This is a genomic window from Microcoleus sp. (genome assembly GCF_041354475.1).
Taxonomy (GTDB): Bacteria; Cyanobacteriota; Cyanobacteriia; order Cyanobacteriales; family Microcoleaceae; genus Microcoleus.
In genome coordinates this window covers 1-115,343 of record NZ_JBGJZU010000007.1, presented here as the reverse complement: position 1 = coordinate 115,343, position 115,343 = coordinate 1, and the positions used below count along the sequence as shown (strand labels likewise).

Annotated in this window: 98 protein-coding genes and 2 pseudogenes (1 of these 100 running past the window's edge); 59 read left to right on the top strand and 41 right to left on the bottom strand. The window is 45.2% G+C overall.

Translation table 11 applies throughout. The features are described 5' to 3' along the window. Positions 1–5,291, top strand: partial view of a response regulator gene (locus ACBR23_RS04670; RefSeq protein WP_371114444.1) — the 3' portion only. The gene continues 193 nt to the left of window position 1, outside the view; 5,291 of the gene's 5,484 nt are visible here — the last part of the coding sequence; the start codon falls outside the window, past its left edge; the stop codon is at positions 5,289–5,291. 344 nt (positions 5,292–5,635) lie between these two features. Here the strand turns inward: ACBR23_RS04670 and ACBR23_RS04665 are convergent, their stop codons facing one another. The 4 genes from ACBR23_RS04665 to ACBR23_RS04650 form a co-directional block, all read right to left on the bottom strand. Continuing rightward, positions 5,636–6,343: an ABC transporter ATP-binding protein gene (locus tag ACBR23_RS04665; protein ID WP_341735637.1), complete on the bottom strand. Its 708-nt coding sequence runs from the start codon at positions 6,341–6,343 to the stop codon at positions 5,636–5,638. A 112-nt stretch (positions 6,344–6,455) separates the two neighbouring features. Next, entirely contained in the window at positions 6,456–7,235 is a 780-nt protein-coding gene (locus ACBR23_RS04660; RefSeq protein WP_371114445.1) for an ABC transporter ATP-binding protein, read from the bottom strand. A 103-nt stretch (positions 7,236–7,338) separates the two neighbouring features. Then, positions 7,339–8,160 carry a class I SAM-dependent methyltransferase gene (locus ACBR23_RS04655; protein ID WP_371114446.1) on the bottom strand — a complete coding sequence of 274 codons (822 nt, stop codon included), beginning with the start codon at positions 8,158–8,160 and terminating at the stop codon, positions 7,339–7,341. Between the two features lie 68 nt (positions 8,161–8,228). After that, positions 8,229–9,794, bottom strand: coding sequence for a branched-chain amino acid ABC transporter permease (locus tag ACBR23_RS04650; protein ID WP_371114447.1), 1,566 nt, complete (start codon positions 9,792–9,794; stop codon positions 8,229–8,231). 192 nt (positions 9,795–9,986) lie between these two features. Between ACBR23_RS04650 and ACBR23_RS04645 the strand changes: the two genes are divergently transcribed. After that, positions 9,987–10,559: a Uma2 family endonuclease gene (locus ACBR23_RS04645; RefSeq protein ID WP_371114518.1), complete on the top strand. Its 573-nt coding sequence runs from the start codon at positions 9,987–9,989 to the stop codon at positions 10,557–10,559. Between the two features lie 19 nt (positions 10,560–10,578). Here the strand turns inward: ACBR23_RS04645 and ACBR23_RS04640 are convergent, their stop codons facing one another. The 4 genes from ACBR23_RS04640 to ACBR23_RS04625 all read right to left on the bottom strand — a co-directional run bounded on the left by ACBR23_RS04640 (position 10,579) and on the right by ACBR23_RS04625 (position 15,025). Further along, positions 10,579–10,914, bottom strand: coding sequence for a XisI protein (locus ACBR23_RS04640; protein ID WP_341735641.1), 336 nt, complete (start codon positions 10,912–10,914; stop codon positions 10,579–10,581). 198 nt (positions 10,915–11,112) lie between these two features. After that, a complete protein-coding gene (locus tag ACBR23_RS04635; RefSeq protein ID WP_371119005.1) occupies positions 11,113–12,216 on the bottom strand; it encodes a branched-chain amino acid ABC transporter permease in 1,104 nt (367 codons plus the stop codon). 428 nt (positions 12,217–12,644) lie between these two features. Beyond that, positions 12,645–14,039: a branched-chain amino acid ABC transporter substrate-binding protein gene (locus tag ACBR23_RS04630; RefSeq protein WP_371114449.1), complete on the bottom strand. Its 1,395-nt coding sequence runs from the start codon at positions 14,037–14,039 to the stop codon at positions 12,645–12,647. A 494-nt stretch (positions 14,040–14,533) separates the two neighbouring features. Beyond that, positions 14,534–15,025 carry an SPASM domain-containing protein gene (locus tag ACBR23_RS04625; RefSeq protein ID WP_371114450.1) on the bottom strand — a complete coding sequence of 164 codons (492 nt, stop codon included), beginning with the start codon at positions 15,023–15,025 and terminating at the stop codon, positions 14,534–14,536. Between the two features lie 186 nt (positions 15,026–15,211). Here ACBR23_RS04625 and ACBR23_RS04620 point away from each other — a divergent pair, with 186 nt between their 5' ends. From ACBR23_RS04620 to ACBR23_RS04610, 3 genes are all read left to right on the top strand, one after another. Beyond that, a complete protein-coding gene (locus tag ACBR23_RS04620) occupies positions 15,212–15,994 on the top strand; it encodes an ABC transporter permease (protein WP_371114451.1) in 783 nt (260 codons plus the stop codon). A gap of 122 nt (positions 15,995–16,116) precedes the next feature. After that, a complete protein-coding gene (locus tag ACBR23_RS04615) occupies positions 16,117–16,980 on the top strand; it encodes an aldo/keto reductase (RefSeq protein ID WP_371114452.1) in 864 nt (287 codons plus the stop codon). Positions 16,981–17,153: 173 nt separating this feature from the next. After that, the gene (locus tag ACBR23_RS04610) at positions 17,154–17,831 is read left to right on the top strand and encodes a GIY-YIG nuclease family protein (protein ID WP_371119004.1); all 678 of its coding nucleotides are present in this window, start codon (positions 17,154–17,156) and stop codon (positions 17,829–17,831) included. 16 nt (positions 17,832–17,847) lie between these two features. Here ACBR23_RS04610 and ACBR23_RS04605 read toward each other — a convergent pair. After that, positions 17,848–18,200 (bottom strand): annotated as a pseudogene (locus ACBR23_RS04605) (hypothetical protein); the annotation flags it as partial. A gap of 76 nt (positions 18,201–18,276) precedes the next feature. Here ACBR23_RS04605 and ACBR23_RS04600 point away from each other — a divergent pair. Then, a complete protein-coding gene (locus ACBR23_RS04600) occupies positions 18,277–20,124 on the top strand; it encodes an NFACT family protein (protein ID WP_371119003.1) in 1,848 nt (615 codons plus the stop codon). 396 nt (positions 20,125–20,520) lie between these two features. Here the strand turns inward: ACBR23_RS04600 and ACBR23_RS04595 are convergent, their stop codons facing one another. Next, complete coding sequence (locus ACBR23_RS04595) at positions 20,521–22,554, bottom strand: iron uptake porin (RefSeq protein ID WP_371119002.1); 2,034 nt, start codon at positions 22,552–22,554, stop codon at positions 20,521–20,523. Between the two features lie 80 nt (positions 22,555–22,634). On the opposite strand from ACBR23_RS04595, the gene ACBR23_RS04590 reads away from it, so the two are divergent. From ACBR23_RS04590 to ACBR23_RS04560, 7 genes are all read left to right on the top strand, one after another. After that, positions 22,635–22,826 (top strand): hypothetical protein, encoded by a 192-nt coding sequence (locus tag ACBR23_RS04590; protein WP_341735648.1) that lies wholly within the window; start codon positions 22,635–22,637, stop codon positions 22,824–22,826. A gap of 26 nt (positions 22,827–22,852) precedes the next feature. Continuing rightward, positions 22,853–24,022, top strand: coding sequence for a glycosyltransferase (locus tag ACBR23_RS04585; RefSeq protein ID WP_371119001.1), 1,170 nt, complete (start codon positions 22,853–22,855; stop codon positions 24,020–24,022). 242 nt (positions 24,023–24,264) lie between these two features. Further along, positions 24,265–24,996 carry a sugar transferase gene (locus tag ACBR23_RS04580; protein WP_341735650.1) on the top strand — a complete coding sequence of 244 codons (732 nt, stop codon included), beginning with the start codon at positions 24,265–24,267 and terminating at the stop codon, positions 24,994–24,996. A 211-nt stretch (positions 24,997–25,207) separates the two neighbouring features. Continuing rightward, positions 25,208–26,239, top strand: coding sequence for a GDP-mannose 4,6-dehydratase (gene gmd, locus ACBR23_RS04575; protein WP_371114457.1), 1,032 nt, complete (start codon positions 25,208–25,210; stop codon positions 26,237–26,239). 327 nt (positions 26,240–26,566) lie between these two features. Then, complete coding sequence (locus tag ACBR23_RS04570) at positions 26,567–27,511, top strand: GDP-L-fucose synthase family protein (RefSeq protein WP_371119000.1); 945 nt, start codon at positions 26,567–26,569, stop codon at positions 27,509–27,511. Positions 27,512–27,810: 299 nt separating this feature from the next. Continuing rightward, positions 27,811–28,719 carry an AraC family transcriptional regulator gene (locus ACBR23_RS04565; RefSeq protein WP_371118999.1) on the top strand — a complete coding sequence of 303 codons (909 nt, stop codon included), beginning with the start codon at positions 27,811–27,813 and terminating at the stop codon, positions 28,717–28,719. Between the two features lie 149 nt (positions 28,720–28,868). Then, on the top strand, positions 28,869–29,531 hold the full coding sequence (locus ACBR23_RS04560) for a hypothetical protein (RefSeq protein ID WP_371118998.1): 663 nt from the start codon (positions 28,869–28,871) through the stop codon (positions 29,529–29,531). Between the two features lie 22 nt (positions 29,532–29,553). On the opposite strand, the gene ACBR23_RS04555 is transcribed toward ACBR23_RS04560, so the two are convergent. After that, positions 29,554–29,748 (bottom strand): hypothetical protein, encoded by a 195-nt coding sequence (locus ACBR23_RS04555; protein ID WP_371118997.1) that lies wholly within the window; start codon positions 29,746–29,748, stop codon positions 29,554–29,556. 67 nt (positions 29,749–29,815) lie between these two features. On the opposite strand from ACBR23_RS04555, the gene ACBR23_RS04550 reads away from it, so the two are divergent. The 3 genes and pseudogenes from ACBR23_RS04550 to ACBR23_RS04540 all read left to right on the top strand — a co-directional run bounded on the left by ACBR23_RS04550 (position 29,816) and on the right by ACBR23_RS04540 (position 31,189). After that, entirely contained in the window at positions 29,816–30,640 is an 825-nt protein-coding gene (locus tag ACBR23_RS04550) for a peptidoglycan-binding protein (protein ID WP_371114459.1), read from the top strand. Between the two features lie 297 nt (positions 30,641–30,937). Next, positions 30,938–31,036, top strand: a pseudogene (locus ACBR23_RS04545) (Uma2 family endonuclease); the annotation flags it as partial. A 12-nt stretch (positions 31,037–31,048) separates the two neighbouring features. Next, positions 31,049–31,189, top strand: a complete 141-nt coding sequence (locus ACBR23_RS04540) for a hypothetical protein (protein ID WP_371114460.1) — start codon at positions 31,049–31,051, stop codon at positions 31,187–31,189. Positions 31,190–31,239: 50 nt separating this feature from the next. Here ACBR23_RS04540 and ACBR23_RS04535 read toward each other — a convergent pair whose 3' ends face one another. Genes ACBR23_RS04535 through ACBR23_RS04525 form a run of 3 tightly spaced genes read right to left on the bottom strand, consistent with a single transcriptional unit; the run spans position 31,240 to position 32,191 of the window. Continuing rightward, positions 31,240–31,578, bottom strand: coding sequence for a XisI protein (locus tag ACBR23_RS04535; RefSeq protein ID WP_371114461.1), 339 nt, complete (start codon positions 31,576–31,578; stop codon positions 31,240–31,242). Further along, entirely contained in the window at positions 31,566–31,982 is a 417-nt protein-coding gene (locus ACBR23_RS04530; protein WP_371114462.1) for a XisH family protein, read from the bottom strand. The genes ACBR23_RS04535 and ACBR23_RS04530 overlap by 13 nt, the downstream gene beginning before the upstream one ends. A gap of 26 nt (positions 31,983–32,008) precedes the next feature. Beyond that, a complete protein-coding gene (locus ACBR23_RS04525; protein ID WP_371114463.1) occupies positions 32,009–32,191 on the bottom strand; it encodes a hypothetical protein in 183 nt (60 codons plus the stop codon). Here ACBR23_RS04525 and ACBR23_RS04520 point away from each other — a divergent pair. From ACBR23_RS04520 to ACBR23_RS04510, 3 genes are all read left to right on the top strand, one after another. Further along, complete coding sequence (locus ACBR23_RS04520) at positions 32,176–33,174, top strand: NB-ARC domain-containing protein (RefSeq protein ID WP_371118996.1); 999 nt, start codon at positions 32,176–32,178, stop codon at positions 33,172–33,174. The genes ACBR23_RS04525 and ACBR23_RS04520 overlap by 16 nt on opposite strands. A gap of 329 nt (positions 33,175–33,503) precedes the next feature. Continuing rightward, complete coding sequence (locus tag ACBR23_RS04515; protein ID WP_371118994.1) at positions 33,504–34,079, top strand: 5-formyltetrahydrofolate cyclo-ligase; 576 nt, start codon at positions 33,504–33,506, stop codon at positions 34,077–34,079. Positions 34,080–34,092: 13 nt separating this feature from the next. Next, complete coding sequence (locus tag ACBR23_RS04510; RefSeq protein ID WP_371118993.1) at positions 34,093–34,866, top strand: fumarylacetoacetate hydrolase family protein; 774 nt, start codon at positions 34,093–34,095, stop codon at positions 34,864–34,866. 274 nt (positions 34,867–35,140) lie between these two features. Here ACBR23_RS04510 and ACBR23_RS04505 read toward each other — a convergent pair whose 3' ends face one another. After that, positions 35,141–35,611, bottom strand: coding sequence for a Tic20 family protein (locus ACBR23_RS04505; RefSeq protein ID WP_341733602.1), 471 nt, complete (start codon positions 35,609–35,611; stop codon positions 35,141–35,143). Positions 35,612–35,861: 250 nt separating this feature from the next. After that, a complete protein-coding gene (locus ACBR23_RS04500) occupies positions 35,862–36,059 on the bottom strand; it encodes a hypothetical protein (RefSeq protein ID WP_340518571.1) in 198 nt (65 codons plus the stop codon). A 322-nt stretch (positions 36,060–36,381) separates the two neighbouring features. Here ACBR23_RS04500 and glyA point away from each other — a divergent pair, with 322 nt between their 5' ends. From glyA to ACBR23_RS04460, 8 genes are all read left to right on the top strand, one after another. Beyond that, on the top strand, positions 36,382–37,665 hold the full coding sequence (glyA, locus tag ACBR23_RS04495) for a serine hydroxymethyltransferase (protein ID WP_341735662.1): 1,284 nt from the start codon (positions 36,382–36,384) through the stop codon (positions 37,663–37,665). A 253-nt stretch (positions 37,666–37,918) separates the two neighbouring features. Further along, on the top strand, positions 37,919–38,974 hold the full coding sequence (locus tag ACBR23_RS04490) for an MraY family glycosyltransferase (RefSeq protein WP_341735663.1): 1,056 nt from the start codon (positions 37,919–37,921) through the stop codon (positions 38,972–38,974). A gap of 171 nt (positions 38,975–39,145) precedes the next feature. Next, on the top strand, positions 39,146–40,411 hold the full coding sequence (locus ACBR23_RS04485; RefSeq protein ID WP_341735664.1) for a competence/damage-inducible protein A: 1,266 nt from the start codon (positions 39,146–39,148) through the stop codon (positions 40,409–40,411). Between the two features lie 289 nt (positions 40,412–40,700). Further along, a complete protein-coding gene (locus ACBR23_RS04480; protein WP_371118992.1) occupies positions 40,701–40,838 on the top strand; it encodes a hypothetical protein in 138 nt (45 codons plus the stop codon). Between the two features lie 98 nt (positions 40,839–40,936). Continuing rightward, positions 40,937–41,377 (top strand): type II 3-dehydroquinate dehydratase, encoded by a 441-nt coding sequence (gene aroQ / locus ACBR23_RS04475; RefSeq protein ID WP_341735665.1) that lies wholly within the window; start codon positions 40,937–40,939, stop codon positions 41,375–41,377. A gap of 471 nt (positions 41,378–41,848) precedes the next feature. Beyond that, on the top strand, positions 41,849–42,994 hold the full coding sequence (locus tag ACBR23_RS04470) for an ADP-ribosylglycohydrolase family protein (RefSeq protein ID WP_371118991.1): 1,146 nt from the start codon (positions 41,849–41,851) through the stop codon (positions 42,992–42,994). A gap of 487 nt (positions 42,995–43,481) precedes the next feature. Then, positions 43,482–46,046, top strand: a complete 2,565-nt coding sequence (locus ACBR23_RS04465) for an HD family phosphohydrolase (protein ID WP_371114469.1) — start codon at positions 43,482–43,484, stop codon at positions 46,044–46,046. Between the two features lie 78 nt (positions 46,047–46,124). Continuing rightward, positions 46,125–46,250 carry a hypothetical protein gene (locus tag ACBR23_RS04460; protein WP_341735669.1) on the top strand — a complete coding sequence of 42 codons (126 nt, stop codon included), beginning with the start codon at positions 46,125–46,127 and terminating at the stop codon, positions 46,248–46,250. 21 nt (positions 46,251–46,271) lie between these two features. Here the strand turns inward: ACBR23_RS04460 and ACBR23_RS04455 are convergent, their stop codons facing one another. Further along, the gene (locus ACBR23_RS04455; RefSeq protein ID WP_371119008.1) at positions 46,272–47,069 is read right to left on the bottom strand and encodes a carbohydrate ABC transporter permease; all 798 of its coding nucleotides are present in this window, start codon (positions 47,067–47,069) and stop codon (positions 46,272–46,274) included. A 134-nt stretch (positions 47,070–47,203) separates the two neighbouring features. Here ACBR23_RS04455 and rpsF point away from each other — a divergent pair, with 134 nt between their 5' ends. Next, a complete protein-coding gene (rpsF, locus tag ACBR23_RS04450) occupies positions 47,204–47,539 on the top strand; it encodes a 30S ribosomal protein S6 (protein WP_341735670.1) in 336 nt (111 codons plus the stop codon). A 318-nt stretch (positions 47,540–47,857) separates the two neighbouring features. On the opposite strand, the gene ACBR23_RS04445 is transcribed toward rpsF, so the two are convergent. Continuing rightward, a complete protein-coding gene (locus tag ACBR23_RS04445; protein ID WP_371118990.1) occupies positions 47,858–48,604 on the bottom strand; it encodes a creatininase family protein in 747 nt (248 codons plus the stop codon). Positions 48,605–49,136: 532 nt separating this feature from the next. On the opposite strand from ACBR23_RS04445, the gene ACBR23_RS04440 reads away from it, so the two are divergent. The 5 genes from ACBR23_RS04440 (at position 49,137) to ACBR23_RS04420 (ending at position 57,771) form a co-directional block, all read left to right on the top strand. Continuing rightward, a complete protein-coding gene (locus ACBR23_RS04440; RefSeq protein WP_371114471.1) occupies positions 49,137–49,877 on the top strand; it encodes a winged helix-turn-helix domain-containing protein in 741 nt (246 codons plus the stop codon). Between the two features lie 223 nt (positions 49,878–50,100). Continuing rightward, the gene (locus tag ACBR23_RS04435) at positions 50,101–52,359 is read left to right on the top strand and encodes a PhoX family phosphatase (RefSeq protein WP_371114472.1); all 2,259 of its coding nucleotides are present in this window, start codon (positions 50,101–50,103) and stop codon (positions 52,357–52,359) included. 669 nt (positions 52,360–53,028) lie between these two features. Further along, positions 53,029–55,809, top strand: a complete 2,781-nt coding sequence (locus ACBR23_RS04430) for an ATP-binding protein (RefSeq protein ID WP_371118989.1) — start codon at positions 53,029–53,031, stop codon at positions 55,807–55,809. Positions 55,810–56,050: 241 nt separating this feature from the next. After that, complete coding sequence (locus tag ACBR23_RS04425; RefSeq protein WP_341733586.1) at positions 56,051–56,443, top strand: response regulator; 393 nt, start codon at positions 56,051–56,053, stop codon at positions 56,441–56,443. Continuing rightward, on the top strand, positions 56,440–57,771 hold the full coding sequence (locus ACBR23_RS04420; RefSeq protein ID WP_371114475.1) for an adenylate/guanylate cyclase domain-containing protein: 1,332 nt from the start codon (positions 56,440–56,442) through the stop codon (positions 57,769–57,771). The genes ACBR23_RS04425 and ACBR23_RS04420 overlap by 4 nt, the downstream gene beginning before the upstream one ends. A 73-nt stretch (positions 57,772–57,844) precedes the next feature. On the opposite strand, the gene ACBR23_RS04415 is transcribed toward ACBR23_RS04420, so the two are convergent. After that, complete coding sequence (locus ACBR23_RS04415; RefSeq protein WP_371114476.1) at positions 57,845–59,131, bottom strand: dihydroorotase; 1,287 nt, start codon at positions 59,129–59,131, stop codon at positions 57,845–57,847. 19 nt (positions 59,132–59,150) lie between these two features. Here ACBR23_RS04415 and ACBR23_RS04410 point away from each other — a divergent pair, with 19 nt between their 5' ends. After that, positions 59,151–59,276 carry a hypothetical protein gene (locus ACBR23_RS04410; RefSeq protein WP_371114477.1) on the top strand — a complete coding sequence of 42 codons (126 nt, stop codon included), beginning with the start codon at positions 59,151–59,153 and terminating at the stop codon, positions 59,274–59,276. On the opposite strand, the gene ilvB is transcribed toward ACBR23_RS04410, so the two are convergent. The 4 genes from ilvB to ACBR23_RS04390 form a co-directional block, all read right to left on the bottom strand. Then, positions 59,273–61,108 (bottom strand): biosynthetic-type acetolactate synthase large subunit, encoded by a 1,836-nt coding sequence (gene ilvB / locus ACBR23_RS04405; protein WP_371119007.1) that lies wholly within the window; start codon positions 61,106–61,108, stop codon positions 59,273–59,275. The genes ACBR23_RS04410 and ilvB overlap by 4 nt on opposite strands. A gap of 405 nt (positions 61,109–61,513) precedes the next feature. Continuing rightward, positions 61,514–62,332 (bottom strand): hypothetical protein, encoded by an 819-nt coding sequence (locus ACBR23_RS04400; RefSeq protein WP_371118988.1) that lies wholly within the window; start codon positions 62,330–62,332, stop codon positions 61,514–61,516. A 53-nt stretch (positions 62,333–62,385) separates the two neighbouring features. After that, on the bottom strand, positions 62,386–63,456 hold the full coding sequence (locus tag ACBR23_RS04395) for an AAA family ATPase (RefSeq protein WP_371114479.1): 1,071 nt from the start codon (positions 63,454–63,456) through the stop codon (positions 62,386–62,388). A gap of 66 nt (positions 63,457–63,522) precedes the next feature. Next, positions 63,523–64,809, bottom strand: coding sequence for an MFS transporter (locus ACBR23_RS04390; RefSeq protein ID WP_371118987.1), 1,287 nt, complete (start codon positions 64,807–64,809; stop codon positions 63,523–63,525). Between the two features lie 346 nt (positions 64,810–65,155). On the opposite strand from ACBR23_RS04390, the gene ACBR23_RS04385 reads away from it, so the two are divergent. Then, the gene (locus ACBR23_RS04385) at positions 65,156–65,494 is read left to right on the top strand and encodes a P-II family nitrogen regulator (protein WP_341734688.1); all 339 of its coding nucleotides are present in this window, start codon (positions 65,156–65,158) and stop codon (positions 65,492–65,494) included. An 88-nt stretch (positions 65,495–65,582) separates the two neighbouring features. Here ACBR23_RS04385 and rdgB read toward each other — a convergent pair whose 3' ends face one another. The 7 genes from rdgB to ACBR23_RS04350 form a co-directional block, all read right to left on the bottom strand. Further along, positions 65,583–66,167, bottom strand: coding sequence for an RdgB/HAM1 family non-canonical purine NTP pyrophosphatase (gene rdgB / locus ACBR23_RS04380; RefSeq protein WP_341735682.1), 585 nt, complete (start codon positions 66,165–66,167; stop codon positions 65,583–65,585). A 246-nt stretch (positions 66,168–66,413) separates the two neighbouring features. Next, positions 66,414–67,841, bottom strand: a complete 1,428-nt coding sequence (locus ACBR23_RS04375) for a phosphoglucomutase/phosphomannomutase family protein (protein WP_371118986.1) — start codon at positions 67,839–67,841, stop codon at positions 66,414–66,416. Between the two features lie 176 nt (positions 67,842–68,017). Beyond that, complete coding sequence (folE, locus tag ACBR23_RS04370; protein ID WP_371114482.1) at positions 68,018–68,722, bottom strand: GTP cyclohydrolase I FolE; 705 nt, start codon at positions 68,720–68,722, stop codon at positions 68,018–68,020. 117 nt (positions 68,723–68,839) lie between these two features. Further along, positions 68,840–69,565: an SDR family oxidoreductase gene (locus ACBR23_RS04365; RefSeq protein WP_341735685.1), complete on the bottom strand. Its 726-nt coding sequence runs from the start codon at positions 69,563–69,565 to the stop codon at positions 68,840–68,842. A gap of 203 nt (positions 69,566–69,768) precedes the next feature. Beyond that, a complete protein-coding gene (gene accA, locus ACBR23_RS04360; RefSeq protein ID WP_341735686.1) occupies positions 69,769–70,761 on the bottom strand; it encodes an acetyl-CoA carboxylase carboxyl transferase subunit alpha in 993 nt (330 codons plus the stop codon). Between the two features lie 318 nt (positions 70,762–71,079). Then, positions 71,080–72,102, bottom strand: coding sequence for a long-chain acyl-[acyl-carrier-protein] reductase (locus ACBR23_RS04355; RefSeq protein ID WP_371114483.1), 1,023 nt, complete (start codon positions 72,100–72,102; stop codon positions 71,080–71,082). A gap of 209 nt (positions 72,103–72,311) precedes the next feature. Continuing rightward, complete coding sequence (locus ACBR23_RS04350) at positions 72,312–73,004, bottom strand: aldehyde oxygenase (deformylating) (protein WP_371118985.1); 693 nt, start codon at positions 73,002–73,004, stop codon at positions 72,312–72,314. Positions 73,005–73,182: 178 nt separating this feature from the next. On the opposite strand from ACBR23_RS04350, the gene ACBR23_RS04345 reads away from it, so the two are divergent. Next, on the top strand, positions 73,183–74,001 hold the full coding sequence (locus tag ACBR23_RS04345; protein WP_371118984.1) for a carbohydrate ABC transporter permease: 819 nt from the start codon (positions 73,183–73,185) through the stop codon (positions 73,999–74,001). Between the two features lie 174 nt (positions 74,002–74,175). Here ACBR23_RS04345 and ACBR23_RS04340 read toward each other — a convergent pair whose 3' ends face one another. The 4 genes from ACBR23_RS04340 to ACBR23_RS04325 all read right to left on the bottom strand — a co-directional run bounded on the left by ACBR23_RS04340 (position 74,176) and on the right by ACBR23_RS04325 (position 83,010). Beyond that, a complete protein-coding gene (locus ACBR23_RS04340) occupies positions 74,176–75,204 on the bottom strand; it encodes a hypothetical protein (protein ID WP_341735691.1) in 1,029 nt (342 codons plus the stop codon). Between the two features lie 237 nt (positions 75,205–75,441). Further along, complete coding sequence (locus tag ACBR23_RS04335; RefSeq protein WP_371118983.1) at positions 75,442–77,469, bottom strand: adenylate/guanylate cyclase domain-containing protein; 2,028 nt, start codon at positions 77,467–77,469, stop codon at positions 75,442–75,444. After that, on the bottom strand, positions 77,435–82,159 hold the full coding sequence (locus ACBR23_RS04330) for a PAS domain S-box protein (protein ID WP_371118982.1): 4,725 nt from the start codon (positions 82,157–82,159) through the stop codon (positions 77,435–77,437). Before ACBR23_RS04330 ends, ACBR23_RS04335 begins: the two co-directional genes overlap by 35 nt. 326 nt (positions 82,160–82,485) lie before the next feature. Then, a complete protein-coding gene (locus tag ACBR23_RS04325) occupies positions 82,486–83,010 on the bottom strand; it encodes a hypothetical protein (RefSeq protein WP_341735694.1) in 525 nt (174 codons plus the stop codon). Positions 83,011–83,089: 79 nt separating this feature from the next. Here ACBR23_RS04325 and ACBR23_RS04320 point away from each other — a divergent pair, with 79 nt between their 5' ends. Continuing rightward, a complete protein-coding gene (locus tag ACBR23_RS04320) occupies positions 83,090–84,007 on the top strand; it encodes a histone deacetylase (protein WP_371118981.1) in 918 nt (305 codons plus the stop codon). Between the two features lie 13 nt (positions 84,008–84,020). Here ACBR23_RS04320 and ACBR23_RS04315 read toward each other — a convergent pair whose 3' ends face one another. After that, positions 84,021–84,293, bottom strand: coding sequence for a zinc ribbon domain-containing protein (locus tag ACBR23_RS04315; RefSeq protein WP_371118980.1), 273 nt, complete (start codon positions 84,291–84,293; stop codon positions 84,021–84,023). Beyond that, positions 84,271–84,363, bottom strand: coding sequence for a helix-turn-helix domain-containing protein (locus ACBR23_RS04310; RefSeq protein ID WP_371118979.1), 93 nt, complete (start codon positions 84,361–84,363; stop codon positions 84,271–84,273). Before ACBR23_RS04310 ends, ACBR23_RS04315 begins: the two co-directional genes overlap by 23 nt. Positions 84,364–84,673: 310 nt before the next feature. Here ACBR23_RS04310 and ACBR23_RS04305 point away from each other — a divergent pair, with 310 nt between their 5' ends. The 7 genes from ACBR23_RS04305 to ACBR23_RS04275 all read left to right on the top strand — a co-directional run bounded on the left by ACBR23_RS04305 (position 84,674) and on the right by ACBR23_RS04275 (position 91,716). Next, complete coding sequence (locus ACBR23_RS04305) at positions 84,674–85,684, top strand: glycosyltransferase family 2 protein (RefSeq protein ID WP_371118978.1); 1,011 nt, start codon at positions 84,674–84,676, stop codon at positions 85,682–85,684. 322 nt (positions 85,685–86,006) lie between these two features. Then, the gene (locus tag ACBR23_RS04300; protein ID WP_371114490.1) at positions 86,007–86,591 is read left to right on the top strand and encodes a serine O-acetyltransferase; all 585 of its coding nucleotides are present in this window, start codon (positions 86,007–86,009) and stop codon (positions 86,589–86,591) included. After that, the gene (locus ACBR23_RS04295) at positions 86,584–87,222 is read left to right on the top strand and encodes a DapH/DapD/GlmU-related protein (RefSeq protein WP_371118977.1); all 639 of its coding nucleotides are present in this window, start codon (positions 86,584–86,586) and stop codon (positions 87,220–87,222) included. The genes ACBR23_RS04300 and ACBR23_RS04295 overlap by 8 nt, the downstream gene beginning before the upstream one ends. Positions 87,223–87,308: 86 nt before the next feature. Next, complete coding sequence (locus ACBR23_RS04290) at positions 87,309–87,863, top strand: serine O-acetyltransferase (protein ID WP_371118976.1); 555 nt, start codon at positions 87,309–87,311, stop codon at positions 87,861–87,863. A 133-nt stretch (positions 87,864–87,996) separates the two neighbouring features. Further along, positions 87,997–89,010, top strand: coding sequence for a glycosyltransferase family 2 protein (locus ACBR23_RS04285; RefSeq protein WP_371118975.1), 1,014 nt, complete (start codon positions 87,997–87,999; stop codon positions 89,008–89,010). Positions 89,011–89,055: 45 nt separating this feature from the next. Further along, a complete protein-coding gene (locus tag ACBR23_RS04280; RefSeq protein ID WP_371118974.1) occupies positions 89,056–90,348 on the top strand; it encodes a glycosyltransferase family 4 protein in 1,293 nt (430 codons plus the stop codon). A gap of 18 nt (positions 90,349–90,366) precedes the next feature. Then, positions 90,367–91,716, top strand: a complete 1,350-nt coding sequence (locus ACBR23_RS04275; RefSeq protein WP_341735703.1) for an N-acetylmuramoyl-L-alanine amidase — start codon at positions 90,367–90,369, stop codon at positions 91,714–91,716. 106 nt (positions 91,717–91,822) lie between these two features. Here the strand turns inward: ACBR23_RS04275 and ACBR23_RS04270 are convergent, their stop codons facing one another. After that, on the bottom strand, positions 91,823–92,239 hold the full coding sequence (locus tag ACBR23_RS04270) for a hypothetical protein (RefSeq protein ID WP_340550647.1): 417 nt from the start codon (positions 92,237–92,239) through the stop codon (positions 91,823–91,825). A 115-nt stretch (positions 92,240–92,354) separates the two neighbouring features. On the opposite strand from ACBR23_RS04270, the gene ACBR23_RS04265 reads away from it, so the two are divergent. After that, on the top strand, positions 92,355–92,525 hold the full coding sequence (locus tag ACBR23_RS04265; protein WP_371121180.1) for a hypothetical protein: 171 nt from the start codon (positions 92,355–92,357) through the stop codon (positions 92,523–92,525). Between the two features lie 46 nt (positions 92,526–92,571). On the opposite strand, the gene ACBR23_RS04260 is transcribed toward ACBR23_RS04265, so the two are convergent. After that, positions 92,572–93,342, bottom strand: a complete 771-nt coding sequence (locus ACBR23_RS04260) for a hypothetical protein (protein ID WP_371114497.1) — start codon at positions 93,340–93,342, stop codon at positions 92,572–92,574. A gap of 446 nt (positions 93,343–93,788) precedes the next feature. On the opposite strand from ACBR23_RS04260, the gene ACBR23_RS04255 reads away from it, so the two are divergent. The 5 genes from ACBR23_RS04255 to ACBR23_RS04235 all read left to right on the top strand — a co-directional run bounded on the left by ACBR23_RS04255 (position 93,789) and on the right by ACBR23_RS04235 (position 100,924). After that, a complete protein-coding gene (locus ACBR23_RS04255) occupies positions 93,789–94,484 on the top strand; it encodes a class I SAM-dependent methyltransferase (RefSeq protein WP_371114498.1) in 696 nt (231 codons plus the stop codon). A gap of 814 nt (positions 94,485–95,298) precedes the next feature. Beyond that, the gene (locus tag ACBR23_RS04250; RefSeq protein WP_371118973.1) at positions 95,299–96,699 is read left to right on the top strand and encodes a CmpA/NrtA family ABC transporter substrate-binding protein; all 1,401 of its coding nucleotides are present in this window, start codon (positions 95,299–95,301) and stop codon (positions 96,697–96,699) included. 64 nt (positions 96,700–96,763) lie between these two features. After that, positions 96,764–97,609, top strand: coding sequence for a nitrate ABC transporter permease (gene ntrB / locus ACBR23_RS04245; protein ID WP_371114500.1), 846 nt, complete (start codon positions 96,764–96,766; stop codon positions 97,607–97,609). Between the two features lie 312 nt (positions 97,610–97,921). Then, complete coding sequence (locus ACBR23_RS04240; RefSeq protein ID WP_341735710.1) at positions 97,922–99,922, top strand: nitrate ABC transporter ATP-binding protein; 2,001 nt, start codon at positions 97,922–97,924, stop codon at positions 99,920–99,922. A 156-nt stretch (positions 99,923–100,078) separates the two neighbouring features. After that, the gene (locus tag ACBR23_RS04235; protein WP_371114501.1) at positions 100,079–100,924 is read left to right on the top strand and encodes a nitrate ABC transporter ATP-binding protein; all 846 of its coding nucleotides are present in this window, start codon (positions 100,079–100,081) and stop codon (positions 100,922–100,924) included. Between the two features lie 388 nt (positions 100,925–101,312). Here the strand turns inward: ACBR23_RS04235 and ACBR23_RS04230 are convergent, their stop codons facing one another. Genes ACBR23_RS04230 through ACBR23_RS04220 form a run of 3 tightly spaced genes read right to left on the bottom strand, consistent with a single transcriptional unit; the run spans position 101,313 to position 105,539 of the window. Continuing rightward, on the bottom strand, positions 101,313–101,546 hold the full coding sequence (locus ACBR23_RS04230) for a hypothetical protein (protein WP_371114502.1): 234 nt from the start codon (positions 101,544–101,546) through the stop codon (positions 101,313–101,315). Then, on the bottom strand, positions 101,547–102,110 hold the full coding sequence (locus ACBR23_RS04225; RefSeq protein WP_371114503.1) for a Uma2 family endonuclease: 564 nt from the start codon (positions 102,108–102,110) through the stop codon (positions 101,547–101,549). A gap of 24 nt (positions 102,111–102,134) precedes the next feature. Next, a complete protein-coding gene (locus ACBR23_RS04220; protein ID WP_371118972.1) occupies positions 102,135–105,539 on the bottom strand; it encodes a PAS domain S-box protein in 3,405 nt (1,134 codons plus the stop codon). Between the two features lie 618 nt (positions 105,540–106,157). Between ACBR23_RS04220 and ACBR23_RS04215 the strand changes: the two genes are divergently transcribed. The 9 genes from ACBR23_RS04215 to ACBR23_RS04175 all read left to right on the top strand — a co-directional run. Beyond that, positions 106,158–106,502 (top strand): hypothetical protein, encoded by a 345-nt coding sequence (locus ACBR23_RS04215; RefSeq protein ID WP_340521044.1) that lies wholly within the window; start codon positions 106,158–106,160, stop codon positions 106,500–106,502. 85 nt (positions 106,503–106,587) lie between these two features. Beyond that, complete coding sequence (locus ACBR23_RS04210; protein WP_341735714.1) at positions 106,588–107,613, top strand: ABC transporter permease; 1,026 nt, start codon at positions 106,588–106,590, stop codon at positions 107,611–107,613. Positions 107,614–107,857: 244 nt separating this feature from the next. Further along, complete coding sequence (locus tag ACBR23_RS04205) at positions 107,858–108,451, top strand: hypothetical protein (protein ID WP_371114505.1); 594 nt, start codon at positions 107,858–107,860, stop codon at positions 108,449–108,451. A 59-nt stretch (positions 108,452–108,510) separates the two neighbouring features. Next, a complete protein-coding gene (locus ACBR23_RS04200; RefSeq protein ID WP_371118971.1) occupies positions 108,511–109,587 on the top strand; it encodes a hypothetical protein in 1,077 nt (358 codons plus the stop codon). A 217-nt stretch (positions 109,588–109,804) separates the two neighbouring features. Next, positions 109,805–110,578, top strand: coding sequence for an ABC transporter permease (locus ACBR23_RS04195; RefSeq protein ID WP_341735717.1), 774 nt, complete (start codon positions 109,805–109,807; stop codon positions 110,576–110,578). 241 nt (positions 110,579–110,819) lie between these two features. Continuing rightward, entirely contained in the window at positions 110,820–111,722 is a 903-nt protein-coding gene (locus ACBR23_RS04190; protein ID WP_371118970.1) for an ABC transporter ATP-binding protein, read from the top strand. Between the two features lie 211 nt (positions 111,723–111,933). After that, entirely contained in the window at positions 111,934–112,158 is a 225-nt protein-coding gene (locus ACBR23_RS04185) for a DUF2281 domain-containing protein (protein WP_341735719.1), read from the top strand. Further along, positions 112,158–112,562, top strand: coding sequence for a type II toxin-antitoxin system VapC family toxin (locus ACBR23_RS04180; protein ID WP_341735720.1), 405 nt, complete (start codon positions 112,158–112,160; stop codon positions 112,560–112,562). Before ACBR23_RS04185 ends, ACBR23_RS04180 begins: the two co-directional genes overlap by 1 nt. Positions 112,563–112,854: 292 nt before the next feature. Continuing rightward, on the top strand, positions 112,855–115,343 hold a 2,489-nt coding region (locus tag ACBR23_RS04175), incomplete at its 3' end, for a tetratricopeptide repeat protein (RefSeq protein WP_371125630.1).

The following is a 115,343-nucleotide window of genomic DNA, read 5'->3' as shown; positions in this document are numbered from 1 at the left end:
TTTACGATACCGTACCCCGTCCGGTACACTCAGACTTAAATGGGCGGAGTCTCAACAGCTCAAAACCAAGCTATCCGGCTGATGGGCCGGTGCTGGGTATCCTCACAGAACGAGATATTGTACAGCTAAATTCGATCGGGGCTTCTTTAAAAGGATTTGCGATCGAACAAATTATGATCAGAACGGTAACTGTAGCCAGAGAATCGCAAATTACCGACATTTTTGCCTTGGGAAGTCTGCTGGAAAAAAACCAAATAGGCCACTTGCCCATCGTCAGCGAAGTTGACGAACTTGTCGGTATCATTAGCACTCAAAGCTTGCTACAAATGTTACAGGATGCTGGGAACTCGAAAAAAAAAGCAGTTAGTAGCGTTTCCTCACCTCAAACGGTATTGACACCCCCTCCGCCAGCGCCAAGTTTGCATCCGAAATTAGAGTTGCCAGCTAACTCAATCAAACTTTATCAAATCCCTCGCATCGCTGCCTCCCGGATTATTCATGCTCCGGCTAGTGCTTCAGTTCGTTACTTGGCGCAACTGATGTTCAGAAACAATGTTAACTATGTATTGATCACCGAAACCGCTGAACAAAATGCGACGGGGACGACTCAGAATTCAAAATTTACCAACAACAAGCTGCTTGGGGTGGTCAGTACCCGCGATATTGTGCTGTTGCAAGCACTGGGAATAGACTCTAACCAAACTAAAGCGGGAACGGTTTGCAGCAGCCCGCCAGCCCTGGTACGGCCTTACCAAACTCTGGAAACAGCCATCGGTCTTTTGCAAAAAACCTACTGCCAACTGCCTTTATTAGTTGTCAACGAAAATAGTCACCCGATCGGTATTGTTAATCCTAAAACCATCCTATTGCAAGCCCTGGATTCAAAATCTCTCTATTCGGGTTTAATCGCTTTGCAGCGCCAGCTAGAATCTACCAGCACCCAATATAAAAAACTATCTGCACAAATAAAAATGGCGGCGGTGCATCGCCAAGAAATTGAACAAATCTCTCAAAAAAGTTCCGACCTAGCAAATCTGGCGCTTCAAATCAACAATCAAGGGATTTGGAATTGGAATATTGAAACTGATGATTGTTTTTATTCCGATCGCTGGAAAGAAATGCTGGGTTACTCTGAGAGTGAAATCGACCACCGAAGTTCCGAATGGTGGAGCCGAATTCACGCCGAAGATCTGGATTTAGTCAAAGCAGTTGTAGAAGATCACCTAGCAGGAAAAACAGCGGAGTTTGTAACAGAATACCGGATGCAATCCAAAGACGGTAGCATTATTTGGGTGCTCAACCGGGGTCAAGTTTTGCGAAATGCTGAGGGAAAACCACTGCGGATGGTCGGAACTCATACAGATATTACTCAAAAGAAGGAGTTAGAGGTAAAACTCCGCGAAAGCGAGCAGCAGCAATCAGAAATATTTGACTCTCTGAAAGCAACTGTAATTTTTCAGATGGATGTGCGAGGGGTTTGGACATTTCTGAGCCGTGCTTGGACGGACATGACTGGTTATTCAGTGGCAGAAAGTTTACAAACTCATTTTTTAGATTGGATACACATCAATGAGCGACAGCAGTGTGCCAAATTATTCGATTCTTTGGTGGCGCGCAAGTCAGAATTTCATCGGCGCGAAGTGCAATTTTTGAAAAGGTATCCTATCGGTTTTGATGAGTTAGACAATAAAAGTTGTTCCGGCTTTATTTCAGTGGAAATATTTGCCCAGGCGAGACTGAATTCCGAAGGTGAAATTGTTGGAATTTTGGGGACTTTGCATGATGTCAGCCGCCGTGTCGAAGGGGTTGAGGAACTGCGGGAAAGTGAAAGGGCAATTCGAGCGCTCTACGAGGTAATGGTGAGCTCTCAAGGCTCCTTTGATGAGCGCACGGCGAGGCTGCTGGCAATGGGTTGCAGTCAGTTTGGCATGGATATTGGGCTGTTGGGACGGGTTTTGGGCGATCGCTACGAAGTGATGGCGGCTTATTTACCAGAAGATTTTCCCTTCGGATTTGCTAAAGGAGACGGTTTTGCTTTAAGTAGAACTTTTGAACGAGAGGTATTGCGAGCGCCAGAACCCATTTCCATCGAATCCGCGGGTACTACTCAGTGGCGACACCACCCGGCATACACAGTGCGTAGGCTGGAGGCATTTATGGGTACGCGGGTAATGGTAGGCGGCCGAGTTTTTGGCACCTTGAGCTTTACATCCCGCACCCCTAAACCTCCTATAAAACCCCTCAATTTAGAAATCTTAAAGTTGATGGGGAATTACATCGGCTCGGAAATCGCCCGCGAGGAACGAGAGCTAACTTTGCAGCGGCAATACCAGCGGGTTTTGTTGCTCAAACAAATCACTCAAAAAGTGCGATCGACCTTAGATACCCAAGAAATTGTCCAAACAACCGCCACCCAAATCGGCCGCGTATTTGGTGTCAATCGCTGTACAATTCACACCTATCTAGTCGAACCCTATCCCCACCTTCCTTGCGTCGCAGAATACTTAGAACCAGCCTACGAATCAGCTTTAGATTTAGAACTCTCTGTAACTTACAACCCCTATACCGAAAAACTCCTTTCCGAAGATGTAGCCCTAGCATCTCCCGATGTGTTTGCCGATCCTTTGCTCGAATCCTCAGTACCCATGTGTCGCCGCATCGGACTGAAATCTATGTTAGCAGTTCGCACTTCCTATCAAAACAAACCCAACGGAATTATTACTTTGCACCAGTGCGATGCAACTCGTCAATGGAATCCAGACGAAATAGAACTTTTAGAAGATGTTGCCGCTCAAGTCGGCATTACTTTAGCTCAAGCAAAGCTGTTAGAAACAGAAGTTGAGCGACAGCAGCAACTGGCAGAGCAAAATGAAGCTTTAGATCAAGCCAGACAAGCAGCGGAAGTTGCTAACCAAGCCAAGAGCGAATTTTTAGCTACCATGAGTCACGAAATCCGCACTCCCATGAATGCAGTAATTGGCATGACTGGTTTGCTGCTAGATATGGCGCTGACTCCTGAACAGCGGGATTTTGTCGAAACGATTCGCAGTAGTGGCGATGCTTTACTGACTATTATTAACGACATCCTCGATTTTTCCAAAATAGAATCTGGTAAATTAGATTTAGAAAAACATCCTTTTGAATTACAAAACTGTATAGAAGAATCTCTAGAATTGCTAGCACCGAAAGCTTCGGAAAAAGGCTTAGAGTTAGCTTACTTAATTGATTCTTCAGTTCCTAAAAAGATTTTAGGCGATGTCACTAGACTGCGCCAAATATTAGTAAATTTGTTGGGGAATGCCGTTAAATTTACCGAATCAGGAGAAATAGTGGTACGTTGTACCGCTAGAGAAATTCTGCCCAAGGCTGCGGCTACTTCACCGTTAAATGAAAATAATTTAGAACAAGAACAGTTCGTAATTAACCCGGAAGACTTAACAGTTAATAAACAATACGAAATTCAATTTGCTGTGCAAGATACGGGAATAGGCATTCCACCAGACCGGATGGATCGTCTGTTTAAAGCTTTTTCACAAGTCGATGCTTCAACTACTCGACAATACGGGGGTACTGGTTTGGGACTGGCAATCAGTCAGCGCCTTAGCGATATGATGTCTGGTAGAATGTGGGTTTTTAGTCAGGTATCTAGACCAAATAGTCATTTCCAAACATCACTGCCTGAGTTTAGAAAAAGTGTGGTGGGACAAGCGCCTGCGGAATTTGTAGAGCCGTCGATATCGGGAACCGGCTCCATTTTTTATTTTACGCTGATGGCGGAAGCGATCGAAGGTAATTCGGAGGAAAAACAGCCGGATTTTGTCGTAGGAAAGCGTCTGTTAATTGTGGAAAATCATGAAATAAATCGGCAAGTTTTGATTGCCCAGGCTGAGTCTTGGGGCATGATACCCGTGACGGCAACTTCTGCGGCTCAGGCTTTGGAAATAATTAAAGACAATTCCGAGATAGATTTGGCTATTTTGGCAATGAATTTATCAGATATGGATGGTGTTGCCTTGGCTGTGGAAATTCGGAAACTTGAAATGCGCAATTTTTTGGCCGACAGTGAAGGCTTAGATAGGAATGGGATAAATATTCAAAGTAATCAGAAAAATCCACTACCTTTGGTGCTATTTACTTATTTGAGTAAGGCGGAAGTTTGGAAAAAACTTGAAACTACAGAAGTGCATTTTGCTGCTTTTTTAACTAAGCCTCTGAAACAGTCTCAGTTTTATAATGTTTTGGTGCAAGTTTTTGGCTATGTTACTGCCAGAAATAGCCGGGGGGATGTTTCAAGTGTGGCGAGTTTGACTTCAAGATTGCAGTATTTTGAAAATTCCCAGACACAACAGCGCGTGCAGCCAACTCCTTTGGTGTTGAGACAGGGAGCGATTTCCTCCCCGGATGGATCGAAGAGAGATCCGATTCGGATTTTGCTGGCAGAGGACAATGTGGTAAATCAAAAAGTAGCAACACATTTGCTCGATAGGATAGGATATCGGGCTGATATTGCTGCTAATGGGTTGCAGGTTTTGGAGATTCTGAAGCGAAAATCTTACGATGTTGTGCTGATGGATGTGCAGATGCCGGAAATGGATGGATTGGAAGCGACGCGCCATATCTGTCGGGAATTCCCGGCTCACCAAAAGCCGAGAATTATTGCTATGACTGCTAATGCGATGCAGGGCGATCGCGAAAAATGTATGGCAGCGGGTATGGATGATTATATTACTAAACCTGTCCGTCGGGAAGAGTTGGCGATCGCCCTGAGTAAATGTCAACCTCTCAATCGGGATGGATTGACTGCGGTTAATGAGTCCAAAAATGGCAGTGTCCCTCGCAAATTAGAAAGTGGCTATGGGACTGGTTCTCCTATTGTTAAAACCGAAAATGTTTCGCCGATAGATTTTCATATTTTACAAAATCTCAGCGAGCTAGATGATGATGATGACCCCAATTTTTTAGCAGATTTAATTAATATCTATTTAGCAGATGCACCGCGACATTTAGAAGCAATCAAAGAGGCTATTTTTACTGGCGATGCTGACAGTTTGAAGCTGGCTTCTCACACGCTAAAGTCTAGTAGTGCTAATTTGGGGGCGGTGTCTTTTTCGGAAGTTTGCAAGGAGTTGGAGTCGATTAGCCGTGCGGCGGTTGAGTCGGGAGGGAGCCAGACTTTTGATGTTGGAATAGCCCGCGATTGGCTGTTTGAAGCGGAAGTGGAGTGGGAAAAAGTGCGCGTGGCTTTTGAACGGGAGTTGGAGAGGCGGCAATTGCGAGCGCCCCTTGGGTAATTGGTTATTTATTATTGGTTATTGGTTATTTGTTATTTGTTATTTGTTGTGGGTTATTCAGGACTTACACCAAAAATATTCTGTAAGACTATGAGTTGCTCTAAAATCCACATTTTTTACACTACATATAGAGCTTATCCGTAAGTCCTATTATTTGTTGATTATTAGTGTTGTTTTTACCAACAAATAATATCGTTTCCGGCTGCATCGGAATGATTTAACCGCAGAGAACACAGAGGACACAGAGGGAGAGAATAGAGATCTGAATCATTCAGATGCTACCGGATTTGATATAACCAATCACAAATAACAAACAACAAATAACAAATAACAAATATAACTATTTAACTTTCACCTAAATATGCTTTGCGAACAGTTTCATTTGACTGCAAATCACTAGCACTACCGGCGACTACAACTTGACCAGTTTGGATGACATAACCGCGATGAGCTACACTTAAAGCCATGCGGGCGTTTTGTTCTACGAGTAAAATAGTTGTACCTTGAGCATTAATATCGCGGACGATCGCAAAAATTTGACTCACTAACATCGGTGCGAGTCCCATACTCGGCTCATCCAATAATAACAGACGGGGGCGCGACATCAAAGCGCGACCGATCGCCAACATTTGCTGTTCACCACCGCTAAGAGTACCGCCTTTTTGACTAATTCTTTCTCGCAAACGGGGAAATAAATTTAATGCTTTTTCCATGTCTGATTTAATACCGAGAGTATCATTACGGAGATAAGCACCCATTTCTAGGTTTTCTTGTACTGTCATGCGCGGGAAAATCAGCCGCCCTTCGGGGCTTTGAGAAATACCCAAACGGACGATCGCCTCTGTAGACAGCGATTCCAAAGGCTTCCCTTCAAATAACACAGTACCTTGGCGTGGGCGCAGCAGCCCTTGAATCGTGCGGAGAGTTGTAGTTTTCCCCGCCCCGTTGCTACCGATTAATGTCACAACTTCTCCCTGAGAGACTGTTAGCGATACTCCTTTGAGGGCGTGAATATTTCCGTAGTAGGTGTGAATGTCTTTGATTTCCAACATAATTACTCTTTCTGCTTTGTCCTTCGTTATATTATCTGAGTTTGAAGTTAAATAAAAAGTTGAGGAACGAGCTCAAATATCGATCGGGTAAGGTTAATCGCGATCCACTTTATTACCCGTTGGCATCTTCTTCTTTTCCCAAATATGCCTCAATCACGCGAGGATTAGCGCGAACTTCATCGGGAGTTCCCTCTGCAATTTTAGTGCCATATTCCATAACACTGACGCGATCGCTAATTCCCATCACCACTTTCATATCATGTTCAATTAGCAAAATACTCAAATCCAACTCATCCCGAATTCGGTAAATAAAGCGAGTTAAATCGGCAGTTTCGTTCGGATTCATCCCCGCAGTCGGTTCATCTAAAAGCAAAACTTTCGGGTCCGATGCCAAAGCCCTAGCAATTTCCAATCTACGCTGGTCGCCGTAGGAAAGGTTTTTTGCCAACTCCGGGGCTTTCGCAGCACCTAAACCGACAAATTCCAGCATCGTCAAGGCTTTTTTCTTAGCTTCCCGTTCCTCCAAAGTCACAGTGGGAGAGCGGAAGATTGCACCCAACAAACCAGCTTTTAAGCGGCAGTGTCTACCGACTAAAACATTATCCAGCACAGTCATATTGTTGAACAAGCGGATGTTTTGAAAGGTTCTAGCAATGCCGAAAGTTGTCAGGCGATCGGGCGGTAAACCGGTAATATTTTTATTTTCAAGTATCAACTGGCCCGCAGTTGGTTTGTAGATACCTGTCAGCATATTAAAGAATGTAGTTTTGCCGGCACCGTTGGGGCCGATCAAACTGGCGATCGACCCTTTTTCCAAAGTTAAACTGACCTGATTGACGGCAGTCAAGCCGCCAAATCGCATGGTAAGTTGTTGTGCTTCTAATAATGACATTTTGGTTCTATTTCCTATTAGTTTGCTTTTTTTGCAGTCTGCGCAGGCGGACGAAAGTTTGTGTAGCCCCGTATTACATTCGGCGGTTAAATATGGTTTTTTACTACTCAGATATAAGTTCTAACGTACAAACAAAGTAGAATTTTAAAAGATTAGATGCTAACGAACGGTGAGGGCGATATTGTTCGTGCAACTGGGCGGTTGAGAAGTTATCAATAATTTTGAGACTTAGTTCGTCAGCCAAAGTCTCAATATTTTCAAACCCAGTAATCCACGGTGTGTACATACTTTCGTATTTATCTATGTAATCATTGATATCTTGGTAGCCCGTGGTTCTCGCAATCACTTTTTCCGACATATAATCAAAGGACAATTTAAAATCCTTAACATGGTCGCGAATTGTTTCTAATACAAAGATGACATCTTGTTTGGCAAGTAAGGTGGTGTTCCCTTCCCACAAAAAATATGTAGGTTGCTCAAAATCAAAATCGCTCTGTTTCAACAAAGCGATTAAATTATTTTGGACGTAATCGCCGGGAATGTAGCGGACATTTGCCGTAATTTTATGAGCTTTGAGTGTGGATTCTTTTAATTCAAGTGTCGCGCGATCGTCTATTTCAAAATAAATCACTCCCGATCCATTTATTCTAGCAGCGCGAGTATCCAAACCAGAGCCTAAAATCACAATTTGCTTGCAGCCTGCTAAAATTTGATTGGACAAAATATCATCAAAATATTTAGTCCGCAATTTAATCATTTCTTTAGCAGCCGGAGAGTTTTGAGCTATTTCGCTGGCAATTTTTCTGGTTTCTTCATTTAGCCATATTTGTACTACATTGTCAGTGTAAAGAGGGGTAGTCTCTGCATTTTCTTCTGATCTAAATTCTGCCACAATAAAAGCAGTCCCAGTTAAATTATTACTCATCGCTGATGTTTCCCCCTTGTCTGATGTTTTGTTGAATAGCGATCGCCAATTAACCAGAATTGATATTACTATTGACTTCTGGCATCTGCTAAAGACTCATTACTCGCTTCAGCATCATCATGCAATTCAGCTTGATGAATTTTATCGGGAATCAGCCCTTCTGGGCGGACAATCATCATGACAACTAGAGTTAAACCGAACAGAAATAAACGCATTTGAATCGGGTCTAAACTGGTAGCCAGAAAGTCTGCTAACTGCGGGATGGCAATCCTGGGTAGTACAAAAGTATTCAGAAAACCTTTAAGGACTTGGGCTAGTTGGGGTAGATAAAGGCGATCGGCGGACATGATAATGATACCGCCCAAAATCACACCAGTCATGTTACCCAAGCCTCCTAAAATTACCATGCACAGGATGATTACGGAGACGGAAAAATCGAAGACGCTGGGAAAAATGGCGCTGATATAAGCTGCGTAAAACGCGCCTGCAAAGCCCGAAAATGTCGCTCCCATTGCAAAAGCAGAAAGTTTGGTTTTGACGAGGTTAATGCCCATGGCACTAGCCGCTAATTCATCTTCGCGCATGGCATTCCATGCCCTCCCTAGGCGGGAATCTCGGAGTCGGGAAATCATAAAGTATGAGAAGACTACTAATAGTAAAATTAGGTAGTACCAGGGAAAGTAGTTGCCGGTGCTGAAAGTGCCGATGATGGGGAGAGATGGACGCCCGATCGGGTTAATTCCTGCTTCGCCACCGGTGAGGTTGAAAGGTCGATCGCACCCAACGAGACATAACACCAACTCTGGTTTCCCCAACAACGAAGCCACAATCTTCGAGACTGGTTCATCGATGCGAATCGCGGTTAAGTTTCTAAAGACAACCGGAATAATTTCGCCAAAGCCCAGGGTAACAATTGCCAAATAGTCGCCTTTGAGTCGCAGGGTGGGAATACCCAGGATTACCCCCGATATGCCAGCTACACCGGCTGCGATCGGCAAAACTATCCAAAAATTCCAAGCAATATTTACCTGTCCTGAAGATAGCAAAGCCGTGGTGTAAGCGCCGATCGCAAAAAACGCCGCATATCCCAAATCCAACAAACCCGCAAAACCCACAGTAATGTTTAAACCCAGCGCCAACATAATAAAGATTTGAATCTGTACTACAGTCGCAATCCAACCAGTTTTAGCCTGAAGATCGATGAACGGAAACAGAATTAGAATAAAAGCTAATGTCACCAAAGTTGCCAATCGCTGGCGTTCCTTTGGTAAACCTTGTAGAGCACCCATTAATGTAGCGGTCAAAATGGCGATCGCCAAACTGCAAATTCCATAGAGCAAAGTAGTCGCTAAATCCACCGCAGATTGACCAGAAAAAGGTCTAACTACCACCCCTTCTACCACGCTAGCAACTAATAGCCAAACTCCCAATCCCAATCCGGCTAAACTACCGATTGTCGCACCCATTTTTGGGCTGTAAGCCTTCTGTTCCTGACCAGCCATAAAGCCTGCCGCCGTGCCCATTAGCCAGCCAATGACTGTTCCACTCCAACCGCCGAATAGGAGGACTGTCAAAGAGGCGATCGCTCCTAGAATACCACTCGATTTAATTGCTTTGATTATTTTGTTTGACATAAGGAAGTTCGGCAACGGATTTTGTAACGGATGTAACTGATTTCAGGAAGTCGTAGGGTGCGTCGCCACAAAGAATCCCTCAAAAAAATAGACAATCTCATAGCGACGCACCCTACCATTAGTCACTGTCAACTGTCAACTGCTGTATACTGGAACTGTTACCGCAACACACTTCAAACGGGCGATCGCAATATGGTACAAGCTCCTGAAAAAACTATCACCCTGGACGAGTTTTTGCAACTCCCAGAAACCAAACCCGCTAGCGAATACATCAACGGTACTATTTTAGAAAAACCTATGCCAAAAGGAAAACACAGCAAACTACAAGCCAGACTCGTCACAGTCGCCAACGACATCGGAGAAAAACAGCAAATTGCCCTAGCCCTACCAGAACTTCGCTGCACCTTTGGCGGACGTTCTATTGTTCCCGATGTCGCGATTTTTGTTTGGAATCGCATTCCCCTAGACGCTGACGGCGAAATTGCCAATACATTCAATGCTCACCCTGATTGGACAATAGAAATTTTATCCCCAGGCCAAAGCCAAACCAAAGTTACCAACAATATTTTGCACTGTTTGAACGCCGGTTGCCAGATGGGTTGGTTACTCGATCCCGATGAGAAAAACATCTTAGCTTATCCAGCAAGGCAGCAGCCGATTTCATTGCAAGAACCGACAGATATACTGCCAGTTCCCGAATTTATGGGCGAAATGCAGTTAACTTTAGACGAAGTTTTTGGCTGGCTTAAACCTGGTAATATTTAATGCGATCGCGATCGATTTTTTAGGCGATCGCAAATCCAGTATGTTTGCGTACTTCCGGCGAATGAAAAGCCAAAACAATACAGTTTTCAGGAACACCACCCTCCAGTAATTCATCGGTAATTCCGTCTTCAATACCATCATAATGAATCCAGAGTTTCTCGTTGCGAATTTCAACGTGAACTACCGCACCATGAGTGCGTTTGCGCTCTTCCCAACCTTCGTGCATCAACATAAAATGATTGCGGTCTTGGCTGACAATCACATAGCTGCTAATATCGCCATATCTGTATGGCAAATTAGCATAGTAAGACAATATTTTATAGATTAAGTCCCGGTACTCGTCTAGTTTATCCATTTTGTAAATTATTGTTCCTACTCGTCTACTCGTTCCCAGGCTCTGCCTGGTAACGCAGATCCGGAGGCTCTGCCTCCAATTTTACCAAGCGAGGCAGAGCCTCTGGATATCGGTTCCCAGGCAGAGCCTAGGAACCAGTTAAGCAGTCCTTACATTATAATGATAAATGTCTTTTGCCATTATTTCAACCCTGCACCTTCAAACCTTCTCCTGAACATTCTCACCCAACAAACCGCCCGGCCGAAAAGCCAAAATCACCACCAAAACCCCAAACACCCAAGCATTAGTCCAGCGACTAGATAAATACTGGTCGCTCAAAGACGACAACACCCCAATCAAAACCCCTCCTAACATCGCCCCCACAATATTACCAATCCCCCCCAAAACCGCCGCCGTAAAAGCCCTCAAACCCGCCGTAAACCCCATCGTAAACACAATAGTATTGTTGTACAAACCAACCAAAATTCCCGCCGAACCAGCCAAAGCCCCACCAATTAAAAAAGTTAGAGCAATAATCTGATCCACATTAATCCCCATAATTTTAGCAGCATCGCGGCTTTGAGCCGTTGCCCGCATCGCCTTTCCCAGACGAGTGTACTGCACGAAAACATGAAGCAAAACCATCAATACCACAGCTACTACCAACACAATTAAATCTTTAGTAGTAAATACAATACTGCTTTGAATTCCCATAGCTTTGAGAATATCAACTCGTGGCAACAAATCGGGAAAACTTTTCGGAGCAGCCGAATTAGAACCCATCACCGGAATAAAAGCTTTCAATCCTCCCCAAAATAATCCCATATTTTGGAAGATAAAAGAAACCCCGATCGCCGAAATTAACGGAGCCAAACGAGGAGCATTTCGCAAAGGTCGATAAGCATACTTTTCGACAACAATATTCAGTCCCGCACAAAACACCGAACATACAATTAAAGCGACTAACATCACCGGTATCGCAATACCCAAAGGTGCGCCGTCTTGAACCCCAAAAGCCCCGAACACAGTCAGGGAAGCAAAAGCGCCCAACATATACAAATCGCCATGAGCAAAATTGATTAACTCAATAATCCCATAAACCATCGTGTAACCCAAAGCAATAATTGCAATCAGCGCCCCGTTGACCAAACCCACTAACAATTGTTGAATCAGAACTTCAGGACTTTTGACTATTTCACCAACAATTTTCGGCAAGTCAAATCCGGCGATCGGACCTAACAGCAAAACTATATACGCTACACCTATATATAAGAGAATACTTTTCCAGTTTTTCATAATTATTGGGAATTGGGAATTGTTCATGGGGAATTCTACTCGTTCTACTCGTTCCCAGGCTCTGCCTGGGAACGCAGATCCGGAGGCTCTGCCTCCAATTTTCGTACTAGAAAAACGAGGCAGAGCCTCTAGACATCGGTTCCCAGGCAGAGCCGGGGAACCAGTTAACCAGTTAAAAAACGAGGCAGAGCCTCTAGACATCGGTTCCCAGGCAGAGCCGGGGAACCAGTTAACTAGAAAAACGAGGCAGAGCCTCTAGACATCGGTTCCCAGGCAGAGCCGGGGAACCAGTTAACTAGAAAAGCGAGGCAGAGCCTCTAGACATCGGTTCCCAGGCAGAGCCGGGGAACCAGTTAACTAGAAAAGCGAGGCAGAGCCTCTAGACATCGGTTCCCAGGCAGAGCCGGGGAACCAGTTACTAATTAAGTGACAACAGACAACTGACAACTAACTAATTATTCAGTCTTAAGCGGGCTGACAAACTCCCACTTCCCACCTTTAACAACATTTCCTGACATAGTAGTCAAGCTAGTGTCGCCATTAGCATCAAAACTCCAATTACCAAGTACCCCATTAAAATCTTTAGTTGCCAAAACAGCATCGCGGATAGCTGCGCGGTCATTTTTACAAACCTTATTAATCGCGCCGATAATTACCTTAGCCGATTCATAAGCATAAGCTGCATAAGCTTCCGGTTCAGCATTATATTTTGCCTTGTAACCGGCGTACCACTTCGCGCCCTCACCAGTCAATTCTTTTGGAGGTAAGCCACCAAAGGTAGCATAAACACCTTCGGCATCTTTACCTCCAGCATCAATTAAAGCTTGCTCTTTAATGCCGTCTGGTCCCATGAATTTGACTGCTTCCTGTGTCATACCGACATTTCTGATGTCTTTAATTATTTGTCCGGCATTGCTTTGGGTCGTACCACCAAAATAAATCATTTCTGGATTCAAAGCTTTGATCTTATTCATTAAAGCTTTATAATCACTGGCTTTGATATCAATTCCCTCACGACCAAGCACCTCAATTCCCGCAGTTTTAGCACTTGCTTCAAAAACGTCAGCAATACCTTTGCCGTAGAGTTCTTGGTCATCGAGAATATAGACTTTTTTAACTCCTAAAGATTTCGCCCAGTTAGCCGCCACAGCACCTTGGAGGTCATCAGCCGGGACAACCCGACTAAAATTGCGAGTACCTGCGGGGTAATAAACATTAGGTTCTTTGGGCTCACCTTTTCCTGGTTTTGTCAAGCCCGGATAGGTGTTTGCCGGACTCACCATCACTACATTAGCTTGGTTGAGCACGGGAATTGAAAGTTTGGCCGCGCCTGAGTTATAGTGACCGATCGCAGCAACTACCGAACCATCGGCTGCTACCTTATTAGCATTGGACGTGACTTGGCTTGGGTCCCATTTGCCAGCCGCAGCAGTGGCGTCATCGAGCACTTCGTATTCCATCTTGATTTTGCCGTCGCAGGCTTTGGAATCGGTTTCAGCCAGGGCTTGTTTAATCCCATTGACCATTGTTTGAGCTTGACCCAAGGCACTACCTGTCATCGGCAGCATAGAGACAATTTTGACAGTGTTGGGGTCGGCAGGACTGCTAACTGCAACGGGAGAGGCTGCTGGAGTGCTGCTGGGAGTGCTACCGGAACTTGTGGCGGTGGGTGTTTGCGGGCTTTGACAACTCGCGCAGAGAGAGGCTATGGAAGCAGCCACGAGTAATGTCCGCAATCCTGTGGGGTTGAGATGCTGTGTTGGGTAAGTTTTTGTGGGTGTGGGACTTGTGCCCCCTAACTTCAGTGACAGGTTCATAGGTACGTTAGTTTGTTGCTTGGGTCTTAGCATATTTTCACTCTGTAAGTCTGTAAGTCAAGACTTAGCACAAATTTAAAAAATTTATGATGACTTACGCAGCATAGTTATCGGTAATATCTGGCATAGCGCCTAGGGTTCAGCAACAGCGGTTCCCCCCGTGCCCCATGGACGAAACTTTACCACAGCCTATGACCCAACCCTAGATTTTTCCTTTCCTGTGCCTAAGTCCTACTTGAGTTAAAACATACAGCCTATTCTAGGTTCATCAAGTACAGTATCTGCGACAGTCCTGGACGCAAAAAACCCGGTTTATGAGCAAAAATCGTCGCTCTATCCGAGAGATATTGACCCAGAAACCGGCTTGTTGACCCCCCGTACATTCAGGACTGTGCGATTGAAAAAAGTTGGCACTAACTAGGTCACTAAAATGCCGGAATATCAATGGACTAATACCCTATTTTCTAGGGTTTAGAAAATGACATTCCGGCATTTTGGGAAGGCTTGGTCTCGTTTGTGGTTATGCTTTAATTTTTTAACAATTTCAAACCCATTTTTACCTTGTCCAAAATCGTCTTTTGCGACACACAGGTAATCAGGCAAAGCTTACCGCAATTCAGAGTATCCCGGCGGACTTTCTGAGCTTTTTCGCCGTACCAAATAGCGCGAGCACTTTCTTCTTTCACATTCCCAATTACGGGAAATTCGTCGCAAAGTTTGACATCGCCACGGGTATCAATCCAGTAATTCCGAAGTCCTACCCGACAAGGGCGAACTCCATCGGGGGCTTTTTCGTCGCGGAAGTGAGGTAACATTAGACGCAATACTTCGTCACTATTCATAATTGGCGCACCTTTTTTCTTCATTTCAATTAGGCGCTCAATTACCTGCGAAAACTCCTCGGAATCCTCTTCTTCCACCCACAATTCCTCATAGGTTTCTGGAGTCCAATGATTTACTGGTTGGAAATTCACCGTTGTCGCTCCAATTTGTTGGGCCCAGGTTACTATCTCTTCCATGTGATTGTAAATTTAATTAAATTTTTGTTAAAAAGCTTAATTAGTTATACAGTAAAAATACTTAAGTACACTGTTTAATAACTTAAAATTATAGTTAAATGGGAAGCCGAATCAGCAATTAACTTCATCGCAGCTTTACAATATGATTATATGAAAGTATTTCCTGGATAAAAAATGGCGATAAATATGGGACGATATGTCCAAGTAGTGAAACTATTTTGGGGGGCGGCGATGGCGGCAGAACTCGAATACCGCATCAATTTTGTCCTCGCGGCCCTCAGCAGCATCGGAAACCTGACTGGTAGTTTGTTTGGGCTGTTTTTGTTCTACCGCAATGGTTACACGTTTTCTGGGTGGAAATGGGAAGAAGCCTTAGTTGTACTGGGCATTTTCACGATTTTGCAGGGTTTTTCCTCAACCTTTCTCGCACCTAATCTTAGCCGGATTGTCGATCGAGTGCAGCAAGGCACCCTGGATTTTGTCCTCCTCAAGCCCATCAGTTCCCAATTCTGGCTGTCTGCAAACACTGTATCTCCGTGGGGAATACCCGATATCATCTTCGGCGCGGTGTTGCTGCTGTACTCGGCCAACAAATTAGGAGTAGAAATCACCAACTATTTCTTAACTGCAATACCGCTGTTATTTGGCATGGTGAGTCTTTACAGTATCTGGTTTATGTTGGGCGCAACCAGTATTTGGTTTGTCAAGATTTATAACGTTACTGAAGTCCTCAGAGGATTGTTAGAAGCTGGTAGATTTCCCATGGTAGCTTATCCCGCAGCTTATCGATTTTTCTTCACGTTTATAGTCCCGGTTGCTTTTTTGACCACAGTCCCGGCAGAAGCAATGTTAGGCAGAGGTGATATACTTTGGATAGCAGGAGCAGGCCTTTTGGCGATCGCACTTTTGTTCGCTTCCCGCTACTTCTGGCAATTTGCACTCCGATTTTACACCAGCGCTTCCAGTTAGTTATGAATTCAAACAGTAAACAGTTGACTTTTGACTGTTAATTGTTGTATGATGAAATTACATATTTTAAATAGCCATAACAATCTAACTCTACAGATAAACAATCAAAAAAGGGCACACCAATGAAAAACAAAAAACTCGGAAACACTAACTTTAATATCAGCCCAATTGGTCTGGGAGGGATGCCACTATCCTTAAATGGTAGACCAACAGAATCCCAGGCGATCGCAGTAATTCACCGCGCCCTGGATTTGGGAGTCACATTAATTGACACGGCAGATTCCTACTGCCAAGATCAATCCGACAAACACCATAACGAGGAACTAATTGCCAAAGCCTTACAACAGTATACAGGAGATATTAGAGCTGTAACTGTCGCCACAAAAGGTGGGTTGATGCGACCTCAAGGTGCTTGGACGCGGAACGGCAACCCCCACCATTTACGCAAGACAATTCGCGAAAGTTTTGAAGCCTTGGGCGGCCAAAAACCCATCGACCTTTGGCAATATCACGCCCCCGATCCTAGTTATACCATCGAAGAAGCCCTAGCACCGGCAAAAGAAGCAGTGGCAGAGGGAATAGTTCGATTTGTGGGAGTCTCCAACTTCTCTGTAGAACAAATCAAACGCGCCCGCGATACAGTAGAAATTGCCTCAGTTCAAAATCAATACAATCCTTGGCACAGAGAACCAGAATCAGACGGCGTACTGGAATACTGTGAAACCGAAAAACTGACATTTTTTCCTTGGAGTCCTCTCGGAGGAAGCCGTCGCGTCACCAGTTTGCAAGATATGCCAGCGATCGCGAAATTAGCAGCAGAAAAAAACGTTTCAGTTTACTGTATAGTATTAGCCTGGTTGATGGCAAAATCTCCCTGTATCGTTCCCATTCCCGCTGCGACCAAACTATCCAGCATCGAAGACTCTGTAAAAGCGATAGATGTCAAGTTGACTGATGAGGAAGTACAACAAATCTCCGCAAGTTAAGCAAGGATAACAAAATAATAGAATAGGCTTTCGGGCCTGTTCCACAAAGAATTAATTTTCTTGTGGGTGATCCATAACAGGCAAGATAGCTGTTCCACAAACAGTAAACTTGATAGTGTGGCCCGCAGGATAACCAGCCCAGAAAAGCAACATTTTTAGAGGAGTGAGATTTTATGGAAATGAATCCAGTCAAGGCAGATTTAGACTTACCAATAGAACATCAAAACGTACCTATCGCCCATGAAGGACTGCACAACTTTTTATACAGTTCCGATGAAGAACATGGTGCAGCGACAGCAATTCCCGCCTTAGAAAATGACGGAACCAAAGTAGTGTCAATCCCAGCTTGGCGCGATTTAGCAACTAACGCTAAAGTCGCCGGCGTTTATGCCGTCATAGACACGAACCATCAAACCCAATATATAGGTTATTCCCGAAATATCCTGCTTTCTCTCAACGGTCATATCGCCCAAAATGGCAGCGAAAATTGTGCATTCCTCCGCGTCAAAACTTTCAAATTCCCCAAGCGGGAAGAAATGGAAAATTTGCGCGATGCTTGGATAGCAGAACTCGAAAACATTCCCCCAGGAAATAGTAGAGACAGCGAAATGTGGGCTAGTACAGTCGGCCAAGCCGCGCGGGCTGCCATGTCTGCTGACGAACAAAAAGCCTATGAAGAAAAGAAACTGAAATTACGCAAAGCAATGGCAGATTCCACTCTGACTAAAGAGTTGGAAATAGCAGCAAAAAGTGCCGACGAACGTGGCAAGGATTTGGCAAGTGCTGTTAATGATGATGACTGGAGTGCTGTGATTCAATCGCAAACTCAGGAAACAAAGCCATCTGCGTGAACTACCAGACGCTGACCGATACGGCGATACAGTGCTGGCTTCCTGATTCAACATCACGATGACGCTGACAGTGAACTAAGCCAATCTTAGGTAGATTGATTTTGTCTCCGTCAAACTTGACGTTTTGGGGATAACTAATTGATATCAAATCCGGTAACATCGGAATTATTCATCTCTCTTATCTCCCTCTGTGTTCTCTGCGTTCTCTGTGGTTAAATCATTCCGATGCAGCCGGAAACGATATGACTGCCTACCATGCTTTGATTTGAACTTAGGCAACAGGGCGCGTTTATCAAAGAAGTTTTTGTAGGCAGTTGATAGATTCAAAGCTACAACTTGCAAGCATTGAGAATATGGCTCTTTTAGCCAAATGTGGGCATAAAAAAAAATTGCCCACCAAACTTGATATAGTGGAATATAGATATTTCGATCGCAAGAGGGTACTGTGCAACCTGTAGACTTGACAACTTTAACTGCGGCTTGCAGCGAACTGCGGGCCCAATGGCTGCCAGCACGCTTAGAACAAGTCTACCAGCGCGATCGCTTCACTGTGTCCCTAGCCCTACGCACCATGAACAAACGGGGCTGGATTGACCTTTCCTGGCATCCCGTAGCCGCCCGCATCTGCGTCGGCGACCCCCCGCCCCGCATTCCCGACACCTTCACCTTCAGCCAACAACTGCGACACCAACTCAGCGGTTTAGCCCTAGTTTCCATCGCCCCCATCTCCCCCTGGGAAAGAGTTGTAGACTTGCAATTCGCCCAACGCCCAGGAGAACCAGCCCTGTGGCATCTCTACGCCGAAATCATCGGCAAATACAGCAACGTCATCCTCACCGCCCACGACAATCTCGTTGTCACCTGTGCTCACCAAGTCAGCGCCAAACAGTCCAGCGTGCGCCCCATCCAAACCGGGCAACCCTACGAAATGCCCCCGGCTTTGACCGATACAGCACCAAGTGCGATCGAACCTCAAAACAGATGGCAAGAAAGAATTAGCCTGGTTCCTGGGCAATTACACCGCAACCTGTTGAAGAATTATCGAGGTTTGAGCAAGGCTTTAATTTGGTCTATGATTCGATCGGCCAATTTAGACCCCGAACAATCCACCGACAGCCTCAGCCCCCACGACTGGCAGCAACTATTCCAGCGGTGGCAATACTGGCTAGAATCCCTAGAAAACTCAAAATTCAAACCCAGTTTGACAGCCCAAGGCTACACCGTCATCGACTGGCCAGCACCCGAAAATCATAATAATGTAGGGGCGGTGGATGGTGCGTGCGTGCCCTCTAATACTTCCCCGATTCTTTCCCCCCTTGGGGGGGGCTGGGGGGGGTTAACTTCGATTGGGACGGGTAGAGAGGAGTTAACCTCTGCCTTCCCTTCAGTCCAAGAATTACTCAACAGCTACTACACCAGCGAAATCAACCAAGAAGTATTCGCCCAAGTGCGACATCAACTTAGTCAAAAACTGATTAACCTGCTAGCCAAACTCAAACTCAAAGCCAACACCTTCAAACAAAAATTACAGCAGTCAGAAGTAGCCGACACCCACAAATCCCAAGCCGATTTGCTCATGGCAAACTTACAACATTGGCAACCGGGAATGAAAACTATTTCACTACCAGACTTTGAAACCAACCAACCAGTTGCTATTCCCCTGAATCCCGAAAAAAACGCCGTCCAAAACGCTCAAGCACTCTACAAAAAGCACCAAAAACTTAAAAGAGCTCGCATTGCCGTAGAACCGTTATTGGCCGCCGTCCAAGAAGAAATAGACTATCTAGAACAAGTAGAAGCTGCACTTTCGGTATTAGAAACCTACCGCAACACCCAAGATTTGCAAACCCTAGCAGAAATCCGCGAAGAACTGATTCAACAAAAATATCTAGATGCTCCAGATTACCGCAGTACGGACAAAAATGCTGCGATCGAATTTCACCGCTACCAAACCCCCAGTGGCTTTGAATTATTAATCGGCCGCAACAACCGCCAAAACGACCAACTCACCTTTCGCGTAGCAGGGGACTACGACATCTGGTTCCACACCCTAGAAATTCCCGGAAGTCACGCATTGCTGCGCGTCACACCGGGCACAGTTGCCGAAGAAGCCGATTTGCAATTTGCCGCCAACATGGCCGCCTACTACAGTCGCGCCCGTCAGAGCGAACAAGTACCAGTCGTGTATACAGAACCGAAATATGTGTATAAGCCCAAAGGCGCAAAACCTGGTATGGTTGTATACAAGCAGGAGCGCATAGTCTGGGGCAGACCGCAGCAAGCCACAGCTTAATCTAAGTCCGCCCAGAAATGTAAAGTTTTATTGCAAAAATTAAATTTTCTTGCTAAAAGAACACTCTCGAAGGATGATATGTTTTGAAGAACCCGCTGCAAGGGAACGCGCTGTTTGGGTTTCCTCACTTTGAGAGAACAACGGACTTAATTAATTAGCAGACCAGCTTTCACAAAAAGCTGGTCGTTTTTGCTGAATATTTAATATTTTTGACCGTTGCATGGGAATGATATCAATTCCGGTTGTATCGGAATGATTTAACCGCGAAGGCGCTAAGGACGCGAAGGAAGAGAAGAGAGAGTTTAATACAGGACGATGAAGAGAGGATTTTATATGATTTAACCGCACAGATTAACGCAGACCATGAATCTGCGTTAATCTGCGGTTAAAAACAACCTAGAAAGTGAAAGTCGTTCTAACTACCCCAATCAACAAATCAGAGTTATTCTTATTGTGGTCGGGAGCAGTCAGCCAAATTAAACCAGGAGTGATGGAAATATTGTCACTCAACTTGAACTGATAGAAACCTTCAATGTGCAACGAAGTATCCTTATCTTCGGGCAATGTCCGATTAGTGGAACTCGTCACTCTCGGTTCCATACCTACCAAAAAGCCAGCGACATTTCCCTCTTTCAATAAATCGGGAAAAGCCAAAGTAACTGCCCAGTTCCAGATTTTTTGGTCTCCCCGCTGGACAGAACCCGTAGGAGTTGCCAAGTTGGATAAAATGCGCTGATTGGTGTAACCAGCCCAACCGCCAACCGCAAGTCCACGGTTCACCTTCCAGGAAGCCTCCAAGCCGTAAGAATTGCTAGAAACCGGAACAGTACCGTCACCTAGCCGGAAGTAACCGAGCCGGCCCGGAAAATTAGAAGCATTGCTGCCGGTACCAGTGACGAAGTTGTAGGAATTAAGGTAAGTCAAACCTAAAGCAATGCTACTTGTCGGTTTAAAAGTCAACTGAGCCAAACCGCCGTAGGAGCCGTTAAATAAACCATTTCCCTTGGTTGGGTTAGCAGCATTGCCGGCCAAATATCCCAAACTCAGTTCCAGTTTGTCCCCAAATTGATGCCGCAAAGCGATGCCCGTACCTGCGGTCAAATAGTAAATCGGGTTGCGAGTACCGAAGTTAGAAAGAGCTCCGCTGCCCCCATCTCCGTCAAAGTAAGGGTTGACCGTATTTGTGAAATCGTCAGCAGCCCCGGCATTGGCTTCGAGAATGACTGTAGTGCTTTTCCCTAGAGGGAATTGATAAAACAACGCATCTAAACCTACAGTATTGCTAGCAGTGCCAAAAGGCCCAGCATTAAACCGCAATTCTCCTTCAGCCGTTTTGGTGTTATTCGTAGAAAATGAACCCAAATTTAAGACTTGCAGTCGAGTTCTCAGTAAATCTTTGCCTGTGAAACTCGTGTCGAAATTGAGACGAACTCTGCTGCCAAATGCGGTTGTTTTATCAGCATCGCGACCCTTAGCATCTTCTCCTCTGGCGATGCCTGTCAAAGCGAATATTACTTCGCCATTGAGTTTAGTGGTAGTCGAAAACTGATTGGCTTCTAATTCAGCCGTCCGTGCTTCCAAAGCATCGACGCGGCCACGCAAGGTTGCTAATTCGGCGGCAAATTCTTCTTGCAATTTTTGCACAGAAGCTAAATCTTCTTTAGTTGCCAGGCCTCTGCTACCGCCTCTAATCAGTTCGTTCACTTTATCCAAACAGGCGTTTAAACCGGCTGCAAACTCGTAGCGAGTCATGGCGCGGTTGCCGCGGAAGGTGCCGTCGGGATAGCCAGCGATACAACCGTAGCGCTCTACCAGGGACTGCAATGCTTGGAATGCCCAATCTGTAGGCCGCACGTCCGAAAGTTGCGAAACTGAGGTGACTTGAGCCGCCGCATTTTCACTGTCAGTACCTTCGGCGCTGTATTGGTTGATTTGCTCTAAGGCATTGGGCAATGCTGGAGATGTGACCTTGGGAGCTGTCGATTGGGAAATTTGCTCCGGTTGTAGTGCAACTGCCCTGGTTGAGTCGGTGGCTGGTTTGGCTTCGCTGGTGTTTGCCCCTAGGACTGTGCTGTTGGGTTCTGCGACTGCTGCTGCGGCGACAGGCTCTGTTGTGATTAAATCTGCTGCTGCTACTTTGTTGGCTGGTTCTTGTGACTGTTGAGCTACTGGGGCGATCGACTCGATCGCACTTGTATTGTCAATAGTCTCAATAGTCTGAGGGCTAGCTAATGAGACTGAATCTGCCGTTAAGGCTTCTGTATCGGGCTTGGCTGCCTCTGTTGCCGCACCTGCTAATTGCAATTTATTAACTGGAGTCGTTGCTGCAATTTCCAGAGGTTGCTCTGCTAGGGAAGCAGAAGATAAAACCAAACTTGCTGCTAATACAGCGGGACTGACTAAGAGTCCTTTCCACAAAATTTTAGACATTGTTACCTCACACCACATGGGATCGATCGCCAGTCCCGAAGATTTAGGCGATCGTAAATACTATACATCAATTGGGCCTAATGGTATTAGCTGTCAATAATCCTCTCCAGCCAGCCCGCTCACGCTCCCAAAACAGCTTTGTACTGTCACTTTCAGTAAGTCGGGCATTCACCTTAGCCAAAGTGATATTGACAGAATTAGCCCAAACAAATAGTTCGATCGACTACAGACAAGAAGGATTGTTTTTTTTTGCTAGTCTCAATCCAAGCTAAAAATTGTTACTGGTGTGGAGACAAGAGTGAAATCTGCTGTAGAAAAACTTAAATATGCCCTAGTTCACGAATGGTTAACGCCCTTAGCCACGGGCGGTTCAGAATTAGTAGTAGAGGAAATCCTCAAACACGTAGAAGCCGATGTCTATGCCCTCATCGACTTTGAATCGGCAAATCCCGAAAGCTATCTTTTCCGGCGACAGATTGGCACAACATTTTTGCAGCACTTTCCTTTCGCCCGCAAAGGTGTCCAAAAATATTTGCCTTTTTTACCGATCGCGATCGAACAACTAGACTTGCGTCAATATGACATCATCCTCTCATCATCCCATGCCGTCGCCAAAGGCATCCTCAGCAGTCCCAGCCAACTACACGTCTGTTACTGCCACACACCCATGCGTTACGCCTGGGACATGACTTTTGACTATTTGGACAGTAGCAAAGCCGGACGAGGCATCCCAGGGGTGCTGACGCGATATTTGCTACACCGACTACGGCAGTGGGAAGTCATTTCCGCCAATCGCGTTGATTATTTCATCGCCAATTCCCAACATACAGCCCGCCGGATTTGGCGGTGCTATCGGCGACGGGCAGAGGTGATTTATCCACCAGTCAATATCGAGCGATTTTCCTTAGTAGCGCAAAAACAAGACTTTTACGTCACTGTTTGCCGATTGGTAAGCTACAAAAATATCAGTGCGATCGTCCAAGCATTCAATCAACTGGGCCATCATCTCATTGTCATCGGCACCGGGCCTGAATTAGAAATGATGCGACAACTCGCCAAACCCAACGTGCAAATACTCGGATGGCAACCAGCAGAAGTAGTGGAAAAATACATGGCCCAAGCCAAAGCCTTTGTATACGCAGCTTGCGAAGATTTTGGCATCGCCCTGGTAGAAGCCCAAGCTTGTGGAACACCAGTAATTGCCTATGCAGCCGGTGGCGCCTTGGAGACAGTGCGCGACATTCGCCAACATCCAGAGACGGGGACTGGTTTATTTTTTGCTTCCCAAACCCCCTCCGCATTAGTCGCAGCGGTGGAGGAGTTTGAACAGTTGCAAGGCAAATTTCAGCCAGAAATAGGGCGACTCCACGCCGAGGAGTTTGCCCCAGAAGTCTTTCGCCAGCGCTATCTGGGTTTTGTGGAACACTGCTTTGAGGAATTTCACTCCGGTGATTTTACGCAGACTTGACTGGGAGAGAGAGGGAGATGGGGAGAGGGGAAGATGGAGACAGAGAGGGAGATGGGGAGAGAGGGGGAGAATTTTTTCTATGCCAACCGTCAACTGCCAACTGCCAACTGCCAACTGCCAACCGTCAACAGTCAACTGCCCCTTTCCCCAAGAAAATTGACGATTAGAAACATAATTCACAGAACAAAGCGTCTTGAGGCTTTATGATCAGGACTGTGTGTGGTGTGAAGTGAAGGAGTAAGATGACTGCCGACAGCCAACTAATCTCCGGCAAGGTAATTCGAGCGATCGCGAGACGCGGTTTTCAGCCTGTCTTGTCTAGAGACAGACGCATAAGTCGCTCTCTCCAAAGCCTCGACGGAGAATTTTTCAAACGGTTATTTGACATCATGTTTTCCTTGTCGGTTCTGATCCTGTTTGCTCCGGTTTACCTGCTTTTGGCTCTCTCGATTGCCTTAAGCTCCTCCGGGCCAATTTTTTATGTACAGGAACGAGTAGGCAAAAATCACAAGATGTTTTATTGCCTGAAATTCAGAACGATGGTGGAAAATGCCGACGACATCTTGGTGGAAATCATGGAAAAATCGCCGCATCTCCGTCAAGAGTTTGAGGACAATTTCAAGCTGAAACAAGACCCTCGAATCACCTGTATCGGAAGGTTTCTCAGAGCGACCAGTTTAGATGAATTTCCCCAATTTTGGAATGTTTTGAAGGGAGATATGAGCGTAGTTGGGCCCAGACCCTTAGTTGAAGAGGAATTGCCTAGATACGGCACTTACATCAACAAAGTTCTGACCATCAGACCTGGAATTACAGGCCTATGGCAAGTCTCCGGCCGGAACGACATTCCCTATCCCCGCCGAGTCCAGATCGACCTCTATTATGCCAATGAAAAAAACCTTTGGATGGATATGTGGATCGTTTTCAAAACAATTGGCGTGGTGATTTTTCCTAAAAATAACGGCGCATACTAATTTTTGTCCGCAGTCAGCATCAGTAGTTACTACTAATTTGCTACTAACTACTGATGCTTGCTACTGACTGCCCGGGCTAAGTCTTTGCAAAATCTCAACTCTGCTTTGACACCGATCGAATAATTGTGAGTTAACCTAGAGCTTGAGAAAACGATCGGCAGGCAACAGCACCCCTGCCCTGAAAATTACAATCTGTCAAGGAACAATTTAGATGACGCAACGGAAGCGAGCCCTAATCACTGGTATCACAGGTCAAGACGGCTCTTATTTAAGTGAGTTATTGCTAGAAAAAGGCTATGAAGTTCACGGCATTATCCGGCGGAGTTCTAGTTTCAATACCGATCGCATTGACCACATTTATGTCGATCCTCACAGCGAGGACGCCAAGTTATTTCTCCACTACGGAGACTTAACCGACGGCACCACTCTGCGCCGGATATTAGAAGAAGTCAAGCCAGTAGAAGTTTATAACTTAGGAGCTCAATCTCACGTTCGAGTTAGCTTTGACTCCCCAGAATATACGGTTGATGCCGTAGGAATGGGCGTATTGCGCCTGCTAGAAGCAGTTCGAGACTATCAGCGACGCACAGGCATAGAAGTGCGCTTTTATCAAGCAGGTTCTTCGGAAATGTTTGGCTTAGTGCAGGAAGTTCCCCAAAAAGAAACAACACCTTTTTATCCCAGAAGCCCCTACGCTTGCGCCAAAGTTTACGGTCACTGGCAAACCGTAAATTATCGCGAATCCTACGGTCTTTTTGCCTGCAACGGCATCCTATTCAACCACGAATCTCCCCGCCGTGGTGAAACATTTGTAACTCGCAAAATTACTCGCGCCCTCGCCAAAATTTTAGCAGGAAAACAGAAAAAACTTTACCTAGGAAATCTCGATGCCAAGCGAGACTGGGGCTATGCTAAAGACTATGTGCGAGCAATGTGGCTGATGCTGCAACAAGAAAAACCAGATGATTATGTCATTGCGACCAACGAGACCCATTCCATTAAGGAATTCCTACATTTAGCCTTCACCTACACCAACTTAAATTGGGAAGATTATGTAGAGTTTGATGAGCGCTACCTACGTCCCGCCGAAGTCGAACTGTTGATTGGCGACTCGACAAAAGCCCGCACTCAGTTAAATTGGGAACCCTCTGTAACTTTTGAGCAATTAGTACACTTAATGGTAGATGCTGACATTAAAGCTCTGGAGCGGCAGGGGCGAGGTTCTGGGAACGGATTTGATTAATTTTTGTATTTACTGAACTCTTTCACGGTTGTCAAAAAGCTGTAGGGGCGGGTAAACTTGCCAGCTTTTTCAGCGTGCAAATCAATAGGGTGCTCTACTATCCCGAACCCCTAAAAATTGTGCAAAAACTCAATTGAGATACCCTAAATTCAATATTACTCATGGCGGTTGCGTCTAGGAGAGTTAAACCAACCCGCCCCCACCCACAAACAAGCCCCTGATTAATATTGGTTTCTTCGGTGAGTAGTTAAGCTTCAGCGCGGGGGTTTCATCTTGCTGATATTGGATATTGTCGATCGACCCTGATACAAAAAAGAGGATAAAATTATGACCAGCTTAGATTTAACTAACAAACAGATTTTAGTCACAGGTGGCGCCGGTTTCCTCGGTCGTCAAGTCATCGACCAGTTAGTCAAAGCAGGAGCCGATGCTGATAAAATTAGTGTAACGCGATCGCGCGATTGCGACCTCCGCGTCATGGAAAACTGCCAACGCGCCGCCGACAAACAAGACATCATCATCCACCTAGCAGCCCACGTCGGTGGCATTGGTTTAAACCTACTCAAACCCGCTGAATTATTTTACGACAATTTGATGATGGGCGCGCAACTAATTCATGCAGCCTACCAAGCCGGAGTTAAAAAATTTGTTTGTGTTGGCACAATTTGTGCTTATCCAAACTTAACTCCAGTTCCTTTCAAAGAAGAAAACCTCTGGAACGGCTATCCAGAGGTAACTAACGCCCCTTACGGAATTGCCAAAAAAGCCTTATTAGTGCAACTGCAATCCTATCGCCAGCAGTACGGATTCAACGGCATCTACTTGCTACCAGTCAATTTGTACGGCCCGGAAGACAACTTTGACCCCAAGAGTTCCCACGTCATCCCGGCATTAATTCGGAAAGTCCACGAAGCCCAAGAAAGGGGAGACAAAACATTGCCAGTTTGGGGCGACGGTAGCCCTACCCGCGAGTTTTTGTATTCCACAGATGCAGCGCGCGGAATCGTGATGGCAACTCAGAATTATAATGACTCCGAGCCGGTAAATTTGGGAACGAATCATGAAATCCCAATTAGAGATTTGATTGAGTTACTTTGCGAATTGATGGAGTTTAAAGGCGAAATTGTTTGGGAAACAGATAAACCGAACGGTCAGCCACGCCGTTGTTTGGATACAGAAAGGGCAAAAACAGCCTTTGGGTTTACTGCACAGACCGAATTTAAGGAAGGGTTGAAAAATACGATTGAATGGTATCGGAAACACGCAGCGTGAGTGTAAAAGACCAGGTTTATCAAGACTGACGCTATAGATTTAAATCTAGCGTTTTGTAGGGGCAATCCCACGCCCGGTTGCCCCTAGACCTAGGATGGTTGCATAGGTCCTAAATGTGATAAATTAGAGTATAACTTTTCTCAGGTTTCTGGATGTACAATAACAGCAGTGAGTAAACCACAGAACAGAAGTCTTGCTCCTCAAATTGCTCAAAAGCTCTCGTTATTGCTTCGGACAATGCTTTATAAGTTCTCGCAGGCAAAGTACGGAGAATACCTTTAAATTTGGAAAGCAAATTTATGATGTCAGTAGAGAGACTTTTAGAGATTGATTACTTTCAACAAGATTCAACCTTAACCTTTGCTCCGCGTCCAGTGATTCACTCCAGCCAACAAGCGGGATGGAAAAATATCCATCTTGCACATTATCAACTGCCTGCAATTGACTTCCCGGAAACAACAGGTCTTCAGCACCTCATTTCGTTACCGTCATGGAAGCAGCCAACGGAAGTACAGATGGTAATTGATGGAAAGCGTTATCGATTTCAACATCACGAACAGGAAAAGGGGCATCTTGAAATTTTTCCGGCTCATCTGCCGTTAAAAGTGAGATCGAATCACGTAGGGGAAACGACTCACTGCTATCTCGATCCTACATTTCTAGCTCATGCTGCTTACGAGTCTGCAAATCCAGAGAAAATCGAACTGAAGCCGACGCTATCAACGCCCGATCCGCTAGTCTGTCAAATAGTCTTAGCTCTGAAAACGGTATTAGAAACTGATGCAACAAATAGTTGCTTCTATGCGGAGTCAATGGCAACAGCTATGGCAGCACATTTTTTGAGAAACTACTCAACCCGCAAGCACATTCTACCAGAGTATGAAGATGGCTTACCTAAGTACAAACTGAAGCAAGCTCTTGAGTATATGAATGTTCATCTAAGTGAGAACCTATCGTTAGCCACCCTTGCAGATGAATTGCAGATTAGCCAGTTCCATTTCTGTCGATTATTTAAGCAATCTACGGGCATGACTCCTCATGCGTATTTGATACAGCAGCGAGTCGAGCGATCGAAGTTATTACTGAAGCAGAAAGAACACACAATGCTCGATATTGCGGTCGAGTGTGGTTTTGCCAACCCCAGTCATTTTGCTAAGCATTTTCGCAGATACACAGGCATTTCACCCAAGCAGTTTCGCATGATGTAGCAAGAATATGTTCAATTCGCAAGGAAATGTTCGACTTGAACTGGCAAAGATGATAAAATCAGAGTCAGAACACAAATCAGTGAAGCTGCTCCCGTTCAGGCTTGCCAAAACGCACGCTAAGACAACTTTCTATCATTTGAAATAGAGCCATGATTATAAATCATCAAGGATTGACGATGGCAGGCGCGATCGCCACGATGCTATCACCATTGCTAATGAGCCAAGGCGCGATCGCCCAGAGTTCGATTCGAGAATGTCTGAGTGAGTTTGTCCGCCAAGGTGTTTCGCCTGATAAAGCTGCTGATTTATGTTCCAGTGGCGGCTTGGCGATCGAAAGATGTGTAGAGAATAAGAGATTTCGCACTTACGAGGGTGCACCTCGACAGCGAAAGGATGGTAAGACAGAATACACTTACCCAATCAATGCGTTCTCTGCTGAAAGTACCAGCGGACTTGAATGCTGGACTGATCATCGAAACTTCTTTAATCCCAAAAATGTCTGCTGGGCGAGTTCGATTAGGGTTTCGGTATTGAGTGAAGAAGAAGCGGTCAACCAGTGCCGTAATGCGGTGGGTGGCAATCCAGTGGCTCCTGTCAGTCCCGGAGGCGGAGGTACAACCTGGACTAATCCGGTTGGAGGGTCGCCACAGGCGATTCAGCAGTGTATGGAAAATTTGCTGTATCGAACAGAGGTAAAGAAACCATTTTCAGGCTGGATTTGTGTTGAGAATGATGTGAACTGTAGAACCGTCAGAGTCAGAACTGAGATTAGCGAGACCGCCGCAGTCCAGGCTTGCCAAAACGCACGCTAAAAAAACCTTTTTTAAGGGATATTCAATCGAAATAAGGGTGTATTTTACCACTAATTGTTAAATTACAAAACACTCGATAGGAGTAAGAAGTCATGTCTAACACAGCTTTTCTGCGAAACTTATCTATTGCTGGGATCGCGCTTTCTGGTGCGATCGCTTCCATCATCTTAAAACTATAGCTTGCCTGTAGTTGTCCATTGGGATCAATATCCGTCAAAAAAAATCAAAATTCGTGAATTTAGTAGGGTCAATAGATGGCATTATGTATAAAGGAGTAACTGATTGTGCAAATTCTCAAATTAGGTGCATCAGGTTCCGATGTTGTTAAACTACAAAAACGGTTGTTAGAATTAGGGTTAAATTCCAGTCGTGCCGATGGTAAATTTGGGCCAAAAACTGAAGCACCCCTGAAAGAATTTCAGAGTAATCAAGGATTGGTAGCAGATGGCATCGCGGGCGATCGAACCCTGACTGCTTTGTTTCCTGGAGAATTGCTGGGGTCGTCACTTTTATCATACAGGGCGATCGAGCTAATTTTGGAATTTGAGATTGGTGGGGGAAAGGAATATTACGAAAAATTTTTGCAACACCCCACTTGGCCCGAAGGACAATCAGGAATTACGATCGGCATCGGTTATGATGTAGGTTACAACAGTGTAGAAGTCTTTAACCAAGATTGGTATAAATTAGAGGATGTTGACCGGAAGCGTTTGAGTGATTGCTGCGGGTTAAAAAAGGATGCAGCGCAGCAGCGTTTAGCTAGTGTTCGAGATCTGATAATTTCTTGGGAATTAGCTTGGGAAGTTTTTAATGTAGTCACAGTGCCAAAATTTTACAATTTTACCAAACAAACATTTCCCGGTTTTGAAGAATTACCACCAGATGTTCAAGGGGGATTGGTGAGCTTGGTGTTTAATCGCGGTACGAGTTTGGAGGGAAATCGTCGCCGGGAAATGCGCGCAATTCGGGATTTAGTACCGAAAAAAGATGTGAAGGGAATTGCGGAACAAATCCGGCAAATGAAACGAATTTGGGAGGGAACTTCCATTGCCAGAGGTATGAACAGACGGCGGGATGCCGAAGCGGATTTAATTGAGGAAAGTGCTTAAATCGATCGCCTCATAGGTCCTTTCATCTGCCGCTAATAGGGCGTAAGATTAAATGAACCGCGAGGCACGCGGACGCTAAGTCAGAGAAAAAAGAAGAGGCATTTATCCCTTCGCGGTTCTATCGTTGTATTATATCAAATCCGGTAGCATCTGAATTATTAAGATCTCTATTTTCTCCCTCTGTGTCCTCTGTGTTCTCTGCGGTTAAATAATTCCGATCCAACCAGAAACGATATTATATAATAGGAATAGCTCGAATTAAATCATATAAAACTTACATAAGGATTCGATCGGGGCGATAAATTTGCTGATTATCAAGAATTAGAAACGCTTCAAGAGTACGTGTTAATTAGCCAAAAACGCGAGCGGGTAGAGTGTTTCCGTCGGAATGATTAAGGGTTGTGGGTTTTGTATTCCTATACTCAAGGTAGCGAAATTCACTTGGCTAGCGTAGATTTTCGCACAGGTATTGATGCTATTTATGAGGATGTAATTTTTACTAAGGAAGATGCAGAAGCCGAAGTTGATGATGTGCGATCCAGGGGATAAATTGAAAGTGCGATCGCACCTCGGTTAAGAAAGGGCGATCGCACTCTTTCCTAAGCTACTCCATAGCCGGTATACGGACGCTTGTAAGGTGGATGTAAACCTAAAACTATATCTTCTTTTGGTACTCCCAGATCGACTAATTCCTGTCCGATATCGGCTTCTGTCATATTACGTTGAATCCAGATTTTACCATCCTTGATATCTAAGTGAATGAAACAGTTATAAATCCGTTTGTATCCCTCCCAACCAACATCTAAAATTTGGTAATGATCGTGTTCTGTGTCGAACACGAGTTGACACTCACCATCCAACTCGGAATTATTATCGAGACTGGCATGAGAGGTTAAAAGTTGGCGGATAAATTGGCGATACTGCTCTATTCTTTCCATTCAATGATTACCTCCTGAACAGGGTCGTAAGCAATTAACTTTACTTGATACTGTCTGACGGCTTCCTGAGTGAATTTTTCTTGAAAAAATGATTGATATATATCGATAGGTACTGCCAGATAAAGAGTTCTATCTGGTTCGATCATTTGCAATCCTAAGCGGTAGTTCAAAAACTGTCCTAACGCTGAATGAAAGTCTGTAATCGCTGATGGATGGAGAAAGCTTTTAATTTCAACAGCAATTTTGCGTCCAGCCTTTTGGGCGGCAAAGACTTTCTCTGCTGCTAAATCTATCTCCAGCTTCACCTTATCTATCTTGAGGATCAGCGGATCTGCCGTAACTATCCACTCTTCCTTCAGGAGTGCTTGTTTGACGGCATCATGGAATAGGTCTTTGGCGGCCATCGTTTTTTTACAGTATATAGCTGTTATTATAATAGCGATCGCTCCTCAATAGACACTCCCAGTGGGCCCGCCAACGAGCCGATCGCCGCCGCTATTTCAGGAACACCGGCACCTGAACTGATTAAAGCTATCAACTGGCTAAGAATTTCAATCACCGCCGGTACGTTAGCAACCAAGCCAAACAGAGCCGCAATTGTCCGATCGCACATCCGAACTCGCCACCCTCGAAAAATGGATTGTCCAAGAAAAGTGCAACCTCGCAGCAATATTAGGAATAAGCGGCCTTGGCAAAACCGCACTTTCCCTCCACCTCATCCAAAAAATTCAACATAACTTTGAATGCGTAATTTGGCGAAGTCTGGGCCACTCCCCACCCTTAGAAACTACCCTAAAAAATCTCATTCAATTTATCGCCAATCAATACCCCCCCAACCCCCCCTTGGCAAGGGGGGGCGAAGAGGGGTTTTTACCTACCAGCATCCCAGAGCGACTTTCCCTGTTAATGGAATATCTGCGAAAAAACCGCTGTCTCATTATCCTCGACGACGTGCAAGCCATTCTGGGTAGCGGACAACTAGCAGGAAATTACCGCCCAGAATGCGAAAATTACAGCATCCTATTCAGACAAATCGGAGAGACAACTCACAACAGTTGTTTAATCCTCAACTGTTGGGAACCACCCAGAGAAATTACCGCCTTAAAAGGTGAAAATTCAACAGTTCGCACTTTACAACTCAAAGGAATATGTGCAGCCACTACCGAAATTTTTAGAGAAAAAAAATTACTCAATCCCGAAACATGGGAAAACCTAATTAATACCTACCGAGGCAATCCATTGTGGTTGAAAATAGTCGCCGCCACCATTCAAGAAATATTCCGAGGTAGGGTTGCAGAATTTTTGAAATATGATATGCTCTTCTTAGGTGAAGAATTGGCAGCAACATTGCACCCGCAGATAAATCGTTTGTCAGAATTAGAAAAAAAGCTTATCTCCCATCTCAGCCTCGAAGCGAATCCAGTTTCCCTAGAGCAATTGCTAAAAAATGCCGAGTTATCGCCTTCGGAGTTATTCGATGGGCTGCAATCTTTGGGGAGGCGATCGCTCGTTGAAACTGAGGAACAGGAGAATGAAACTTTATTCAATCTTTGTCCTGTGGTGAGACAATATGTGATATCAAATCCGGTTTGTTGACGCTTTCGGTGCAGTCCGGCAGTCCGGCAGTCCGGCAGTCCGGCAGTCCGGCAGTCCGGCAGTCCGGCAGTCCGGCAGTCCGGCAGTCCGGCAGTCCGGCAGTCCGACAGTCCGGCAGTCCGACAGTCCGGCAGTCCGACAGGGGTTTAAACCCCTGCCTCATAGCTAAAGTCGGTTAAAACCGACTAGAGAATGCGCTCGAAAATGCCATTAATTGTAGTCCTCTTTTAGAGGACTTTCGCTTTGAGACAGGGGTTTTTAACCCCTGTCGGACTGTCGGACTGTCGGACTGTCGGACTGGAACTGAAACGAGAGATTCGATCGCAAATATGAATACTTCTGAACCTTCATCAACTAAAACAGAATTAAGAAAATCTCTCCTTAAAACCCGCAAATCCCTATCAGCACAAGAATGGATAGAAAAGAGCGATCGCCTTTGCAACCACCTACAAACCTCCTCCCTATTCACCCAAGCAAAAACAATCCTCGGCTACTTCAGTTTTCGCCAAGAACCAGACTTAAGTCCCCTATTTACCACCCCTAAAAAATGGGGATTTCCCCGTTGTGTCGGCAAAGAGCTATCCTGGCACGTCTGGCAGCCCGGAGACCTTTTACATACAGGAGCTTATGGCATTCTCGAACCACTGCCTGATGCTCCTAAAATAGACCAATCAGAGGTAGATTTAATCCTTGTACCAGCCGTGGGTTGCGATTTGCGTGGCTATCGTTTGGGCTACGGCGGTGGCTATTATGACAGGATGTTGAGTAAAAGTGAGTGGGAATCAAAAGTTGCGATCGGCATTATCTTTGAATTTGCCTTGAAGCCACAACTTCCTGTTGACTCCTGGGACAAACCTCTGTATGGAATTTGCACAGAAAGCGGTAATCTAAAGTCTAAAATCTAAAATCTAAAATCCTATGGCTTCACGCTACGTTCGAGTTAAAACAACACAAGGACAAATACATTACGGTTTACTGCAACTGAGCCGCAGCGTTCAGGTACTGGATGCACCTCCGTGGTTGAAAGGACAACTCACTGATATGGAACTCCCACCAGATAGTTACCAAATTCTCGCGCCGTGCTCTCCCAGCAAAATCATAGCCGTTGGCAAAAATTATAGCGACCACGCCGCCGAAATGGGAACTTCCGTACCTGAAGAACCGCTATTGTTTTTCAAGCCTCCCACGGCTGTGATTGCCACAGGTGGGGCGATTCGCTATCCGCGCCAGTCGGAAAGAGTGGACTACGAGGGAGAATTAGCCCTGGTAATTGGCGAACATTGTACTCAGTGCACTCCTGAACAAGCACAGGGAAAAATTTGGGGTTATACGATCGCGAATGATATCACAGCCAGAGATTTGCAAAAGCGCGACAACCAGTGGGCGAGGGCGAAAGGTTTTGATACGTTTTGTCCCCTTGGGCCCTGGATTGTCCGCGAATTGAGTCCTGCTGCACAATTGCAGACTTTTGTCAATGATAGCGATCGACCGGTACAATCCGATCGCATCGATCGCATGGTATTCTCCCCAGATTTTCTCGTCTCCTACATCAGTCACATCATGACTCTCATCCCCGGTGATGTAATTCTGACTGGAACGCCGCAAGGAGTAGGGCCACTGCAAATAGGCGATCGAGTTCGCATTGAAATAGAAGGTATTGGCAGTCTGGAAAATACAGTTATTAGTCATTAGTTATTGGGCATTGGGCATTGGGCATTGGGCCTTGGTAATTAGAGCCAACAAATAACAACCAACCACCAACTAACTGCCAATATGCAGCGGTAATTTATCCATCATAATTTTCCTTTCTAGGCAAAATGTGCGCAATTGCGCACAAATTTTCCCTGATCCGCAGTTGGAACAGCGCTTAGAAGATGGATACCATCCACCAACTAACAACTGTCAACTGCCAACTGCCAACTGCCAACTGTCAACTGTCAACTGTCAACAGTCAACTGTCAACTGACTAACGAACCTGCATATAAACTGCATCCGAAAGTGGAGGAATCTCTGCATAGCGTCCCAAGGCCGACTGAACAACTGCATAGACAAATGCAGCCACAACGCCTAAAAACACCATGTTATAGAGAGTTTCGGCAATAAATGCGATTTGAACCTTAGCTAAAATCGGCAAAACCAGACCGCATAGCATCAAAACAATGTCTAAAAGAATCGCCTGCATCGCGTTAAAGCGAATAAAGTGACTAATGTTTTCATTTCTCACAACCCCTAAATAGAGGGCAAAGAAAATCACCAAGCTAGCAAAGGGCAAACTATAAATTTGCATCAAGGGAGCTAGCGGTATGAACAACAGTTGGAGAACAGGAAACTGTTGAAACAGAAACCTGCCAAACATCAGCCCGTCAACCAGCGGTAGCAAATAAGGCAAAGAAGCAAAAATCCGGTCTGAAACAGTTGTAGACCCGCGCCAAGTCATAGTGAACTCTCCTGAGTCGATCGACTAACTATCAATTCCCATTAAATTCAGCATAACGCAGCAGCAGGCTCAGTTCCGACTCGCCCGGAATTTGCCCACACTCAGATCCCTGTAGATTCAGGGATACTTATATCAAGTCGGGTTAAATAGTCACTATGCCCGATGACCAATTCCCAATTCCCAATTCCCAATTCCCAATTCCCTATGCCCTATGCCCTATGCCCTATGCCCTATGCCCTATGCCCGATAATTATTTAATATTAGCGATCGTGAAGCCCATTTGACACTCGTAGCGATCGGGCAAATTTTCCGTAGGTTTGCGAACCGGATGGCCGCAGCGGAGTTCGCCATCATTCCAGCGGGGTTGGCCAGTGCTAGAGGCCAGCAAACAACCTTGGCAAACACGCTGAGGGGCAAGCATCTGATTTTCCATTAAAATGACTAACATTTGATACCTCCGGCAGTTTCCACACCAGTAATTTCATTGTATGTCAGGACTTTGGAACAAACAGCTTAACCTGAACACAATGTAATATTTATGTCAATGGGGCGAAATCAGTAGTATCTTGAAAGATCGCAAATTCCCAATCCCCAATTTCTGAAGAGGTTGATTATTGTGACCAAGAATTTCTTGGTGGTACAAGCCCCCGGATCGATCCGTGGAATCAATCCTTGCATCTAAAATCTCAAATTCTCAAGCCCCCGACTCGATCCGTGGGGTCAATCCAAAATCCAAAATCCAAAATCTAAAATCTAAAATCTAAAATCGAATGACGGACTCTAACTTTGAATTTCTTTCCAAAACCGATCCCCTAATTGCGGATTTAATCGGGCAGGAACTCCAGCGCCAACGAGATCACCTAGAACTCATCGCCAGCGAAAACTTTACTTCCGCAGCGGTAATGGCAGCTCAAGGCTCTGTGCTGACAAATAAGTACGCCGAAGGATTGCCAACGAAACGCTACTATGGTGGCTGTGAATTTATTGACGGCATCGAGCAAATCGCGATCGATCGCGCCAAACAGCTATTTGGAGCAGCTCACGCCAACGTCCAGCCCCACTCCGGCGCTCAAGCCAACTTTGCAGTGTTTTTGAGCTTGCTAGAGCCCGGAGACGGCATTATGGGCATGGATTTGTCCCACGGCGGACACTTGACCCACGGCTCACCGGTCAACGTATCCGGCAAATGGTTCAAAGCTTTTCACTACGGTGTCAGCAAAGAAACAGAACAGTTAGACTACGACGAAATTTTGGCGATTGCCAAACAAAATCGACCGAAATTACTAATTTGCGGCTACTCAGCTTATTCGCGAATTATCAACTTTGAGAAATTTAGAGCCATCGCTGACGAAATCGGGGCTTATCTCCTCGCCGACATCGCCCACATCGCCGGATTAGTCGCCACAGGGCACCACCCGAATCCTCTGCCTCACTGTCATGCAGTCACCACTACCACTCACAAAACCCTGCGCGGGCCCAGAGGCGGTTTAATTTTGACAAATGACCCAGAACTAGGCAAAAAGTTCGATAAAGCAGTGTTTCCTGGTAGTCAGGGCGGACCTTTGGAACACGTCATTGCTGGTAAAGCAGTAGCTTTTGGGGAAGCATTAAAGCCAGAATTTAAAACTTATTCTGGTCAAGTAATTGCAAATGCCGCTGCTTTAGCTGCACAGTTACAGCAGCGGGGTTTGAAACTGGTTTCTGGGGGTACGGATAATCACTTAATGTTAGTTGATTTGCAATCTATCAACATGACAGGTAAAGTAGCCGATCAATTAGTTAGCGGTGTGAATATTACAGCTAATAAAAATACGGTGCCTTTCGATCCAGCATCGCCCTTTGTTACCAGTGGTTTGAGACTTGGTTCCGCAGCGATGACAACCAGGGGTATGGGAACTACAGAATTTATCGAGATTGGTAATATTATTGCCGATCGACTGTTAAATCCTGAAGACGAAAGCGTGGCGGCCGATTGTTTGCGGCGAGTGGGCACCCTCTGCTCGCGCTTCCCCTTGTATCCTCACTTGTACCTGAAAGTCCCTGCCTTGGCTTAATTTTCCTGATTGACAAGGCGAAATTGGTAGTTGGGAGTGTACAGGTAAAAGGGCAATAGAGCAGGAGAAGATTGAGAGTTATAAGTTTTAAGCCCGGAATTAACAACTCTTTAACTTGCCACTTGTAACTCCCAACTCTCCGTATCTTAATCCCCCGGTCGCTATTCCAAGATTTTGCCTGGTTAAAAGCCATCTGAAATGTAGTAGACTCTGCCTGAAACCCAAATTACCCGACACTCTATACTGATTTCAGATGCTCCACCATCTGTTCTACCACCTACTAGCCTTTATCGTTTCCGCGATCGTCGTCCTATGGAGTACGCCAATAGTCAAAACTATTGGTCTCAAAAGCGGACGAGTCGATCGACCAGGCGATCGTAAAGTTCATCAACGCCCGATGGTACGCTTGGGAGGAGTATCTATCTTTCTCGGCACTATCATTGCTCTGGTAATTGTCTGGCTCTCAGGAGGCTTCATCGATGCTACCGGACAAATTCTCAATCGCAAAGACGAATACGAAATTTGGGGAGTCACCCTCGGCGGCATCGGATTCTTCCTCATCGGTTTAGCAGACGATTTATTTTCGCTCTCGGCACTAAGACGCTTGCTCATGCAAATTGGTGTATCCAGCATCGCTTGGATGGCAGGTGTACAGATTGAATTTCTCACAGTTCCCTCCCTGGGACTGACAGATATTGGCTGGCTGAGTTTGCCAATTACGGTGATTTGGCTAGTCGGTATGGCTAACGCCATCAATTGGATTGACGGTTTGGACGGTTTGGCGGCGGGAGTTTCAGGGATTGCAGCAGTTGTAATGCTGATTGTCAGTCTGTCGATGAACCAACCAGCGGCGGCGTTAATTGCAGCAGCCTTAGCTGGCGGGACTTTGGGATTTCTGCGCTACAACTTCAATCCAGCTCAAATTTTTATGGGAGATGGAGGTGCCTATTTCATAGGCTTTACTCTGGCGGGAGTTGGAGTCGTTGGGTTAGTGAAAACTACGGCTATAACTTCTGTGTTGCTGCCATATTTGATTTTAGCTGTACCGATTTTAGATATGTCTGCGGTAATTCTCGATCGACTTCGCAACGGCAAGTCTCCGTTTATTGCTGACAAACGCCACCTCCACCACCGACTGCTCAATGCAGGATTATCCCATCGATTTGCAGTTTTATTTATTTACTCGCTGACACTGTGGGTGGGAAGTTTAGCTCTAGCTTTTTCGGTTCCCAGTGGCGTAGTCTATGCCATGGGAGCCACCAGTTTGTTGGGATATGCTAGCTGGAAAGTTTGGAGGCACGCAAGATAGTCATTAGTCATTAGTCATTAGTCATTAGTCATTAGTCATTAGTCATTAGTCATTAGTCATTAGTCATTTACTACCAATGTCCAATGCCCGATGCCCAATGCCCAATGCCCAATGCCCGATGCCCCATGCCCAATTCCCCAATCAAAAATCCACAATCTAAAATCAAATTGAATGGTTGCTGAAATTATTTGTGTTGGCACTGAATTGCTGTTAGGGGATATTCTCAATAGCAATTCTCAGTTTTTAGCTAAGGAGTTAGCAAGTTTGGGAATTCCTCACTACTATCAAACAGTGGTGGGTGACAATCCAGATCGCATTAAACAGGTGTTAAAAATAGCAGTAGGGCGATCGCAACTACTGTTGTTTACAGGAGGTCTAGGTCCAACACCAGACGACCTCACAGTCGAAACTATAGCGGATTATTTTGGTGTTCCCCTCCTAGAAAGACCGGAAATTATCGCTGACATCGAACACAAATTTGCTCAGCGGGGACGAAGCATGAGTAAGAGCAACCGCAAACAAGCTTTAATTCCAGAAGGTGCTGAGATTTTGCCAAATCGCACAGGTTCTGCACCGGGGATTATTTGGCAACCTGTTCCCAACGTCACAGTCATGACATTTCCCGGCGTACCAGCGGAAATGCACTTGATGTGGCGAGAAACCGCCGTTTCTTACCTGCAAAATAACGGCTGGTGCAGGGGCACGATTTACAGCCGCACATTAAAATTTTGGGGTATTGCTGAGTCAGCACTCGCCGAAAAAGTAGATAGTTTTCTCAATTTAACCAATCCTACTGTTGCTCCCTACGCCAATCACGGCGAAGTCAAATTGCGGATTTCAGCCCGCGCTGAGTCGGAAGCGGTGGCTAAAAACTTAATTGAGCCCATCGAACAACAGTTGCTACAGATTACTGGTCTAGACTGTTACGGTGTTGATACCGATACCCTCGCCTCGACTGTTGGTAAATTGCTGCTGTTGGGTGGCGAAACTCTCAGCGTGGCTGAATCCTGCACGGGAGGAGGGTTGGGGGCGATGCTGACTGGTGTTGCCGGCAGTTCGAGGTACTTTTGGGGCGGGATTATTTCCTATGACGATCGAGTTAAGGAAAAATTATTAGGTGTTAAGCCGCGAGATTTAGCCGAATTTGGGGCAGTCAGCCACCAAGTGGCAAAACAAATGGCAGTCGGAGTGCGGCAAGGGCTTAACACCAGTTGGGGATTGAGCATTACAGGCATCGCCGGGCCAGGAGGCGGCAGTGACGCTAAGCCGGTGGGACTGGTTTATATAGGTTTAGCCGGGCCTAATGGCGAGGTAGAGAGTTTTGAATACCGCTTTGGCGATGCGCGCACCCGCGATTGGATTAGAAATCTGAGTGCTTGTACGGCGCTCGATCGACTCCGACGTCAACTTTTGTTGACAGAAGCTCAAAAAAGCTGAAATGAATTGTAAATTGTCAAGAGGTAAAAGTAATCTTAATTTTTATTTAAGGCTGAAGGAGCCGAAACAGTTCCGTAATTTCTCGCTTCCCTCTTGATTATCTGTAAAGATTCGTTATGATAATAAGATAAGACTGATTGGCAAATACACTCCCTCTCGCGGTTGCTCGCAACAACTGGTCGAGAAAATTCAAGTTTGACTGTTGATTTCATGGTTATGCTTGCTTGTATTCAGAGAGTTGGCCGTCGGTTTAAGAATCAAGATTATAAAAAAAGGAGCTATCCGTTCAATGGAAGACATTGAAAAGGTGCTGGAACAAATCAGAGAATGGGTTCGCAAGCTGATCGAAGGATTGCTGAATCCAGAAGCTCAACCGGAACTGCAACCGATTCCAATTCCAGTCAACCAACCCAGACATCGTAGGTAGCGTGGACTGGCTTTAAGGTTTGAGAATTGAGATTTGAGAGTGGTTCTAAGACCGAAATCAAAACCCTCACACATTTTGTCGCGCTGGAAATTTTAAAATTGTTAAATATCCTGGTACTGCACGGCCCAAATCTCAATCTGCTGGGTCAGCGAGAACCTGGAGTCTATGGAGTAGCAACTTTAAATGATATAAACAAGTTGCTAGAGCAAGAAGCCCTTGCGCTCCAGGTGAAAGTCTCGATCCAGCAGTCTAATCATGAAGGAGTCTTGGTGGATGCCATTCATTCGATGTTAGGGCAGCACCAAGGCCTTTTAATTAATGCTGGAGCTTATACTCATACGAGTGTGGCAATTAGGGACGCGATCGCAGCCGTCAATTTGCCTGCGGTAGAAGTTCATTTGAGCAATATCTATCGGCGGGAAGATTTCCGGCACCACTCGTTTATAGCACCAGTGGCGATCGGGCAAATCAGTGGTTTTGGTTCAGAGAGTTATCGGCTAGGGCTGCAAGCTGTAGTTAGTCACTTGAAAAACCACTGACAATTTACCGAATACCAAGCTCCCCGAAATCTTGTTTAAGAAATCGGGGAGTTAATACCCATGGAATTAAGATAATTTTTTTGACTCGGAAGCCAGTGATATCAAATCCGTTGACATCGGAATTATTATTTCTCTCTTCTCTTTCTCTGTGTCCTCTGTGTTCTCTGTGGTTTAATCATTCCGATACAACCGGAAACGATATGATTAGAGGTTCGCTAGGACTGGAAAAAATTAAGAGAAACCCCAAAATAACCAATAACAAATAACCAATAACAAATAACCAATAACAAATAACCAATAACAAATAACCAATAACAAATAACCAATAACAAATAACCAATAATATCGTTTCTTGCTGCATCGTCAGGTGATTTAACCGGACCTATAACGCAGAGAACACAGAGGGAGATAAGAGAGATGAACACAGGACGATGTTACCGGATTTGATATAACCAATAACCACTAACAAATATGCGACATTCTCTATTGAACAAGTTTCAAGGAACCTTACTGGGTTGCGCTTTAGGAGATTTTATAGGAATTCAATATCAGAAACAACTTCTAGGTATTCCCCCCCAAACATCAGAATTGCAACCCATTTTACAACTGACTAAACACCAACCATTGCCCATGAGTGGGGCAAATTTGCGATGGAAATCGTCCAAGGGTAAACTTTCAACTGGCACAAACTCATCCGAGTGCTGGATGCTGGCTCTAGCCGGAGCTCAAAGTTTAATTAGGTGTAGCGGTTTAGATTTAAAAGATTGGCGCGATACTTGGGAAACATTTGCTCAGTCTGAGCTTTACCATTCGCCAAACACAGAAGCTAAAAGTATACTTAACCCTTGTGAAGCTGCGGTTGCTGCATTGCCAACAGCACTGTTTTATCACGAAAATAAAGCCAAGCTCCGAGCAAAACTCATGCTGGCGACAGATGTTTGGCACAACCAAAGGGCTTCAGAATGTCAGACAGGAGTTTTAGCAGTAGGGTATGCGATCGCCCGATCGCTCAAAGAAAAACTTGACCCCGCGACGGCAATTCCTCAAACAATTACCTACCTGGCAACAGATAATGCTTTAACCGAGCTGCTTTCACAAGTACAAATATTATTAGAAAAGGGAGCAGATTTAGAAAGAGCCAAAAACCATCTCTGCAAAAGCGCCATAGCTTTGGAAGAAAGCCATACCAAGGGTGAAAAAAAATCACAAACCAACTCAATTGTCAACCCAGGAAATTTCATTTCGATGGCGATCGCTTTCTACTGCTTCTTAAGTACCCCAGAAGATTTGCGTTTGTCAGTTTTCCGCGCTGCCCGGTGTGGCATCGCACCACCGCTAACTTGCTCGCTGACGGGAGCTTTGTCAGGATCTTACAATGGTGCTGCCGCGATTCCTGTAGAATGGCGATCTAGACATTCGGCTGCGGTGGCATCTAACTTGGCAGCCGAGGGGCCAGAGCCCTCGGTCTGTTTAACGGCTACGGATGCCAAAATCAAACAGCTAGCTCATCACCTATTTGCCGTCTGGAGTGGAGTTTACAGTCCCGATGCCGAAGGTGAACCCCCCATCCTGGGGGCAGTGGTGGCTGCACCTTATGTAATTAGATCTCGTAATTAAAAAAAACAGAATACCCAGATTCTTGACTTCTGAAACTGCTCCGACGATCTAACACAATAGGGTTTGATGCTTAATGAGAGCTACTCGTACCATCGCCAAACCATCGCCCACCATTCCAGTGGTCAATTTATGAACAAAGTTGGTTCGCCCATCGCTAATTTCGGCATCGATTTTAAAAACAGCAATATCGGTTGGATTTCAGACTGATGGGAGGTGTTCGATCGCAGGCTGTGGGGCCTGTGCCAAACACAGTAAATCTAACTGTGGGGTGGGCCCAAGAGTCCCTCGCTGCCAGCCTGATTGAGAATGCTGCAAGATGTTGGAGACCAACCATAATGGAAAGCTGTTTGCGCGATGAATCACATTATACAGGTTACTTTGCGAGTGCCCCCGTAGCGTCGATCGATATTACGGGGATGGAAATGCCCCGTGTCGCTTCCCTCTCAGGTCAGAAGACGCTGAGTTTCCGGCTTCCCGTGAAATTTTTATGAATACTCTCTCCTCATTGATGCGGCAAATAGAACAACTAGGGACTTCCCGCTCGCAGCGCCAACAGGTGGCTAAAGTGCAGCATGATGGTAGCAAACAAGAATCAGACGATCGCCCGCGCGACTCTATGCTCAACCGTTTTTTCCCGAAGAAATCCGATCGACCCAAAGGTTTTACTGGTTATAAAAGTAAAAATTCCCAATCCTACCTCAAAAATCAAGCTCGTTCCCCTGTCTTAGTGATCGTCGCCGTCATTTCCCTCAGCAGCACTCTGGGACACCGTTTTTACAACCAACCGAAACTAGATGTAGGCACAAAAGCTCCTCAGACAATTAAGGCCCCAGCTAGTGCCAAGGTTTCCGATCTCAAAACCACCGAAGAACAAAGGAAAGCAGCGCGGATTGGGGCGGTAGCGATATTGATGGTTGACGAGAATGCCGATCGCAAAATCTATCAAGAATTGCAACAATTTTTGCAACAAGGGACTGAACTGCGACGGGCGATCGGTCTTTTGCCTTTGGCCAGACCAGAATTGCTATCAACTAACGTTCAATTGTACCTGCGGAGCTGTCCAGAATGGGAGTGGCGATCGATCCTAGCGCAAGTAGGAGACGGTAGTACCAAAGCTACGCCCTTGAGTCTGGAGTCCAGCGATCCGACGCAGGCGACGGGAAATAAATCTCAACAAGATGCTGTCGTTCAACTGCAAGCTTACAGTCGATCGGTCTCCAAGGTAGATTTCAAAAATCTGACAGAGGGTATCTCCAAAGTTCGCCAGGGCTACCTTAACGCTTTGGAAGCAATGGAAACCAAATCGGTGTCCCGACTAGGACAGATTTATGATAATTCCCTGTTTGATTTGTCCGATACAGCTTGGCAGGAAACACAAAAGGGTATGAGTCTGGTAGCCAAAAAAATGCTGGCTCAAGGTATTCCCCAGGGTTTGCCCAAAGATATTTTAAAGGAAGCTGTGAGACTGCAAGTGGCCGACTCAGTGCCTGGGGTATCGCAAAATTTGGCCATAGAAGCTTTAACAGCGATTTTACAGCCCAATCTGGTGCGAGATTCCGAAGAAACCAAACAGCTAGCGGAATTAGCAGCCCAAAAGGTGCAAGTGGTGACACTAGAAGTAAACCAGGGCCAGATCATTGTGGCAGAAGGACAAGAGATCTCTCAACAAGATTTCGTGTTACTCGACTATTTCGGTTTGAGTAGGCGGGGTGTGAATTGGTTGGGGTTGGCGGGCTTTGTCTGCTTAGTTGGGGCGGCGATTGGGATCGTGCTACTGGTAGAAAGGCATTATCGCTTGCGCCGCAGAGATCACTTGCTGCTGTTGCTGTTGACTTTGAGCGCGCCTGTGTTGGTGAGTTTGGGGCTGCCTTGGACAACTTTGCCAGCGATCGGCATTTTAGCAAGCGGCTTCTACGGTTCTGCCGTGGGGGTTAGTGTGGTGGGGCTGTTGTCACTGGTGTTACCCATTGGCTTGGAAATTGAGTTGATTCATTTGGTGGCTAGCGCGGCGGCGGGATTGCTGGGTGCTTTGATGGCGAGCAGGTTGCGATCGCGCGAAGAATTGGCTCTCTTGGGCGTGGCGATCGGCTTAACTCAGGGCATCGTTTATCTGGTGGGGACAATGATTGCCAGCGTCGCTGCCGGCTCTATTTGGTACGTTGTGCTCGGTACCGTGGGTGCCCAAAGTTTGGCCGGTTTAGCTTGGAGCGTTGTAGCTCTGGGCATCAGCCCTTATTTAGAACACGTTTTTGACTTGATTACCCCCATCCGACTAGCAGAATTGGCTAATCCCAATCGTCCCCTATTGAAGAAGTTGGCTGCGGAGGCTCCTGGGACTTTTCAGCACACGCTGTTTGTGGCTAGTTTGGCCGAAGCGGCGGCGCGGGAACTGGGTTGCAATGTAGAGCTAGTTAGAACTGGCACATTATACCATGATATTGGCAAAATGCACGACCCGATCGGATTTTGCGAAAATCAAATGGGCGGGGGTAATAAACATGATGAAATTAATGACCCTTGGGCCAGTGCCCAGATTATTAAAAAGCACGTTAGTGAAGGCTTAGTGATGGCACGAAAACATAGATTGCCGAAGGCGATTCAGGCGTTTATTCCTGAACACCAAGGGACGATGTTGATTGCTTATTTCTATCACCAAGCAAAGCAAATTGTGGCTCAGGAATCGGCAGATTTAAAGATGGCTGTGGCCGATGGGCATAATTCAACAACAACAACGTTAACTATGGAAAGTCGGGAAGTGAGGGAAGAGGATTTTCGCTACAATGGGCCGATTCCTCAGTCACGGGAAACTGGGATTGTGATGGTGGCGGATTCCTGTGAGGCTGCTTTGCGATCGCTCAAGGATGCCACTCACGAGGAGGCTTTGAGTATGGTTAACAAGATTTTGAGAGCTCGTTGGCAGGATAATCAGTTGATTGATTCGGGTTTGACGCGGGAGGATATGTCTCTGATTGCGGAGATTTTTGTGCGGGTTTGGGAACAGTTCAATCATAAGCGAATTGCTTATCCTAGTGCAGTTTTTACTCCGAGATAAGGGGAATTTGGATGGAAAGAGTGGTTTAATCATTCAACAACAACTAACTATACGATCGGTAATAGGTCGTAAGATTAAATGAACCGCGAAGGCGCGAAGGACGCAAAGGAAGAGAAAGAAGAAGAAGAAGAAGATGCAGTTCTGACTTCGCGCTCTTTGTGTCTTTGTGGTTTAATCATTCCGATGCAACCTGATTTGAGCTAACGCGGATTTTTAAGATGGATATTATCCTTTGACTCCCGTCGCTGTTTCTGTGGGTACAATGTATTTTTGCAATATCAAAAATAGTCCTAAAACTGGTACTATGGAAATAATAGAACCCGCCGCCACTAAACGCCAATCTAAGGAAAATGTCCCGGCTAAATTAGCGACTCCTAGAGGCAAAGTATAATATTCTGGTCTGTCTAAAACTAGCAGCGGCCACAAAAAGTCACTCCAAGAACCGATAAATACGAAAATCCCTAACGTGACTAATGCTGGCTTAATTGCTGGAATCATAATGTGCCACCAAATGCCTAATTCGCTACATCCATCAATGCGGGCGGCTTCTTCTAATTCTTTGGGAACTGCGAGGAATGCTTGGCGCAGTAAAAATATGCCGAATGCTGAGGCTAATCCGGGAAAAATTACGCCTAAATAACTATTTTTTAGTCCTAATTGTACTGTCAATACATATAGGGGAATCATCACGATTTGGAAGGGAATCATGATTGTCGAAATGATGATAATTAATATGGCTTCGCGGCCGCGAAAATTGATCCGGGCTAATGGATAAGCGGCGAGGGCGCAAAACAGGACGTTGATGCTCACTGTCAGGGTGGCGATTAGGGTGCTGTTGAAGAGGTAGCGCCCGAAGGGGTTGGTTTGCCAAACTTTGACGAAGTTTTGCAGGGTTGGCTGTTGCGGCCACAGTTGCGGGGGAAATTGAAAGATGTTTTCGGTTGGAGATTTGAGGGATGTGCTGAGCAGCCACAGCAGGGGGAAAAGCATTAAAAGCCCGATCGCGCTCATCATACCGTACATCCACAGGGTCTGCCACTGGGAGGGAGTGCTGTTTGGGGAATTTGGTTTTTTAGTTTTGAAATTGTTCATTGTTGGGATATGATAATAAGTCCTTGCTTCGCGAGAAGCCTTGTTGTCCATAAGGGATTTTTGGCATGAAACCGTTTATTTACGAAACAATGTACATTCTGCGCCCAGATTTGGGTGAAGAAATGACCGATCAGGCGATCGCGAAATATCAAACTATTTTGCGCGATCAAGGTGCGGAAAATATCGAAACCCAGCACCGTGGGAAGCGTCGTTTGGCTTATGAAATCGGCAAGCACCGCGACGGAGTATACGTTCAAATGAACTATACAGCTCCGGGCGCTGCAATTTTCCCTATGGAACGCGCCATGCGTTTGAGTGAAGAAGTGATTCGCTATTTGACAATCAAGCAAGATGTCCCAGATGCGCCTGAAGCGGAAGCCGAAGAAGTAGCTGCTGAGTAGGTTCAGGAGTTTGTAGTGAAGGAGACGGCAGTGCCCAAAGCGTGTCAACTTAAGGTACAACCAATAGTCCGGCAGGGGTTGAAACCCCTGCCTCAAAGCTAAAGTCCTCTAAAAGAGGACTAATGAGTTGAGATTCTTCTCTTCAGTCCTCTTTGAGAGGACTTTCGCTATTAGACAGGGACTTCAGTCCCTGGCGGACTCGCGGGATGACTAACGGACTTGGCGGGCTGACAGCTTAAGTTGACACTCCTTGGGCAATGCCGTTTCCCTACCCGAAAATAATCATGTAGGGACACGGCACTGCCGCCTCCTAATTTCTTAATCCGAGCTTAAAAATTCCAAGTAATTATTAGTTAACTCTTTGACTGCTAATTCATAAAATTGCTGGCCATGTTCGGGAGTTGCTAAAGCCGGGTTTGAACCCATTCTGCCATCGGGAAATCGGCGACGAAAGTCAGTGGCACCGTAGATTTTGTGCCCGGATGCAACTTCCTCCGAAAGTGGAGCTTGCTTGATCGCTTCTGGATACAGGTACTGAGTTAAGGCGACTTCGCTAGGGGTGGCGTGTCCACCTTCTTGGTTTCCATACAATTCTTTGGCTAGTTTGTATACGGAGCCGCACATAAACCAATTGCCGATTTGACATTGAATTCGATCGCAATTGGGCAGATTCAAATCTGATAAATGGGCGTAAGTCTCGGAAAATGCTGCTTTCATCGTCGCAATATTCCCACCGTGGCCGTTAATAAAGAAATATTTCTCAAATCCCGCTTTTGCCAAAGATGTGATATAATCCCTGATTACCAGTATCATGGTTTGTGGTCGCAGGCTGATGGTGCCAGGAAAACCGGTGTGGTGCAAGGCCATGCCTACATTAATGGTCGGGCCAATTAAGGCATTGGCCGCTTCCCCCACACTGCGGGCGATCGCCTCCGCGGCTATGGCATCCGTCCCGATTAATCCAGTCGGTCCATGTTGTTCCGTAGAGCCGATCGGGATAATTATGCCGCGGGAACTCTCTAGATAGGTTTCTACCTCCGGCCAGGTACTTAAGTGCAGCAACATTATAGGCAGTTTACAGATTTTTTACTTACAAACTCGATCCTAGTCGGCCTACGCTCTATAGGCTCTAGCCAAACTGATTATTTTATAATTAAACTAAGCTCTACATTGCGATCGCCAATTCAAATTTATATTACTTGACCTTAATAATTTAACTACTTAATTACCAAAGCTTTACCTTTTAATAACCTTTTAAAAGTAATATAACAAACATCTCCCTATAGATTGGGTGTTACCTGGTCAATTATCAGCGGGCAATGTTTTATGAAATTAACACCACCCCTTAAAAAAGACCAGGCGTCACAAGCCTGGACGCAGGCAGACAGCGCGGCTCCGGCAACTGCTCTACGGCTTTATTCCTTGCACGAGCAAGTAGCAAAGGTCGAGCGCGCATCTGTTGGATGGACTGGCAGAGGATGTAAAGCGATTGAACAGGCGATCTTATAAGTGCGATCGCAGCGCGAGGAGCGCCTCAGCCACTTAACAAGGCGCCTTCCACCAGCCACAAACAAACATAACTCCAACACTGATATTTATGTCTTCTGCTGAATTAAGCGAAAGTCCTTTAAGGTCTACCGTTGGACAAGCGGGTCGGATCTTGTTACTCGAAGGTGAAGACCTATTGCGGGAAATGCTAGCTTTAGCCCTTCAAGAACAGGGCTATGAGGTGGTAGTTACTAGCGACGGGCGCAACGCTCTCCCTTCTATCCAAGGTGGATCGTCATACCACGGTGATTCATGCTTTAACTTGCTGATTATGGATTCAATTAACGGTTTAGATCTGTGTCGAATGTTACGACATCAAGGAAATCCCGTACCTATTTTGATTATTGGTGCCAGGGGAAGTGCAAATAATTGCGCTTTTTACTTGGAAGCCGGCTCCGATGACTACCTAACCAAACCTTTTGGAATGCGAGAGTTTATCGCTCGCTGTCGAGCACTGATGCGGAGGCAACGCCTCGGTCAGTTGCCACAACCAGTAATGCTGCAATACAAGAACATAACTCTTTATCCTGAAGAATGTCGAGTCCTGGTTCGCGGTGTAGAAGTAAAATTTTCCCCCAAACAATTTCGTTTGTTAGAACTATTTATGAGTTATCCGCGTCGAGTTTGGTCTCGCGATCAGTTGCTGGAAAAAATTTGGGGGCAAGATTTTATCGGAGACAGCAAAACAGTGGATGTTCACATCCGCTGGCTGCGAGAAAAATTGGAAATAGACCCCAGTCAACCGGAATATATCATTACAGTGCGCGGGTTTGGCTATCGATTTGGCTGAATTTTCAAATTAATCAAAGGAGAGGGTGCTATCTTAGCCATTTAATTAACTTAGGGACACAATTTTGTTGTGTCCTTATTTTTGAGCTTGTGTTAGAAAAGATTAAACAACATACCCAGTATTCCTGCTTCCTCACTCGGTTGCTGAAGGTAGTCTAAAGACTTGCTTCATTCTAGTGTGAAACAAATCTGCAAATAACCTCTCGTTAAACTCTGCTTTACCTATGACTATCAAGCGTCGCGAATTCCTACTTTTCTTAGGTGCAAGTGCTGGTAGTATCGCACTCAATTCTTGCCAGCAAAAAGCCTTCACCCCCTTCGTAGATTCGGTGAATGCGACAAATACATCTGCTAATACTCAAGGAGGCATAAACTTTAAACCCCTTAAAGGGCCAATGCCTTTGTCAGGTAGCAGCACCGTAGCACAAACCGGACAATTAATCGAAATTAGTACGTCGTCATCACAACAGCAAATCCAAGCTTACAGTACCTACGAGGTCCCAGACGACCTGCTACTCCCCGAAGATTTTATTTACGATATTATCGCTGCTTGGGGAGACAAAGTAGGCGATTCTCGCTTCGGCTATAACAATGACTATCTCTCCTTTGTTGAAACCAGCAAAGATGAAGGATTTTTGACTGTTAATTTTGAATACATTAGTGCCAAGCCTTGGATTCAAACCTATCAAAAAGTCATTGGTAAATCCCTCCCTTTTGCTGAGATAGAAACTGCACTCAAACCTGCGGGAAAAGATGGAATTAATGCTTTTTCTTTAGCTGACAAAGAGCCAACTAAAAAGATGGTTAAGGAGGTGAGTACAGAAGCTTTAGTTGATTTAGGGATAGGAGTCATATCCATTCGCCGCAATCCAGCGGGCCAATGGGAGCGGACTAATTCTAAAGCCGATCGCCGAATTACTGGTATTTCTGGTTTAACAGACGGACGCTACCTGAAAGCAACAGGCCCGGCTGTAGCTGTGTTCAACAAAAAAGGTCAAGGCTATCAGGACAAATTGGGTGACAAAATTATCGGCACTTTTGCTAACTGTGCGGGCGGTACGACACCCTGGGGAACAGTTTTTAGTGCTGAAGAAAATATCCAAAATTTAGTACCGGAACCTGTATTTGCCGATGGTACATCTTTTGACCCAGGTCAGAAAAAATTCTACATTGATGCCGAAGAAATGGGCGGTTTGGGTAATGTCTTCGGGTTGGCGGGGAACAAATACGGCTGGATGGTGGAATTAGACCCGGCTAATCCGAAGGATTATGGAACTAAGCATACTTGGTTGGGAAGATACCGCCACGAAGCCCTGGGAATTCGAGTTGTAACGGGCAAATCTTTAGCATTTTACTCTGGGTGCGATCGCCGCAGCGGTCATCTCTACAAGTTCGTCAGCAAAAATGCGGTCAAAAACCCCAAAGACAAAGCTAATTCCCAACTATTGACAGAGGGAATGCTTTATGCTGCTAAGTTTAATGCTGACGGTACGGGTAGCTGGATTGCACTCAAGGCTGACACTCCTGTTAATCCAGATTTGCCTAGCATTCATGCAGGGGGAATCATTAATTTACCGAAGCGACCACAAGGCGGTTTTTTTAAAGTTGAAAAAGATGCCGATGTCGTTGCTTTTAAACAGAAGTTTAAGACTTTAGGCGACCTTTATCAAGGCAATGCTCTGGAAAAACAAGGTGCAATTTTAATTGACGCTCATTATGCCGCAAGTGCGGCTGGTGCTACTTGCACTGCTCGCCCTGAAGATACGGAAATTGCTCCTGATGGTTCTCTTTATATTACCTTTACTTCCGGTTCGGGAAGCGATACTGACGGTGGTCCAGATTTGCGAATTTTTCAAGGTAAAGATGGTAAAGCTTACGAATACGGCTGGATTATGCGTTTGATGGAAGATGGTAACGAACCATCTGCAATGAGTTTCCAGTGGAAAATGTTTGCGACTGGTGGTGAACCTGCTGAGGGCGGGTTGGGTTTTGCTAATCCAGATAATTTGATGATTGACAAGAGTGGTAATATCTGGATGGTGAATGATATGTCTTCTGATAAACTTAATTCTGCTGTTCCTGCGGGTCGAGTTGGTAAGGATGGAAAGCCGATTAGTCAATCTAATTTGCGCGGTTTGTACGGCAATAATGCGATTTGGTTTTTGCCTGCTTCTGGCCCGAATGCGGGGGAGGCTTTCTTGTTTGGAATTGGGCCAATGGAGTGCGAAACTACGGGGCCGTTTTTTACTGAAGATGAAAAGACTTTATTTCTTTCTATTCAGCATCCGGGAGAGATGAATGGAAGTCGCCTAGATCTGGCTTTTGAGAGCCGTGAGTTGGCGATGAAAACTACTGATGGTCAGGAGTTTATGCAAACTCGTAAAGTGCCTATTGGTTCTAATTGGCCTGGGAATAAACCTAATGATCCGCCTAAACCTGCGGTGGTGGCGATTCGTCGCGTGGATTTGCGATCGGTCACCTAAGATTACGCTTCAGGCTCAGGAGTGTCAAATATTTCCAAAAATGATGCTGGGGTAGGCATCCAGTCTGCCCTTTACAGGCTTTGGTGAATCAGTCTATTAGTAAAATGTGGCACAATACCATCACCTTTTTTTGGCTTTGTCAGGTGCTGCGAACTAAAAAAGAAGTGCAACAGAGCAAAAATGAAACTGACGCATCAGAGACAAGAGAGTTGAAGGGTTAACCAATCTATTTGCTCAAAAGATTGTGACTTTTGGCGAATTTTTTTTCTGAGATAGCAGGTTTTTATCGCAAAAATTAGCCAATTGGCTTAGGGAATTTAAGACATATTGCTAATGCCTTCTAGCGACTAAATAAGTTATGTTCCGTTTACAGTCTGTAACATATTCCACAGATAGACGGGGAATAAAGCGGGTGAATCTCAGTTTGGCAAATATATTGGTAGGGGCGAAGCATGACCGCTGTAAATCTCTGGCGTGAGCTAATAAATTTTCTGCGGTCATGCGAGAGCCTATGCAAAATCGGGATGCTCTCAATAAAGCTCGCCATAGCTGGGATTTTAAATATCGCCCAATCTAGAATCTGTTTGCTGGTATAATTAGTTCTGAACTTGTTCGGGTGCAGCTCATCGAAATGATATAATACCTCATCGCCAACAAGTCTTTCTAAGCATGATTACACGATCGAGCGTCAAAGTTGCAGACCCAACTCAATCTGCGGGCAAATTAGCGATTATAAAAAATGCTCGCTCCCTCCCCTTGCGAACAGTCCTGGTAGTTCCCTTTGTCTTGCAAATCTTCGCTGCGGTGGGAGTTGTAGGCTATCTGTCGTTTCGCAACGGACAACAAGCGGTTAATGAAGTTGCTTCTCAGTTGCGACAAGAAATTAGCGATCGCATCTCGGAGCGCGTTCAAGCATACATGACCTTTCCCCATCAACTCAATCAATTTAAAGCTAATGCTTTTGAATTGGGGGACCTGAATTTGCAAGATACTGCCAGAATCCAGCGTCACTTTTGGAAGCAACTGCAAACTTTTGAAACAGTAAGCGTTACATATGTTGCTACTCCAGCGGGAGATTTTATTGGGGTGAGGCGTAAAAATGAGGGTGATTTTTTACTGCAAGAAAGAAGCGAACTGACAGAAGGCAACATGAATTATTATGCTGTCAATAAGGAAGGTGAACGTACTGATTTAGTTAAAGTTAAACCGAAATATGACCCGCGAGTCCGTCCCTGGTACACCGCAGCAACGGAAGCAAAAAAGGCAACTTGGAGTAAAATTTACGCGGATTTTACTAGCAAAGGATTGGGTATTACAGCAACCCAGCCATTATACGACGCATCGGGAGAGTTGCAGGCAGTCTTAGGAACAGACTTACTTTTTTCGCGAGTGAATGAGTTTCTTGCTAAGTTAAAAATTGGCAAATCAGGACAGACATTTATTGTCGAGCGTTCCGGGGCTTTAATCACTACATCGACTACGGCTCCCGTATATTTAATTAAGGGTGAAGAAACGGAAAGAATTCCGGCGGTCAATAGCGAAAATGTTGTAATTAGTCTGACCACTAAATACTTGCAAGATCACTTTGGAGATCTAAATAATATTCAGCAGAGCCAACAGCTTAACTTTCAAATTAAAGGCTATCAACAATTTCTGCAAGTTACTCCTTTAAAGGACGGCAATGGTTTGGATTGGTTGATTGTGGTAATTATTCCAGAATCTGACTTCTTGGAACAAATTAATGCCAACACTAGGACGACTATTTTGCTGTGCATTGCCGCTTTTACAGTAGCCATAATTATCGGCATACTCACGGCAAGATGGGTGACTAAGCCAATTTTATATTTGAATGAAACCGCCAAAAATATTACTAAAGGTCAGTGGGGAAAAATTGTAGAAATTAACCGTAATGATGAGGTAGGTGAACTGGCTCATTCCTTTAAGAGTATGGCGGAACAACTGCAACTCTCCTTCGCGGAAATGCAAGCTTTGAATGAAGAATTATCTGAGAGTAAAAGCCAACTTAACCAAATTTTAGAAGCCGTTCCAGTGGGGATATTTGTAGCTGAATCTAGCGGTCAACCTTACTACATTAATTCTCGCGCCAAATCATTGCTGGGAAAAGGTATAGTTGCGGATCTTAATCCTGATGAAATTAGAGAGGAATATCAAATTTATCTGGCTGGTAGTAATGAAATTTACCCTCCAGAGAAAGATCCAATAATTTGTGCTTTTAATGGCTCAAGTGTCAATGTTGATGACTTAGAAATTCACAAAGGCGATCGGGTGATTCCCCTTGAAGCTTGGGGAACGCCAATTTATGATGAAAAAGGAAAAGTCAGTTATGCGATCGCAGCTTTCGCCGATATCACCCAACGCAAAGAAAGTGAGAACTTGGTAGCGGAATATAACCACACCCTCGAAATTCAAGTCGCCCAAAGAACTCAAGAACTTTCGGAAGCTTTGAACTATCTGCAAGCGACTCAAAACGAACTAATTCAATCGGAAAAAATGGCTGCGTTAGGACAATTAGTAGCCGGAGTAGCCCACGAACTAAACACTCCTTTGGGTGCGATTCGATCGAGTGCTGGAAATATGACTAAATTTTTGGGACAAACTCTTTCTAACTTACCCTCGCTGTTTCAGTCACTTTCCACCGCCGAAGCTGAAATGTTCTTCCTTTTGCTCAACAAATCTCTGCAAAAAGATATGAGTTTAACAGCCAAAGAAGAAAGGAAGTTAAAGCGGTCTTTAATTAGCGAACTGGAAGACCAAGATATTGATGATGCTGATGATATCGCTGATACCTTGGTCGATATGGGAATTTACGAAGCCGAGGAATTTTTGAGTTTGCTACAAAATAGCGATCGGCATAGCATCTTGGAAATGGCTTACAAACTCTCAGAAATTCAGCGGGGAACTCAAACAATAAATACCGCAACAGATAGAGCATCAAAAGTCGTATTTGCACTGAAAAATTATGCCCGTTACGACTCGTCGGAAGCCATGATTCAATCGGATATAGTCGATGGCATAGAAACGGTACTAACCCTGTATCAAAATAACATCAAACACGGCGTAGAAGTATTACGAAATTTCCAAAAAATAGAACCAATCCTCTGCTACGCAGACCAACTCAATCAGGTGTGGACAAATCTGATTCATAATGCCCTGCAAGCAATGAATAATAAAGGGACATTGACGATCGATATCCTTCAGGATGGTAATTATGTCAAAGTTGCAGTCACCGATAGTGGCCAGGGAATTCCGGCCGAAGTTATCCCCAGAATATTCGAGCCATTTTTTACTACTAAGCCCCCCGGAGAAGGTAGTGGTCTGGGGCTGGATATTGTCAAAAAAATTATTGAAAAACATCATGGTAAAATAGAGGTGGAATCGGTTCCCGGTAAAACCACTTTTACGGTTTTCCTATCGGCGAATCTTGCCTAAAATTTCCTGAAAACTGGCTGACTATCGAGTAACTATAAAAAACTCCCAGCTTTGGCTAGCTTCGGTTGTTTTTCTATTCAAAATCCATCGTAATTATAGTTGATTCAAAGCCGGAAAAATTCCTAGTATGATACCAAATACTGTGGGGATAATGACATTTTGAATTACTAAAACCCTTGATTTGATTGCATATTCCATCTTCCATATTCCTTCTGGTATAATCCTAATCAACAGGCCAAAAATGTCTAAGCCAATCATCCTGTGCGTTGACGACGAAAAAGTGGTATTGAAAAGTCTCAAAACCCAATTAAAATCAGCATTTGGCAGTAACTATTCCTATGAAATGGCCGAGAGTCCTGCGGATGCTTTAGATTTAATCGATGAATTCAACGATGACGAAACAATGATTATTTTAATTGTTTCTGATTGGTTGATGCCAGGAATGAAGGGAGACGAGTTTTTAGTTCGAGTTCATCAAAAATTTCCCAATATTGTTAAAATCATGCTGACTGGTCAAGCGGATGAAGATGCAGTCCAGAGGGCGTTCGATCAAGCAAACCTCCATCGCTGTTTGCACAAACCTTGGTCAGAAGAAGAGTTGATCGAAACCATTAAAACGGCTTTATCACTATGACCAAACAAGTTATTATTTGTGTGGATGATGAAAAAACAGTTTTGAAAAGTCTCAAAACTGAATTAAAAGATGCTTTAGGTAATACTTATCGAATTGAAATTGCCGAAGGAGGTGAAGATGCCCTAGAATTAATTGCTGAATTGATGGAGGACGAGTATGAAATTCCCTTAATTATCTCCGACTACGTGATGCCAGACATGAAAGGAGATGAACTGTTGAGGCGAGTCCACCAATTATCTCCTAAAACTCTCAAGGTGATGCTAACAGGTCAGGCGACTATTGAGGCGGTAGGAAATGCTATCAAAAATGCTAAACTTTATCGTTATATAGGCAAACCTTGGCAAACTGAAGATTTGAAATTGACGGTAACAGAAGCGGTCCACAGTTACAGTCAAGATAAAAAACTAGCTGCACAAAATGCGGAACTTAGGAAAATAAATCAGGAGTTGGAATTTGCCCTAGAACAGCAATCAAAATTAACGGAAGCTGCTAAACGCTTTGTACCTAATGAATTTGTCTCGCTGCTAAGCCGTGACACGTTGAGCGATGTTAAACTGGGGGACAGCGTAGAAAAAGAAATGTCCATATTATTTTCTGATATTAGGGATTTTACTGCTCTGTCGGAGGGAATGACACCCCAAGAAAATTTTAAATTTATTAATGCTTATTTAAGTCGCATGGAACCGGGAATTATTGAAAATCACGGTTTTATTGATAAATATATTGGGGATGCAATTATGGCTTTATTTGGTCACAGTGCCCTTGATGCAGTCCAAGCCGGAATTTCTATGTTGTACAGTCTAGATGATTATAATCTATATCGGGTTAATGCTGGTTATGTGCCGATTAAAATTGGGATTGGTATCAATACAGGTTCATTGATGTTAGGAACCGTTGGGGCAACTAATCGGATGGATAGTACGGTGATTGGGGATGCGGTGAATTTAGCGGCGCGGGTGGAAAGCCTGACAAAAAGCTATGGAGTATCAATGTTAATTACTCAAAATACTTTTTCCAAGTTAACCAATTTTCCACGGGATTGTATCCGCAATATCGGTCATGTTCGAGTCAAAGGAAAATCTAATTTGGTGACAATTTATGAAGTATTTGAAGCGGATAAACCTGAAGTAAAGGAAGGCAAGGCAAGGACTTTATCTATATTTCGAGAAGCTTTATATAACTACAGTGCGAGTAAACATAAAGAAGCTGCACAACTTTTTGGTGAGTGTGTGGAACAAAATCCGCTGGATCAGGTTGCACAAAATTATCTGGAACGTTGTCAGGAAATGCAGGCAATATTACCCCAAAATCGAGGGGAGTTTATTTAAATGCTAACTACTTGTAAATATTAAAGCATAAAATAAAGGATATACATTTTAATTTTTATCCCAATATCAATGGTCAATAAGTCCAAGTTTGTAGAACTTTTCCGGCTAATTTCTTCCCAAACCAAGGCGTATTGACCGATCGCGACTTCAAACTTTGCCCATCAACAGTCCAACTCTTTTGCGGGTCGAATAAAATCAGCTCAGCAGCGACTCCTGGTGCAGCCGTAGGAGGGGTTTGTCCGAGACAAACGGCGGGGCGGGTACTCAAAAATCGCCACAGTTCTAGAGCCGAAAAATCGCCGGTTTCTACCAAATTTTGCCATAGTAAAGGTAAAGCTAATTCCAAACCGATCGCCCCTGGTGGAGCATCAGCAAAAGCCACGGTTTTCTCCTCATAAGTATAGGGAGTGTGGTCGATCGCGATCGCATCAATCACCCCATCTTGGAGGCCTTGAAGCAGCGCCAACTGGTCAGCCTGATTACCCAAAGGCGGATCTAAACGCAAATTTGGGTCATAAGCAAAAGAAACAGTGGTATTTCCTGAAATTGCCCCCACATTTAACAACAAGTGCATCCAAGTCACACTCGCAGTCACCGGCAAACCCCGCGCCTTCGCATCTCGAATTAGTTCCACACTGCGAGCACAAGAAACCCGCATGATGTGCACGGGAGTCGGCACAGTAGCGACTAATTCCAGGATGGCAGCCAAAGCGGAAGTTTCCGCAGCCACCGGCATTCCCGGTAAACCCAAGCGAAGGGAAACCGCACCATCCCTAGCGACTCCATTTCCTGCCAAAGTGCGATCCATCGGCCACAAAGCCACCGACTTACCCAAAGGCTGTATATATTCCAACAAACGCATTGCCAGAGCTGGATTAGCCAGGGGTAAACCATCGGCAAACCCCACAATCGCGCTGGATGCCAACTCCCCCAACTCAGCCATATGTTGGCCTGCCACACCCGTAGTGAGAGCGCCCCAGAAATATAAGCGGGGAAGGGAAGGGGCAAAATTGCGGATATTTTGCTCTAACAAAGCTAAACCGGCCAAATTGTCAAGAGGTGGAGATGTATCGGGCAAAATCGCCACCCGCGTAAAACCACCAGCAGCAGCAGCCTGCATCAAAGATTGCAGGGTTTCTCGATCCTCAAAACCAGGCTCTCCGCTGTGACTGTAAATATCAGTCAGTCCCGGCCCCAAAATCAGTCCCCGACAATCTCGCACTTCTGTGTCAGCGGGGAATTGGGCAATTTTTGGCTCAACTGCTTTGATATCGCCTTCAGCAATCAGAACATCAGCAAGGCGATCGCCCTCTGAAACTGGATCTAGCACCCGTACATTTTGCAGCAGTTCAGAAGTCATTGGGAATTGGGAATTGGGAATGGGGAATTGGGAATGGGGAATTGGGAATTGGGAATACAGTCAACGGTTAACAGTCAACTGTCAACCGTCAACTGTCAACCGTCAACTGTCAACTGTCAACCGTCAACCGTCAACTGTCAACTAAACTTTTGTCCCACACTCAGGACAAAACTTATTGGTCGAAACATTCTTGGCCCCACAACTGGGACAATAAATTAACTCTGCCGATTCCAAGCTGCTGCGTTCGGGTAAACCAACCATTTGAGCGTTGCTCTTACCGGGAACAACCATCGGATAACAGTTTTCGTCCCTCGTCACCTTCACGTCCACAAGTACCGGACCTTCATGGGCCAGCATTTCGGCGATCGCCCCCTTCAGTTCCCCCGGCTTTGAAACCAGTATCCCCTTAACGCCATAAGCTTGAGCCAACATCACAAAATCCGGCATCCCCACAGTCATGTTCGACGACGAATAGCGCTCCCCATAGAAAGCCTGCTGCCACTGTCGCACCATACCTTGCCAGCCATTATTCACAATTACTAGCTTGACATTAATGCCGTATTGTGCTAAAGTTCCCAACTCTTGAATATTCATTTGGACGCTAGCATCGCCAGCAATGCAAATTACTTGCTCCTGGGGCAGTGCCATTTTCGCACCCATTGCCGCCGGCAGCCCGTAACCCATAGTTCCCAAGCCAGCACTAGAAATCCAGCGACGAGGCCCGTTGTTGAGGAATTGAGCCGACCACATTTGATGTTGACCCACATCGGTGGTGTAGTAAGCATCCGGCGCTTGAGTTCCCAACTCGGAAATCACCTCTTGGGGAGACAAAATTTCTGGGTAATGAGGTACGACTAAGGGGTAATCGCGTTTCCAGCCGTCGATCCTTTCGAGCCATGCCCGTGTTTGTCCCGGATTTCCCGAAACTCCTGTTTCACGACAGCGACGCAGCATATCGATCAAAACTTGGCGGACATCTCCGACAATCGGAACTTCTGGTCCGCGATTTTTACCTACCTCAGCGGGGTCGATGTCGATGTGAATCACCTTGGCGCGGGCGGCAAACTCGTCTAATTTGCCTGTGACGCGATCGTCAAATCGGGCTCCGACAGCAATCAACAAATCGCACTCGGTGACGGCAAAGTTAGCGTAAGCCGTGCCGTGCATCCCCAGCATTTTCACCGACAAAGGATGATTTTCATCAAAAGCACCTTTGCCCATCAGGGTTGTGGTTACTGGGATTTGGAACAGTTCCGCTAGTTCTTTAATTTCATCATGGGCTCCCGCGGCGATCGCGCCGCCACCGACATAGATCAAAGGACGTTGGGATTCGTTGAGCAAATGAATTGCTTGATTAATTTGCCGGGGATTTCCCTTCACTGTCGGCCGATAACCAGGAATCCTGACTGCTCCAGGCTCGACGGGCAGATAGTCAAATTCCTCCAAACCCACATCCTTGGGTACGTCCACCAACACTGGCCCTGGACGCCCCGTACTGGCGATGTGGAAAGCCTCGGCGACTATTTTCGCCATATCTCTGGGGTCGCGTACTACATAGGAATGCTTGACAATGGGCAGTGTAATGCCATAGATATCGGTTTCCTGAAAAGCATCGGTGCCGATCGCCGGCCGAGCCACCTGACCGGTAATAATTACCATCGGGATCGAATCCATGTGAGCCGTCGCAATCCCCGTCACCAAGTTAGTTGCACCCGGCCCGGAAGTGGCGAAACAGACCCCTACTTGTCCGGTAGCGCGGGCATACCCATCAGCGGCATGAGCAGCACCTTGCTCGTGGCGCACCAGAATATGTTGGATGCCGCCCTCGGCTTCAGCGCGGTATAGTTCGTCGTAAATCGGCAGAATTGCGCCGCCGGGATAACCAAAAATATGCTTGACACCGTGTCGTCTCAAGCTGTCAATCAGAGCAAATGCACCAGTTGCACGCTTTACCGCTACTTTAGTTTTTAGTTGCACAGATTTTTTTTCCTCAAAGTAATTATAATTTACGATTAAGGCTTTCATTTTACTTCTTTCTCAATATGGAAGCTTTAAAAGTTGGAGTGTTGATATTTTTCTCAACACTTGAGAATAAGACATCGGCTTGGGGCATAGAAGTTTTAGAATCCGAGAGGGAGACAGGGGAGATTCCGATCGCGGGAGAACCCCAGAGGGCTGAGCTGGAAATACGCTACCGTCATTCGATTTTAGATTTTAGATTTTAGATTTTGGATTAACCCCACGGATAAATTCGGGGGCGTGAGGATTTGAGATTTGAGATTTTGGATTGATTCCACGGATAAATCCGGGGGCCCGTACCACAATAAATTCTTGGTCACACATCTAACCCGCATTCCGTATCCTCAACAGTCACATCGACAGTTATAGCTGCTCAATCTTTCTTCGTAACTCCCTGAGATCGAGATGTCGATTGATGTCCAATTTATTGGCAGCCCAATAAAAAAATCTTTCTAGAGAGATATATTGAGATTCTTGCTTTTGCATTTCTTTTTGAATATCTTTCCCGTGAAACCAGATTACATAATGTTTCTGCGACCAAAATTCTGATCGACTAAATTGCTGGTGATAATTAGCTAGGCTTGCTTCAAATCCATCTAGTGTAACTGTTTCGACAGCTTGTCTAAATTGGTTAATTAGTTCTCTAGCTTCAGTTCGACAATCTAGTAGCGCTAAAGACGAGGGAAGCTGACCGCTACCACCAGTCCAAGTTGTCTTGAGCTGCGTTCTCGTTGGACTTGAGAACAACAGCTCGCCTAAAGCCCAGCGTACAGCTTGGTAGTCTTGCAAGCTCTTTGCAGCATTTTCCATCCATTGTGCAATCCTATCGATACCTGGAGAGTCTTTATGTGCCCATTTTGAAATGGGATTTTCCTGCTTCTCGATATATTTTTCTCGCCAATAATCATGAATCAAGTCAGGATCTAGGAAATAGTTCTCAATGCAAGCTCGATGCGTTAACCAAACGGATTGACTGCCTAATTGAATCAGTCGTACCTCTTCTGAAGGCTTGGCATCGAAGTCTCGATCTCGGAAAACGAGATATTTTTGACTGCCAATTTTTTGACCGGAAAAATAACCCTGTGCAAATGAAGAAAAGTTAAATTTACTGCCACAGGGGACAATTGTAGGCCGCTCTGCTGGTAGTGTTTCTAAAACCCGCCCCAGCAGTTGATTATCCAAACTTGTTTGCTTTCCTTCGCAGAAAATAATTTTGCTACTGACAACACTCACAATTACACCTCTAGCCTGATAATGTGTGCTTCAGGCACTAATTGCTCCACATAATCAGAGTGGGTTGTAATTATAAACTGATTATTATTGCCTAGCTTAGTCAAGGATCTAAGGAATGCCTGTTGCATTGGTGGGTGGAGGTGCAATTCAATTTCATCAATCAAGATGAGTGAATTATGAATGTTCCAATTGGCAAAATCCATGAGGATGGGAAAGACAGCTCGTTCGCCTCCAGACATCTCAGAAATTTCATACTGATTTCTGCCGTCGTAAAGATAAAACCAAGGTTCGCTCAGGATATCATCTATATTCTCGCGCGGGACGGGGCCTAGAAAGCTGCGTTGGGGAAAAACTCCTTTGTAACCTCGTTCAATTTCAGCATACAAGTCTTTTTGTCCCGGTCGCAGTTGCTGAATTCTACCTGTTTCGACATCTTGATGAAACTGCCGCCATTTTGATAGCCGATCGCGCAAAATATCCTCAGTAATTTCTTGTTGCTTTTCGGGATCTTCTGTTGTTAGGCTAGTTGCAGTTCTTTGCTCGGTGTACCAAAGAACGCTGCCAACTCGCTGAAACGCCTGAAAGCCTTCAGAACGAAGCAGTCGTTTAGCGTATTCTCGTCCTTTAAATTGAAATAATTCAGGAGCACTATCCGCTACGACTAGCTCAGATGGCGATCGCCATCTGAGTTTCACACTATGTTTTTGTGCCGGAGGAACTTTTAAATTGTGTCCCATCCCTTGTAATTTTTGGTAAAAGTCTGCAACTGCTTGAAGTTCTTGGGAGGAAAACTGTACCTGTAAAGTGACTTCTGGTGGAAATTTTCCCCAGTTGTTTCCTAGCAATTCATAGTTAAATCCTGCCCATTCTAAGTCAGAAAATTTTTGTAATCGTCCGGTAGCCGTACCTAATGTTGCTGCGATCGCTTGTAAAAGACTTGTTTTGCCAGAGCCGTTCATGCCAATTAGAACAGTCAGATTTCGTGCCAACCCAGTGTCTGGATCGGTGAAATTAAATGGCGGGGGAGTCAGAAATTTCTTGAAATACTTTAGCTCAACAGATTGAACTTTCATTTGGGAAGTCTCTAAACATCGTTGACTGATGACTAATAACTGATGACTGATGACTGTTGACTAAATTCAAACAACATCCTGTAAAACATGGCGGGTATGTCGCCAAGCTACAAGCCCCATGACTGGGACTAAACAGCCCAAACTCAGTAACACAATCCGCAAACCTAGATCATCAGAGCCCACAGCTTTACCGACAGCATCTGTCAGCGGGCCGGTAATCGCTAAAGGCAGACTGAGGGCAATATTAATTGCATTGTTCTCAAATCCAAAGACTTTTCCTCGCATCGATTCTGGAGTTTGCTCTTGAATTAAGGCTTGCATCGGGCCGTTAATCAGGGAAGCGCCGAAACCGAACAAAGCGCTTAAACTAAATCCCAACCACAACTGTCTGGTAAAGGCAAACATTGCCAACACAAAACCCATCATTAAGAAACCAATTAACGGTAAAGGTTTGTTGTACACGCGATCGCCCCAATGTCCCAAAAAGGCCGCGCCAAATACCATACCCACACCCGCAGCAGCGAGCAAAAAGCCAAATTGAGTTTCTTTGAGACCTATTTTACCCGAAAGGGCGATCGCCAGCACCTGAAGCGCAGCAAACACCGAATACAAAATCGTCAACTGTACCATCGCATTGCTAACCAGGCGATTGTGCTTCAAATAGCGCAAACCTTCCTTGAAATCTTGCCAAGGATGGATGTTTTTTACACTGCTGCTAGCATGAGTTTCTTTGATCCGCATGGCATAAATCAAACCGGCCGATATTACATACAACCCGGCCAGCAAAAACTCTCTAGAACCTCCTCCGTAGCTGTGTTTGATCCAAGTAAACAGCGGTTCGCCGATCGTCATACCGACAATGATGCCACCCATCGTGGACGAGGCGAATAGGGCGTTCGCGGACATCAGTCCCTCTCGCCCCACCGCCAGCGGAATGGCTGCTGCTTCTGCGGGAGCAAAAAATTGGGTGACGGTAGAAACCAAAAATGTAATCACCAGCAAGACAACAAAGGCTTTGGGCAAAAACGGCATCGCGGCAATTAATAGGGATCGAATCACGTTGCAGCCCATCAGCATTTGCTTCTTGGGAAAGCGGTCTACGGCGATACCTGCTACTGAACCAAAGACGATCGCAGGCACCGTGTAAGCAATCATCACCGCTGACAGCATGGAATTTTCAAAATTCTGCCCTGGTGTGTAATCACCAGTTTTCAGGAGGATAATCAGCAATACATAAAAAATCTTATCTGCCACTTGGGCCAAAAGTTGGCCAGTCCACAGGGCGAGGAAGGCGCGGTTTCTGAATAGGGCATTGAGGCCATTGCGGTCAGGGGGAGGACTAGCTGGGTGCATAGGAATAGTTTAACTGACCGCCTTTGGTAATTATAGTTTTCAGCAATACGTGCAAATTTGACATAGCAATATGGAGGCTGGGAAAACTCCTGTCTCCTGGGTTATTTTTCTGTTTTAACAGATCGCCGTCGAAAGGCTACGGTCTTTTCACTCTAATGCGATCGGCTCAACCTAACCCAGCCTTGAGTAAAATCAAGGAATTTTGTCAAAGATTGGTCTACATTTCAATGGCGTTGGAACATACGGTAGTATATTTTACAAAATGCTAGACCTTGGCAATGATATCAAAAGGTGTCACCCCAATTAAGTAATATAACGAAGGAAGTAAGTGTCAGGAGTGAAAAACTTGAAAAAAGTTGAAGCTATTATTCGTCCCTTTAAACTTGACGAAGTAAAAATCGCCCTTGTCAATGCCGGCATTGTAGGGATGACTGTTTCTGAAGTTAGAGGTTTTGGTCGCCAGAAGGGTATGACTGAACGCTATCGCGGTTCTGAGTACACGGTTGAGTTTTTGCAAAAACTCAAGGTCGAGGTCGTTGTTGAAAACGATCAGGTTGACATGGTGGTTGATAAAATCATCGCTGCTTCTCGCACTGGCGAGATTGGCGACGGCAAGATTTTTGTCTCTCCTGTAGAGCAAATTATCCGTATTCGCACTGGTGAAAAAAACCTAGAGGCAATCTAGGAAATTCGGGAATGGGGAATGGGGAATCGGGAATCGGAATTTGTAGCCGTCTCTCGCCCTCTCCCTATCTCCCTATCTCCCTATTCTTTTACTTCACAATTGTCTTCATTTGTGGTATCAGAGACTGGAATGCTTTGCCACGGTGAGAGTACAATCGCTTGGTATCAGGTGTCATTTCTGCAAACGTCTGTTGCTGTGCGGGCACGTAGAAAATGGGATCGTATCCGAAACCTCCGGTACCGCGAGGACTTTGCAGAATTTCACCGCGACAAATTCCTTCTACTTGCAGGGCAATTGTACCGTCGGGACGGGCGATCGCGATCGCACCAACAAATTGGGCTTGTCTGTTCTGTTGGCTTCCTAATTCTTTGAGGAGTCGCTCAATCCTGTCAGCATCCGTTTTTCCGTAGCGCGCCGAATAAATTCCGGGTTGGCCATCCAGTGCATCTACCATTAAACCGGAATCATCTGCGATCGACCATTCTCCAGTTGCTTTGGCGATTTCCGCAGCTTTCAAACAAGCATTAGCGATAAATGTATCGCCAGTTTCTTCTACTTCCAACTCTTCCGGTTTCAGTTGTAACTCCCACCCTAAATCCTGAAGATAAGTTTGCATTTCTTTGAGTTTGCCGGGATTGCTGGTAGCGACAACTAGCAATTTACGATTAGTCATTATTTCAATTAAAACTTACGCATTAATATTAACAAAAATCTTGCGCCAATGGTGGCAGCGTCAGTTAATCTTTTTATTAACCGCAGAGGACACAGAGGGCACAGAGAAGAAGCAGGGAGAAACAAGTAAATAAATCTGGTTTTAGTGCTTTTTTTATATTACGGTGGAGCATTAACAATTAACAGTTGACAAGGAACAGCAAAAACCTAGGGCTGATTGGGCTGTCCCTTGTCAATTATCAACTGTTTAACCTTTCTGCGCCCAATCTTTCGCCCAATTCAAGTTTTGCATTACTTCTTTCAAAGTCGCAGCTTCTGAATATAACCGCAAAACTGGTTCAGTACCGCTAAATCGAATTAATAGCCAACTTCCGTCAGCTAAACGGAATTTATATCCGTCAACTTTGTTGCAATCTACAACTGCTTTATCGGCGATTTTTGTTAAAGGTTGATTTTCCAACAGCGACAGCAAACGCGAACGTTCGTCCATATTTGCTAAGTGCAAGTCGATTCTGTCGTAAGCTGAAGTAAAGCCTGTTTCTTTTTGCAATCTGGCATAGATTTGGCTTAAATCTTCGCCGGATTTGACAACGGCTTCTAACAAATACAGCGCCGACAACAAAGCATCTCTTTCTGGGATGTGGGTACCGTAGCCGATTCCTCCCGATTCTTCCCCGCCGACTAGGACTTGAGTGGTCAACATTCGATCGGCTATATACTTGTAACCGATCGGCGTTTCAAATAAGGGCAAGTCGTACAATTTAGCAATTTTGGGGATAATGTCAGAACCGCTGACTGTTTTAATCACTTCCCCAGTAAACCCGCGCCGTTTGGCTAAATGTTCGATTAATATGGGAACTAGGATTTGTGAACTGAGGAAATTGCCGCTAGAGTCAACAGCAGCAATCCGATCGCTATCTCCGTCAAACACAAACCCGATCGACAAACCAGAGCTTTGGCGTTGGTGAGTTCGCATCACCCGAAACAACTGCGAAAGATAGCGCGGCAAAGGTTCCGGTGCTCCGCCTCCAAATAGCGGATCGCGATCGCTATTGACTTCGTGCACTGTTTCTTCTAAAATCTGTGCCAATCCTCCGGCGGCCGCACCGTGCATGGCATCTACAAATACGGTAATTTTGTTAGAGGCGATCGCCTGTTTAATCCCATCAATATCGACCATTTCCCGCAAGGTTTTGCAGTAAGCAGGCCAAGGATTGAAACTCTCCAATTTGCCCGGAGTTGCGGAAATTGGGGCGGGATTTCCTAACTTTGCTTCTATCTGTTGAGTAACTTCCGGCGAAACTGAACCTCCAAAGCCGCCCTTGACTTTTAACCCTAAATATGCGCCGGGATTATGGCTGGCAGTTAGGACGATCGCGCCCAAAGCATTTAATTGTTGCGCAGCCAAACTAAAAGCCGGAGTGGGAGCGTAAGTATCGCTCAGCAGCACGTCAAATCCGGCGTTCTGGACTGCAACAGCCGCTGTTTTGGCAAAATCTTCCGCCAAAAATCGGCGATCGTGACCGACGATTACGGTACCGCTGCTGGCATCATTGCCGCCGGTTTGTGCGAGAACTTGTGCTGCTAGCGGCGCTACTAACGCTACGCGATCGAATGTAAAATCGTCAGCAATAATGCCGCGCCAGCCATCTGTACCGAATTTAATAGGATTCATTAGTCAAAAGCCATGAGTCACCAATCTATTTTATTAGCTCAACAGGCGATCGTCATCTAATTTGAGATTTGAGATTATGGAATTGTTCCTCAAGCCTCTACTCTCACTACTGACTAATGACTACTGACTAATGACTACTGACTAATGACTACTGACTAATGACTACTGACTATTGACTAAAAGAATGCCGGTTGATGGCGAATCAAATTCAGGAATTCTTCGCGAGTTTTCTGTTCGTCTTGGAATATGCCCAACATCGCACTGGTAACTGTCCAAGCACCGGGTTTTTGTACTCCGCGCATAGTCATACACATATGACTAGCTTCCATCACCACAGCTACTCCCCTGGGTTCCAATATGGTCTGAACCGCTTCGGCAACTTGGCGAGTCAAACGTTCCTGTACCTGTAACCGTCGGCTGTACATCTCGACAATGCGGGCTAATTTGCTCAACCCTACTACTTTTTGGTTGGGGATGTAAGCGACATGAATTCGTCCCATAAACGGTAGCATATGGTGTTCGCACATACTGAAGACGCTGATGTCTCGCACTAACACCATCTCATTGTGACCTTCGTCAAAAATAGCGCCGTTGAGCAGTTCTTCTAGGGATTGACTGTAGCCACTGGTGAGAAACCGCATAGCTTCTGCTACCCGCTTCGGGGTTTTGAGCAATCCTTCCCGTTCGGGGTTTTCTCCGATTCCTAGCAGCATCGTCCGCACTGCTTCCATCATTTCCTCCTGACCTACTTCTGAAGGTACCGGCACCTGGGATTCTAGACCGTTCGAGGAGTTGCGATCAGGTCTAGTGGGGATGCGGGGCAAATTGTTGTCTGGGGTTTCTGAAAGTATTGTGGAACCGTTGTTCGATGCAATTGTCATAAAAAATTGGTGTCAGGGTAGATGGATTTTTGATTTGGGATTTGCGATTGGAGAATATAGCTAGAGATTCAAAGATTGTTGAATTCCTGGAAAACTCAGCAGTCTCAAATCTCCTGTTCACAAAACTCCAGCGTTGGACATGAGGGTGATTTCTTCAATTACGGCGCCATCGGGTAACTGTACTGCGTGCAGTATAGATTCGGCGACGATTTCTGGAGTTAACATGGCTGTGCGATCGAAGTCGGCTTGGACTGTTTCCGTGTCCCACATGGGAGTGTTGACAGAACCTGGACAGATTGTTGTTACACGAATTCCGCCAGCCCGTTCTTCTGTCGCTACAGCCTTAGACAAAGCCATGAGACCGAATTTGCTGACGCAATATAGTCCCCAATTCGGAAAGACTTGGCTGCCGGCGATGGAGGAAACGTTGATGATGATTCCTGATTTTCGATCGCGCATGGACGGCAAAATTCCTTGAATGCACTGCCAGACGCTAGTCAAATTCAGGTCTAAAACTCTCTGCCAGTCGGCTAGAGGCGTTTCTGTCAATGGACCTGTATAGCCCATGCCAGCACTGTTGACCAGGATATCTACTGGTCCAAATTGAGCTGCAATCGCACTGATGCTACTTTGCACTTGGTCAATTTTTGACAAGTCTAAGGGATAAGCTTCTGCTTTCACTCCGACTTCTCTGGCTGCGGCGGCAACGGCTTCTAAGTTTTCTGACCCTCGACTAACTAAAGCCAGGTTTATGCCGGCTTTGGCAAATGCTAGAGCCGTGGCTTTGCCAATACCGCTACTTGCTCCGGTAATCAGAGCCTGCTTTGTTGTCGGATAGTTCATAGAAAAACTCGGTATGGGGGAAACTCAGTCGATCGAATATCCCATGGGAACAGTTATTTCTGAGATTAACATTAAGAAATGTTAAGCCGATGTCACATCAAAAATTATAACATTGCTGGCAGATTCGCAGAATTATCCATCGGTATTGAGAAGATGAGTTTTCAGTTAAAAATTGCTGAACTGATTCCTGGGAATCGATCGGCTCAAGCAGGAATTTCTGTGAATACACCGATGTGGCGGAATTTTTGATACCGCAGTTCCCGGCGCTGCTGGCTGGAAAGCTGACTCAGTTCTGCTAAATTTTCCAACAATGCTCGTTTCAGTATGGACGCAGCCTTGAGGGGGTTAGAGTGAGCGCCACCAATGGGTTCTGGTACTATTTGATCGAGAACGCCGAGGTTTTTCAAATCCCAAGAAGTAATTTTTAGAGCTTCGGCGGCCAAGTTGGCTTTCCCAGAGTCTTTCCACAGGATCGCGGCGCAAGCTTCGGGGGTAGCAACGGTATAGACGGAATGCTCTAGCATCAACAATCGCTCGCCGACGCCTATGCCCAAAGCGCCACCAGAACCGCCTTCGCCGATGACGGTACAGATGATGGGAACATCGAGGCGAAACATTTCTCGGAGGTTACAGGCGATCGCCTCTCCTTGTCCAAGCTGTTCGGCTTCTAAGCCCGCCCAAGCCCCTGGAGTGTCGATAAAGGTGAAAATTGGCATGGAGAAGCGATCGGCGTGTTCCATCAATCGTAGGGCTTTGCGGTAGCCACCGGGAGCCGCCATACCGAAGTTGCGGGCAATATTGTCTTTGGTGTCGCGACCTTTTTGGTGGCCGATGATGACCGTGGGACGCCCATCAATGCGGGCAATACCACCCACCATGGCCGGGTCGTCACCGCCCCGTCGATCGCCGTGAAGCTCAATCCACTCGTCGCTAATTGCCTGAACGTAATCGAGGGTACTGGGGCGACGGGGGTGACGGGCTAGTTGCAACCGCTGCATGGGGGAGAGGCTGCTAAAAATCTCTTGCCGCAGTTGGTCTGTTCGAGCTTCCAGCTTGCGAATTTCTTCGGATGTTTCTTCGGAAACATCCACACCGTTTTCGGCTGCAAGTTGGCGAATCTCGTGAATTCGGGCTTCGAGTTTTGCCAGGGGCTTTTCAAAATCTAAGAGTAGTGGTTTCCGGTCTGGGTTTGGCACGCTGAGAGTTTCTATAATGTTTTGTCAGGTTTTGTCGATCGACTCTTTGGAGATCCTACCGTGTTAGGTGTTGCTCCAAAAGAGGGCCCGGTTGAAGTTGTCACTATTAATTGGTCAATTGCTTCCTATCGCTTTGGCAAATCAGGGAGTTGAGCTTAATTTTTTGCTACACTCTGACAACAACAATACCAACGCCATCGAACTCACGCCTCCGGAAGCTGTGACAGCCATTTCAGTATCAAAAACTGCGCTCAAAGCTTCTTGTAACAGTTAACAGTTAACAGTTCATTGTTAACTGTTAACTGTTAATTTTCAAACTCAAAATGACATCAAAGGTCGGAAACCGTGTTTAACGGAAATCTCACCAATTTGCTCCATCTTTTCCACCGTAATTTGATTCCGTCCCCAAGAAAAATTGGTATACAACTTTTCAAATTCCAGCAGCATTGACTCAGCAAAACAAGCAAACAACTGTCTACCCGGTACATCCATATTGACAATCTTCATGATTTTCCACTCAATATCGAGGGAATGTTCCACAATGCCACCATTGAGCACGTAAATTTCGGGATGCTGAACCTGAGTTGCCAGATTTTTGGGATAACCACCATCAATTAGCAAACAAGGTTGCTTCAATGTAGAGGGATCGATTTCTACTCCCTTCGGCATACTCGCTACCCAGACGACAATATCAGCCTGGGGTAGCGCCTCTTCCAAACCCATAATTTTGCCTCGCCCTAATTCTGTCTGCAAGTCTTGCAAACGTTCCTTGTCACGGGCAATCAGCAACAATTCTGCTACATTGGTTTTAACGTTGAGCCAGCGACACACGGCACTGCCAATATCGCCAGTAGCACCACAAACAGCTACGGTAGCCTTGGACAGTTCAATCCCCAATTTGGGGGCAGCTTGTTCTACTTGGCGACAGAGGATGTAAGCAGTGTGAGTATTACCCGTGGTGAATCGCTCAAACTCCAACTTGAGATTGCGAATTTGCTTAATTTGCTGCAAGTTGAAGGTTTCAAAAATGATCGATGAAAACCCACCTAAAGCCGTGATATTAATCCCGTTTTTTTGAGCGTGTGCCATCGCGTTAATGATTTTGCGGGTGGCTGCTTTAATCCGGCGAGTGGCTAGCATTTCTGGCAGAAAACAGGACTCCACATAGCGACCTTCTATTTTTTGCCCAGTGATGCTGGTAACAGTTATATTATCGACTATTTGGGGAGGTGCGCTGCACCAAAAATCAAGACCTTGATCGGCATATTCTGGATAGCCCAGCTCGTTAGCTACCGATTGGGCGTGTTCTAAGCTGGTTAAGTGACCGATTAAACCAAACATTCAGTTGTCAGATTAAGGAAAAAGGAAAAAGGAAAAAGGAAGAAGGAAGAAGGAAGAAGGGAAAATTAAAAAATTTTAATTTTTAATTTTTATCTGATTCCTCATGTTCCCATTAATTAGGTTACAAACCATTGTGATGGATGAAGAATGGAGAAGGAAAAATTAATTTTTTTAAATTTTTCCTTTTCCCTTCCTGATTTTATACTTGATTAGGCTATGAGACCTTGTGCTGACATTCGCATGATGTCACGGTTGTTAAAGCCAATGTTTTTAAGGGCTTCACCGTAGGCAATCATAAAGTCTTCAATTAAAGCATCTTTTTCCATTCCCAAGACTTGAGCATCATCTGCGACTTTGTTTAGTAGTCTCCAGATGATGGGCAAGTTTTGGCGGTTGGCTGCTTCGAGTTCAGCTTTGGATTCTTCAAAGTGAGCTTCCAGCCACACTTCCCCAAAGTTGAGGTGGGTGTATTCTTCTTTGACTACGCCTTCAGTGATTTTGCGGGCAAAGTCGTCAGCGACGGGAATGTAAATATTGTAGGCGGCGATCGCAAAACACTCGATAATCAGCGATTGAATCAGCAAGCAAGTTACAACCTTACCTTCGGCAGATGCCTTTTGGAAATTCTCATGCAGTTCTGAAAAGAATTCCTTGGCAAATACCATGTCTGGCGTGACTTTCAGATTCCTGCCACAAGCTTGGAAGCCTTTCATATGCCGGTTCTCCATCTTGGACAAGCCAATTAACTCGTCCTTTTCGTCCGCCAACAGTTCGGCGAGTGTCAGGTAATTGTCATGAGCTTCTTGTTCGCCTTCAATCACAATGGCATTGATTCGGCTGTAAGCATCTTTGTAAGTTTCGGTTTGAAAGTCAATTGCTGGGATGGCCTCAAGCTGTGGCATATGATATGTAGTCTCCTGAATAACCTGTAGGATGTTTGGACACCCCTTTAAAATTTGGGGTCAGTGACAGTACGCTTTACCTATTTTCGACTAAAAATTCGCGATTGTGTGGGAATCTGGGAGGAGATCGGGTTTGAGAGCCTCACAAGGTTATTATTTTAGATTAATTCACAAGTTTATGGGCAAATCTTTGGACAGGTCTAGGGCACTGGAACTGCTGAGTTTTATTTTGTTGCTAGTGGGGGCCGCACTGGTGCTGTTGCCTCTAGCTGCTGTATTTTTGGTTTCTTTATCACCATCTGGTGTCGGTGTCAAGGTCACGGGCTGGACTTTTGCGAACTATCAGGAGGCTTGGCGACGCGGTAATTTTTTGTTGGCATTTGTTAATTCTACTCTAGTGGCGATCGCAGTAACTGGTTTTCAGGTAGTAACTTCGGCTTTAGCCGGCTATGCCTTGGCCAGGCTGAAGTTTCGAGGGCGACAAGCCTTAGTGTTGGTGGTTTTGGCAACCCTGGTAATTCCCTTTCAGCTTTTGGTGATTCCCATTTTCTTGGTTTTGAAGTGGGGCCATTTGCTCAATACCTACGGGGCGCTAATCTTACCCACGGCTGCTAATGGTTTTGGGATTTTTCTCCTACGTCAATATTTCCTGACAATTCCCGTGCAGTTGGAAGAGGCCGCCATGCTGGATGGGGCAAACCGCTGGCAGGTTTTGTGGCAAGTGATGTTGCCTTTGGCCCGCCCTGCTTTGGTGACGCTGTTTTTGTTTACGTTTATCGGCGAGTGGAACGATTTGTTTAAGCCCCTGGTGTTTACCACGCGCCCAGAGTTGCGAACCGTACAGTTGGCTTTGGCTGAGTTTCAGGAACAGTTTACTAGCAGTTGGCCCTTGTTGATGGCCGCGGTGGTAATTGGGACAGTGCCTGTTGTGTTACTGTTTTTGGTCGGTCAACGGCAGTTTATGCGGGGTATTGCGACGACGGGGATTAAGAATTAAGATTCAGTCTTTGTGGAACAGGCATCTTGCCTGTTGCTGATGTTGCACTATTTTCAAGAACAGGCTAGAAGCCCGTTCCACAATCAGATTCAGTCTTTGTGGAACAGGCATCTTGCCTGTTACTGAAATAGTGCAGATGTAAATTTGATATCACTCACCGATTGAAAAGTGGATTTATTCGCTAATAATTTGCAAACGAATAGAGCGTTCTCCATCTCCAAAATCCACTTCTATCTTTTCCCCCGAAAGCGTGTCTAAACATCCCAGCAGTAATCGCAAATTCGGCGTACTAGCTCCTGTATCTACATACAATCTATCTGTTAAGCTCCCCAATCGCTTCCAAATAGTGTATAGTTTGATTACTGTTTGTTCTAGCTGCGCTGCCTGTTTCACAACGTCTGCGGTGGTTCCCAAACAGCCTACTCGTAAGGATTCTTCTAAGGCCATTTCCATATCTAAATGAGACTGATTGAGCGCCTGGACTTGGGCCGCGGAATCGAGATATTTAGATAAGTTCTTGGCATCGGAAGTTAGTTGTTTGACTGTATCTACGTCGGGATTTTCTGCTACTTCTTTTTGAATTTCAATTTGGTGAGATGGAGATAGTTTCTCCATTTCTTTGACTAAGGGGGCTAGGTAGCGGGAAGGTAGGGAACCTGTGGATGCTTTTTCTTTGACTTCTTCTGGGAGTAAGTCGGAGTTCAAAGCCATCCATTCGTCGGAGAGTTGTTTAACTTCGCGCCTGGTAATACGATCGCCTTTTCCGGCCGCATCTGTTACCATTAGCTGTACTTCGGGAGATGCTTTGGCGGTTTCTACAAAGGCTCTTTTGCTGAAGTTTCTAATGGAATCTGGGTCTAAATCTCCTTGCTCGATTAATGTATCGGCACTCTTAGCTAATTCTATTAAAGAATAGGCTTGACTTTTGCCTATTTCTCGTTCTTTTAGCCAGTTCAAAAAGCCAGTGCCGCGTCCTTCGCCACCTTTTTTTTCTCTGTCTCGGACTGTTCGGAGAATGCGTCCCCGCCAGATGTCGGTTTGCAAGTCAAAGCGATCGCATACTTTCCAGGCATTGTCAACCTGATTGTCAAAATCGAAGTCTGGTATTTGTTCGTCTTCGGGATCGGGTAATTGAAAATTGATATCCGTAAAGCCTTTGAGGGCTTCTGCAAGTTCTGCGGGATTTTGGGGGACTTCAGCCATTAGGAAAAAATTGTGTAGAGCAACAGCCGGTTTGATTTGGAACTTACACGGGTTGACAGTTGAAACTCTATATGTAGCGGTAACGCGGGGAATGCCCACTCTACTAATAGAGTTTGTGTGCAAGTCTTATCATTATTGCACGATCGGGATGTTTCGAGACAATTTACCTGATGGCGAAGCCAAAAGGCCCAATTCCCAATTCCCAATTCCCAATTCCCAATTCCCAATTCCCCATTTCTACTTTCTTCCTTGGAGCCAATAAGTCACCATATCCCCCTTACCTTTGATCGGAGTCAAACCTCGATTCTCAAACAAATACTTATCTTTCAAAAGCTCATAAGTAACATCCGTAACTTGAATACTGCCTGCAACTCCTGTAACTTCCATCCTCGCCGCCACATTCACAGTATCCCCCCATAAATCGTAAGTAAATTTGCTAACACCAATCACTCCCGCAACTACTGGCCCAGAATTGATACCCACGCGAATTGCCAAATCTTCCCCTGTTTGGGCGGACAATTTTGCTATTTTTGCTTGCATTTCCAGGGCCATTTCCGCGATCGCCTCAGCATGATCATCTCTGGGTGTAGGTAATCCTCCAACTACCATGTAAGCATCACCAATAGTCTTAATTTTTTCCACACCGTATTCTTCTGCTAATTGATCGAATTGGGAAAAAATCACGTTTAAACGCTTTACGAGTTCCGTCGGAGACATTCTAGCGGACAACTCAGTAAACCCAACAATGTCAGCAAATAAAACACTTACTTCTTCAAAACTGTCAGCAATCGTGCTTTGCTCAACTTTCAATCTTTCGGCTATGGGTTTGGGCAAAATATTCAACAGCAATTTCTCAGTTTGATCCTGTTGAAAACTCAGCGCTTCTTGGACTAATTTTCGCTCTGTAATATCAGAAACAGTACCTTCATAGTACATTAACTTACCTTCTGAATCGCGAACTGTCCGGACATTTTCCGATACCCAAATCCAAGCACCATCCTTACGTTTAACCCTCGATTCAAACCCAGAAACAGCATTATTCGCATCCATAGCAACTACAAATTCCCGACGGCGTTCGGCATCAATATAAAGTTGCTCGGAAATGTTGTGAATGCTTGACATCAGCTCCCCAGGCGAATCGTAACCATACAATTTTGCTAAGGCTGGATTAGCGCTGATAAATTGTCCTGAAGGGGTACTTTGAAAAATACCTTCCATGGCATTTTCTACGATACTGTGATATCTTTCTTCAGCTATTTTAAGAGATTCTTCTGCTTTTTTTCGCTGAATTAAAGAACCTAATTGAGTGCAAACAATATTAAAAATGTCAATAAATCGCGAATCCTTGGGACAAGATAAAAGTTTAAAAAAAACTAGGACTGCTAATACTTCATCGCCGACTAAAATAGGGACACCAAAACCTGCTTTAAATCCGATTTCTAGCGCTATTTTAGTTCTCATAAATTCTGGGTATCCCACGGAAACATCTTCTACCCATTCAGGTTTCCGGGAAACCCAAACTCGTCCTGGTAGCCCGATATTTCTAGCAAATGTCAAGTTTTCGCTTTGCTGGCGGAAGATTGCCATGCTGCTATCTCTACCATACCAACCGCGGCTCGATTTCAACAAAGTTCCTTCGGAATCAGGAATCCAAGCTTCTCCTAGATCCCATCCGATTGTTTCGCCAACTTGGTGCAAAATTACTTCTAAAGCAGAGTTAAAATCCACCGATTCGCCGATCGCCCGCGTAGTTTCTAGCAAAAACCTAATTTCTTCTTCAGCCCGCTTTCTTTCAGTAATTTCTTGCTCCAACAAAGCATTGCGCTCTTGCAACTCTCTAGCTTGTTGTTGCAGTTTTGATTGCAAAGAGCGCAAGGAAAGTTGGCTTTCAACACGGGCTAAAACTTCTTCTATTTGAAATGGCTTAGTAATATAGTCTACTCCTCCTACTTGAAAAGCTTTTACTTTTTCTAATACATCATCTAGGGCGCTAATAAAAATGATCGGAATATCTTTAGTTTTTTCATTCTTTTTTAAATTTTCACAAACTTGATAGCCGTTCATTTGCGGCATATTAATATCTAACAAAATTAGATTCGGAGGAGACATTTGTGCTCCTTGCAAAGCAAGTTGTCCGTTAATAGCCTTCCTAACTTGATAGCCGTGAGATGTCAGCATAGTGGATAAAAGTCGCAAGTTATCCGGCATATCGTCAACGATCAGAATATCTTTAGGAGTCACTGGCAGTGGATGGTCGTTCATCATAATATAATTGAGTGAGATCGATGATGATATCTATCCGAAAGTTTTCGACCAAATCTGTTAAAGCCTTAGCGAGATTTGCCTCACTTTCAGGGATTTGCTGGATAAGTTGCAGTAGGCCGCTGTCATCAACGCAAATTGCTGCTTGGTATAAATTGACTAACCAGTCTGTGGGCATTACACTCAAATCATCTGGGGTTAAAATTTTCGGAGATGTCTGGGGTGGTACAGAACTAGATGGATTTTCTTCTTCATAAATATAACGCAATTTTAGGCGATCGGCTATTTTATCAAACAGCACTTCTTCCCGAAAGGGTTTACAGATAAAATCATCACAACCAGTGGCAAAAATTACTTGTCGCTGTTCTTCAAAAGCACTAGCAGTCAGGGCAATAATGATGGTTTTTTCGCCTTCAGGAGTTTGCTTAATTTTTCTGGTTGCCTCATACCCGTCCATAATAGGCATCAACATATCCATCAAGATCAGGTGGGGTTTCCAGCTTTCGTGCAAAGCCACAGCTTCTTCACCGTTACAAGCTTCGATAATTTCAAATCCCAATGGTTTCAAAATCTCGATTAACAGTTGACGGTTTTCTAGTACATCTTCAACTATCAATATCCGATAAACTGGCTGTCCAGCTTCTAAAGAAATGACTTGTTTGGTGCTAGATTTTTCTCTATCATCAATTTCTGTTAACACATTAACTTGGATATTAAAGGTAAATGTTGTACCTCGATCTATTTGACTTTTAACTGATATATCACCTCCCATGATTCGGACAAACTGCTGGCTAATCGGCAAGCCTAAACCAGTTCCTTGCATCGATTTACGTCCGGTATCTGTTTGCACGAAGGGCTGAAATAAACTATTAATCTCAGCGGGGGAAATACCAGGTCCTGTGTCAGTTACTTCAAAAATTAATTGGCATTTTTTTGCTCCATCTAAAGTTTCTTCTGGTTGGCTTGTGACTCGCAGAGTAACGCTGCCCTTAAAAGTGAATTTAATAGCATTTCCGATGAGGTTAATTAAAACTTGCCGCAATTTTGATTCATCGGTTTGAATGTATTTTGGTAAATCATCCGGTAGGTCAAAGATTAGCTGCAAGCCTTTAGAGTTGGCTTTTAATTGCAACATTTCTTTGAGGATATCGATCAGCTTGTATAGGTTAAAACTATTTTCATTGATGCTAATCTGACCAGATTCTATCTTAGACATGGACAATACATCATTGATGAGTTCCAACAAATGTTCGCCGCTACGGTTGATGATTTCGATATATTCTTTTTGTTCTTTGGTGATGGAAATGTTGCGAGCCATAACTTGAGAAAAACCAAGAATAGCGTTTAATGGGGTGCGGAGTTCGTGGCTCATGGATGCGAGAAATTGGCTTTTGGCACGATTGGCAACTTCAGCATTTCCTTGAGATTTAATTAGTTCCATTGACTGTCTTTGAGTGTAGGCTAGCAATTCAGCTTGTTGCAACGCGACTCCTAGCTGCGTACCTATATGAACTGCGACGTTGATTTCAGCTTCGCTCCACTGGCGGGGGGCTGAATTTTGATAGGATGCGAGTAATCCCCAAAGTTTTTCTCCGCAAAAAATGGGGACGGTAATATAGGCTTTGACTTCAAATTTTTCTAAGAGTTGGATGTAGCAATTATCGAAGCCTTGTTTGTAAATATCTTCGACGCAAAGGTAAGTCTTACCACGGCTGTAGGCTCCGCCTTGGGTTTCTTGCAAATAGGTGTCGCATACTTCTTGTAAGCTGCTATCAAATTTTTGGAGGAGGCACTTTTCGTTCTCTACAGTATCTTCTGTGAAGTTGGGGTATATTTGCTGTTCTTGGATGAGGGAAATCCAGTTATTATCAACGGATTCCGCTACAAATTCACCACTCCAGTCTGGATTGAAACGGTAAATGGCGACTCGATCGCATTTCATGGTTTGGCGCAATTCTCGTGTTGTGGCCTGAAAAATCTCTCGGATATCTAATGTCTGCCGCATTTTTTCAATAATTCGCGCGATCGCTCTTTGGCGCAATGCACTTTCTTGTAGTTCCATTTCTGCTTGCTGGCGTTCGGTAATATCCACTGCCATTAAGCCGATGCCGATCGCTCTACCTTTTTCATTAATTAGCGGAGTATTATACCACTCACAAACGACTTTTTTACCATCTTTGGTCTGGGTTTCACTGGTGGTGCAAGTAGCACTAAATTCCCCAGTCATATTGTTGTTTAAAAGTTGAGATATTTGCTGGTAACAACTTTCGGGAATGATTAAATCTGGGACGTTGTGACCGATAACTTCTGCTTGGCTATATCCAAAAATATTTTCCGCAGCCGGATTCCAAGTGATCACTTCTAAATTAATGTTTAATTCGATAATCACTATAGGTGTTTGCTGCAATAGAAATGAAATTCTTTGCTGGGATTCACGCAATTTTTCTGCGGCTCTTTTGCTGTCGGTGATGTCGTTAGCCGTACCAAGAATTTGTTTAGGTTTACCATCAGTTTGTCTCACAAATACTGTATCCCAACTGTGCATCCACCGCCATTCGCCGTTTTTGTGTTTCATGCGGTATTGACATTCAATGACATCGCCGTCTTGGGATAGCTCCACTTTTTCGACACTTTCTAAAAAGGCTGGTAAATCTTCAGGATTGAGCAGCCTTAACATCATTTGATTACCCATATCTTGTATTTCTTGGGCGGTGTAACCTAGCATTGCAGTAATTTGGTGGTTGGTGTAAACGTTGCGGTTTTCAACTAAGTCGTAAACGTACAATAGATTGGGATTAGAATCAGCGATCGCCTGAATGAAGTGCTGACTTTCTCGCAGTGCGGATTCTGTTTGTTTGCGATCGCTAATATCTCGTCCCACAATAATTACTGAATCTTCAGACAAGGGAGAAACTTTAGCATCGAGCCATATTTCGCGTCCTTCTACAGTATAATTATATTCAATATTGATACTTTTTTTGCTTATTAAAACCTGTTTGATAGTAGCTAATATCAGGTCGGCAATAGATTTGGGTAAGACTTCGTGGGCTGTTTTGTTAATCATTTCGCTGGGAGGTTTAATCAAACTTGACGCACCTGTGGGAGCGATTTTGATACAACGCCCTTCGGCATTTCTGACTAAAACTAAGTCAGTCATAGCAGCAAAAAGAGCTCGCAATTCTGCTTCAGATTCTTGCAGAGCTTGTTCGGCGCGGACGCGGGTGCGAACTTCTGCTTGTAACTGTTTATTTTGTCGATCGAGTTGTTGAAGCCGCTGTTTTTCTCGTTCTAAAAGTTTGGCTTGGGCGATCGCAATTCCTACTTGAGCAGCCACAGTTTCTAAAAGATCGATTTCATCTTCTGTCCATTCCCGGTAGCGATCGCACTGGTGTAAGCAGATAGCACCGTTTGCTTCCCCTTGGTAGGAAGTGCGGATTGCTAACATCGATTTCAAGTTCACCTCGCGGCAAATGGGTAGCGCTGCTTGTAAAAGAGGATCTGAGTAAACATTATGGGAGGCGATCGCCCGATCTTGAATCATCATTTGTACGACGTGAGGATTCCCCCAAATCGGAATTGAGATATGGCGAATTGATTCGCAATCGGGTTCCAGATACTCTGCCGCCAAAGGAATATCGACCTGGGGGCTAGTAATATAGGTGTGAAGCAAACAACGATTCACACCAAATGTCTGACCAATTTGAGTGACTGCGGTTTGAAATATTTCATCTGGTTGTAAGCTAGAGCGAATCTGCTGAATTATTTTTCCAATCAGCAATTCTCGCTGAACTTGCCGTTCTAAGGCTATTTTAGCTGCCGCTTTTTCTAAATCTGATTGTTTGCGATCGCTAATATCAAAAAGTACCCCGTACCAAACAATATCTCCATTGCTACGCATTTCTGGTCGAGAATTAGATTGCAACCACTTAATCTTCCCTGATGGCGTAATAATCCGCCATTCGCAGGCAAAAGGTGCTAAAGTTTGGGCGCTCATCAGCACAGCATTTTCAATAGTTTTTCGGTCATCAGGATGATTTTGTTGAAAACACAATTCGGGGTTATTTAAAATTTGTTCGCTGTCTAATTCATATATGGTTCTACAATCAGAACTGATATATTCAAAGTTTAATTTTCCCTCACCATTCATCACAAATTGATAAATTACTCCCGGTATATTAGTCGCCAATTTCTGCAACCGTGCTTGACTTTCCCGCAGTGCTTGCTCTGTCGCGTTGCGAACTGCCACCTCTCGCTGTAGTTGGGCGTTCTGCTCTTTTAATTGTTTTGATAGGTGTTGAATAGTTAGTTGATTTTTGACACGGGCTAAAACTTCTTCGACTTGAAAAGGCTTAGTAATGTAGTCAACTCCCCCAACTTCAAAGGCTTTAACTTTATGATAAGCTTCATGGAGGATGCTCAAAAAAATTACCGGAATTTCGCTGGTTTTTTCGTTAGCTTTTAGTCTTTCACAGACTTCATAGCCGTTCATTCTCGGCATGACAACATCGAGCAAAATCAAGTTAGGTATAGAATCAAAGTCAGAATTTACTGTCAATTCACCCGAAATAGACCTCTGAACTTTGTACCCCTCTTTACTCAAGATGTTTGATAAAAATCGCAAGTTATTAGGTCGATCGTCAATGATTAAAATTTGGATATTTTCGGGGTTAATCAACATCTTGTCTGCGGCCATATTTTTATTCTCTACTGTGAGTACCAGATGAATATTTGAGTTTATTTATTAATTTATTTTCTAGGAATGTCAAGGCTGACGCACTCCTACCAAAGAAACCAGGTTTTTTACCGAATCTGTCGGCAAAAACGAAGTATTTTCGTAAAAAAACCCGGTTTCGGAGTCCCCATGTGTAAGTCCTAAATCTATCTCCTATAGCAGCCTTCTCAATCATCATGGCTAGTTCACCAACAGATTTAAACGATGCCGCAAGACAGCAAAACTGGCATCAGACTGCGCCCAAGTGTTGGATTTATAGGGCTGCAACATCTCAGGGAACAAGTTGTTTAAATTTTCGGGTGTTTATCTGCCAGTAATTCCTGAAGTTTCAGAATATTTTCGGCAGTAAGAGCGATTTTGATTTCCAGTTCTTGTTCTACATCCCATAGCAACATAATATTATCTTCGCCGAGGGCAAATTCGACATTTTTCAGTTCAAGGGTTTGATATTTAATTTCGGGAATTGCTATCCGAATTACTATCTCCGATTCTAACTGAGGGTAAATGTAAAGTTGCTGTTGCAGGTTGTCTAGTTCCAGTTTCTGAACTATGGTATTCCTTTCGACAGGAGAATCTGGTTTGTACCAATACAGAGTATCCCCACGAATTTCAGGATTGACCATGATAAAATTTTCGTCAAACCGCTGGGGATGCCAGTGAATTTCACTCATATCACCGGCCAGGGGAATAATGCGCTCTACCCAGGTAATTGCTTTGCCATGGAGATTTGCCCACCACTGACTGATATGATGTAAATTGTCAGTATTTGTGGGGTTGTTACTTTCCAATTCCCAAACTATTTTTAGTTCCATATACAGGTTATCCAGCGAATTTATTTTTTTGATAGTTTGCACTTTCAATTGGAGATTTATTTCTTCTACAATACTCTCAATGGACTTACCAATTATTTACCACGAAGATTACGTTGCACCCCTGCCACCCGGTCATCGCTTCCCGATGGCTAAGTTCCGGCTGCTTTATGAAATGCTGGTGGCGGATGGGGTCGCCTCCCACGATCAATTTCACGCCCCGGAACTTCCTCCATCAGAATGGATTCAATTTGTCCACGATGACTTTTACATTCAAGCTTACTGCAACGGGACCCTTGATGCCAAAGCTCAGCGCCGAATTGGTCTTCCTTGGAGTCGAGCCCTTGTCAATCGGACTTGTATCGCCTCCTCTGGAACGGTACTGACAGCCAAGCTTGCTTTAGAATGCGGTTTAGCTTGTAATACGGCGGGAGGAACTCATCATGCTTTCCCTAATTATGGGTCTGGTTTTTGTATTTTTAACGATTTGGCGATCGCCTCTCGTGTCCTGCAAAAAATGGGTTTAGTTCGTCAAGTATTGATTGTGGATTTAGATGTACACCAAGGGGATGGAACCGCTGTTATTTTTCAAAATGACGACAGTGTTTTTACTTTTTCGATGCACTGTGAGGTGAATTTTCCAGGTACCAAACAAAAGGGCGATTTAGATGTAGCCTTGCCTGTGGGCATGGAGGATGAAGAATATTTACAAACCTTGGCTAAATATTTAGCAGATTTGCTCTCGGATGTCAAGCCAGATTTGGTTTTATACGATGCCGGAGTAGACCCTCATCAGGCTGATAAACTGGGAAAGTTAGCTTTAAGTGATACGGGGTTATTTCGCCGGGAAATGCAAGTTTTGTCTACTTGTTTGGCGGGGGGGTATCCGGTTGCTTGTGTGATTGGCGGCGGCTATTCTGATGATACGAAGGGGTTGGTTTATCGGCATTCTTTGCTGCACCGAGCGGCCAGTCAGGTTTATCGGCAGTATCGACTGTGAACGAACCTGACGGTCAACTGAGTACAGTTAGACCGCAGGCTTCTTTTTCCTTTTTTGCAAAGGCTTTTTTGAGTGACGGAGTTCCACCGCCACTTTCGTAACTCAGACCAATTTTTCTTATGAGTTTGGCTGAATTTTCATCTCGATCCAAAGATTCTCCACATTGACAAGAATGCCACCGTTGGGACAACTCTTTCGGGACTTTGTTGAGGCAGTTCCAACAGTGCTGGGAAGTTCCTTTGGGGTCAACAAATAAAACACTTTTACCTAGTTTCCCTGGCGACATATTTCAGAACGTTAATAGTTGCTAGTTGGGCTTTTGTGGGTTTGAGGCGGTATTTGTAAGTGAGTTGCATTTTTAGCTTCTTTTTTCGACCTACCTTAACATACCATTTCTTTTGCTTTAATATCTAGGAAGTACATCAAAGTTAAAGGTCTTTGCAATGTCTAATTGTCGGTTTCCGTACCTACACCCGACGAGCCTTTCATCCCAAGGAGTAATTTATTTGGGGTGCTTCGCGCAGCGCTCAGATTCATCCCCCTCTAAATATACCCTTAGACTTCCCGGCTGGTAGTTAAACATTTGTATTTATCAAATGTCGATCGCCAGCCCTTGCCAAACAGATACAAACTGAGCTAGAAATTATTAAACAGACGATCGCCCTTATGTCTAATGCCATTGTGCAAAATCATCCGTATCCCCTACTTGTCGTCATTGTTAACTACCGAACTCCGGCTTTGACCATAGACTGCTTGCGTTCTCTAGTTAACGAAGTTGAATCCCTTCCCGGTATGCGGGTTGCAGTTGCAGACAACGCCTCTGGCGATAACTCAGTCGCAGAAATTAGTAGCGCGATCGCAGAATTCGGCTGGAGCGAATGGGCATCCTTCGTACCCCTAGACTACAACGGCGGATTCGCCTTCGGCAACAACGCCCTGATCCGTCCCGCCCTGAAATCTCCCAATCCCCCGCCTTACATCCTGCTGCTGAACCCAGACACCGTAGTTCGCCCCGGTGCCATCAAAGCCCTGGTCGATTTCATGGACACTCATCCCGAAGCCGGAATCGCCGGCAGCCGCTTAGAAGACCCCGACGGCACCCCCCAGGAGTCAGCTTTTCGGTTTCACAGCTTGTTGACGGAACTCGATTTTGGTTGGCGCACAGGCTTCCTATCCAAGCTTTTGAAAAACTGGGCCGTAGCGCCTCCGATTTCCGAAGAAATCTGTCAAACTGATTGGGTAGCTGGAGCCAGCATGATCGTCCGTCGCGAAGTATTTGAACAAATTGGCTTGATGGATGAAGCTTATTTCATGTACTGCGAAGAAATGGACTTTTGTCTGCAAGCTCACAAAGCTGGCTGGAGTTGCTGGTATGTACCCCAAAGTCGCGTAGTTCACCTAGTAGGTCAAAGCTCAGGCGTCACTGACAGCAAAAAGCCTGCGAAACGACTGCCTACCTATTGGTTTGATTCCCGACGCAGGTACTTTATCAAAAACTACGGCTTGGTTTACACAGCGTTAACTGATGTATCCTGGGCTTCGGGCTTTGCCACCTGGAGGGTGCGTCGCGTACTTCAACGCAAGCCCGACGGCGATCCACCCAAATTTCTCAGCGATTTTGTATTGAATAGTGTATTTTTTAAGGGGGGTAAGATTGAAAAATCCAAAAATTTTTAAAGGAGTGGGTAAATAATTCAAACCCAAATAAACCCGGTTAATCCAAATAAAATCTTGTGTGATGTACCCTAGAAATTGGTATTCTAGATCTCAATAAACCGGGTTGAACCGGGAGCATCCAGATTTTGCATAGGCGAAGCATGACCGCCGACAATTTATTAGCGATAACCAGAAATTTACAGCGGTCATGCTTCGCCCCTACGAATATATTTGAAAAACTCAGATGCACCCGTTAAACCTCCCTCAAAAAAACCAATAAACAAATTACTATCAGGGGCATCTAGGAACAGGGTAAACAAGCAATAAGTGTGAATTAAAACTTATGGTAACTGACGATCAAAACTTAATTGGCAGTGCAAATCAAGTAGAAAACCCCCCACTCGGACTGTGGCAGCAGATTCAAGAAGACTGGATTGCTCATGGTCGTGATTGGACAAAACCGGGATTTCGCGCTGTAGCAATTCAACGCTTCGGTGTGTGGAGAATGAAGGTTGAACCCAAGCTGCTGCGGGCTCCTTTGAGCATTCTTTATAGATCGCTCTACCGAAAAGTCCGCAACACTTATGGCATAGATTTGCCATACACCGTGAAGCTCGGCCGCCGGGTGGTGATTGAACATGAGAGTGGTATTATCATCCACGGAAACTGTACGATCGGCGACGATTGCATTATCCGCCAAGGTGTAACCCTGGGAAACCGCTATTTGGACAAACCGCTAGAATCGCCTCAATTGGGCGATCGGGTTAACATCGGCGCAGGTGCAAAAATTCTCGGCAAGGTCAACTTAGGAGACGACGTAAATATCGGTGCCAATGCAGTAGTTTTATCCGACATTCCGGCTGGTCAAACTGCTGTTGGTATCCCCGCCAAGATTCTTCAATCTACAAAGAAACAGGAAAATGCTTAAGTCAATCCTCCAAAGATTCCTCCGCCATCAGGCTATGCGTTACGGCAAGTTTTCCAACCTCTACATCAGATTCTGTAACCCCGGTTCCCAAGAATACGCCGAATTTCTCCGTCGCCACGGCAACTTCTACGCGATCGGGGAAAATTGCACCATCCTGCCGGAGACCATGTTTACCGATCCAGCCTACGTCCGCATCGGCAACAACGTCCACTTCTCCTCTTGTACCGTGATCGGCCACGACGGCTCCATCGCCATGCTCAACCGGGCTTACAACGTTAGACTAGATGCCGTAGGCAAGGTAGATATCCGCGACAACGTATTTATCGGCTACAGGGCGATCGTCCTCCGCAATGTCACCATCGGTCCAAATGCGATCGTCGGCGCCGGTGCCGTCGTCACCAAAGATGTTGCCGAGGGCGATATAGTAGCAGGCGTTCCCGCCAGACCCATCGGCCGCGTCTCAGACTTAGTGAAAAAATTGCAAGCCGAAACCCAAAGCTGGCCCTGGGCGGATTTGATTAACAACCGTGAAGGCTGTTTCGACCCAGAAATCGAAGAGGATCTCTTACAGTTACGAGTCTCGCACTTCTACCGCAACACATCAACTCCCACTGCGTTGCAATTCAAGTAATCTCCCTACAGCAGTTAGAGATTACTTTTCATGTAAACTCCACAAATAAACACAATTGTCTACATCATCAAAATACTCGACAAACAATGGTTGATTCACTTACTAAGCCAATCATTTCTGCTACAGAACCAGACTGGAGTCGCGAACAAGCTGGTAAGTGGTGGGAACCCAATTGTCAACTGCTCAAATCTATCCGTAATTATCAAAAATGGCAGCAATATGGTGGGATTTTAGGCTATTTGTTATGTCGCTTAAATATCATATACCATCGTTTTTGGAGTGTTGTAACGGCAACAGACATCCCCTTAAACTGCCAAATAGAAGGAGGACTGGTACTGCCTCATCCTAATGGCATTGTCATTCATCCCAGCGCTTCCATTGGCCCTAACTGTTTAATTCTGCAACAGGTGACAATTGTTGGTGATGTCAAAATTGGAGGCCATGTCGATATCGGTGCAGGAGCCAAAATAATTCGCTCCGTAACCATCGGCGATCATGCTTTGATTGGTGCTAATGCTGTGGTGATCTGTGATGTGCCACCCGGCGCCACCGCAGTGGGAATACCAGCAAAAATTATTGAAAAAAAAGCCAGTAAATCGGAAAAATCTTTTCTAGAAGTAGAAGAAATCATATCAAAATAGCTGGGCTTTGATTAAGATCTGAAACAGACATCTCCTAAAAAGACAGTGAAGAACAGGCAGGACTGCGTGTTCCACCAATAATTATGGCAGAGGTCTCAGGAATAGTTTAGTAGTTGCATTCAACAGGAAAAACTTGAAAAAAATTGGATTAGTGGCGATCGGACGAAATGAAGGGCAGCGCCTCCGCCAATGCCTACTCTCGGCCACAAACAAAGTTTCCCGCGTCATCTACGTCGATTCCGGCTCCACAGACGGTAGCCTAGAATTAGCCCGATCGCTCGGAGCTGATACAGTAGAACTAGACTTATCTACACCATTTACCGCAGCCCGTGCCAGAAACGAAGGCTTTACCCGCCTGCTGGAACTAGCACCAGACATCGAATTTGTCCAATTTGTCGATGGCGACTGCGAAGTCGTTGACGGATGGATCGATCGAGCCTACAGCGAACTCACAGCCAAACCAGACGTAGCAGCAGTCTGCGGGCGCAGACGCGAACGATACCCCACAGCCACCATCTACAACCAACTCTGCGACATCGAATGGGATACCCCCATCGGCGAAACCAAAGCCTGTGGCGGCGACTCCATGATGCGCGTCGCAGCCTTGCAACAAGTCGGCGGTTTCAATCCCACACTCATCGCCGGCGAAGAACCAGAGCTCTGCGTGCGTTTGCGCCAAAAAGATTGGAAAATCCTGCGTTTAGACGCCGAAATGACCCTCCACGACGCGCAAATGACCAGTTTTACTCAGTGGTGGAAGCGCGCCCAAAGAGCAGGTTACGCCTACGCCGAAGGTTCCTGGATGCACGGCGGGGAACCAGAGCGCCATTGGGTAAAAGAAACCCGCAGCATCTGGCTGTGGGGATTAATCTTGCCAGTCCTAGCCTTGGCAATGGCATTGCCGAGCAAAGGTTGGAGCCTGTTACTATGGAGCGGCTATCCCTTAGCAACCTATCGCACCTATAACTATTATGTAAAGCATCGGAATATCACCACTAAAGACGCAGCCATCTACGCTTTGTCTTGCGTATTAGCCAAATTTCCCCAGCTACAAGGTCAAATCCAGTTTCACCAGCGCAGATTACTGGGCCAACAGAGCAAATTGATCGAATACAAAACAACCAACTCCATTAATTCCGCCAACTAGCACCTAGCTTACTAAAATTAATTCACAACCACAGGTAGTAAACAAATGAGCAATAAAAAATTAAAAGTTTTACTAATCGTAGAGCAATGCAATCCTGAATGGGCATCTGTACCTTTGGTTGGCTACAATTTCTTTCACAAAATCAACAAATTAGTAGATGCCACCCTCGTTACCCATATTAGAAATAAAACAGCTCTGGACAAACATCCAGAATATGAAAAAGTTTTCTACCTAGAAGAATCCAATTTAAACAAACAATATTATAAGATAGTAGCAAAAGTTACGGCAAACGGGCGAGTAAATTGGCCTCTTTATAATGCCTTGAGCTACCCAATTTATGAAGAATTTAATCGGCAAGTATATCAAAAATTTAAAACACAAATCTTGAACGGCGATTATGACATAGTTCATGCCATTACCCCGATGATGCCACGGTATCCGTTTAAAGTAGTCACTGTATGTCAGCAGACTCCTTTTATTCTAGGGCCTGTGAATGGGGGCATTCCCTTCCCAGCAGGCTTTCAAGAAACGGCAAAACAAGAATTTGCTCAATTCAACTTTTTGAGAGCAGTGGGTCGAGCCTTAATTCCAGGTTATGTAGAAACTTACAAAAAAGCTGACAAAATCTTAGCAGGTTCAACCTATACTTTGAATATGCTCAAAGATTTATTTGCCATCCCTGACGAAAGAATTGATTTGTTCTACGAAAATGGCATTTCCGATGAATTTTTAAATTCGACAACTATCAAAAATAAAGATGCTAGCCAGATAAATCTGCTGTTTGTCGGCAGATTAGTCCCCTACAAATGCGCCGACATTGTGATAGAAGCTATTGGCAGATTAGACCCGGTAATTAAAAATAAAATCCGGTTAACAATAGTGGGAGACGGACCAGAAAGAAATAACTTGGAAAACCGAGTGCAGGAACTTAAGTTAGGGGAAATAGTGAGTTTTGCCGGATGGGTGAATCAACAAGAAACTCTGGATTATTACAAGAAAGCAGATATTTTTTGCTTTCCTTCTATCCGAGAGTTTGGCGGAGCTGTGGTCATGGAAGCTATGGCTTGCGGGCTCCCCTGCATCGTTGCCAATAATGGCGGTATTGGTGAATATGTGAATGAAGAAACGGGTTTTAAGATAGAGCCAAATTCTAGGGAGTATCTCACCGAGGAGTTGACAAGTAAAATTCAACTGTTGGTTGAAGACGATCGCCTGCGGGAAAGTATGTCAGCCAAGGCGATGGAAAAAGCCAAAGAATTTGCCTGGGATAAAAAGGCAGAAAAGATTGTAGAAATTTATCAAAAAATGCTTGGCGAACCTCTAAACTCTAAAAGTTAATGTTCAAAGACAATAAAAATGGCGAGAATTTTTCTATCCGCGGGTCACGGTGGCTTTGAAAACGGGACGAGAGACCCCGGAACAGTGGCCGGTGGAACTACTGAAGCCAGGGAAATGATCCTGCTTCGGGACTTGGTGGTTGGCCAATTGCGATCGCGCGCTGTGGAAGTGCTGGCTGTCCCCGATGAACTCAGTCAAGTGCAAACCATTGACTGGATTAACTCCCGGTCTCGGATTGGCGATGTGGCTTTGGAAATTCAAGCTAGTGGCGCTTCTAACCCCTCGGTGCGCGGTGCCGGTATTTTTTATATTGCCGCCAACAACCAGCGGAAAGCTGATGCGGAAATGCTGATTATGTCGTTGCTGCGGAGGTTCCCGCAGTTACCTAACCGTGGCGCAACACCGGATACGGCTACGGGTTTGGGACGGCTGATTTTTTGTCGCTGGGTTTCTATTCCTTCGATGTTAATGGAACTGGGCTTTCTGACGAACCCGGACGATCGCCTTTTGATTCAAAATCGGCGGGGAGAGATGGCGATGGGAATTGCTGACGGATTGGAAACTTGGATTCGCCCTCGTGCGGAACCTCCAACTCCTAGCCCCATTACTTATCGATCGATTAATATCAATCTCAATGGTGGGATTTATGAAGAACAGGGGGTTTTAATTAATGGGAATGCTTATATTCCCATCGATCTAGTGGATAGATTGGGCATTGATTTATCTAATATTGCCCGACTTCGCCGCGTTAGTTACAAGAATATTGTCTACGTTCAGGCGATCGAACTGCGGGATTTTCAAGTATTAGTTACTTGGGATAATGCTAATCGGACCGTGGTTTTGCGATCGAATATCCAGCCTCCTGCTCAAGTTGGCAAAATTATGGGTGCTGGAATCACCACTGAAGTGCAGTTAATGATGTTTCTCAGAGCCAATAATCCCAGCGCTTTAACGGTTTTTCCTGACATAGCAAAGCTTTATCGCGAAGAAGCGAGGGTGGAAGGAGTCAACTACGATATTGCTTTTTGTCAAATGTGTTTAGAAACTAATTTTTTGCGTTTTGGTGACAATATTAGACCGACTCAAAACAATTTTGGAGGTTTGGCTACGGTTGGGGGAGATAGTGAAAGCGCATCTTTCGCTAGCGCCCGCATCGGTGTTAGGGCTCACATTCAACATTTAAAAGCTTACGCCAGTATTGAACCTTTGGTTCAGGAACTTGTAGATCCCCGATTTCGTTTTGTGACGCGGGGAATTGCTCCAGAAGTCGATCGACTCGGTGGGCGTTGGACAGCGGATTTGCAGTATGGCACGAAAATTACAGCCTTGGTAAGGAGGCTTTATGAATTGATGCAATCTGCGAGTTGAAGCGACTTAAACGTAGAATGCGATCGTGGTTAAATTCCCGACTTCTTTAAGAAGTCGGGAATCTGGGTCTGATATTTTTTTAGAAAGTCTGTCACAACCAGATATTTTAGATAATCCCCGGCCCTTTGCCACGCATATCTGTTTCGGCAGTCAGTTTACCTTCTTCACCTCTTTTATCTTTAATTTCAGCCAAAATACGAGCGCGTTCTTGGGCTTCTGCTTCTTCTTTTGCTCTCAAATCACCCGGTTCGTCAATGTACATTTCGGGTTCGATCGCGTAATTGTTAACAAGACCTTCTTTGTCTACTGTATAGCCATCTGTAGTGCGAATACTTTCATCATCAGTTTGGTCATCAGTTTTGGCATCTTGCTGATGTTGTTCTGTGGTTGTGTGCATGAAGTTGCTACCTTCACGTTCTTGCCGCGCTGCTGTTTCGGCAGGAGTGATGCCCCTGTCGTAGTGGGGGGCTTGCATATTAGATTCCATTTCTACATCTTTTGGTGTTGCTTTGCTAATACTCATGATTTATTCCTGGGTTATTTTTTCAAAAAGTGTCTTTGACCTATGTTTAAATAATAGACTTAAGCTCAGGGATTCCCTAACTATCTTTGGTTATAGTTTCCTGACGATAGAGCTTATGACAGAAGGAATAAAAAAATTCTTGCTCACAGAAATCTCCTCAAAACACAGTCAAGAACACGCAGGCGGTTCCCCCTCAGCTTGGTCGAAGAGATGCGTGTTCGACAATAATTATGGGAGTGGTCTCATCAATTTTTACCCCCCAAACTTACCGATCGCCTCTATTTGACATCTATCTAAAGGTAGAGAATGGGGAATGGGCAGTGGCTGGTAGTTTATGCTTCTTTGAAAAATCGGATGATTTCGCGGATGTGGTTGAGGAATTTTCCGTCATCGGTGAGTTGGGCGATCGCACTTTCTGCATCTCTTGTCAGTTTAGTATGTTCTGCCTGATTTGTAGCAGTCAAGTCTTGTAGAGATGCTGCTAGTCGAGTTAAGTCTCTTGTGTTAGCTTCCTGCTGTCGCTCTTGGATAGCTACCCAAGAATTCGGATCGTTAGAGTTGAACTTAGCTTCTAAATTGTTAATGGTAGATTCTAAGTTGGCGAAGCGGCTGCGGAGTTCGAGAATATCTTCGCGGGGGTGCAAAAATTGACGGCGAATCATTGTCAGCCGCGCTGCTAAATATTGATAACCTCTAATCGCTGGGCGCAGTATAGTTAACAGCAGTGCAGCACCCGAACTGAGATAGCCAATTGCGCTAATTCCGGTGGCGGCTAGGGTGTAAAGGGCGATCGCACTCAAGAGGTGCAGTCCGATGGCCACCAAGAGCGATCGACTAACTAATACAGTAACGTATTTGACTTGTTTGTCGTCAACTACGATACCTTTTTCGGTTGATTCTTTGGCTTGGGCTAAAACTTCTTTAGCTTCAAAATGGATATTCCACGGAACTGTAACTATCAACAATAACCATTCAAAAATAGCAATGGCAATTACCCAATCAATGAAGCTGCCGGCGGGGATGTGCAACCATTGCAGAATGGCAAAAACTAATAGTAAAAATATGCCTGTGCTGGCACCAAAACCTGCGAAAGTGTAATACATTGCGATCGCCTTTGCGGAATGTTGTTTTGATTGTGCGTGGGTTTGCAGGACGAGGTGAAAAGAGTGTGACAGTTAGGAAAGCTTCCTATTCAACTAAATGGCCAGCCCTTGCGTAGGGGCTTTGGATATCTAACAAGAGTGTGACAGTTAAGAAAGCTTCCTATTGCCAAGTAGTCCCTGTCAGTAGTCAAATAAATCTCCCATAATTCCTGTGGAACAGGCCTCAACAGCCTGTTTTTGACTGTTATTTTGGGACAACTCTCATACAGCAGCAGAATCAGCTAGGGCTGAGATAAACTGATTTGGATGGCGATCGCGCGTTCTGCCAGTTGCGTGTCTCTAACTCAGTCCTGGACGCACAGCATCTACAATTGACATCTAGCGTCTTCATCTAATATCTGCGCGTCTACTACTTAAAATCACAAGTCAGCAGCAAGGACAAACCGATGGCGAACTCAACTATTGGTCTAGAAAATCAACTTTACGATTATCTATTATCTATTTCCCTGCGGGAGCCAGATATTCTTCAGCAACTGCGAGAAGAAACTGCTAAACACCCTATGGGTATGATGCAAATCGCTCCTGAACAAGGTCAGTTTATGGAGATGCTGGTGCAACTCATGGGAGCGACAAAAACCTTAGAAGTTGGGGTGTTTACGGGATATAGCTCCCTGTGCGTAGCTTTAGCACTACCTTCCAACGGGAAAATTGTGGCTTGTGATGTCAGCGAAGAATATACGGATATCGCGCGTCGCTATTGGGCAGCAGCGGGTGTCGCCCACAAGATTGCTTTGCACTTGGGCCCGGCAATTCATACTCTCGATCAGCTTATCGCCGAAGGACAAGCAGGAACTTTTGATTTTGCTTTCATTGATGCGGATAAAGAAAATTATGAAGCTTATTTTGAGCGATCGCTCCAACTGGTACGGAATGGCGGCCTAATTGTAATTGACAATGTTCTGTGGTCAGGACGAGTTGCCGATCCTCAAGTACAAGACCAAAGTACCCTAGCCCTTCGTAGTTTCAACGACAAATTGCGTAACGATCCCAGAGTAACTCTCAGTGTGATCCCGATTGCTGATGGACTAACTTTGGCATTGAAACGCCGCTGGGCTACGATGATGGAACCTCAACAAAATTAAACCGTTGTTTGCGGTTTATGGTGGATTTTTAAATTACTCATTTTACTGGTTACTAGGCATAGCCCATTGGTGACAACTTAAACTGAAGTTCCCCTTCGAGGGTAACTTCAGGCGGGATTCCTGTTGAGTTATTTTTCAGTCTATCAGTCCTGGACACACGGGGGGTCAAAAACCCGGCTTCTGCGTCAAGAGCTCAGGCGATAGAGCGACGATTTTTTCTCATAAACCGGGTTTTTTGCCTAATTCCTATCTATTTTAATTTACTGTATCCTAAAACACAATTCATCGCGACCTTAAAAAAAATATACATACATTAACAAAGTAAATGTACGAGCGCTCAGATGTTGAGAGCTTATTGACAATAGATTTGAAGGCCCCCCGATCGCCCTTCGCTACAGCCCTTAAGCTACAAGTCTTAGTTTGAACCAGTTTTGATAAGCAAACCAGCAGGCCATAGTCAACCATTCCTTATTGATAGCCTCATCCGAAAACATTTACTTATCAGTCAAATTTAATAATTGTTTTAGAATTACTGCCAGAGTACGGTAGACTTGATTATCAAGCCCAAACAAACGTGGGGATCGCAACCAGCGTAGCTCACACCACAGGGCTGACCCCAATATCGATTTAATCAAAAGACTCAAATCAGTAAGGATAGTCCAAAGACTTATGCTAACCATAAATCTTGGACTCCGTACTGCTAACCTGCGCTCAAAAGAGTTCGCTAAACCCAATTAGCAAACACCAAAAAAGCGCATTGATAAACTTCAGTGATGTCGTTACAGAAGATTATGGATTGCAGCGAGGCTAGGCTATGACAAAATTTTCAGATAATTTTTCCAGACGTAAATTTATCGTCACCGCAGGTGCATCTGCTGTCAGTTCAATACTACTCAAAGGCTGTCTGGGAAATCCCCCAGAACCCACGGGTAGTGCAGGCGCTGGTAGCACTGCTGGCTCAGGGACAGCACCTGTGGCAACCTCACCAGTGGCGGTGGCTAACGAGAAAAGAGTCGAAGGAATTGAAAGCACTAAGATCAGCTTGGGATACATCCCCATCGTCGAAGCAGCACCTTTAATCATTGCCCAAGAAAAAGGCTTTTTTGCCAAGTATGGCATGACGGATGTCGTAGTTGCGAAACAAGCCAACTGGGGTTCGGCCAGAGACAACGTAGAAATCGGATCGGCAGGCGGTGGGATTGACGGCGGCCAGTGGCAAATGCCCATGCCTTATCTAATTAGTAAAGGTCTGATTACTAAAAACAGCGTCCAAATCCCAATGTATATTCTGGCGCAGTTAAACACTCAGGGAAATGGAATTGCGATCGCGGGCAAACACCAAGGCAAAGGCCTCGGACTTAAACTAGATCAAGCTGCCCAAGATTACATTAAAGGCCTCAAGGCAGCAGGCACTCCCTTCAAAGCAGCTTACACCTTTCCCAAAGCCAACCAAGATTTGTGGATTCGCTATTGGTTAGCCGCCAACGGCATCAATCCCGATGCAGATGTCGAGTTGCTGACAGTACCCGCAGCCCAAACTGTCGCCAACATGAAAACCGGCAGTATGGACGGTTTCAGCACCGGCGATCCCTGGCCTCTGCGGATTGTCAAGGAAAAAATCGGCTTCATGTCAGCCCTGACTGCCGAAATGTGGAAAGGTCATCCAGAGGAATATCTCGCAATTCGTGGCGACTGGGTAGACAAACACCCGAAAGCCACCGAAGCCTTGCTAGCAGGACTAATCGAAGCACAACAGTGGTGTGACAAGCCCGAACATCGAGCCGAATTGGTGGCAATTGTTTCTGGCAAAGGCTTCTTTGACGTACCTTCGGAAGTTTTGACACCTTCCTATGAAGGCAAGTACGTCATGGGCGACAGCAAACCAGACATCAACGACTTCAAGATGGGCCCGCTGTATTGGAACGATGGTATCGGCAACGTTTCTTATCCCTACGCAAGTCACGATTTGTGGTTCTTAACCGAAAGCATTCGCTGGGGTTTCTTGCCAACAAAAACTTTGGCAGAGAAGAAAGAACTGATCGGTAAAGTCAACCGTGGCGATTTGTGGAAAGCAGCAGCAAAATTAGCAGGAGTTCCTGAAGCTGACATTCCCAAAAGTACGTCTCGCGGCATTGAGAAGTTCTTTGACGGCAAAGAATTTAACCCAGAAAAGCCAGAAGATTATCTCAAGAGTTTGGCAATCAAAAAAGTGTAATGGGGTAAAAGCTTCCCATAATTTAGGATCGAAAACCAACAACAGAAATTAGGAGATTAGCAGCATGGCTGTGAGCACAAGTCGAAAGGGCGGAGTCGATGTCCAAGGAGCATTTGGTGAGTTTTGGAAGAAGAATTCCCAGAATATCTTGCCGCCAATTTTGGGATTACTTGGATTTCTGTTTATTTGGCAATTCCTGTCTAGCACTGGAATTATCAAACTGCCGCCACCGACGAGCGTTTGGACTGATGAACGGACGCGGGTCTTGTTGCTGTATCCTTTCATGAACTCCAAAACTTACGGAGTCGGCTTGTTTTGGCAGACTTTGGCGAGTTTGGAACGGGTTGCTAAAGGCTATACTCTCGCTGCTGCTGTGGGAATTAGCATGGGTGTTGTTGTCGGGACAAATCCTTTCTTGAATAAGGCTTTAGATCCGATTTTCCAGTTTTTGCGGATGGTAGCGCCTTTGGCTTGGGTACCGATCGCCCTGGCTGCATTACAACAAAACGAACCTGCTGCTTTGTTCGTAATTTTTATCACTTCAGTGTGGCCGATTTTGATCAACACGGCGGAAGGTGTGCGCCAAATTCCCGATGACTACAATAACGTGGCGAAAGTGCTGCAACTTACTCGGAAAGAGTATTACATCAATATTTTGTTTCCGTCAGCACTTCCTTATATCTTCACTGGATTGAGAATTGCGATCGGTTTGGCTTGGCTGGCGATTATTGCTGCGGAAATTGTGATGTCGGGGATTACGGGTATTGGTTTCTTTATTTGGAATGCTTACCAACAAAACTACATCAGCGAAATTCTATTAGCTGTTTTCTATATTGGAGCAGTTGGTTTGATGCTCGATCGCCTGATGGCTTGGTTGCAGCAAAAAATTGCTCCTAGTCAAGGAAAGTAGTTTCTACTTAACCAGGCAAATCTACTCGTTCCCAGGCTCTGCCTGGAAACGCAGATCCAGAGGCTCTGCCTCGAATTTTACTCCTAGACAAGTGAGGCAGAGCCTCTAGACATGGGTTCCCAGGCAGAGCCTAGGAACCAGTTAAACCAGTTAACCAGGCTCTTCCTAGGAACCAGTTAACCAGGCAGAGCCTAGGAACCAGTTAAAATCGATCGAAGTCCCCTTCTTAAGGGGGATTTAGGGGGATCTAGACTCGACTAAAAGCGACATTATCTAGCTAAAAAACCAACCTACAAAAAAGGCAAGAAAATCATGTCTGTTTTGATTGCAGTAGAACAACTCCAAAAAGTTTTTAATCTATCAGACGGTGGCACCTATGTTGCACTCAAAGGCATCGATCTGGAGATTAAAAAAGGCGAATTTATTTCCTTAATTGGACACTCTGGCTGTGGGAAATCTACGCTGCTTAATATGGTGGCTGGTTTGGATTTGCCTACAGAAGGGCTGGTGACTATCGAAGGACAAAGAATCACTCAACCTGGCCCCGATCGCATGGTAGTCTTCCAAAACTATTCGCTCCTACCTTGGCGAACAGTCAGGGAAAACATTACCCTAGCCGTAGACTCAGTGATGAACGGCTTACCCAAAGCCGAACGCCTCGATATCATTCAAAAGCACATTGACATGGTAGGCTTGGGCCCCCACTCAGAGAAACAGCCTGCACTGCTTTCCGGCGGACAAAAACAGCGCGTGGCGATCGCCCGTGCCCTCGCCCTGCGTCCTAAACTGTTACTCTTAGACGAACCCTTCGGCGCCCTCGATGCCTTAACTCGCGGCAACTTGCAAGAAAAGTTGATGGAAATTTGCCAAGAGTATGAAATCAGCGCCCTGATGGTGACTCACGATGTGGACGAAGCGGTATTGCTGAGCGATCGCATCGTCATGCTCACCAACGGCCCAGAATCGAAGATTGGCGGGATTTTGGAAGTAGACATCCCCCGCCCCCGCAAGCGGATGGAAGTAGTCTCACACCCCAGCTACTACGCTCTACGCAGCGAAATGATTTACTTCCTCAACCAGCAAAAACGGGTGAAAAAACTGCGGGCGCGGAAAGTACCGGCGATCGCCCGTCATGGACTGGAAAAAGTCAACCTAGAACTAGGCTTCGTCCCCCTCGCAGCCTGCGCTCCCCTAGCCGTCGCCAAAGAAAAAGGCTTTTTTGCCAAGCACGGCCTCGATGAAGTCCACCTGGTGCGCGAAACAAGCTGGCGCGGCATCGTAGACGGCATCGCCGCAGGTTACTTAGACGCAGCCCAAATGCCTTCTGGCATGGCAATGTGGTTGAGCTTGGGGGCGCACCAAGAGAAGCCCATACCGACGGTTACAGCCCTCACCATGAGCCGCAACGGTAACGGAATTACCCTCGCCAAGCGGTTTTACGACCAAGGGATCTACACTCTGGCAGACTTTAAGCAAATGCTGCAAAGAACCCCGGCCCAAACTCACCGCATGGGAATCGTTCACCCTTCTTCCATGCACAACCTGCTGCTACGCTACTGGCTGGCTTCCGGCGGCATTGACCCAGACCATGATGTCTTGCTCAAAAACATCCCTCCAGCCCAAATGATCGTGGACTTACAAGGCGGCACCATTGACGGTTTCTGCGTCGGCGAACCTTGGAACTTGCGCGCCTCTATGGAAGGAGTCGGCTTTACCGTGGCGACAGATTTGGAATTGTGGCCCGGACACCCCGCCAAAATTCTGGGGGTGCGGGAAGACTGGGCTAATGCTTATCCCAACACTCACATTGCTCTAGTCAAAGCTTTGCTGGAAGCTTCTCACTATTGCGCCGATCCAGCTCACGCTGCTGAGGTTTCGGAAATTGTCGCGGGACGGGAGTATGTCGCCACGGACAAAAATTACATCCAACTAGGCGATCCCAAATCTAATGCTTGTAACCTCGACAGTCCGATGCGGGAATACGCCCACCATTTGTTCTGCGGAGATGGGGTGAACCGTCCCAGCCGTACTGAACAACTGTGGCACATGGTGCAGATGGCGCGCTGGGGCGATACTGTGTTTCCCCGCAACTGGGTGGAAATTCTGGAACGGGTTGTTAGAGTCGGCGCTTTCAGCACGGCGGCGAGAGAGTTGGGAATGTCGGATATTACTTATACTCGCGGTTCTCTTCCCTTGTTTGATGGCTTGGTGTTTAATGCTGACGATCCAATCGGCTACCTCAATAGTCTGAAAATTAAACGCGATTTCACGATGGCTGAGGTGATACTCGATTCCGGCCGCAGAGCAGCTTAGAGCGGTTTTAAGTTACATAAAAATAGAGTAATTGCTAATTGTTATTTGTTAGTTAGTAATTCCCTATTCCTGACCTCTGTTACATCAGTTAAATCCGTTGAGCGAATCCGTTGCCGAACTTCCGTCGCCTATCACCCACTAACAAATTGCAAAGCCATGATTAACACCACGAAAAACAATACCGAAACCAAAACTTTAAACCAGAAAGGGAACGATCGCCGTCAGCCTTTTTTGTCGATCCAAAATGTTTACAAATCCTATCCAAACGGTTACAAAGCTTTAGAAAATGTCAACCTGAATGTAGCTGAGGGAGAGTTTATTACCCTGATTGGACACTCCGGTTGTGGTAAGTCAACTCTGTTAAACATGGTGTCCGGTTTTAGCACTCCCAGTCAGGGTAGCGTGACGATTAACGGGGAGAAAATTACCAAGCCTGGACCCGATCGCATGGTGGTGTTTCAGGGTTATGCTTTGCTACCCTGGCGGACGGTGTTTGAAAATGTTTATCTAGCTGTTAATGCTGTATTTCCCCATAAGTCGAAGGTGGAAAAAAATGCGATCGTCAAAGACCATTTGGCGATGGTGGGATTGACAGAAGCTGCGGAAAAAAGACCGCCGCAAATTTCTGGGGGGATGAAGCAGCGGGTTTCCATCGCCCGCGCTTTGGCCATTCGCCCGAAAGTGCTGATTTTAGATGAACCTTTTGGTGCTTTGGATGCAATTACTAAGGAGGAATTGCAGGAAGAGTTGCTGAAAATTTGGAACGATCACCGTTGTACGGTGTTGATGATTACTCACGATATTGATGAAGCGCTGTTTTTGGCCGATCGCCTGGTGATGATGACCAATGGCCCATCGGCTACGATTGGGGAAGTTTTGGAGATTCCGTTTCCGCGTCCGCGCGATCGGGTACAAATTATGGAAGATCCAGAATACTACAATTTGCGGAACTACGCTCTAGATTTCTTGTTCCGTCGCTTTGCTCACGATCACGACGCTTAGTCGATCGGGTAATAGTCATGAAAAATGGGGCATCTTGAACAACTTAAGCTTCAGCATTCCCCATTTTCAGGGGAATATTGCTGAAGCTTAACTATTGGTGAGAAGTTTTTTCTGACCATCCGGATCTTTTTCTCAACTTTTACGTCTAGCTGTGCAGAGACCTAATTGCCTAGCTGTTCGTAAGCTGGCATGAACTGAGACCACCTTTGATGAAGGGTGGGCTCTTTTTTTATGTTATTGGGTATTTTTGCTAAATTGATGGTGTGTGCATTCCACCATTTTAAGTGGCACATTGCGGGGCATTGATTCCTGTTTGATGGATTATATCCATGGCGCGGGTAGTTAGAAACTGGGTTTTTCAGCGACGCTATGCACTACAACGTGTATTTTAGAGTTGAATTCCTAAAAGATTCCAGTTGATGAAAACGGATACAAATCCGCAGGCTGCGATCGCAATTAAATAGTTGCAGGTGTTTTGCAAATAGTCTCTCTCATCTTGGTTGCAAATAGAGCACTTGCGAATCTTAAGCCAGAACAAGATGCCAATTTTACCACCAAATTCACTCTTTGTGGAACCAGCATCTTGCCTGTTGCTGAAATGGGCATAAAATATAATTTTCAATCAATTTATTTTCAGCCAATTAAATAAATCTGCTGCCGATAATTGCCAATCTGCCAGCACACAAAGCACAGGTAAAATATCCGTACCTGATATAAATTTGGGCATTTGATTAGGCAGAAAAACTATTACTGATTTATCGCTCGGATCGGCGAACCAACCGAGTTTAGTGCCGTGCTGAATCGAAAAAAGTATTTTTTTAATCACCTGATTCGGAGATTGGTCTGGTGACAAAATTTCAATTATCCAATCCGGTGCAATTTCAAAGCGGTTGGCAATTTCTCCATCTTCATCAACGGGAATGCGAGACCATTCAAAAACAGCAATATCAGGAACTATCGATCGCCCTCCAAACGTACACCGCAATTCGGGAAATGCACAGGCTAACTTTTTGGGTTCTCCAACCTCAGAAATTGCCTCCAGCAATCGTTTTTGCAATCGGCTATGTTTTCCTTGTGGCATAGGTTTTTGATAAATTTGACCCTCTGTATATTCGCTGGCGGGCTTAGTTTCTGGCAACTGCAAAAACTCTGCCAGAGAAATTTTTGATTTGGCTGCAACTACCATCAATGTTATCTCCTGAAATTCTGCTTAGGAATACTTAATATTCATATTGATAGGTAAGCGGATAGTAAAAGTAGAACCTACACCCACTTGACTTTCCAAGGAAATACTACCACCCATCATGTGACAAAAACGCTGGCTGATTGCTAGTCCCAAACCCGTGCCTCCATACTTGCGCGTAGTAGAAGCATCTGCTTGGGTAAAGGGTTGAAAAACTCGCTGCAATTGGTCTGAGTCCATGCCAATTCCGGTATCAGTACAATTAAACACCAAAAATTCTCTACTTGCCAATGATGAGAGAGAATTATCCTCAGACTCATCAGACTTTTCTGGTGTTTCGTGGCTAATTTCCTGCCCCTGATTTTCGCGAGTTGCGGTGAGGGTAATTGTGCCGTTATGAGTGAATTTAGCAGCATTGCTCAGCAAATTTAATAGTATTTGTCGCACTTTAGTAATATCGGAGTGCATCGTGCCGATATTGGTAATTTTGCTCAAGTCTATGGTATTGCCATTTTTCTCAGTTAGGGACGAAGCGGTAGATGCTACTTCTTTAATTAAATCAGCGATATCGAAGGTTTCTAAATAAAGCTCCATGCGACCTGCTTCTATCTTAGAAATATCGAGAATATCATTAATTAAAGATAGCAAGTGTCTGCCAGAATTGCGAATTTTTTCCAAATCAGGGAGGAGTTCATCGTAACCTAATTCTTCGGTTTCTTCTTGGAGCATTTCGCTGTAGCCGATGATCGCATTCAGCGGTGTTCGCAGTTCGTGGCTCATGTTTGCTAAAAATGCGCTTTTTGCGGTGGAAGCCTCTTCGGCGGCTTCTAGAGCTCTTTGGAGGGCAGATTCAAAGACTTTGCGATCGCTAATATCCTCGATGCTACCTTCATAGTAAAGAGGCACACCGTCGGCATCGTAAACCGCACGGGCACTTTCGGAAATCCAAATTATACTGCCATCAGCGCGGTAAACCTGAGACTCAAATCCCGAAACTTCGCCACATAGATCGATCGCCTGCACCAACTTATCCCGGCGTTTAGGATCGACATAAACCTGCTGTCGAATATCTGTCAAATTCGAGGTCAGTTCCTCTGGGGACGAATAGCCGTAGATTTTGGCAAAAGCCGGATTCACACTCAAAAAACGCCCTTCTGGAGTTGTTTGAAAAATCCCCTCCACTGCATTTTCAAAGATGCTACGATATTTTTGTTCTGCTTGACGTAGAGCTATTTGTGTGCGTTCGCGATCGCTAGCTTCCATAGCCAAGGAGACTAAATCTGCCAAGGAAGCAGAAAAATTTTGTGCTTCCACCGTCCAGTTACGAAAAGTTTCCACCTGTTCTAGAGAGATTACTCCTACAGTTTGTCCGCCGAGTCTAATCGGTGCGTCTAAAGTGGAAGTAGCGCCTGTTTCTACAAAATAAGATGCGACAAATTCTCTAGTTCTGGTATCTGAAAGAGCATCGTCCGCGGCAATCGTTCGGTCTTCTTCCAAAGCTTGAAAATAAGCCGGATAATCGGCTGCTAAAATTTCTTCCCCGGCGAAATGCCTACCACTACTGCGCTGAAATTGGTCAAAGCATAGCAATTTCGATCTACTTTCATCATACATCCAAATAGCAGCTCTTTCTGTTTCTAGGGTATGAGCGGCTGCTTCAGTGATTTCCTTCAAAGCTACTTTTAAATTCCCCCGATAAAGGGCTTTATTTCTGGCTAGTTCTAATAAAACAGTATTTTGCTTGCTCAACTGTTTTTGCCTTTCCCGCTGTGCTAATTCGGCTCGTTTGTATTCCGTAACGTCGCGGGCTACCCAAATTACAGACTCTTCCGAAAGCGGAGAAATCCTCGCCGCCAAACAAACTTCTCGACCGCGCAGGTTTAAAGTGTATTCAATACTGACGGTTTGTTTGGTATCTAAAGCCGAGCGAATGCAGTCAAGAAAGCGATCGGCTGTTGTTGGCTGGAACATTTCGCTGATGGTTTTGCCTACTAATTCTTGAGCTGGTGTGTAAAGTTGGGATAGATTGGTAGGCACAATTTTTAAGTAGCGGCCGCTGGCATCCACAACTACAATTAATTCGGTCATCGCTGCCAACAACGCTCGCAGTTCTGCTTCTGCTGATTTGAGTTCGGCAGTTCGTTCTGCTACTCGGCTTTCTAAATGGGAATTGGTTTCTTCTAAAGTAGCAAAGGAAGAGCGCAACTGTCTTGCCATTTGATTGAAAGATTGAGCTAAAAGTCCGAGTTCGTTAACGCCTTTGACTTCGACTTCTCGTTCTAGTTCCGAGGAGGTAAAATCTGCTGACTCGGACATTTTTGTTAAATCTTTGGAAGCTTTCAACAATCGGCGAATCGGTTCGGCTACCCAGCGATATGTGAAAATACCTAAGACGATCGCCACAATGAAGGCAAAACAGCACAATAAAATAGTTGTGCGAATATTGGTGTTAATTTGCTCTATAAAGTCTGCTTCGGGAATAGCGACCACAATCAGCAAATCCAGCCCGCGTTCGTCTTGCAGGGGAACCACCGTAATAAATTGTCGCGAACCGTCCATATCGAAGGTGAACTGTCCTTGACTGCGAATTTGGGCAAAACTGCCAAAAATTGATTGTAAATGTCTGGCGGCCGATCGTATGAGTAAATTTTTACTTTCCGTTGCCAACAGCCGTTTTTGTCCGTCTTTGGTGCTGACAAAGGGTAATTCGTCTGTGGAACTGGCGACTATTTCGCCACTACGTTCGATCGCAAACACCTGTCCCGACTTACTGATTTTGATACTTTTGAGAAAATCGCTGATTTGAGAAAGAGTGACATCAACGGCTAGTACCCCCCGCAGGTTTCCGGTTTTGGTGTAGATGGGGACTGCGGGCGTAATGCCTAATACTGGCGGTGCCGCAAACACGTAGATGGGAGACCAGGTGGGTTTTTTTGACTGTTTGGCATTTGTGTACCAAGGTCTTGTACGGGCATCATAGGCTACGGTTTCGACTAACTGAGTGCGATTTCCCTGGCTGTCTAGACGATAAATTTGGCGATCGCCCGCCGTTGATTTATCTTTAATATAGGTAAAATTTTCTGGTCCTCTCTTGACCAAGAGAAATCTACCACTTTCGTCGCCGTAATAAATGGTTCTAGCGCGATCGCTAATTTTAGTCTGGTTCCAAAAATAGCGCTCTAAGTTAGGGAAGTTGTCGGGATCTAAGTTTCCAGAGGCGATCGTGCTAGCATTAATTTCCAGAAACAGGTAAGCTGCATCCCCAAAACTGCGGAAATTTTCTCTAGTCCGGGCTGCAACTTCCAAGCTTAACCTAGTAGCCAGGTCATTGACAGATTTCTGACCGTTGCGAAAAGACAGCCATCCCGTCACACCTACCGCTACAGACATTTGCAGCACCAGCGGTATCAACAATACAAGACTCAGTGACATTTTCGGCGGGCTTTTCATCAGGCTAGAACTCAGGGTTTTCAATAACATCAATATTTTGGCAGATCCCGAATTTGCGTATTTTGCGTATTTTGCTTATTTTGTATATTCCCTAGACCTAAGCTACCACTAATCTTGACCTTTTCTCGACTGCCGGGAAGAAATTTTAGCAAATCGGTTCCTCCAACAATCTGTAGGTCCTTCTCATTAAACTTACAATTCGACCGCTCTTAGATACAGCAATTCTTCCAGAACTCCGGTATCTGACTCTGGGTTTTTTTAGGTGCGTTTACTTACGCCTGCTCTGTGATTGTTAATTAATTTGAGTTCCGGGGGAAAATGTAAGTAATTTAACAATCTTTTGCGAGGAAGTTTGCTATTTATAAAATAGATGGGCAAAAAAACACCGAATAATCGGTAACTCTTTAAGCATATACCGGAAATATAGCAGTCCTAAATGAGTCGTATAGTTTTTTACCCCACCCCAACCCTCCCCTTATTAAGGAGAGGGAGTAAGAAATTCACAAATGATTTAGGATTGCTATAGCCGATAGCCAAACAAAAAAAATCAGCATTTTGTGCGATCGACATTTTTGTCAAACAATACTTTAGGAGGATGGCATGAACTATACATTTGAAATCCTGGGTGTATCTCCAACTCTATCTTTTTTCAACCAACAGCAAGAATTATTACAACAGCAGCATTCTGCTGGTGTAGAATACTTGGGAAATCGCAAGTGTACCCTAGATTCCTTTGTCGCATCAGTAGAAACCGTTTCGCCTCACCGAGGCTGGGATGTCGATAGAGTCGTAGACAGCGTGATTAGCTTCTGGATGAACAACTCCGAAAGCATCAATTATTGGAAATGCCGATTGCAGGATGCAGGTAGCGAAAACTTGTTAGTCGCTAGAGTCGGCGATATCAAATCCTTGCAAGCTGCATTTGAATCGTTGCTAAGTCAATAGGAAAATGGGAAAGTGGCAAAAAGGCGATCGACAATAGTTAAAATCAACTCAACAATCTCTTGCCAATTTCCCATTCCCCAATCCTATGTCTCGCTCCAAAGCCCTACAATCTTACATTTTTGTCCGCTTGCTCCTAGCACCGCTGATGTTGTGGACCATCACCACAGCCGTATTTTTGCTGCTGCGAGCCACTCCAGGAGACCCCATCGATGCCATTCTCGGCTCGCGAGCACCCGCAGCAGCCAAAGCAGCAATGCGAACCCAACTAGGTCTCGACGCACCCCTATGGCAACAATATCTCAAATATATTAAAGACTTGTTCAGCTTAAATTTGGGAACATCCATCACCACTCGCGGACAAACCGTGTGGCAAATTATCACAGACAATTTCCCCGCCACAGTGGAATTAGCAGTTTGCAGCATGGCCGTAGCTTTAATAATCGGCATCAGTATCGGTTCCTTAGCAGCATCCCGCCCCAACACTATTTTTGATGTCGCAGGCCGTTTATTTGGCATCATCACTTACTCCCTACCCGCTTTTTGGGCCGGCATGGTATTGCAATTAATTTTCTCGGTACAGTTAGGTTGGTTTCCATTGGGAACTCGTTTTCCGGTGACATTAACAGCGCCCGAAGGTTACACCGGACTTTACACCATAGATAGTCTGTTGAGTGCTAACTTGGGTCAATTTCTGATATCTTTGCATTATTTAGCACTGCCAAGTTTGACCTTGGGCATTCTTTTAAGCGGCATTTTCGAGCGCATTGTGAGAGTGAATCTAAAGCAAACATTACAAGCAGATTATGTAGAAGCAGCTAGAGCTAGAGGCATTCCCGAATTGCAGATTTTATGGAGTCACGCTCTCAAAAATGCTCTGATTCCAGTAATTACAGTTTTGGGCTTAACTTTTGCTGCACTGTTGGGTGGTGCGATTTTAACAGAAGTGACTTTTTCTTGGCCTGGGTTGGCAAATCGACTTTATGAGGCGATTAGTTTGCGGGATTATCCAACTGTACAAGGAATTGTGGTATTTTTTGCGGGAATAGTCGTGGTGGCTAGCATTGTCATTGATATTTTGAATGCCTACATTGACCCGCGAATTCGTTACTAAAACTGCCTAAAGAAGAGTAAGATTAAAGGAACCGCGAAGGCGCGAAGAACGCGAAGGAAGAACCCCCCCAGCCCCCCCCAAGGGGGAAAGAAGAAGATGCAGTTCTTCTTTCGTCCTCTTGGTGTCTTGGCGGTTTAATCATTCTGATGCAACGGGAATCGATATGACTCCCTTTTTAGGAAGAGGACAATTTTTAGTTTCTGGGCAATACTAGAGCAAATACACTTGAATATTTGAGGTAAAAATGATGAGATTGTTGCTGACAATAGTAGGTCTATCCGCTGCCTTCACTCCACTGATGGCAGAAGTAGCTTTCAGCCTTCCCATGCCCAGAACAACGGACTTTCCGACAACCTCGAACCCCGAAGTAAACGTACCGGTTTGCTACATCGAAACCTCAAGTGGCACAACTTTTGATTTAGTCAGTTTGTGTGGGAAAAATACTACTCCGGCAGCGACAAATAACCGTAATACCACTACTGCTAACCCCAACGCAGCCAATGCACCCAATCCCAACCCCAATGGTATTACCAGAGACGCAGCCGGCACTCCCATAACTACTCCTGCGGGTACAAATCCCAATAATCCCAATAATCTCAATAATCCCAGTAATCCCAACACTAATCCCAATAATCTCAATAATCCCAGTAATCCCAACACTAATCCCAATAATCTCAATCCCGGAACTTCTGGCAACACCAATCCCAATAATCTCAATCCCGGAACTTCTGGCAATACTAATCCCAATAATCTCAATCCCGGAAGTGGGCCCTACACGACTCCCAATAACAATGTGTCTCCTAACGGTGGCAGTGGCAACGGCACTGGCAGTTTTTGATTTGTCAAAATTAAGTTAAACTAGGAGATGAAAGTGGCGATCGCACTTGAGGACATCTCATGTCAAACTTAGTTCAACGCTTAGAAATCACCGCCCATCCGCAACTAGAAAAATCCCTCGGCTATCGCGGAGATGCCCGCTGGGTAGCTTGGCGGTGGGAACCCGAAATCGACCAACTTATTTGCAGCGATGGCAAAATAGTCTCTACGGGCAACAATCTGGCTTGGCTGGTATTTTTGCAACACGACTTAGTGCAGCCTGTCCTAGAAGATTATAACCTCGGTAAGGGCGATCGCCATTCGCTGCTCTTAGACAGAACCAGTAGAAACCTCTACATTGGCCAAGGGACAGAAATTCAAAATTTACTAGAACAGCCCGAAAGTTTAGCATTGTTGACTTGTCTCGATCGTAACACCAAAGGCGATTCCCTGCGGGATAGCTTCGCTTCACGCAAATTTGGCGAAACATGGCAACAACAGCTAGCTAAAGCCACAAAGTCCGACCAATTTCGCCACTTCCTAAATCTAATTCCCGTCAGTATTGTAGCAACTTTAATCGGTGCTTTAGCCGTAGGCACAGGAATGTGGGTAGTACCAACAGCCCAGCAGAAGCTAGCCCAAAAAAACGCTCCAACTTCCCCAGTAAATTTTGAAGCCAACTGCTATCTTGGCAATTCCTACAAATTTTCATCCCATGTCGGTTCCGTAACCGGAAACAAAGAACTACACTTAATAGCCGCTTACGAAGCTACCTCCCCCCAAGACAATGGAAATTCCTCCAAAAATGCCATTGAAGTCAAAGTACAACGCAAAAACAAACCGATAATTCTCGCACTTTCAGCCTACGAACCAATTAACTGGAAACTCACCATAGAACCAGGCGCTGTCATCGAAAAAATCATTATCAACGGATACGAAAAGCAAACCATTACTGGAGTTAGCGGAATTCCCATCGAAGAATATAGCTACAAAGGAAATGGAAAAAGCCTCAGCGAAGGTGACTTCATGTACCAGTGGGAATCCACTACCGATAGTAGCAATAGCCCCTCAATCGTCACCAAATTAGAACAAATAAGTCAGACAAATTTAACTTCTTTTCAAGGATGTTATAGAGGTACAAGTTTTATGATTAAGTAAAGGTTAAAAGTATCCGTGGGCACAGACATCGACAGATTAAAAGCATCGCCAGAAAATTCCAAAACCCGCCCTGGTGGGTTTTTTGATTAATAATTAAATTAATTAAGTTTTTTATGATATAATCTGCCGTGGTATAAATCAAATTAACTCTTTGTGGAACAAGCCCGAAAGCCTGTTCAGGAGAATGATGGAAGATGTGAGTGTAATATTAATAAATATGAAATACTGGTACGAAACCCTAGCTGTAGCCCAGCGGATTTTAATTGAACTGTTCCGGCGAAAACGCAGCTTAATCCTCTGGAGTATCTTCCCAGTTTCGATTTTACTAATTAACGGAGCGATTTTACAAGAACGCGCCAACCTAACAACAGCAAAAGCCTTTGAAAGTGCAGCCCCAGCAAGCTTAGTCGGGGCAGCCTTATTTTTTAGCTGTCTCGGCGGAAGTGTCGCCACAGTCGTAGCAGAGCGAGAACAACATACACTCAAACGATTATTTATTTCCCCCCTGAGTGGCACTTCCTACTTTTTAGGAATTTTTCTAGCTCACAGTGCGATCGGCATCGGTCAAGTAATTCTAGTATATACCATAGCCTCTTGTTTAGGAGCACAATTTCAAGGCTCTGTGCTGCTAGGAAGTGCGATTATTCTCCTCAGTATTATATCTTATGTCGGAGTCGGCTTCATTCTCGGCACCCAATTCGCGAGGCGCACCGAAGATGTCAACTCCCTAGTCGCAGCTTTCGGAGTCCCATTATTGATTTTAGGAGGAGCATTTTTACCCACAGCACTGTTTCCAAAAAGCCTGCTCGAACTTGCCAAATACAATCCAATTTACCACATGAACGAAGCACTAATGCAAGTTTGGGCCAACGGCAAAAACATGGATGATATTTCCGAACACTTCTGGTTTTTACTCATATTCTCTATAGCCATGATAGCAGGTGGATGGCTTTCTTACCGCAGAATGCTCAGAGTAGAAAGAAGACTTTAAAACCACCTCACTCTTCTCCCCCTCTGCGCCCTCTGCGCCCTCTGCGGTTAAAAAAATCCGAAAACAAAGTAAACTATCCACCCCATACTTACCCCAGAATACTAACAGTAGAAAAAAGACTATAGAACCACCTCACTCTTCTCCCCCTCTGCGCCCTCTGCGCCCTCTGCGGTTAAAAAAAATCCCAAAAATCATCAACCATCAACCACTATTATACAAAAAACTACGGAGAACTCAAGCAGTGCTGCAAATCAAAAAACTCAACAAATCCTACGGCGAACGCTCAGTGCTGCGAGATTTGACACTGCACATACAAGCCGGAGAAGTCTACGGTTTGCTCGGACAAAACGGAGCAGGCAAAACTACCACTATCAATATTTTATGCAACTTGCTGAATCCAGACAGTGGTCAAATCACCCTCAATGGCCAACCAGTTTCTGACTCAACAAAAACCTTAATCGGTGTAGCCCCCCAAGAGAATTTGCTATACAAAAGCCTGAGTTGTGAAGAAAACCTCAACTTTTTTGCTCAAATTTATGGGATGAATCGCCAACAGCGTTATTCTCAAGTAGAAAAATGTTTAAAAGCAGTAAATTTAACAGATAGAGCCAAAAGTCCCGTAGAGACTTTGAGTGGGGGAATGCAGCGCCGATTGAATATTGCGGTGGCTTTGGTGCACCAACCAAAATTAGTAATTTTGGATGAACCGACAACAGGTTTGGATATTGAAGCCCGCTATGAAATTTGGGATTTAATTCAGCAATTGCAATCCCAGGGAATTACGATTTTGCTGACAACCCACTTGTTGGATGAAGCGGAACGTCTGTGTCAAAAAATCGGGATTTTAAAGAGTGGGAGTATTGTCGCCGAAGGTAGCTTGGAAGAGTTGCAAAAACTGATTCCAGCTCAAGAAATTATTGTTGTCAAAACTCAACAAGAAGCTGAAGTCATCGCCAGGGCAGAAAAATACAATTTCATTCCCCGGCGTTACGGTAGCGATTTGGCTTTTTGGCTACCGGAAGCTTTAGAATTAAAAGAGATTATTTTGCGGTTTGATGGGATTTCTATTGACTCGATTGCGCGGTATCCGGTGCGGTTAGAACATATCTATGTAGAGGTGACAAAACAAAATATCGTTTCGTAGGTTGAGCGGAGTCGAAACGCACCCACACTCAAAATCAAAGAAACCGGGTTTTTTCTCGAATCTTCGCACTGTAACGAAGTCTCTCAAAAAAACCCGGTTTCTCGCCACTCACCCATCAAACTAAATTCATCAATGACTGGTATATAATGAAAATAGAACAGAGCAGAGTCAAAGTTATGTCAAGTACAGCCAAAACGGAGGAAAAGAAACAATGAATTTAGAGCAAGCAGTTTTAGATAAATTGCGGGAATTACCCCCGAATCACCAGCAAGAAGTTTTAGATTTTGCTGAATTTCTTCAACAAAAAACTATGGCTAAACGACCGCTAAAGAGTGTCAAAGGGTTGTGTGCTGACTTAAAAGTAGATATTACGGAAGAAGACATCGCCCAAGCCCGACAAGAAATGTGGGGAAATTTTCCCAGGGAGATTGTTTGATGCCTTCAGTCGTAGCAGATACCCATACCCTAATTTGGTACATTTTTGAACTGCCAAGATTGTCGCCAGCAGCATTAACAGCATTAGAACAAGCGGTTAATCAGGGAAATTTTATCTACTTTTCCGCAATTACAATTGTAGAAATTTCTTACTTGATTGAGCGAGGGCGTTTGGCAGGCGAGGTGTTGACACGAGTTTTAAATGCTGCGGATGATCCAAATGTGGGGATTCTGCTAGCACCTTTAGACCGCAATATCTCGGCAACTATTCAACAAATTGACAGGGCAACAGTTCCTGATATGCCAGATAGAATTATTGCGGCCACTGCTTTATATTTGAGTCTTCCGTTAGTCACCCGCGATGCAAAAATTCAAGCAGTAACAAATATTCAGACAATTTGGTGAGCATCGGTGGAATTGACAGTGCAATCTAAGAAACCGGGTTTTTTCCCATATCTTCGCCTGTAACCAAATATCCTGCAAAAACCCGGTTTCTCGCCACTCACCCACAACCCTAATCTAAGAAACCGGGTGTTTTCCCGAATCCTGGGCTGTAATCAAATATCCTGAAAAAAACCCGGTTTCTAGCCACCCAACCCACAACCAAAAAAACCCGATGGTTGAGGGAAGTCGAAACCCGCCACCCAAAATCAAATCATGGTAAAATAAACATCGGTGTCATTCACAACTCCCCACAATGGACGAAACCCGCGCCCAAGCCTACCTGCAACTAATTCAGACTCTCCTGACTTGCCCCAACGGTGAAGAACCGCAGATATTACAAGATAACTTAGAATTACTGGATGGCGGATTCCTCCAAGCTTGCGAAGTCATAGCAGAAAACTTGACACAGCAGGGACAGGAAAATGCCGCTAGTTTCCTGCGAAATCTGGCCAGTCAGCTAGGGCAATTCTTGGATGGGAAGGATGAGGGAGATAGCGATAACTCAGAAGGTGAAAATTCCCAAGAATATGCAAATTTTATCCTAGAATTATTGCAAGCAGAAGAAAGCTATGGCGGTCTTGCAGCAGTTTATCCCATTCTTCGTCAACGGCAACATCTCCTCAATCTCCGTTTTGCCGAAACTTTACAGCAAGTAGCACAAAATTTAATTGCCGACGAAAATGCAGAAACAATTGCGTTTATTGTCGCCATAATTGAAAATTTAAGTATTCATATTAGCGACTTTCCGCTGGGAAGTAGAGCGAATAATCTGGAAATTGCGATTACTGGTTATCAAATAGTTTTAAATAATCTGCAACCGGGAAGCGAAAAGTTTGCTCAAACCCAAAATAATCTGGCAAATGCCTACAGTAACAGAATCAGGGGAGAGAAAGCAGAGAATATCGAACTGGCGATCGCATCTTACACTGCTGCATTAACCATCTACAAGTCCGATGCCTTTCCCGAAAAATGGGCGATGACGCAAAATAATCTGGCAACAGCCTACAGTGACAGAATCACGGGAGAGAAAGCAGAGAATATCGAACTGGCGATTAAGTCTTACACTGCTGCATTAACCATCCGCACCCCCGAAGCCTTTCCCGAAGATTGGGCGATGACGCAAAATAATCTGGCAACAGCCTACAGTAACAGAATCAGGGGAGATAAAGCAGAGAATATCGAACTGGCGATCGCATCTTACACTGCTGCATTAACCATCTACACTCTCGATGCCTTTCCCGAAGATTGGGCGATGACGCAAAATAATCTGGCAACAGCCTACAGTGACAGAATCAGGGGAGATAAAGCAGAGAATATCGAACTGGCGATCGCATTTTACACTGCTGCATTAACCATCCGCACTCTCGATGCCTTTCCCCAAGATTGGGCGATGACGCAAAATAATCTGGCAGCAGCCTACACTTACAGAATCAGGGGAGAGAAAGCAGAGAATATCGAACTGGCGATCGCATCATACACTGCTGCATTAACCGTCTACAAGCCCGATGCCTTTCCCGAAAAATGGGCGATGACGCAAAATAATCTGGCAACAGCCTACCGTAACAGAATCAGGGGAGATAAAGCAGAGAATATCGAACTGGCGATCGCATCTTACACTGCTGCATTAACCATCCGCACCCCCGAAGCCTTTCCCGAAGATTGGGCGATGACGCAAAATAATCTGGCAACAGCCTACAGTGACAGAATCAGGGGAGATAAAGCAGAGAATATCGAACAGGCGATCGCATCATACACTGCTGCATTAACCATCTACACCCCCGAAGCCTTTCCCGAAGATTGGGCGATGACGCAAGAAAACCTTGCGTATACTTACATTGACCTAAAAGATAACTTAGCTGCAATTCAACATCTTTGCTCTGCATTAGAAATTCTGACTCCCTCATCATTTCCCCTAAGCTGTCTCAAAGCAGGGCGCAACCTCGGCAACTTTGCCTTCGAGCTCCAAGACTGGGAAAACGCGATTTACGGCTATGAAAACGCCATCACCGCCGCCGAACAAAGCCGCGAATGGGCAACCTCCCAACGCAGCAAACGCCAAATCCTCGAAGATGCCTTGCCCATCTACGAGAAAATGGTACTAGCCTGCATCCACCTCCAACGCTACGAAACCGCCCTCCTCACCGTCGAACGCAGCAAATCTCGCACCCTCATCGAACTCCTCGACAACGCCAACCTCTACCCCAAAAACAGCACCCCCGCCCAAAAACAGCAACTCACCCAACTCCGCCGCCAAATTGCCTCCCTCCAACAACAACTCGACACCAACCAACCCCCAGAAGAAACCGAAACAACCACCGACACCAACACCGACACCCTAAAAGAAAAAAGCAGTATTTCCACCCCCGAACCGCCCCAAACCAGCGATTCCCACCTGGAAGCCCAACTAAAAACCCTGCAACAGCAAATCACTCAACTGCTGAGAGAAATCAACGACCCCGATTTCAACCTCACGCAACGAGTCATCCCCCAACTACCCGACTTTAGCCAATTCCTCGACAGCCAAACCGCCCTCATCGAGTGGTATCTCCCCCCAAACCCCGACTCCGGCTTTCACGTCTTCATCGTCACCAATCCCATAGGAGATCCCCCTAAATCCCCCTTAAGAAGGGGGACTTTGAGTGAAGAAGATCCCCCCCTTGTTAGCAGGGAACTTCCAGTCCCCCCCCTTACCAAGGGGGGGCTAGGGGGGGTTCCAATCCCAGGGGAAGCCATTCCAGTCCC

Coding starts and splice junctions, on each gene's coding strand:
- ACBR23_RS04290 (WP_371118976.1), top strand. CDS start 87,309: ATGGTTGATTCACTTACTAAGCCAATCATTTCTGCTACAGAACCAGAC.
- ACBR23_RS04470 (WP_371118991.1), top strand. CDS start 41,849: ATGCGACATTCTCTATTGAACAAGTTTCAAGGAACCTTACTGGGTTGC.
- ACBR23_RS04430 (WP_371118989.1), top strand. CDS start 53,029: ATGATTACACGATCGAGCGTCAAAGTTGCAGACCCAACTCAATCTGCG.
- ntrB (WP_371114500.1), top strand. CDS start 96,764: ATGGCTGTGAGCACAAGTCGAAAGGGCGGAGTCGATGTCCAAGGAGCA.
- rpsF (WP_341735670.1), top strand. CDS start 47,204: ATGAAACCGTTTATTTACGAAACAATGTACATTCTGCGCCCAGATTTG.
- ACBR23_RS04505 (WP_341733602.1), bottom strand. CDS start 35,611: ATGACTTGGCGCGGGTCTACAACTGTTTCAGACCGGATTTTTGCTTCT.
- ACBR23_RS04345 (WP_371118984.1), top strand. CDS start 73,183: ATGGGCAAATCTTTGGACAGGTCTAGGGCACTGGAACTGCTGAGTTTT.
- ACBR23_RS04425 (WP_341733586.1), top strand. CDS start 56,051: ATGTCTAAGCCAATCATCCTGTGCGTTGACGACGAAAAAGTGGTATTG.
- ACBR23_RS04280 (WP_371118974.1), top strand. CDS start 89,056: ATGAGCAATAAAAAATTAAAAGTTTTACTAATCGTAGAGCAATGCAAT.
- ACBR23_RS04595 (WP_371119002.1), bottom strand. CDS start 22,554: ATGTCTAAAATTTTGTGGAAAGGACTCTTAGTCAGTCCCGCTGTATTA.
- ACBR23_RS04480 (WP_371118992.1), top strand. CDS start 40,701: ATGGAAGACATTGAAAAGGTGCTGGAACAAATCAGAGAATGGGTTCGC.
- ACBR23_RS04355 (WP_371114483.1), bottom strand. CDS start 72,102: ATGTTTGGTTTAATCGGTCACTTAACCAGCTTAGAACACGCCCAATCG.
- ACBR23_RS04220 (WP_371118972.1), bottom strand. CDS start 105,539: ATGTCACTGAGTCTTGTATTGTTGATACCGCTGGTGCTGCAAATGTCT.
- ACBR23_RS04215 (WP_340521044.1), top strand. CDS start 106,158: ATGAACTATACATTTGAAATCCTGGGTGTATCTCCAACTCTATCTTTT.
- ACBR23_RS04625 (WP_371114450.1), bottom strand. CDS start 15,025: ATGGAAGAGATAGTAACCTGGGCCCAACAAATTGGAGCGACAACGGTG.
- ACBR23_RS04490 (WP_341735663.1), top strand. CDS start 37,919: ATGCTCCACCATCTGTTCTACCACCTACTAGCCTTTATCGTTTCCGCG.
- ACBR23_RS04560 (WP_371118998.1), top strand. CDS start 28,869: ATGATTATAAATCATCAAGGATTGACGATGGCAGGCGCGATCGCCACG.
- ACBR23_RS04460 (WP_341735669.1), top strand. CDS start 46,125: ATGAACCGCGAAGGCGCGAAGGACGCAAAGGAAGAGAAAGAAGAAGAA.
- ACBR23_RS04610 (WP_371119004.1), top strand. CDS start 17,154: ATGGAAATGAATCCAGTCAAGGCAGATTTAGACTTACCAATAGAACAT.
- ACBR23_RS04615 (WP_371114452.1), top strand. CDS start 16,117: ATGAAAAACAAAAAACTCGGAAACACTAACTTTAATATCAGCCCAATT.
- ACBR23_RS04635 (WP_371119005.1), bottom strand. CDS start 12,216: ATGAACAATTCCCAATTCCCAATAATTATGAAAAACTGGAAAAGTATT.
- ACBR23_RS04620 (WP_371114451.1), top strand. CDS start 15,212: ATGGGACGATATGTCCAAGTAGTGAAACTATTTTGGGGGGCGGCGATG.
- ACBR23_RS04525 (WP_371114463.1), bottom strand. CDS start 32,191: ATGTGCGATCGGACAATTGCGGCTCTGTTTGGCTTGGTTGCTAACGTA.
- ACBR23_RS04435 (WP_371114472.1), top strand. CDS start 50,101: ATGACTATCAAGCGTCGCGAATTCCTACTTTTCTTAGGTGCAAGTGCT.
- ACBR23_RS04465 (WP_371114469.1), top strand. CDS start 43,482: ATGAATACTCTCTCCTCATTGATGCGGCAAATAGAACAACTAGGGACT.
- ACBR23_RS04235 (WP_371114501.1), top strand. CDS start 100,079: ATGATTAACACCACGAAAAACAATACCGAAACCAAAACTTTAAACCAG.
- ACBR23_RS04320 (WP_371118981.1), top strand. CDS start 83,090: ATGGACTTACCAATTATTTACCACGAAGATTACGTTGCACCCCTGCCA.
- ACBR23_RS04195 (WP_341735717.1), top strand. CDS start 109,805: ATGAAATACTGGTACGAAACCCTAGCTGTAGCCCAGCGGATTTTAATT.
- ACBR23_RS04255 (WP_371114498.1), top strand. CDS start 93,789: ATGGCGAACTCAACTATTGGTCTAGAAAATCAACTTTACGATTATCTA.
- ACBR23_RS04510 (WP_371118993.1), top strand. CDS start 34,093: ATGGCTTCACGCTACGTTCGAGTTAAAACAACACAAGGACAAATACAT.
- ACBR23_RS04530 (WP_371114462.1), bottom strand. CDS start 31,982: ATGGCCGCCAAAGACCTATTCCATGATGCCGTCAAACAAGCACTCCTG.
- ACBR23_RS04665 (WP_341735637.1), bottom strand. CDS start 6,343: ATGTTGGAAATCAAAGACATTCACACCTACTACGGAAATATTCACGCC.
- ACBR23_RS04485 (WP_341735664.1), top strand. CDS start 39,146: ATGGTTGCTGAAATTATTTGTGTTGGCACTGAATTGCTGTTAGGGGAT.
- ACBR23_RS04200 (WP_371118971.1), top strand. CDS start 108,511: ATGTCAAACTTAGTTCAACGCTTAGAAATCACCGCCCATCCGCAACTA.
- ACBR23_RS04335 (WP_371118983.1), bottom strand. CDS start 77,469: ATGATGAACGACCATCCACTGCCAGTGACTCCTAAAGATATTCTGATC.
- ACBR23_RS04445 (WP_371118990.1), bottom strand. CDS start 48,604: ATGTTGCTGCACTTAAGTACCTGGCCGGAGGTAGAAACCTATCTAGAG.
- ACBR23_RS04570 (WP_371119000.1), top strand. CDS start 26,567: ATGACCAGCTTAGATTTAACTAACAAACAGATTTTAGTCACAGGTGGC.
- ACBR23_RS04590 (WP_341735648.1), top strand. CDS start 22,635: ATGGTATTAGCTGTCAATAATCCTCTCCAGCCAGCCCGCTCACGCTCC.
- ACBR23_RS04650 (WP_371114447.1), bottom strand. CDS start 9,794: ATGTCAAACAAAATAATCAAAGCAATTAAATCGAGTGGTATTCTAGGA.
- ACBR23_RS04205 (WP_371114505.1), top strand. CDS start 107,858: ATGATGAGATTGTTGCTGACAATAGTAGGTCTATCCGCTGCCTTCACT.
- ACBR23_RS04395 (WP_371114479.1), bottom strand. CDS start 63,456: ATGAAAGTTCAATCTGTTGAGCTAAAGTATTTCAAGAAATTTCTGACT.
- ACBR23_RS04310 (WP_371118979.1), bottom strand. CDS start 84,363: ATGCAACTCACTTACAAATACCGCCTCAAACCCACAAAAGCCCAACTA.
- ACBR23_RS04270 (WP_340550647.1), bottom strand. CDS start 92,239: ATGAGTATTAGCAAAGCAACACCAAAAGATGTAGAAATGGAATCTAAT.
- ACBR23_RS04580 (WP_341735650.1), top strand. CDS start 24,265: ATGACTGCCGACAGCCAACTAATCTCCGGCAAGGTAATTCGAGCGATC.
- ACBR23_RS04365 (WP_341735685.1), bottom strand. CDS start 69,565: ATGAACTATCCGACAACAAAGCAGGCTCTGATTACCGGAGCAAGTAGC.
- ACBR23_RS04655 (WP_371114446.1), bottom strand. CDS start 8,160: ATGAGTAATAATTTAACTGGGACTGCTTTTATTGTGGCAGAATTTAGA.
- ACBR23_RS04300 (WP_371114490.1), top strand. CDS start 86,007: ATGGTAACTGACGATCAAAACTTAATTGGCAGTGCAAATCAAGTAGAA.
- folE (WP_371114482.1), bottom strand. CDS start 68,722: ATGACAATTGCATCGAACAACGGTTCCACAATACTTTCAGAAACCCCA.
- ACBR23_RS04330 (WP_371118982.1), bottom strand. CDS start 82,159: ATGGCCGCAGACAAGATGTTGATTAACCCCGAAAATATCCAAATTTTA.
- ACBR23_RS04315 (WP_371118980.1), bottom strand. CDS start 84,293: ATGTCGCCAGGGAAACTAGGTAAAAGTGTTTTATTTGTTGACCCCAAA.
- ACBR23_RS04250 (WP_371118973.1), top strand. CDS start 95,299: ATGACAAAATTTTCAGATAATTTTTCCAGACGTAAATTTATCGTCACC.
- ACBR23_RS04350 (WP_371118985.1), bottom strand. CDS start 73,004: ATGCCACAGCTTGAGGCCATCCCAGCAATTGACTTTCAAACCGAAACT.
- rdgB (WP_341735682.1), bottom strand. CDS start 66,167: ATGACTAATCGTAAATTGCTAGTTGTCGCTACCAGCAATCCCGGCAAA.
- ACBR23_RS04420 (WP_371114475.1), top strand. CDS start 56,440: ATGACCAAACAAGTTATTATTTGTGTGGATGATGAAAAAACAGTTTTG.
- ACBR23_RS04210 (WP_341735714.1), top strand. CDS start 106,588: ATGTCTCGCTCCAAAGCCCTACAATCTTACATTTTTGTCCGCTTGCTC.
- ACBR23_RS04240 (WP_341735710.1), top strand. CDS start 97,922: ATGTCTGTTTTGATTGCAGTAGAACAACTCCAAAAAGTTTTTAATCTA.
- ACBR23_RS04260 (WP_371114497.1), bottom strand. CDS start 93,342: ATGTATTACACTTTCGCAGGTTTTGGTGCCAGCACAGGCATATTTTTA.
- ACBR23_RS04640 (WP_341735641.1), bottom strand. CDS start 10,914: ATGGATAAACTAGACGAGTACCGGGACTTAATCTATAAAATATTGTCT.
- ACBR23_RS04375 (WP_371118986.1), bottom strand. CDS start 67,841: ATGAATCCTATTAAATTCGGTACAGATGGCTGGCGCGGCATTATTGCT.
- ACBR23_RS04565 (WP_371118999.1), top strand. CDS start 27,811: ATGATGTCAGTAGAGAGACTTTTAGAGATTGATTACTTTCAACAAGAT.
- ACBR23_RS04415 (WP_371114476.1), bottom strand. CDS start 59,131: ATGACTTCTGAACTGCTGCAAAATGTACGGGTGCTAGATCCAGTTTCA.
- ACBR23_RS04295 (WP_371118977.1), top strand. CDS start 86,584: ATGCTTAAGTCAATCCTCCAAAGATTCCTCCGCCATCAGGCTATGCGT.
- ACBR23_RS04340 (WP_341735691.1), bottom strand. CDS start 75,204: ATGGCTGAAGTCCCCCAAAATCCCGCAGAACTTGCAGAAGCCCTCAAA.
- glyA (WP_341735662.1), top strand. CDS start 36,382: ATGACGGACTCTAACTTTGAATTTCTTTCCAAAACCGATCCCCTAATT.
- ACBR23_RS04325 (WP_341735694.1), bottom strand. CDS start 83,010: ATGGAACTAAAAATAGTTTGGGAATTGGAAAGTAACAACCCCACAAAT.
- ACBR23_RS04275 (WP_341735703.1), top strand. CDS start 90,367: ATGGCGAGAATTTTTCTATCCGCGGGTCACGGTGGCTTTGAAAACGGG.
- ACBR23_RS04180 (WP_341735720.1), top strand. CDS start 112,158: ATGCCTTCAGTCGTAGCAGATACCCATACCCTAATTTGGTACATTTTT.
- ACBR23_RS04630 (WP_371114449.1), bottom strand. CDS start 14,039: ATGCTAAGACCCAAGCAACAAACTAACGTACCTATGAACCTGTCACTG.
- ACBR23_RS04645 (WP_371114518.1), top strand. CDS start 9,987: ATGGTACAAGCTCCTGAAAAAACTATCACCCTGGACGAGTTTTTGCAA.
- ACBR23_RS04390 (WP_371118987.1), bottom strand. CDS start 64,809: ATGCACCCAGCTAGTCCTCCCCCTGACCGCAATGGCCTCAATGCCCTA.
- ACBR23_RS04410 (WP_371114477.1), top strand. CDS start 59,151: ATGGGGAATTGGGAATGGGGAATTGGGAATTGGGAATACAGTCAACGG.
- ACBR23_RS04265 (WP_371121180.1), top strand. CDS start 92,355: ATGACAGAAGGAATAAAAAAATTCTTGCTCACAGAAATCTCCTCAAAA.
- ACBR23_RS04535 (WP_371114461.1), bottom strand. CDS start 31,578: ATGGAAAGAATAGAGCAGTATCGCCAATTTATCCGCCAACTTTTAACC.
- gmd (WP_371114457.1), top strand. CDS start 25,208: ATGACGCAACGGAAGCGAGCCCTAATCACTGGTATCACAGGTCAAGAC.
- ACBR23_RS04515 (WP_371118994.1), top strand. CDS start 33,504: ATGAATACTTCTGAACCTTCATCAACTAAAACAGAATTAAGAAAATCT.
- ACBR23_RS04305 (WP_371118978.1), top strand. CDS start 84,674: ATGTCTAATGCCATTGTGCAAAATCATCCGTATCCCCTACTTGTCGTC.
- ACBR23_RS04440 (WP_371114471.1), top strand. CDS start 49,137: ATGTCTTCTGCTGAATTAAGCGAAAGTCCTTTAAGGTCTACCGTTGGA.
- ACBR23_RS04225 (WP_371114503.1), bottom strand. CDS start 102,110: ATGGTAGTTGCAGCCAAATCAAAAATTTCTCTGGCAGAGTTTTTGCAG.
- ACBR23_RS04660 (WP_371114445.1), bottom strand. CDS start 7,235: ATGTCATTATTAGAAGCACAACAACTTACCATGCGATTTGGCGGCTTG.
- ACBR23_RS04185 (WP_341735719.1), top strand. CDS start 111,934: ATGAATTTAGAGCAAGCAGTTTTAGATAAATTGCGGGAATTACCCCCG.
- ACBR23_RS04500 (WP_340518571.1), bottom strand. CDS start 36,059: ATGTTAGTCATTTTAATGGAAAATCAGATGCTTGCCCCTCAGCGTGTT.
- ACBR23_RS04455 (WP_371119008.1), bottom strand. CDS start 47,069: ATGTACGGTATGATGAGCGCGATCGGGCTTTTAATGCTTTTCCCCCTG.